This is a genomic window from Pseudomonas sp. H3_E04 (assembly GCF_054668915.1).
The window spans coordinates 113539-228881 of record NZ_CP162797.1 but is presented as its reverse complement, the minus strand read 5'-3'; the positions used below and the strand labels follow the sequence as shown (position 1 = coordinate 228881).

Genomic DNA, 115343 nt, shown 5'->3' with positions numbered 1-115343 from the left:
CATGACGCCTGATAAAAAGGTCAAAATCCTCGCCACCCTCGGCCCTGCCGTCGACGGCATCGACGACATCCGCGAGCTGGTCGAGGCCGGGGTCAACATCTTCCGCCTGAACTTCAGCCACGGCGATCACGCCGACCACGCCAAGCGCTATCAGTGGATCCGCGAAGTCGAGCGTCAGCTCAACTATCCGCTGGGCATTCTGATGGACCTGCAAGGGCCGAAACTGCGCGTCGGCAAGTTCGCTGAAGGCAAGGTGCAATTGCATCGCGGTCAGGCGTTCCGCTTGGATCTCGATGCGACACCGGGCGATGAGCGCCGGGTCAACCTGCCGCATCCGGAAATCATTGCCGCGCTCGAAGCGGGCATGGATTTGCTGCTCGATGACGGCAAGCTGCGCCTGCGCGTGGTCACCAAGTACGCCGATGCGATCGACACCAGCGTGCTCAACGGCGGTGAGCTGTCCGATCGCAAAGGCGTGAATGTGCCGCAAGCGGTGTTGGACTTGAGCCCGCTGACCGCCAAGGATCGCCGCGACCTGAGTTTCGGTCTGGAACTGGGCGTGGACTGGGTCGCGCTGTCGTTCGTACAGCGCCCGCAGGACATTGTCGAAGCCCGCGCGCTGATCGGCGACAAGGCATTTCTGATGGCGAAAATCGAGAAGCCTTCGGCAGTCGAGCAACTGCGTGAGATTGCTGAGTTGAGCGACGCGATCATGGTCGCGCGAGGAGATCTGGGCGTTGAAGTGCCGGCGGAAAGCGTGCCGCAGATTCAGAAAAACATCATCACCACCTGCCGAGAACTCGGCAAACCGGTGGTGGTGGCGACGCAGATGCTCGAGTCGATGCGCTTCTCCCCTGCCCCGACCCGCGCCGAAGTGACCGACGTCGCCAACGCCGTCGCCGAAGGCGCCGATGCGGTGATGCTCTCGGCGGAAACCGCGTCCGGCGAATACCCGCTGGAAGCCGTGCAGATGATGAGCAAGATCATTCGTCAGGTGGAAAACGGCCCGGACTATCAGACCCAGCTCGACGTCAGCCGACCGAAAGCCGAGGCGACGGTTTCCGATGCGATCAGTTGCGCAATCCGCCGGATCAGCAACGTGCTGCCGGTGGCGGTGCTGGTCAATTACAGCGAGTCCGGCGCCTCGACGCTACGTGCATCGCGCGAGCGGCCAAAAGCGCCGATCCTCAATCTGACGCCGAACCTGCAAACCGCGCGGCGCTTGAGCGTGGCGTGGGGCATTCATTCGGTGGTCAACGATCGCCTGCGTCAGGTCGACGAAGTCTGCTCGACGGCGCTGGAGATTGCCCAGGCGCAAGGTATGGCCGAGCGTGGCGACACATTGCTGATTACCGCAGGCGTACCTTTCGGGCAGCCGGGGTCGACCAACTCGCTGCGCATTGAGACGTTGATTTAGCGCCTGTAGCGGCCTCTTCGCGAGCAGGCTCGCTCCCACCGTTGATTTGTGTGCACCACAAACTCAATGACTGGACGCAGATCCATGTGGGAGCGAGCTTGCTCGCGAAGCAGGCGCCTCGGTTTCCCTGACTTTCAGAACTGCCATGCCTGCCAATCATTTCAACACCCACTGCCCCGACTGGGCCGAGGCTTTGCTCAACGGTTTCAGTCAGATTTTCTTCCAGCGCCATCCGCTGTGCGGCCTGCTGTGCCTGTTGGCGATTCTGCTGACCGCGCCGGTACTGTTCGCCGGGGCGCTGCTTGGTGGCGTTGCTGGTCTGCTCACCGCGCAGCGGCGCAACTACGCCAAGGCCGATCGCCAGGCCGGGTTGTTCAGCTACAACGGCGTGCTGCTCGGCCTGCTGCTGAGCCTGTATTTCCCGTGGTCGCCACTGCTGCCGCCGTTGATTCTTGCGGCAGGCGGCTTGAGCGCGATGCTCACGCAGCAATGGCTCAAACACGTGTACCGCAGCCGCGCCATACCGGCGTATACCTCGCCGTTCGTGGCGCTCAGCTGGGTGCTGCTGGTGTTCGCCGAACCGTCCGCGCCGATGGCATTGGTCGACCTGAGCACGACAAATCTGCTGGCCGCTGAACTGCGCGGATTTGGCCAGGTGATGTTTCTCGACCATCCATTGGCCGGAGCGTTGATCGCCGGGGGGTTGCTGCTCGCCGATCGCCGCGCTTTTTGCTGGGCATTGCTGGCTTCGGCGATCGGCCTCGGCTCCAGTCTGCTGCACCACGAAGCGTCCGCCGCATTGCTCGGGCTCGGTGGCTACAACGCCGTACTCGCCGCCCTCGCCTTCAGCACGCAACGGCAACATCCGTGGCTGCCGCTGCTGGCAATTGTCCTGGCGTTGCTGGTGACGCCGTTGTTTGCTGCCATGGGACTGGCGACGCTGACCGCGCCGTTCATCCTCGCCTGCTGGTTGATCCGGGCTGGCATTCAGATGTTGGGCAAAGCGTCGCTGGCGCATGAGCCTTGCGCTCACGGGGACAATCACCCTAGGCTGCGCTGATCTTCGATTCAGGCGTTATCCATGGACAGCAGCAACAATTGGCGCGAACGGCTTTACGTCATGATTTTCCAGAGCGACACCCCGGCCGGGCGTCGCTTCGACGGCATCCTGCTGTTGATCATCCTCGCCAGTCTGGTGATCGTGATGCTCGACAGTATCGACAGCATTCACCGTAATTACGCCGACGTTCTGGCCTATATCGAGTGGGGCTTCACGGCGATTTTCCTCGGCGAATACATCCTGCGTCTGTACTGCTCACCCAAGCCGCTGCGCTATGCCTTCAGCTTTTATGGCCTGGTGGACCTGCTGGCGATCGTGCCGGGCATCCTCGCGCTGTACTACAGCGATGCGCAGTATCTGCTGATCATCCGCATCATTCGGATGCTGCGGATTTTCCGTGTGCTCAAGCTCAGCCCGTATCTCAAGCAAGCCAACTATCTGATGTCGGCGCTGCGTGGCAGCAAGCAGAAAATCGTCGTGTTTCTGGTCAGCGTGTGCACGCTGGTGACGGTGTTCGGCACGCTGATGTACGTGATCGAAGGCCCGGAACATGGCTTCACCAGTATTCCCAAAGGCATCTATTGGGCGATCGTCACCCTGACCACTGTAGGCTTCGGCGACATCGTGCCGAAGACGCCGCTGGGCCAGGTGATTTCCTCGCTGGTGATGATCACCGGTTACTCGATCATCGCCGTGCCCACAGGGATTTTTACCGCTGAGCTGGCCAACGCCATGCGCGGAGAGCAGCTGCAACATGACTGCCCGGGCTGCCAGAAAAAGAGCCATGAACAGAGCGCAGCGTTCTGTTCGCGCTGCGGCAGTCAGCTGTTCAAGAAAGTGGAATAAGCACAGAGCTTTTTAATCTTTAAGCGACTATGCGAGGCCCGCTATAGTCGCTGGCAAATCGCCTCATTATTGACACGACACCCCACAGAACAAGGAATGCGCAGTGAAAAAACTCTTTGGCGCCTCACTTCTCGCCGCCGGCCTGGCCTTGGCCAACATCGCTCAGGCAGCACCGACGCTGCTAAACGTTTCCTACGACGTGATGCGTGATTTCTACAAAGACTACAACGCTGCTTTCCAGAAGCACTGGCAAGCCGAGCACAACGAAAACATCACCGTGCAGATGTCCTTCGGCGGCTCGAGCAAGCAGGCGCGCTCGGTGATCGATGGCCTGCCGGCTGACGTCATCACCATGAACATGGCCACCGACATCAACGCCCTCGCCGACAACGGCAAACTGGTCCCGGACAATTGGGTCACGCGCCTGCCCAACAACAGCGCGCCGTTCACCTCGGCGACGGTGTTCATCGTCCGCAAGGGCAACCCAAAGGCCTTGAAAGACTGGCCAGATCTGCTCAAGGATGGCGTGCAAGTGATCGTGCCCAACCCGAAAACTTCGGGTAATGGCCGCTACACCTATCTGTCGGCCTGGGGCTACGTGCTGAAAAACGGCGGCGACGAGAACAAAGCCAAGGACTTCGTCGGCAAGCTGTTCAAGCAGGCGCCGGTGCTCGACACCGGTGGCCGCGCCGCCACCACCACGTTCATGACCAACCAGATCGGCGACGTGCTGGTGACCTTCGAAAACGAAGCGGAAATGATCGCTCGCGAGTTCGGTCGCGATCAGTTCGAAGTGATCTACCCGACTGTCTCCGCAGAAGCCGAGCCACCGGTTTCGGTGGTCGATAAAGTCGTCGACAAGAAAGGCTCGCGTGCTGCAGCTGATGAGTATCTGAAGTACCTGTGGTCGCCGGAAGGGCAGGAAATCGCGGCGGCCAACTACCTGCGTCCGCGTGATCCGGCGGTGCTGGCGAAATACACCGACCGTTTCCCGAAAGTAGATTTCCTCTCGGTGGAAAAGACGTTTGGTGACTGGCGTACGGTGCAGAAAACCCACTTCAATGATGGTGGGGTGTTTGATCAGATTTATACCGGGCAGTAAGGCTTGATCTGAAAAATCAAAAGGCGACCCACCGGGTCGCCTTTTTGTTGCATGGGAATACCGGTCATTACACTGCGTAATAACAGTTATCATCCGAAAACGTCTTCTGCCATCCCGCGTTGTCCATTAGCCTCAGCGCTTTCCTGTGCCCGACCCGAGATTCCCTATGACCACCACTCCTCACGCAATGACCCGAGGCATGGTCCTGCTGTTCGCGTTCTGCTGCGGCGCCATCGTTGCCAACATCTACTACGCACAACCGATCATCGGCCTGATTGCGCCGGACATCGGTCTCTCCGACACCATGGCCAGTTTCATCGTCTCGCTGACCCAGATCGGTTACGCGTTGGGCCTGTTCTTTCTGGTGCCGCTGGGGGATCTGCTGGAGAACCGTCGGCTGATGATCATCACCACGGTCGTGGCGATCGCCAGTCTGCTTGGCGCCGCGTTCACTGAACCGCCGAACGTATTTCTGCTGATCTCGCTGCTGGTCGGGTTCAGCTCGGTGTCGGTGCAGATCCTGATTCCGCTGGCGGCGCATCTGGCGCCGGAAGAGTCCCGTGGGCGCGTGGTGGGCGGGATCATGGGCGGTTTGCTGCTGGGTATTCTGTTGGCGCGACCGGTGTCGAGCGTGGTCGCCGATCACCTCGGCTGGCGCGCCATGTTCATGATCGCCGCAGCATTGATGGCGGCTATCAGCGTGGTGCTGGCGCTGACCGTGCCCAAGCGCCAGCCAGATCACAGCGCTACTTATGGCCAATTGATCGGCTCGCTGTGGACGCTGCTGCGCCAGCAACCGGTGCTGCGTCAGCGGGCGTTTTATCAGGGCTGCATGTTTGCCACGTTCAGCCTGTTCTGGACCGCCGTGCCGCTGGAACTCGCGCGCAACCATGGCCTGTCGCAAAGCGAAATCGCCATCTTCGCTCTGGTGGGGGCCATCGGTGCCATCGCCGCGCCAATCAGCGGCCGCCTCGCCGATGCCGGTCACACACGCATCGCCTCGCTACTGGCCATGCTGTTTGCCAGCCTGAGCTTCCTCCCTGCTTTCATTCACCCGGCCTACAGCGTCATTGGCCTTGCCGTGACCGGCGTGGTGCTCGACTTCTGCGTGCAGATGAACATGGTCCTGGGCCAACGCGCGGTGTACTCGCTGGACGCGAAAAGTCGTGGCCGCTTGAACGCGCTGTACATGACCAGCATCTTCATCGGCGGCGCCTTCGGCTCGTCGGTCGCCAGCGCGGTGTACGAGCATGGCGGCTGGTTGTGGATCGTGATTGTCGGCAGCGTCTTTCCGCTGTTGGCGTTGCTGCGGTTTTTGAGCACTTCACGACGCGCTTCATTGGCCACGGCTTAAGGCGACAAAAGCTTCGCGAGCAGGCTCGCTCCCACAGGTTTTGGGTGACCTTCGAATCACTGCAACACACAAAACCAGTGTGGGAGCGAGCCTGCTCGCGAAGGCGTCAGTTCAGATCATGTTTGCACCGACTGACACACCGCTTTCGCGAGCAGGCTCGCTCCCACAATTGGACGTACCTTCAATACCGAACCAGTTTCTCCATCGCCGCATCCGCCAGAAACGAGGAGCGGCTTTTGACGTTATGCTCGCGTACATAGCGATCAATACGCTGAATCACATAGCCGGGCAGCGTAACGTTGACCTTTTCGGTCTTGCCCAGGTACGGCGAGATATCCAGCTCCAGCATGCCCCAGCCCATCTCGGCAAAATCCGGATGATTGCGATGCGCCGCTGCCGAGGTCGGCATCGGAATCGCCTGACCGGCCGCCGCGATCTCCTGCAGCATGAGGTGAGCCACTTCCACGGCCGCGTTGTAGGCCCCCTCAAAGCTGTCCCCGGCCGTGACTGCGCCGGGAATATCGGGGATCTGAATGCCGATGGCAGTGTTCTCGTCACCCCACTCGATGCAGATGGGATATTGCATTACGGATCTCCTTCATGACGGTTTGGCGGGCTGAATAACCCCGCGCGCCGCCGAATGCTTTTGACTGTCCCCAGCGGTAAATCCTTTTTCGGATGCGGGACGGCAATCGTGTTCGGGTTGTAACGATGAGTGAAGATGTGATGACTGCCCGCAACCCGATCCAGCGTCCAGCCCGCCTCCTCCAGCTCCTTCATCAATAGCCTGCTCTGCACCAACCGCCTCCTTGGCCTGGCCCATTAAAAGTAACTCTAGAGTTATCTTTACTCAAGCACAGAATGGGACGGGGTGATGGTTGGTAGTTTTACAAGGTGTGATTCAAACGGCAAAAAAAACGGCGATCCCAGGATCGCCGTTTCTCTCACTGCCCGAACTTCTTCCCCAACCCCGGCGGGACGCCGTGGATGTTGGTGTCTTCCCACGGGCCGTTGGGGCTGACCGAGCGGCTCCAGCCGTTGTTCCAGCGGTAGTAGGTGCGCTGGCGGTAGAAGGTGTTGGTCTGGTCGTCGAGCACGTAGACGCCGAGCTTCTGGTCCCAGTGGCTGTTGCCGCCCGGTGGCGGGGCGAAGCTGGCTGAGGTGCGGGGCACGGGCTTGGAGGGTTTGGCCGGGATGCTCTTGCCGGGAGTCGGCGAGGTCGACGGGGTCGGGCTCGGTTGCGAGGGCGGGATCGGCGGCAGGCTGGTGGTCGGTTCCGGGCGTTGTACCGCACATGCACTCAAGCCCAGGGCCAGTGTGAGGACTGTGATGCGGGCGATGGTGTGCATGGCGGTGCTTTCCTGTTGGGTCCGGTTACTTGTCCGGGCTGTCGATAGTCAGTTTTTGTGGCGCGGTAGTGCTGCTGGCCAGTGGGCCGCTGCGACCGATCCACTCACCGGCAGTCGGTTGACCGGCTCGTGAGATGCGCGCAACCAGTTGGACTTCAGGGAAGTTGGACAGTTTCAACTGCGGCATCATTGCATCGGCATCGCCCAGTTCGACGGTCACCGGCAGGTCAGCCACGGTCAGGCGTTTGGCCGCCAGCGGCGCCGGTGGGCCAGAAGTGGCACGGGCGAAGATGAACACACTGTCGCCCGGTTGCACCTTGCTCTTGAGTTCGCTGGCCAGATCAACGCTGACTTTCAGCAATGCAGCTTTCGGCGCCGGTGCCTCGGCAACCTTGCCACCGCTGGCTTTCAGGCGTTCGGCGGCACGTTCGATGCCGCCTTGCAGCGCAGCGCGAGAGTTGTCATCCGGCGGCAGTTGCGCAAGCAGGCGATTCCAGTAATCGATGGCTTCTTGATAACGCTCGCCTTCGAACGCAGCGATGCCGAGCAGGCCGAGGCTGGTGACTTCTTTCGGATCGGCCTTCAGCGCTTCGTCGGTCAGTTTCTGAATCTTCTCCGACCACTTTTTACCGTCAGCAAAATACTGCGCCTGCGCCCACTGGCCGAGCAGCTCCGGCTGGCGACCGGCGAGGTTGGCGGCGCGTTCGAACATCTTCGCCGCGTCTGCCGGGCGGTCCTGAGCCATGTAGGTACGGCCGAGGAAATACAGACCTTCGGCGGAATCCGGTTGTGCGGCAACCGCACGCTCCAGACGCTGGGTCATCTGTTCCATCGACTGCGGTGCCTGAGCGAATTCGCGGGTCAGTTCGACCTTGTCGGCGGCGCCGAAATGCAGGTACAGACCGAGGCCCAGCACCGGCACCAGCACGGCGGCCAGCAGCGGCAGCGGCTTACCCAAGCGCGAGACACGCGGCGCGGCGGCGCCTTCGGTGTCAGCGAGCAATTCACGCGCGGCTTCTGCGCGGCCGCTGTCCAGTTGCGCGGCGTCGAGCACGCCCTCGGCCTGCTGCGCTTGCAGCTCGGCCACCCGTTCCTGGTACAGCGCGACGTTCAACGCGGTGCGATCTTCTTCCCGCTGAGCGCGGCGTTCGCGCAGCACCGGGATCAGCAGAAAACTCAGGGCGGCCAGAAGCAAAAGCCCTGCGGCGAGCCAGAAATCAATCATTCTTGGTTTTTATCCAACAGTTGGTCGAGGCGCTGACGTTCTTCGGCAGACAGCGATGACGGCGTTTCGGCGCGTTGCCCGCGCCGCCTGCGCACGATCAGCGCGATCACCACGAAACCACCGAGCAGCAGCCCGGCCGGGCCGAACCACAGCAGCGCAGTCTTGGCATTGAGCGCCGGTTTGTAGCGGACGAAATCACCGTAGCGATCGACCATGAAGTCAATGATCTGCTGATTGTCCTTGCCCTCCCCCAACATGCGGAAAATCTCTTTGCGCAGGTCGGCGGCGATCGGCGCGTTGGAGTCGGCAATGTCCTGGTTCTGGCATTTGGGGCAGCGCAGTTCCTTGGTCAGTTCGCGGAAACGCTCGCGGTCGCCCTCGTTGGCAAATTCGTAGGTATCGATGGCCGCGTGGGAGACACCGGCCAGGCTCAAACCCAACACGACCGCAGCGAGAAAACGCTTCATGGCTTGGCCTCATCGACCAGCGCCTGATACTTGGCCGCGAGTTTTTCGCGCCAGACCTGCTCGTCGATCACTCCGACGAACTTGTCGCGGATGATGCCTTTGGCGTCGATGAAGAAGGTTTCCGGCGCGCCGTAGACACCGAGGTTGAGGCCCAGCGAACCTTCGTCATCACGAATATCCAGCGCATACGGATTGTGGAACTCGGCCAGCCACTTCAACGCGTCGGCGTTGGTGTCCTTGTAGTTGATGCCGTAGATCACCACACCGCGCTCGGCGAGCTTGTTCAGCACCGGGTGCTCGACCCGGCAGGAAATGCACCAGGTGCCCCAGACATTGACCAGCGCCGGTTTGCCGAGGATGTCGGCTTTGGTCAGCGTCTTGTCACCCTGCACACTCGGCAGGGAAAACTCCGGGAACGGCTTGTTGATCATCGCCGACGGCAGCTCTGCCGGATCCAGGTACAAGCCCCGATAGAGAAACACCGCCACCAGCAGGAAAATCGCCAGCGGCAACAACATCAACCAACGTCTCATACCGCCGCTCCCGTCATGCCCAGCGCTTCGCGAACTTTGCTTTTCACCTTGACCCGATAACGCCGATCCAGCGCCGCCAGCAAACCACCCAATCCGGTGAGCAAGCCGCCGAACCAGATCCAGCGCACGAACGGTTTGACGTGTACGCGCACGGCCCAGGCGCCGTTATCCAGCGGCTCGCCGAGGGCGACGTAGAGATCGCGGGTGAAACCGGCATCGATGCCGGCTTCGGTCATCACCGAGTTCTGCACGGTGTACAGACGTTTTTCCGGGTGCAGCACGCTGATTTCCTTGCCATCGCGAATGACGCGGATGGTGCCTTTGTCGGAGGTAAAATTCGGCCCCTCGAAATGCTTGGCGCCCTCGAAGACGAATTGATAGCCGGCCAGATCCATCGACTCGCCCGGTGCCAGACGCAGGTCGCGCTCGGCACTGTTCTGGCTCGACAACACTACGCCCAGCGCGCACACCGCGATGCCGAGGTGGGCGATCTGCATGCCCCAATAGCTGCGGGTCAGCGTCGGCAAACCTTTGATCAGGCCTTTGTGCCGAGTCTTGTCGAACAGATCGCGCACACCGGCAAGCAACACCCACGCCGCCAGCAGGAACGTCGCGATCACTGCCCAGTTGAAATCGCCATAAGCCACGCCGGCCACCACGGCCAATGCGACGCTGCCGAGCAGCACCGGAGTGAGCATGCTCGCCAGCCATTTCACTGGCGTGTCCTTCCAGCGCACGATCACACCGATCGCCATGACCAGCATCAGCAACGCCATCAACGGAATGAACAACGCATTGAAGTATGGCGGGCCGACCGACAGCTTGGCGCCGCTGATGGCATCAAGAATCAGCGGATACAAGGTGCCGAGGAGGATCATCGATGCAGCGACAACCAACACCAGGTTGTTGCCCAGCAGCAAAGTCTCGCGTGACCACAGATTGAAACCGACCTGACTTTTCACCACTGGCGCACGCAGTGCGAACAGCGTCAGTGAACCGCCCACCACGAACAGCAGGAAAATCAGGATGAACACGCCGCGCTCGGGATCCGAAGCAAACGCGTGCACCGAGGTCAGCACGCCCGAGCGTACGAGGAAAGTGCCGAGCAGGCTCAACGAAAACGCGGCGATCGCCAGCAACACCGTCCAGCTCTTGAACACGCCACGTTTCTCGGTGACCGCCAGCGAGTGAATCAGCGCGGTGCCGACCAGCCATGGCATGAACGAGGCGTTTTCCACCGGGTCCCAGAACCACCAGCCGCCCCAGCCGAGTTCGTAATACGCCCACCACGAACCGAGGGTGATGCCGATGCCCAAAAACGCCCAGGCGACGATGGTCCACGGCCGCGACCAGCGCGCCCACGCCGCATCGAGACGCCCGCCGAGCAGCGCGGCGATGGCAAATGCGAAGGCCACGGAGAAACCGACATAGCCCATGTACAGCATCGGCGGATGCACGATCAGGCCGATGTCTTGCAGCAACGGGTTGAGGTCGCGACCGTCAGCGGGAATCTGCGGCAGGATCCGCGAAAATGGGTTCGAGGTAAGAATCAGAAACAGCAGGAAACCGGTGCTGATCATGCCCATCACCGCCAGGACGCGGGCGAGCATGACTTGCGGCAACTGCCGGGAGAACACCGACACAGCGAAGGTCCAGCCGCCGAGGATCAACGCCCACAGCAGCAGCGAACCTTCGTGGGCGCCCCACACCGCGCTGAATTTGTAGTACCAGGGCAGCGCGCTGTTGGAGTTCATCGCCACGTAGCCGACGGAAAAATCGTCGGTCATGAACGCGTAGGTCAGGCAGCCAAAGGCAAACAGCAGAAAGGCAAACTGGCCCCACGCCGCCGGTTGCGCCAGGCTCATCCACAAGCGGTCGCCGCGCCATGCGCCGAGCATCGGCACCACCGCTTGAACCAGTGCAAAACACAGCGCAAGGATCATCGCCAGATGGCCCAGCTCAGGAATAAACAGTGCGGCGGCCATCGATCAACCCTCCTTCACAGGCGTCGGTGCGGATTGACCGCTGTCCTTCAGCGCTTTGGTCACTTCCGGCGGCATGTACTTCTCGTCATGCTTGGCCAGCACTTCATCGGCGACCACCACACCATCGGCGTTGAGCTTGCCGAGGGCGACGATGCCCTGCCCTTCGCGGAACAGATCCGGGAGGATGCCGCGATAGGCGATGGTCACCGATTTGTTGAAATCGGTGACGACGAATCTGACGTCCAGCGAATCCTTTGAGCGTTGCAGCGAACCGGCCTCGACCATGCCGCCGGCGCGGATGCGTGTGCCCTGCGGCGCTTCGCCGTTGGCGATCTGCGTTGGTGTGTAAAACAGATTGATGTTTTCCTGCAGCGCGCTCAGGGCCAGGCCGACAGCAGCGCCCACTCCGACCAGAATCGCCAGAATGATGATCAGACGTTTTTTGCGCAGCGCATTCACTTGCCGTTCTCCCGGCGCAGACGACGCGCCTCTTGTTGCAGATAACGCTTGCGCGCCGCAATCGGCGCCACCACGTTGAGGGCCAGCACCGCCAGGCAAATGCCGTAGGCCGACCAGACATACAGGCCGTGATGGCCCATGGCGAGAAAATCGCCGAATGAAGCAAAACTCATCGCGCAGCCTCCATACTCTGCTGCACTTCGGCTTTTACCCAGCTGGCGCGGGCTTCGCGTTTGAGCACTTCAAGACGCATGCGCAGCAACAGCACAGCGCCAAAGAAGCAGTAGAAGCCCAGCACCGTGAGCAGCAGCGGCAACCACATTTCCGCCGGCATCGCGGGTTTTTCCGTAAGGGTGAACGTCGCGCCCTGGTGCAGGGTGTTCCACCACTCCACCGAATATTTGATGATCGGAATGTTGATCACGCCAACGATCGCCAGCACCGCGCAGGCCTTGGCGGCGCTGTCACGGTTGCTGATGGCGTTGCCCAGCGCGATCACGCCGAAATACAGAAACAGCAGAATCAGCATCGAGGTCAGGCGCGCATCCCACACCCACCAGGAGCCCCAGGTCGGTTTGCCCCAGATGGCCCCGGTGACCAGCGCCACGGCGGTCATCCACGCACCGATCGGTGCGGCGCATTGCAGAGCAACATCGGCGAGTTTCATCTTCCACACCAGCCCGACCACGCCGCACACTGCGAGCATCACGTAGATCGATTGGGCGAGCATCGCTGCAGGTACGTGGATATAAATGATGCGGAAGCTGTTGCCTTGCTGGTAATCCGGCGGCGCGAACGCCAGGCCCCAGACCACACCAATGCCGATCAGCAGCAACGCTGCGATGCTCAACCACGGCAGGAACTTGCCGCTGATGCCGTAGAACCACTTGGGCGAGCCGAGCTTGTGAAACCAGGTCCAGTTCATACTGTTTCCATCACGGTTGCCGCTCATCATCGCGAGCTGGCAGAGGGTCATGCCTTTCTTCTGGAAGAAGTGGTCAATTTTTGACCAGGCCTCATTATTATTCGCCGACGCTGATTTTCAGGCCAGCGGCTATTGCAAAGGGTGTCAGGGTGATCGCCAGCGCTGTGAGGCTGGCCATCCACAACAGGTAGCCGGTCGCCGGCATGCCTTGCAGCGCCGCTTGCAACGCGCCGCTGCCAAGGATCAACACCGGGATGTACAACGGCAGAATCAGCAGCGCCAGCAACAGCCCGCCGCGCTTCAGGCCGACCGTCAGCGCCGCACCGACTGCGCCGAGCAGGCTCAACACCGGCGTGCCGAGCAGCAACGACAGCAGCAGCACCGGCAGGCACGCGGCCGGCAAACCGAGCATCAGCGCCAGCAACGGCGACAGCAGCACCAGCGCCAGACCGGAGAACAGCCAGTGTGCCAGCACCTTGGCCAGGACCAGAAGCGGCAGCGGGTGCGACGAAAGGACCCACTGTTCCAGCGAGCCATCTTCGAAATCACTGCGAAACAATCCGTCCAGCGACAGCAGGACCGACAACAACGCCGCCACCCAGACTAACCCCGGGGACAGGTTTTGCAAGACTTGAGTTTCCGGGCCGACGGCCAGCGGGAAAAGTGCAATGACGATGGCGAAGAAAATCAGCGGATTGGCCAGCTCCGCCGGGCGGCGGAACAGCAGTCGCGATTCGCGGGCAAGCAGCAGGCCGAAGACACTCATAGCGCCCATTTCCCCAGATCGACGTCGCGGTAACCGGCCGGCATGCGGCTCAGCGTATGGTGGGTGGTCAGCACCACCAGACCGCCGCGTTCGCAATGCGCGGCCAGATGTTCTTCCAGCTGGGCGACACCCTGTTTGTCCAGCGCAGTGAAAGGTTCGTCGAGGATCCACAATGGCGGGCTGTCCAGATACAACCGTGCCAGTGCCACACGGCGCTGCTGGCCGGCGGACAGGCTGTGGCAGGGAACGTCTTCGAAACCGCGCAATCCTACCGCTGCCAGCGCCTGCCAGATCGCCTCGCGCTCGGCGGGATGATGCAGGGCGCAGAGCCAGGAAAGGTTTTCTTCAGGAGTGAGCAGATCCTTGATCCCGGCGGCGTGGCCGATCCACAACAGATTGCGCGCCAGTTCGCTGCGTTGCTCGGTCAGCGGCTGACCGTTGAGCAGCACCTGGCCGTCGGTGGGTTGCATCAAACCGGCGAGCAGACGTAAAAGACTGGTCTTGCCGCTGCCGTTGGGGCCGCTGATCTGCACCATGTCGCCGCTCGCCAGGTGCAATTCGAGGTTTTCGAAAAGCAGCCGCAGATCGCGTTCACACGCCAGGGCAACGGTTTGCAGGACAGGACTGGTCAAGGGATCACGGGCCTTATACGGTTCAAGTCGGCTCTAGAACGGCCGTTAAAGAGATGCAGCATAGATGCTTTGATCGCTCGATCTGACGAGCTGGATCAAACAATTGCCAGGTTTTTTGAACGAAGCGCACGACGCGCGGCATTATACATGCCGTGCCTTACTCTCAAGAGCGCAATTTCCTCAGGTTGTGTCCGCGTATGACAGGCGAAATGAACATCCTCCCGCTCCCTCCGACCGCGCCGGCGAGCGCCCGCCCGCAGATGGGTGAGCTGCTCAAGCTGCTGACGCCGGTCGAGGGATTGATAGGCGCCGGGCAAAGCGCCAAGGCCGAGGTGTTGTCGCTCAAGCAGGCCGATCAGACCTTTGAATTACTGCTCAAAGTGACCCTCGACAGCGGCCGCCAGACCACCGTGCAGGCCAGCAGCAATCTACCGTTGCCGCAGGGCACCAATCTGGCGATCACTCAGCCGTCGGCCGGCAATCTGGCGATCACCGTACAGCAAGCGATCGCCAGCAGCGTCGCCACCCTGACGCGCATCGATACCGCGCAATTGCCCGCCGGCACCCTGCTGCAAGGCAAAGTCGTGACCTCGCAAGCCCTGCCGCAGACGCCGGGGCAAGCGGCGGTATTTCGCTCGATGGTCACTCTGCTCAACACCGCATTGAGCGGCAGCACCTTGACCGTCGACAGCCCGCAGCCGCTGCGCATCGGCACCTTGTTGTCGGCGCAGGTGCAGGACGCGCAAACCCTCAAATTCGTGCCGCTAAGCAGCCGTCAGGAACAACTGGCGGTGAGTCAGCAATTGCTCGGCCAGCAAAGTCGCCAGGGCTCGCTCGATGGTCTGCTGAAGATGTTGCAAAATCTGCCGCCGGCCACTGACCAGACCTCGGCCGATCTGCGCGCGGTGGTCGACAAGTTGCTCGCCAGCCTGCCCGACTTGCAGCAAATGAGCAGTGCCAAAGGCGTGGCGCTGGCCTTGGCGAATAGCGGTGCGTTCCTCGAAGCGAAACTGCTCGGCGGACAAAACCCTACCCTCGCCCCGGACATGAAGGCCGACCTGCTCAAGCTGATCGCGCAACTGACGCCGGGCCTGCCGAGCAATACCAGTTTCAACGCGATCATCGCCGCCAACACCTTGGCGCAGGCGCTGCCAAGTTTCGTCCGGAACGCCCTCGGCACCCTCGGCCAGGTCAGCGCCAAACCGCTGCCGAGCAGCTTTCCGCTGCCCGAACGACTGCTGGCAAAACTGGAAGGCGAAGGTGATCTCGAACAACTGCTGCGCCTCGCTGCCGCAGCGGTGTCGCGCCTGCAGAGCCATCAACTGTCGAGCCTGGAACAGACCGGCGTCACTGACGATGGCCGCCTGCTCAGCACCTGGCAGCTGGAAATCCCCATGCGCAATTTGCAGGACATCGTGCCGCTGCAGGTCAAGTTCCAGCGTGAAGAAGCGCCGGAGCGCGAACCGCAACCGCATGAGCGCCGCGAAGAACGCGAACCGAAACAGCAACTGTGGCGCGTCGATCTGGCCTTCGACATGGAGCCGCTCGGGCCGCTGCAGATTCAGGCGCAACTGATCGCTGGCAGCCTGTCCAGTCAGCTGTGGGCTGAGCGTCCGTACACCGCCGACCTGATCGAAAACAATCTGTTTGCCTTGCGCCAGCGCTTGCTCGATTCCGGCCTCAACGTCGGCGACCTCGACTGCCACCACGGCACCCCGCCGCAAGGCAACCAAACCCGCCTCGAACACCGCTGGGTCGACGAAACCGCATGAACGATTCCACTGCCCCACGCCAGGCCATCGCCCTCAAATATGACGGAAACCACGCCCCGACCCTCACCGCCAAGGGCGACGATGAACTGGCCGAAGAAATCCTGCGCATCGCCCGCGATTGCGAAGTGCCGATCTACGAGAACGCCGAACTGGTGCGCCTGCTGGCGCGGATGGAACTGGGCGACAGCATCCCCGAAGAGCTCTATCGCACCATCGCCGAGATCATCGCGTTTGCCTGGAACCTGAAGGGCAAATTTCCCGAGGGGCACGACCCGGATGCGCCGATGGTCGAGAAGGACATCACCGCGCGCGGGGATGATTATTGAGGTTTCAAAGACGCCTTCGCGAGCAGGCTCGCTCCCACATTTACCGTTAACAAATGTGGGAGCGAGCCTGCTCGCGAATAGCGCTTTTGATATTGCTTGAAGCTTGCCGCTAGAAGCTTCTAGCTGCTCTTGTGCAACTTGCGCATCAACTCCGCCTCAGCCTGGGTCAAGCCGCACGACTGAGTCAGTTCATCGACGCTGGCGCCCATGCCCACCAGTTTCGCCGCTTGGGCGAATGACAGGCTCGATGGGTCGCGTTGTTCCAGCGCAACGATCTTGTCCGGCAACGGGCTCACCACTGCGCGCAACTCGTGCAGGGCTTCGCCCATGCGCACGTTACCGTTCTGGTAGTCGTCGACGCGTTTGGCCAGCTCCTTGATGCGCTGATCACGCAGCGCATCACCCTGGGCCTGCTGCGCAGCGATTACCCGCTGCGCCTTGATGTAAGAGACGAACATCGCCAGCGTACCGGCCCAGAACAGGAACAGAACAATTACCGCAACCTCGAGAATCAAATCAGATGCTCTCCAGTTCCGACCATTCTTCTTCGCTCATCATCTTGTCCAGCTCGACCAGAATCAGCAGCTCGTTGTTCTTGTTGCACACGCCCTGGATGAACTTGGCCGATTCTTCGTTACCGACGTTCGGTGCGGTTTCGATTTCCGACTGACGCAGGTAAACCACTTCGGCGACGCTGTCGACCATGATGCCAACGACTTGCTTGTCGGCTTCGATGATGACGATACGGGTGTTGTCGCTGATCTCGCCGCTGTGCAGGCCGAAGCGCTGACGGGTGTCGATCACGGTGACCACGTTGCCGCGCAGGTTGATGATGCCCAGCACGTAGCTCGGCGCACCCGGTACCGGGGCGATCTCGGTGTAGCGCAACACTTCCTGCACGCGCATCACGTTGATGCCGTAGGTTTCGTTATCCAGTTTGAAGGTCACCCATTGCAGGATCGGATCTTCAGAACCTTTTGCATTCGACGCCTGACTACTCATACCCTGACCCCTCGAAAATACCGCCCTGGGCGGTGTGTGTTCTGTGTGGTGGCGTTGAAAAATGCCATCGCCTGATTGTTATGTCGGCTGCTTTGTCGGTTTATGTAGCGGCTTGTTGCCGCTCAAGTGCTTTGCCCCGCCGCTGGCGATCAACTCGGCCAGCGCGGACACGTCAAGCAATGCACACATGTGCTCGATCACGGTGCCGGCGAGCCATGGCCGCTGACCCCGGTGACTTCTCCATTTGATCTCATTCGGGTCCAGGCGCAACGAGCGGCTGACCTGATGCACCGCGAGCCCCCACTCGTAACCCTGTACCGAAATCACGTATTGCAGGCCCTGTCGGAAGTCATCGCGGTAGCGATCCGGCATGACCCAGCGCGCCGTGTCCAAAACTTTCAGGTTGCCGGCCTGGCTCGGCAGAATTCCGAGGAACCACTCCGGCTGACCAAACAGCGGCGTCAGCTCGTGGCCGGCCAGCGAATAGATCGAGCCGAGGCACACCAGCGGCACCGCAAGGGTCAAACCGGCTACATCGAACAGCAAGCATTCGAAGGCTTCGGCAGCCCAGGCCGGACGGCCATCGGGCTCGACCGGTGGCGGCGGATTATTCGGTGGCAGATGCACTTCGACCAGCGGCGGGACCAGCACCTGCGGTTCGGCCACTGGCGGCGCGGGTTCTGGCTCCGGCTCGGGTTCCGGCACGGTCAATAACTGTGTTTGCAGCAGCGGCGTCAGGGTCGACAGCGGCGCGCGCGGTTCGTCGATCAGGGCGACCGGTGCCTTGGCAACAGGCGCAATGGCGGGCGCGGCAACCGGGCCGGCAGATTTCTGCGCATCGCGGGCCTGCTCTTCCAGCACCGCTGCCTGGAACTCGTCCATGGCTTCGGTGCTTTCCACCGCTTCAGGCTGCGCCTGCTCCACGATTGGCGGCTGCGCTTCGACTGGCGCAGGCAAGTCCTCGGGGAGGTCCAGCAGCAGGTCTTCCAGATAGGACTGCAAGGCCTGTTGCGGACGTGAAGTCAGCTTCACCGGCCGGTTCATGCGCGACTCCCTGTAGGAGCTGCCGAAGGCTGCGATCTTTTGATCTTTTCAGGAGCACTGACAAGCCAGATCAAAAGATCGCAGCCTTCGGCAGCTCCTACACGAATAAGGATCATGCTCAGGCCACCTGCGGAACAAGTTGCTGCGCGAGCAGGTGTTTGAGCAGCGCGCGATAGGCCAGCACGCCACGGCTCTTGCCGTCGAATTGCGAAGGCGTGACGCCCGCCCGGCTGGCGTCGCGCAGACGGGTGTCGACCGGGATATAGCCGTGCCAGATGTCTTCGGGGAATTTGTCACGCAGCACGCGCAAAGTGCCCATCGAGGCCTGCGTGCGGCGGTCGAACAGGGTTGGCACGATGCTGAACGGCAACGGCTGTTTGCGCGAACGGTTGATCATCGCCAGGGTGTTGACCATGCGCTCCAGACCTTTCACGGCCAGGTGCTCGGTCTGGACCGGGATCACCAGTTGCTGGCTCGCCGCGAGGGCGTTGACCATCAGCACACCGAGCAACGGCGGGCTGTCGATGATTGCGTAATCGAAGTCCTGCCACAGCTGCGCCAGACTCTTGGCGATCACCAGGCCCAGGCCACTTTGCCCCGGTGACTGTCGCTCAAGGGTGGCCAGTGCGGTGCTCGATGGCAGCAGGGAAATGCGTTCGTCGCTGGTCGACAACAGCAACTGCCCCGGCAGGCCTTGCGGCACGCTGCCCTTGTGCAGAAACAGGTCGTAGTTGCTGTGCTCCAGGCTGTCGGGGTCGTAGCCGAAATAGCTGGTCATCGAGCCGTGCGGGTCGAGATCGACCACAACCACGCGCTTGCCCGCCTCGGCCAGCAACCCGGCTAGAGCGATGGAAGATGTGGTTTTACCGACACCACCCTTTTGATTGGCGACTGCCCAGACTCTCATTCAGTTCGTTCCTCCCGGCCAGATTGGCTGGCCGAGACATGCTTCAGCGTGTTAATGCGGGCGACGGAGAATTGACGGCACTCTCGCGTCCCGGCGTCTTGACCGGGGTCGGTGCAGTTTGTGTGCCAGCGCGCGTCAACGCCGCATCCGGTTGCGCATTGGCGGTTCCGGTGCCGGTGAGGCTGCGGCGCACATCGAGATTGCGCGAGACCACCAGTACCACACGACGGTTCTTCGCCCGGCCTTCGACCGTGGCGTTGTTGGCCACTGGCTGGAATTCGCCGTAGCCCACCGATGCCAGTCGCCCAGGATTTACACCCTGCATGGCGAGCATGCGCACGATGCTCGCCGAACGCGCCGAGGACAGCTCCCAGTTGGTCGGGTACTGCGCGGTGCGGATCGGTTGATCGTCGGTGAAGCCTTCGACGTGGATCGGGTTGTCGAACGGTTTGAGGATCGCCGCGACCTTGTCGATGATATTGAACGCGATGTCGCTCGGCATGGCGTCACCGCTGCCAAACAACAGGCTGGAATTGAGCTCGATCTCGACCCACAACTCGTTACCGCGCACGGTCATCTGGTTGGAGTTGATCAAGTCACCGAACGCGGCACTGATGTCATCGGCGATGCTTTTCAGCGGATCGCTGGCCCCGGAAATACCGGCGTCGACCTGCTCGGCATCCTTGACCAGCGGCTTGGCCGGGGTCACGGTTTTCGGTCGTTCGTCGCCGATCGGAATCGGTTTGAGCGAGCGGTCGGAGTCGGTAAATACGCCGATCAGCGCTTCGGAGATGACTTTGTACTTGCCTTCGTTGATCGACGAAATCGAGTACATCACCACGAAGAACGCGAACAACAAGGTGATGAAATCCGCGTAGGACACGAGCCAGCGCTCGTGGTTAACGTGTTCTTCCTGGTGGCGACGACGAGCCATGAGGTTATTCCCTTAGTCCATGAAGCCTTGCAGCTTCAACTCAATGGAACGAGGGTTTTCACCTTCGGCGATCGACAGAATTCCTTCCAGCAACATTTCGCGATAACGCGACTGCCGCAACGCGATGGACTTGAGCTTGGCCGCGACCGGCAAGAGGATCAGGTTGGCACTGGCCACGCCGTAGATGGTCGCGACGAACGCCACGGCAATGCCGTTACCCAGTTGCGACGGATCGGCGAGGTTGCCCATCACGTGAATCAGGCCCATCACCGCACCGATGATGCCGATGGTCGGCGCATAGCCGCCCATGCTTTCGAACACTTTGGCTGCTTCGATATCGCGGGATTCCTGGGTGTAGAAATCCACTTCGAGGATGCTGCGAATGGCTTCCGGCTCGGCGCCGTCGACCAGCAGTTGCAGGCCCTTGCGCGAGTAGCTGTCGGGTTCGGCGTCGGCCACGCCTTCGAGGCCAAGCAAGCCTTCCTTGCGCGCCGTCAGGCTCCAATTGACCACGCGGTCGATGCCGCCGGCCAGGTCGACACGCGGCGGAAAGAAGATCCAGGCGAGAATCTGCATGGCGCGCTTGAACGCGCTCATCGGCGATTGCAGCAGCGCGGCACCGACCGTGCCGCCCAGCACGATCAGCGCCGCCGGGCCGTTGGCCAGCGCGCCGAGGTGGCCGCCTTCAAGGTAGTTGCCGCCGATGATGGCGACGAACGCCATGATGAGGCCGATAAGGCTGAGAACATCCATCAGATACACGCCTCGACGATGTGCTTGCCGATGTCGTCCAGACCGTACACCGCGTCAGCCAGATCGGCTTTGACGATGGCCATCGGCATGCCATAAATCACGCAACTGGCTTCGTCCTGCGCCCACACCGAACTGCCGCCCTGCTTGAGCAGACGCGCGCCTTCGCGGCCGTCGGCGCCCATACCGGTGAGGACCACTGCCAGAACTTTGTCGCCGTAGGACTTGGCTGCAGAACCGAAAGTGATGTCCACGCACGGCTTGTAATTCAGACGCTCGTCGCCCGGCAGAATCTTCACCGCGCCACGGCCGTCGATCATCATCTGCTTACCACCCGGCGCCAGCAGCGCCAGGCCCGGACGCAGGATGTCGCCATCCTCGGCTTCCTTGACGCTAATGCGGCAGAGCTTGTCGAGACGTTCGGCAAACGCTTTGGTGAACGCCGCCGGCATGTGCTGGATCAGCACGATCGGTGCCGGGAAATTCGCCGGCAATTGCGTCAGTACACGTTGCAGCGCGACCGGGCCGCCAGTCGAAGTGCCGATGGCTACCAGTTTGTAGGCTTTGCGTTTCGGTGCCGGCGACGAAGCGCTGGCAGCGGATGCACGGGCAGGCGCTGGCGCAGGCGCCGGACGTGCAGGGACAGGGCTGCTGTGGTTCGTGTGGCTGCCGTAGCTCGACGCTGCCGGAGCAGGCGTCGGCGCTGGCGCAGCGGCGGGAGCCGGCGCGCTGTACGCACTGAAACGACGATTGCTGCGCGAGATGCTGTGGACTTTCTCGCACAGCAGTTGCTTGACCTTCTCGGGGTTGCGCGAGATGTCTTCGAAATTCTTCGGCAGGAAATCCACCGCGCCGGCGTCCAGCGCATCGAGGGTTACCCGTGCACCTTCATGCGTCAGCGAGGAGAACATCAACACCGGGGTCGGGCAGCGCTGCATGATGTGCCGCACTGCCGTGATGCCGTCCATCATTGGCATCTCGTAGTCCATGGTGATCACGTCAGGCTTGAGGGCCATGGCCTGATCGATCGCCTCTTTACCGTTGGTGGCCGTGCCGACCACCTGGATGCTCGGATCCGCCGAAAGAATTTCCGAGACGCGGCGGCGGAAAAAACCCGAATCGTCCACCACCAGGACTTTGACTGCCATAAACACTCCATTAGGTGCAGCGGCGCGTCATCGCGCCGCCGCCCCGGATTCAAATACGCTTTGTGGCGTAACGCTTGAGCATGCTTGGAACATCGAGAATCAGCGCAATGCGGCCGTCACCGGTGATGGTGGCGCCGGACATGCCCGGAGTTCCCTGGAGCATTTTGCCCAATGGCTTGATGACCACTTCTTCCTGGCCGACCAGTTGATCGACGACGAAGCCGATCCGCTGAGTGCCCACCGAAAGAATCACCACATGGCCTTCGCGCTGCTCTTCGTGAGCGGCGGAACTGACCAGCCAGCGCTTGAGGTAGAACAATGGCAGCGCCTTGTCGCGCACGATCACCACTTCCTGACCGTCGACGACATTGGTGGTCGACAGGTCGAGGTGGAAGATTTCGTTGACGTTGACCAGCGGGAACGCAAAGGCCTGATTGCCGAGCATGACCATCAGCGTCGGCATGATCGCCAGGGTCAGCGGCACCTTGATGACGATCTTCGAGCCCTGGCCCTTGGTCGAATAGATGTTGATCGAACCGTTGAGCTGGGAAATCTTGGTCTTCACCACGTCCATGCCGACACCACGGCCGGACACGTCGGAGATCTCGGTCTTGGTCGAGAAACCCGGAGCGAAAATCAGGTTGTAGCACTCGGTATCGCTCAGGCGATCGGCCGCGTCCTTGTCCATCACGCCGCGTTTCACCGCGATCGAACGCAGGACGTTCGGGTCCATGCCTTTGCCGTCGTCGGAGATCGACAGCAGGATGTGGTCGCCTTCCTGCTCGGCCGCCAGCACCACGCGTCCGCCACGGGCCTTGCCCGATGCTTCACGTTCTTCCGGCGACTCGATGCCATGGTCGACGGCGTTGCGCACCAAGTGGACCAGCGGGTCGGCCAGAGCCTCGACAAGGTTTTTGTCGAGGTCGGTTTCTTCACCCACCAGTTCCAGGTTGATCTCTTTCTTGAGCTGACGTGCGAGGTCGCGAACCAGACGCGGGAAGCGCCCGAAGACCTTCTTGATCGGCTGCATCCGCGTCTTCATCACGGCGGTCTGCAGGTCAGCGGTGACCACGTCGAGGTTCGACACGGCCTTGGACATGGCTTCGTCGCCGCTGTTGAGGCCCAGGCGCACCAGACGGTTACGCACCAGCACCAACTCGCCGACCATGTTCATGATCTCGTCGAGCCGCGCGGTGTCGACGCGTACGGTGGTTTCCGCTTCGCTGGCCGGTTTTTCTGCCGGGGCAGCAGCTGGCGCACGGGCCGTAGCCGGTGCAGCAGCGGCGGCCGGTTTCGGCGCCTCTGCTTTCGCTTCAGGCTTGGCCGCAGGCTTCGGCGCAGCAGCGGCAGCCGGAGCTTTCGCCGCTGGCGTGGCGACGCTCGACGCAGAGCCGACAGTCGCCGCGCTGGCGTCAAACTTGCCTTTGCCGTGCAGTTCGTCGAGCAGCGATTCGAATTCGTGATCGCTGATCAGGTCACTGCCGGCCGCAGCGGCTGCCGGTGCAGCAGGTGCTGACGGAGCCGAAGCGATAGCCGATTCCAGCGCGTCAACGGCGAAGTTGCCCTTGCCATGCAACTGATCGAGCAAGGCTTCGAATTCGTCGTCGGTGATGTCCGAGCTGTCGCCCGCAGCAGGCGCGGCCGGAGCCGCCGGTGCTGGCGCCGGAGCGACCGCATCGACAGCAAACTGGCCCTTGCCGTGCAGCTGATCGAGCAGCGATTCAAATTCGGCGTCGGTGATTTCATCGCTCGCCGCCGTGTCGGCAACCGGCGCTGGAGCAACAACAGCAGCCGGGGCCTCGGCCTGGGCCTTGACGGCATTCAGCGAGTCCAGCAGTTGTTCGAATTCGTTATCGGTGATGTCTTCCGATGCGCTTTCAGCGACCGGTTCTTCCACCGCTTCTACCGGTGCGGCAACGGCTTCATCCGCCGATTGCGGCTCGGCCAGACGCGCCAGTGCGGCCAGCAGTTCCGGCGTGGCAGCGGTGATCGGTGCACGCTCACGGACTTCGCTGAACATGCTGTTCACCGCGTCCAGTGCTTCGAGCACCACGTCCATCAGTTCTGCATCAACGCGACGCTCACCCTTGCGCAGGATGTCGAACACGTTTTCGGCGATGTGACAGCACTCCACCAGCTCATTGAGCTGAAGGAAGCCGGCGCCCCCTTTTACAGTGTGGAAACCGCGAAAAATTGCATTGAGCAGATCTGCATCATCCGGGCGGCTTTCCAGCTCGACCAGTTGTTCGGACAGTTGCTCAAGAATCTCGCCGGCCTCAACCAGGAAATCCTGAAGGATCTCTTCATCGGCGCCGAAGCTCATTAATGGGGTGCTCCTACAGGTCTAAAAACCCAAAAAACCCGAATTCCGAAACTCTAGAATCCAAGGCTGGATAACAAATCGTCCACATCGTCCTGACCGGACACAACGTCTTCTCGTTTATCGGCATGAATCTGCGGACCTTCACCCTGCGAGAGATGTTTTTGTGGATCTTTTTCAGCAAGCATTGCAGCGCGGTCATGTTCGATGCCCGCAAAGCGGTCGACCTGACTGGCCATGAGCACGAGTTTGAGCAGATTGCTTTCGACTTCGGTGACCAGTTGGGTCACACGCTTGATCACTTGACCTGTGAGGTCCTGGTAATCCTGAGCCAGCAGGATGTCGTTGAGGTTGCTCGACACCGCACGGTTGTCCGTGCTGCTGCGTGACAGAAAACCGTCGACCCGGCGCGCCAGTTCGCGGAACTCTTCAGCCCCGACCTCGCGACGCATGAAGCGGCCCCAATCGGCGCTCAACGTCTGCGCTTCATCAGCGAGACTGTTGACCACCGGCGTGGCGCTTTCCACCAGATCCATGGTGCGGTTGGCCGCGGCTTCCGTCAGCTTGACCACATAGCCCAGGCGTTCGGTGGCGTCGGTGATTTGCGACACTTCCTCGGCCTGCGGCATGTGCGGATCGATCTGGAAATTGACGATCGCACTGTGCAGTTCACGTGTGAGCTTGCCCACTTCCTGATACAGGCCGCGGTCACGGGTCTGATTGAGCTCATGGATCAGTTGCACCGCGTCGCCGAACTTGCCTTTTTCAAGGCTCTCGACCAGTTCGACCGCGTGTTTTTTCAGGGTCGATTCGAAATCGCCCTGTGATGATTCGTTATGCTCCATAGCTCCCCCGCGCATTCATCAGCCGATGCGTTCGAAAATCTTCTCGATTTTGTCTTTCAACGCTTGAGCCGTGAAAGGTTTGACCACGTAACCGTTCACACCGGCCTGAGCGGCCTCGATGATCTGCTCGCGCTTGGCTTCAGCAGTCACCATCAACACCGGGAGGTGCTTGAGTTTTTCATCGGCGCGCACGTGACGCAGCAGGTCGATACCGGTCATGCCCGGCATGTTCCAGTCCGTTACCAGAAAGTCGATGCTGCCGCTGTTGAGCACCGGAATGGCAGTGGTGCCATCGTCGGCCTCGACGGTGTTGGTGAACCCAAGATCGCGCAGCAGGTTCTTGATGATCCGCCGCATCGTTGAGAAGTCATCAACGATGAGGATTTTCATGTCTTTGTTCAATTCGACCTCCAAGCAGTCTTAAACGCGCCCAGCACCTGGACGCGCCACTTCAATCAATCGGCATAGCACTCGAAGTTTGTCTGGAGCACAACGGATCGAGACCGGCGCCGTTCATCACCGCACCAGCCTCGTTTCGCAGTGTCCCCACACTGCCTTCAGCGCGCTCGCCACTCCCCCAAACGCCCCCGCAGACGGGCCGCGCACTGGCTGTGTAACTGGCTGACCCGCGATTCACTGACGCCAAGGACTTCACCGATTTCCTTGAGGTTCAGCTCTTCGTCGTAGTACAGCGCCAACACCAGTCGCTCACGCTCCGGCAAATTGGCAATCGCGTCCGCCAGCGCCGCCTGGAAGCGTTCATCTTCCAGATCGCGTGACGGCTCCATATGAGCACTCGCGCCATCCTCGTGCAGCCCTTCGTGTTCGCCGTCCTGCAGCAGGTCGTCGAAACTGAACAGGCGACTGCCCAAGGTGTCATTCAGAATCCCGTAGTAATCGTCGAGACTCAATTGGAGTTCGGCCGCAACCTCGTGATCTTTAGCGTCACGGCCGGTTTTAGCTTCAATCGAGCGAATCGCGTCGCTGACCATCCTGGTATTACGGTGAACCGAGCGTGGCGCCCAGTCCCCTTTGCGCACTTCATCGAGCATCGCGCCGCGGATTCGAATGCCCGCGTACGTTTCGAAACTGGCGCCTTTGCTGGCGTCGTATTTGGTCGAGACTTCCAGCAAACCGATCATCCCGGCCTGGATCAGGTCTTCGACCTGCACGCTGGCCGGCAGGCGCGCCAGCAAGTGATAGGCAATGCGCTTGACCAGTGGCGCGTAGCGCTCGATCAATTCGTATTGCGCGTCACGCGCCGACTTTTTGTAAAGATTCATGCCACTGGCGGTCATATCACAGGCCCTGCGGTTTGCTGCACGAGACGCTCGACGAAAAATTCCAGGTGCCCGCGCGGGTTGGCCGGCAGCGGCCAGGTGTCGACCTTCTGGGCAATGGCCTTGAAGGCCAGCGCGCACTTGGAACGGGGAAAGGCTTCGTAGACGGCGCGCTGCTTCTGCACCGCTTTGCGCACGCTTTCGTCGTACGGCACGGCGCCGACGTATTGTAGGGCGACGTCGAGGAAGCGATCCGTGACCTTGGTCAACTTGGCGAACAGGTTGCGCCCTTCCTGCGGGCTCTGCGCCATGTTGGCCAGCACGCGGAAGCGGTTCATGCCGTAGTCGCGGTTGAGCAACTTGATCAGCGCGTAAGCGTCGGTGATCGAAGTCGGCTCGTCGCAGACCACCAGCAACACTTCCTGGGCGGCGCGCACGAAACTGACTACCGAGTCACCAATGCCCGCAGCGGTGTCGATCACCAGCACGTCGAGATTGTCGCCGATGTCGCTGAACGCCTGGATCAGGCCAGCGTGTTGCGCCGGGCTCAGGTGCACCATGCTCTGCGTGCCGGAGGCCGCCGGCACGATGCGAATCCCGCCCGGGCCCTGCAACAGCACGTCGCGCAGTTCGCAACGGCCTTCGATGACGTCGGCCAGTGTGCGCTTGGGTGTCAGCCCCAGCAGAACGTCGACGTTGGCCAGGCCCAGGTCGGCGTCCAGCAGCATGACCCGACGGCCAAGCTCTGCCAGCGCCAGCGACAAGTTCACTGACACGTTAGTCTTGCCGACGCCACCTTTGCCGCCGGTCACCGCGATCACCTGTACGGGATGCATGCTGCCCATGTTATTTCTTTACCTTGTCTTGCATAGACGGAGGCCACATTACTGGCTGCGCGTTCACGATCGGAACAATGCGTGGCAGACCATCGATGTAGGTACAAAAACTGTTCATGATTACCTCAGCCAACCTGCTTGGTCGGGCTGTGATAGATATCAGCGAACATGTCAGCCATGGCTTCTTCGCTGGGTTCTTCCTGCATTTGCACGCTGACGGCGCGGCTGACCAGTTGATGACGGCGCGGCAGATGCAGATCATCCGGAATCCGTGGGCCATCGGTCAGGTACGCGACCGGCAATTCATGACTGATCGCCAGGCTCAACACTTCGCCGAGACTGGCCGTTTCATCCAGTTTAGTCAGGATGCAACCGGCGAGCCCGCAACGCTTGTAACTGTGATAAGCGGCGGTTAGAACCTGTTTCTGGCTGGTGGTTGCCAGGACCAGATAATTTTTTGAGCGAATGCCACGCCCGGCCAGGCTCTCGAGCTGCATGCGCAACGCCGGATCACTGGCTTGCAGCCCGGCAGTATCGATCAAAACCACGCGTTTGCGTAGCAGTGGATCCAATGCCTGCACCAGCGACTGGCCGGGATCGACGTGCGTCACCGGCACGTTGAGGATGCGCCCGAGGGTTTTCAGTTGTTCCTGCGCGCCGATGCGGAAGCTGTCCATACTGACCAGCGCAACATTCTGCGCGCCGTACTTGAGCACATAACGCGCGGCGAGCTTGGCCAGCGTGGTGGTCTTGCCCATGCCGGCGGGGCCGACCATGGCAATCACACCGCCCTCTTCCAGCGGCTCGACTTCCGGTACGGCAATCATCCGCGCCAGGTGCGCCAGCAGCATGCGCCAGGCCTGACGGGGTTCTTCGATATCGGTGATCAGCGCCAACAGGTCGCGCGACAGCGGGCCGGACAGGCCAATACGCTGCAGACGGCGATACAGATTGGCCTGGGCCGGACGGCTGCCTTGCAGCTGATTCCAGGCCAGGGTGCCGAGTTGCACTTCCATCAACTCGCGCAGGCTGTTCAATTCAAAACGCATCGAATCCAGCGCACGCGGATCGACACCTGCCGAGGCCTGCGCAGGTGCTGCGGCCGGACGCGTCGGTGCGGCGTAGGTCGGCTCGCTCAGCGGCTCGGCAGCGGTCAACGGCAGGCCTGCGGTCAATGGCAGCCCGGCAAACAATTGCTGATTGGTGTTGCCGTCGGCTTCGCCACGCAGGCTCAGCTCGGCCTGGGCAGTGACGATGCGCGATTGGGTCTTGCGCAGCTCGTCTTCGAGTTCCATGTTCGGAACCCGTGGCGCCAGCGCCGACAATTTGTAATCCAGAGCCGCCGTCAACTCGACGCCGCCGGCAATGCGGCGGTTGCCGATGATGGCGGCATCAGCGCCCAGCTCATCGCGAACCAGCTTCATGGCCTGACGCATATCGGCGGCGAAAAAACGCTTAACTTGCATAAACCACTACCTCAGCCGTTGGGCCCTACTGTCGCAACGATGGTCACTTGCTTGTTGTCCGGTACTTCCTGGTAGGCCAGCACATGCAGCCCTGGCACCGCGAGGCGACCGAAGCGCGAGAGCATCGCGCGAATCGGGCCTGCTACCAGCAGGATCACCGGTTGGCCTTGCATTTCCTGACGCTGGGCCGCTTCGATCAACGAACGTTGCAGCTTCTCGGCCATGCTCGGCTCCAGCAGGACGCCCTCTTCCGAGCCTTGTCCTGCCTTCTGCAGACTATTGAGCAATATCTGTTCCAACCTTGGTTCCAATGTGATCACAGGCAGCTCGGACTCAGTACCTACAATGCTTTGGACGATTGCACGGGATACGCCGACCCGCACAGCGGCGACCAGCGCGGCGGTATCTTGACTCTTCGCGGCGTTGTTCGCGATCGCTTCGGCGATGCTGCGGATGTCGCGCACCGGCACGTGCTCGGCGAGCAGCGCTTGCAGAACCTTGAGCAACTGCGACAGCGAAACCACGCCCGGTACCAGCTCTTCTGCCAGTTTCGGCGAGCTCTTGGCCAGCAATTGCATGAGTTGCTGCACTTCCTCGTGGCCGATCAGCTCACTGGAGTGCTTGTACAGAATCTGGTTCAAGTGCGTGGCGACCACGGTGCTGGCGTCAACCACGGTGTAGCCGAGCGATTGCGCCTGGGCGCGCTGGCTGATTTCGATCCACACCGCCTCGAGGCCGAAAGCCGGATCTTTGGCGTTGATCCCGTTGAGCGAGCCGTAGACCTGGCCCGGGTTGATCGCCAGTTCGCGATCCGGGTAGATCTCGGCCTCGGCCAGAATCACCCCCATCAGGGTCAGGCGATACGCGCTCGGCGCCAGATCGAGGTTGTCGCGGATGTGCACGGTCGGCATCAGGAAGCCCAGATCCTGCGAGAGCTTCTTGCGCACGCCCTTGATCCGCGCGAGCAATTGCCCACCCTGATTGCGGTCCACCAGAGGGATCAGGCGATAGCCGACTTCCAGACCAATCATGTCGATCGGCGTAACGTCGTCCCAGCCCAGTTCTTTGGTTTCCATGGCGCGGGCCGGCGACGGCAGCAGTTCCTGCTGACGCTTGACCTCTTCCAGCGCCACGACCTTGGCGACGTTCTGCTTCTTCCAGAACAGGTACGCGCCGCCTGCGGCCAGCGCAGCCATGCTCAGGAAGGAGAAGTGCGGCATGCCCGGCACCAGGCCCATCACCGCCATCAAACCAGCGGCCACGGCCAGCGCTTTCGGCGAGGCGAACATCTGGCGGTTGATCTGCTTGCCCATGTCTTCCGAGCCGGACGCACGGGTCACCATGATCGCCGCTGCTGTAGATAACAACAGTGATGGCAATTGCGCCACTAAACCGTCACCGATGGTCAGCAAGGCGTAAACCTTGCCCGCATCGCCGAAGCTCATGCCGTGCTGGAAGATACCCACGGCCATGCCGCCAATGAGGTTGATGAACAGAATCAGCAGGCCGGCGATGGCGTCACCGCGGACGAACTTGCTGGCACCGTCCATCGAACCGTAGAACTCGGCCTCTTGGGCGACTTCCTGACGGCGCGACTTGGCTTGATTCTGGTCGATCAGGCCGGCGTTGAGGTCGGCGTCGATCGCCATTTGTTTGCCGGGCATCGCATCGAGGGTGAAGCGCGCGCTCACTTCGGAAATCCGCCCGGCACCCTTGGTCACCACGACGAAGTTGATGATCATCAGAATCGCGAAGACCACGATACCGACCACGTAGTTACCGCCGATCACCACCTCACCGAAGGCCTGAATCACCTTACCGGCAGCGGCGTGGCCGTCCTGACCGTGGAGCATCACCACCCGCGTCGAGGCCACGTTCAACGCCAGGCGCAGTAGCGTTGCCACCAGCAGAATGGTCGGGAACACAGCGAAATCCAGTGGCCGCAGCGCATACACGCAGACCAGCAGGACGACGATCGACAGGGCAATGTTGAAGGTGAAGAAGACGTCGAGCAGGAACGGCGGCACCGGCAACATCATCATCGCCAGCATGACCAGCAGCAACAACGGCACGCCCAGATTGCCTCGACTGAGGTCGGCAACGTTGGTGCGTGCTGTATTGAATAACTGAGTGCGATCCACCGGTTTTCCCCGTTCCTTTAAAGCAAACTTTTGACGCCCCGAACGGGCGCAGGGCGGCTACTGCAAGAAGCTTTCCAACTTTTGCGGTGGATTGAAAACGAGGGGATTTGGCGGGGGGATTTGTTGAAGTCGCAATGACCCCTTCGCGAGCAAGCCCGCTCCCATAGGTGCCGAGGCACCACAAAACTTGCCGCTAGCATGCACCCTTTGTGAGACATGTCTTGCTCGCGACGATGATCACTTGGGAGGCCGGTTCTCAAGTGGATCAGGGATAAAACCATGCCGCCCTGCTTATCAGTCGAATGCAGGTCGATCATGCGTGATCGTCGATCTGAAAGAGGGTCACAACTGTCAGACCTGACAGGTGGCAGGCGCGCGAACCTATGGCCTACTGCGAGTCTCCCAAGGCTCAAGGATCCCGGCCATGAACCACTCAACCGATGTAGCTGCGTACCAACTTGAATTGCCCAACGAAAACATCGTGATGATCAAGGGCCTGCATGGCCTCAGGCTCAGTCCGGATGCTTCTTTGTTGTATTTTGTGTCCACCTACGACGGCAGCATCAGCTATATCCGTGCCATGGATACTCGAACCCACGCCATCGTTCACAGCTATTCGCCAAAAGTGGGCGGTGAACAGTTGGCAAGCCTGACACCCGACGGCTCTCGGGCATATGTCCACAGTCGCTACTCGCAGCATATTTGGCAGATCAACACCCAAACCCATAAATTGAGCCAAGGCGCCGATCTCGGAGGCAGTACGCCTTTTATGGTGGGAAGTTCAAACGGCCGAACCCTTTACGCCTGCGGCACTCTGGAACCGCATTCAGTAAAAGGGTTTCTGAAAGCAATCGACGCCTCCACCCAGACAGTCACCAAGACACTGGTGATCGAACCATGGCCTTACGAACTTGCAGCCAACCCCAAGCAACCGCGTTTGTACCTGGCCAATGTGGGTGATGCGCAAGCCAATGCCGACCCTACAGCCATTGACGTAATCGACACCGATAGCTGGAGGCTCGTAGCAAGAATCTCGATCCCCGGACTCGCGTACTCAATGGCTCTGAGCCCCGACGGCGCTCACCTGTACGTCGCTGACATAACATCCAGTCAAATTTTGCTGATTGATACGACAACGCATAAGGTCATCAAGGCTTCCTCGAGCGAGAAATCCCCCCGGCACGTATCGGTCAGCGCAGACGGCAAACAGATATTCGTCGTGTCATACACCTCCGGTCGTATATGGGTTCTGGATGCCGGGAGTCTGGAGGCTGTGCGTTTTATTGATACAGGCAAGACCGATCTGAGGGAGGTATTGGCAACCGCTGCCAACGGCATGTATGTGCTTTATCAGGAGTGAAAGAAAAGATCGCCGACTTCGACAATGGCTACAGGACTGTCGAACGCGGCGATCTTTAGCTCAAATAATCTTGAAATACGACCCATTGCGGGACGGATTTATATAACCACTCCGCTGACCGGCATGTCCCTTCGCGAGCAGGCTCTCCCACCTTGTGGAATGCATTTCCTTGTGGGAGCGAGCCTGCTCGCGAAGGGGCCAGTGAAGGCAGCGCTAATCGCCTTTTAAACTCAGGTGTTTAAAAGACACCTGCAGACACGGTCTCAAGGCTACAAATCCTTGCGCCATTACCTACAGCCAAGCCAGAATCCGCCGGCTTGTGCGCCTTGGGGGCGTGATAGCCGTCGGATAGGGTTTTTCTCCGACGGAGATGTCAGCTATCGGGATCAAGCCGATAACCGTTACCCCTGCGTTTTTTATGCCTACGAACGGACGCACGGCTGCCGCAAAAAGCATTCCAACCTTCAGGGGGTAGAAAACAGAGAGTTATCGGAGCATCCGGTAAACGCTCGATTGCGCGGGCCGGACTTAGTGCAAAGCACTTGCCCATAAACCCACGCTATCGCCACATCGCGAGCAAGCTCGCCCCTACAGATTGGTAAAAAAACCGCAAAACCAGAGCTGAAAGGATCAGATGCTCAGCACCTATGTCAGAAGTCGTGCCCAGGCCCGGCGGGGAGTTTAAATGCACCCACCCGCCAATCGACCGCTAACACAACAAGCTAGATGACTATTCCGGCCAGATTGTTATAACCAAAATTGATTCCTCCGTCCTCACCGCCGTTGTTGAGATTTTTCCTCCACCAATGGTTGCTGGAATGAATCTCACCGGACCAGAACGCACTATTGAGATCGGGAGAAGGCGAGGCCGACCAACCAACGAAATAGGCGACGGAAGGTTGATGGGCTGCGTAGGATGCCCAGAACTGACGCAGTTCGTCCATTACCGGAAAGCGCAGGCCGTGCGCTGCGAGGACAGCGGGGCCGTTATACATATTGTGGTTACCGCCAGGGCAAACCCATACCCTGATGCCCGAGATAGTCACCGTATGAGTGGCTGTTCGGCCCTTGCTGTCTGTGGCCGTCATAACTGCCTGCCCGTTCCCGACTGGCACCACCCTGCCGTTCTGATCAATCACGGCGACGTTAGCGTTGCTGGATGAATAGCTATAACCCGGCTCCCCCCCCGTCGCTGTGCGTGTATAGGTCGCATGAGCTGGCGGATTGGTTGGCGGCCGTCCCCGGGCAACGTGGTAAGTGGTCAGGGAGAGAGCGACATCCTGCCCAAAACTTAGTGGCGGAACGGGGGATTTCACTTCGAACGACCAGACATTCGACACCGGATTACTGCCATAGAGCGCTCTGGCGGTAATGCTGTGAGTACCGACACCCACTGAGAAGCTGACCTCTCCCCATCCACCGCTGCTATTGACCGGTGCGTTCTGTTTCACATTACCGTTATCGCGAACTTCGACGCTGGCATTTATTGACGCACTGCCACTGACATACACGGTGGTTGCAGTGGTCGTGCTGCCGGGAGAAATGTTGTTACCCTGAGAATCTCTCACCCTGGTAACACTTGGCGTGACAGCTGCCGCCACGGTAAACGTCCGCGCCGCCGACACCGGATTACTGCCGTACAACGCCTTGACCGTGATGCTGTGAGCGCTGACGCTCAGTGCCGACAGCGGCAACGTCCAGTCGCCGCTGGCATTGACTGGGGCCTCCCCTTTCGAGGTGACCCCGTCGAAGATTTCGACCTTCTGATTGGCGAACGCCTTGCCGCTCACCGTGACCGAGGTATCGAACGTGGTGCCACCCGCCGCGATTTCACCGACGGAATCCCTGACCGAGGTAATGGTCGGCGCCGTGGCCACCGCCACGGTAAAGGTCCGCGCCGCCGACACCGGATTACTGCCGTACAACGCCTTGACCGTGATGCTGTGAGCGCTGGCGCTCAGTGCCGACAGCGGCAACGTCCAGTCGCCGCTGGCATTGACTGGGGCCTCCCCTTTCGAGGTGACCCCGTCGAAGATTTCGACCTTCTGATTGGCGAACGCCTTGCCGCTCACCGTGACCGACGTATCGAACGTCGTGCCACCCGCCGCGATTTCACCGACGGAATCCCTGACCGAGGTAATGGTCGGCGCCGTGGCCACCGCCACGGTAAAGGTCCGCGCTGCCGACACCGGATTACTGCCGTACAACGCCTTGACCGTGATGCTGTGAGCGCTGGCGCTCAGTGCCGACAGCGGCAACGTCCAGTCGCCGCTGGCATTGACTGGGGCCTCCCCTTTCGAGGTGACCCCGTCGAAGATTTCGACCTTCTGATTGGCGAACGCCTTGCCGCTCAGCGTGACCGACGTATCGAACGTGGTGCCACCCGCCGCGATTTCACCGACGGAATCCCTGACCGAGGTAATGGTCGGCGCCGTCGCCACCGCCACGGTAAACGTCCGCGCCGCCGACACCGGATTACTGCCGTACAACGCCTTGACCGTGATGCTGTGAGCGCTGACGCTCAGTGCCGACAACGGCAACGTCCAGTCGCCGCTGGCATTGACTGGGGCCTCCCCTTTCGAGGTGACCCCGTCGAAGATTTCGACCTTCTGATTGGCAAATGCCTTGCCGCTCACCGTGACCGAGGTATCGAACGTCGTGCCACCCGCCGCGACCTCGCCTTTGGAATCCCTGACCGAGGTAATGGTCGGCGCCGTCGCCACCGCCACGGTAAACGTCCGCGCTGCCGACACCGGATTACTGCCGTACAACGCCTTGACCGTGATGCTGTGAGCGCTGACGCTCAGTGCCGACAACGGCAACGTCCAGTCGCCGCTGGCATTGACTGGGGCCTCCCCTTTCGAGGTGACCCCGTCGAAGATTTCGACCTTCTGATTGGCGAACGCCTTGCCGCTCACCGTGACCGAGGTATCGAACGTCGTGCCACCCGCCGCGACCTCGCCTTTGGAATCCCTGACCGAGGTAATGGTCGGCGCCGTCGCCACCGCCACGGTAAACGTCCGCGCCGCCGACACCGGATTACTGCCGTACAACGCCTTGACCGTGATGCTGTGAGCGCTGGCGCTCAGTGCCGACAGCGGCAACGTCCAGTCGCCGTTGGCATTGACTGGGGCCTCCCCTTTCGAGGTGACCCCGTCGAAGATTTCGACCTTCTGATTGGCGAACGCCTTGCCGCTCACCGTGACCGACGTATCGAACGTGGTGCCACCCGCCGCGATTTCACCGACGGAATCCCTGACCGAGGTAATGGTCGGCGCCGTCGCCACCGCCACGGTAAACGTCCGCGCCGCCGACACCGGATTACTGCCGTACAACGCCTTGACCGTGATGCTGTGAGCGCTGACGCTCAGTGCCGACAACGGCAACGTCCAGTTACCGCTGGCGTCGACTGTCACAATCGGTGTGATAGGCGTAATGCCGTCATACAACTGCAGTGTCAGATGGGAGCTGGCCGTGCCCTTGACCGTTACACTGTTGTCGAAGGTAATGCCCTTATCGGGAATTAACTCACCCCTGGTATCAGTAACCGAATTGATCACAGGCACTACTATCTCAACGATCAACAGCGCCAGTGTGGCCGAGTATTCATAGCGTTGCGAGGCCGCACGCCACAGCACGTAGCGCACATCAACATATTGCCCGATGTTCGACGTGACATATTCCTTGTCGACCCTGAAACGCACAGGTTTGCCCGCACTGACGGTGGTAATCGGCAGCCAGTCGCTGGTACTGGAGAACGGATTGGGACTGCGCCAGTAATAGGTCAGCACGTCCTTATCAAGCGTCTTCGCCTCGCCGATCAGTAGATGAACGTTGTCGAACACCTTCGACGGATCAAGCACATCCCCCGGCGGTTCAGCCTCCTCGACCACAGGTTTGGGTAGCGTCGCCCGGATCTTCCCGACCTTGGCCAGCAAGCGCTCGGATTCTCTGACGTCGAGAAGACCCGGTGCATCGTTGGCGACCACGTAGTAAAGATCCAGCGTGCCGTTTTCGAGCACAGTGATGTGCTCGGCGTCGACGTATAGCGTGACCAGGCCTTCCCGGGCCTCGTTCTCGCTGACGATATGCGCAACCTCATGCAGATAGCCGTCGCCGTTGGACTGGATGCCGGACCATCTCATGCAGATCAGGTCGCCATTTTTCATGACATAGCGCACATCGACTGTGGCGAAACGTTCGTCCGGTTCGAGGGTATCGCCCAGCAGTTCGCGAATGTTCGGCTCGGGCAGCATGTTGACGTCGCCCTCTACCGTTGCAAACGCGCGCTTGGAGGAGAGCGGGTCGCCGCCGTCCTTTTTATAGAGGATATAGGAGACGTCGGCGCGTCCCAGAACGATAGCCCTGATCAAGTCATAGGGCACCTTGATTTCCAGCACTGAGGGAACGTTGGTGATCTCACGGGATTCGCAGTAGTAGATGGGTTCAGCGTTACGCGGCGGCCGCCCGATGAAGGTCATGTGCACGTTATCGCCGAGACTGAAGTCCTTGCTACTGACATGAATCTGCACGGTGACCGGCTGCTTGTTCAAATCCCTGATAGTGATGACGCCATTGATGGCTTCCTTGATGAACGGCGGTTCCAGGCGCCAGCCGCCGGCGTCGATATCGACATAAGTGCGTTTGGAGTGACGGTCGGCCCAGTTCCACGCTTCGTCATTGATGTCGTATCTGATTTCCCGCTGTAAACCGTCTCCAGCGCGGAGAATGTCTGCCTGTTCAATGAGGATTTCAATCGGTTGTCGGTTTTCGGCTTGCTCCTGCGTGATGAGGTGAGCAGGAAGCAAATGATCGCCAATAAGCAGGCGGACCTTATCGTTGCGGGTGCAAAAAACGTAGTGGGGGATGGTGGCCAACACGCCTTTTTTTGCCCATTCGGCATCGATCACGCCCTGTTCAACCACCTCGGGCGGCAATTGCACGATGTTCAATTCCGAATGGCCGTCCTCTTTATGCGGTTCCTTGTCGAAGTTCCCCGGCTTGTACAGTTTGATCATTATCCGCAAGGACGCCGACGGGGGCTCGGCTTCGGTTTCACCCACTCGGGTCAGCACGTAGTGGCAATCCTCGGCCCACCCGGACTCTGCAGGCGTCGGCAAGTAGAAGAACACCCGCTGATCGACTTCGTCGGCCGTCACGAATCGTTCGAGTACTTTCGCGCCGTTCCACCAGATATCCAGCCTGTCACCCTCGCTCATCACTGGCAGATAAGGATTGATCACGCACAGCAAACCTTCGGGGTCGTCGGTTGCCACCTGGATGTTGATGCCGCCATCGCCGTCTTGTACTGGTTCCAGCAACCCTGGAATCAGCAGCGGGCGCAGGGCCAGTGTGTCGTTGCCTTCCTTGATGGGCGGGAAGCGGAAGTGCTGGTGAGAAGGCATCAGGCGAATCCTCTGCAAGAGCGTTGAGACGTCGTGTAGCGACGTTCAAGGCCGACGAAATAATGAAATTCCGACGGGCCTGCAGATGCGGGGCATTTGGCGTACATGGCGTGCACTCCGGTCGGGTGATGGAGTGATTGAATCTGTGTTGATGTATTTGCACACCTGTCAAACCTGACAGGTATCGATGGGTTTCAGATGAACGGTAGACTTAAGGAATCGAGGCTGAAAAATGGCTAATGGGCAAACCGCCTTTGAGTCGATCCGTGCGCCACCTTAACGGGGTTCTCTCGCTGGGAACCCATTCCAGGTATGGGAGGAATACGCACGCTGATGGGGATTGCGCTGTTGATCATGCTCGGCGAACTGGCGGTGAATCGGGTGCTGGATAATCTGGAGTTGCGGCAGTAACGCTGCGTCACGCTTATCGATCCCACGCTTCGCGTGGGATCGATAAGCGCAGTACTTGGCTACTGCGCAGTCAGTATCTGCTTGGCCGTGATTTCGCCGAAAGCCAGCTGGCTGCGATCGACATACTTCACGCCACGAAGTACCCATTGCCCTTCAACCTCGACGAGGTCTTCATGCATGTACATAAGAACGACCTTGGTCACAGGGGCAGTGATATCAGGAGCGGTGAGGTCACTTTGCAACAGGTTTAACGCCCAATGAAACTGCAATAGAGGTAAATCTGCGATCTTGATCGTTCGACTTTCGTCCACCAGTCGCAAATCCCTGCTTGCAGTGACGCGCAACTTTTCCCCGACCACCTCAAACCCAGGCTTGCTGTAGCGTACCGCCAACTCAACACCGGTGACCCATTGATCCATGTAATAACGTGGCGATGTGAACAGCTCGAACAAGGCCATTTTGTCGCGAATATTCCCCGCACTATCGAACAGATAGTTGTAGGAGTAGTGGTAAGCCAATCCGTCCAGTTCAGGCCTGATGGCATTGACCGGGTTGTTCAGATAACCGGGGATATAGACGTTGGCCATCTGCACGAAGTGGGTGAAGTCGAGATCAAGGTCAAAGCTCACCGTATAACGTATGAACCGCTCTTTGGGGTTTTCCTCCAGTTGCCCTGAAACGTAGTCCAGCGTCATTCCTTCGAGTTTTTTATAGATTCGCTCTGCCATGATCTTTGCCTCTGCGCCCAGGGATTATTCCCACGTGCATAGCAACGCGGCTGCAGAGCGGCGTCTAGTGTCAAACTTGACAGGTTCAGAGGTTTTCCAGACAGACGGTAACCGTCAGGAATCGCGCCGCAGATCCGGCGGAATCGGCAAATCATCCTTGAGCGGATCCGGCCGCTTGCCCTTGCCCGCCTGGTGTTGGCGGATCTGATAGACGTAGGCCAATACCTGCGCCACTGCCAGATACAGCCCACCAGGAATTTCCTGCTCAAGCTCAGTTGAGTAATAGATCGAGCGCGCCAGCGCCGGCGATTCAAGCAGCATGACGTTGTTGGCCACTGCGATTTCGCGGATTTTCAGGGCGATGAAGTCGCTGCCCTTGGCCAGCAGCACCGGTGCGCCGCCCTTCTCTGAGTCGTACTTGAGCGCGACGGCGTAGTGGGTCGGGTTGGTGATGACCACGTCGGCTTCGGGAATCGCTGCCATCATGCGGCGCTGGGACATTTCGCGCTGGGTCTGGCGAATGCGTTGCTTGACCTCGGGGCGGCCTTCCTGATCCTTGTGCTCGTCGCGCACTTCCTGCTTGGTCATCTTGAGTTTCTTCATGCTCTCCCAGATCTGCACCGGCACGTCGACCGCGGCGATGATGATCAGACCGCAGGCCAGCCACAGCGTGCTCCAGCCCACCAGCAAAACGCTGTGAATGATCGCCATGTCCAGTGGTTCGTGGGCGATGCGCAGCAAGTCGTCGACATCGGCGGACAACACCAACAGCGCCACGCCCAAGGTAATCAGAAACTTGGCCAGTGCCTTGAGCAGTTCGACCACAGCCTTGAACGAGAACATCCGTTTGAGGCCGGCGGCGGGGTTCATCCGGCTGAATTTGGGCGCCAGGGAGCTTGCGGCGAACAGCCAGCCGCCGAGGGAGATCGGCCCGATGATGGCGGCGAGCAACAGGGTGATCATCACCGGCTGAATCGCCAGCAAGGCGATCAACCCTGACTCCAACAGAAACCGGCCCATGGCGCCCTGGTCCATGACCACTTCGCGGGACAGGGTGAAGTTCAGGCGCATCACGTCCATCATTTCTTGCGCAAGCATGCCGCCGAAAATCAGCAGCGCAGAGGCACCGGCCATCATCACGGCGAGGGTATTGAGCTCTTTGGAACGGGCAATCTCACCCTTCTCACGGGAGTCCTTTTTGCGTTTCTCCGTGGGATCTTCTGTTTTGTCCTGACCGCTCTCGCTCTCTGCCATGACTCAGCGCGCCCGTGCCAGTTCGCGTAGCAACTGCAAGGCCTCGCTGGCCAGCGGTTGATACTGGTTGAGAATGTCCGCAAGGCCGACCCAGACGATGAACAGGCCGAGCACCAGGGTCAGCGGAAAACCGATCGAGAAGATGTTCAGTTGCGGCGCGGCGCGGGTCATCACGCCGAATGCGATGTTGACCACCAACAGTGCGGTGACGGCCGGCAACACCAGCAGCAGCGCGGCGCCGAGGACCCAGCCGAGTTTGCCGGCCAGTTCCCAGTAATGCTCGACCATCAAACCGCCGCCGACCGGCAGCGTGGTGAAGCTTTCAGTGAGAACTTCGAACACTACCAGATGGCCGTTCATCGACAGGAACAACAGCGTCACCAGCATGGTGAAGAACTGCCCGATCACCGCCACCGAAACGCCGTTGGTAGGGTCGATCATCGAGGCGAAGCCCATGCCCATCTGGATCGCAACAATCTGCCCGGCAACGGCAAATGCCTGGAAGAATAATTGCAGGGAAAAACCCAGTACGGCGCCGACCAGAATCTGCTCGCCGATCAGCAGCAAGCCGCTGAGATCCAGCGGGCTGACGGCGGGCATCGGCGGCAGCGCCGGGGTGATGACCACGGTGATCGCCACGGCGAAATACAGGCGCACGCGGCGCGGGATCAGGGTGGTGCCGAACACCGGCATGACCATCAGCATCGAGGCGACGCGAAACAGCGGCAACATGAACGACGCCACCCAGGTGCTGATCTGGGTGTCGGTCAGCTGAAGCAGCGATTGCATGGCTTAGCCGATGACCATCGGAATGTTTTTGTACAGCTGGATGATGTATTCCATGAACGTCTGCACGATCCACGGACCGCCGATGATCAGGGTCACCAGCATCACCAGAAGACGCGGCAGGAAGCTCAGGGTCTGTTCGTTGATCTGCGTGGCGGCCTGGAACATCGACACCAGCAGGCCGACCAAAAGGCTCGGCACCACCAGGATGGCGACCATCATGGTGGTCAGCCACAGGGCTTCACGAAAGATATCGACCGCGACTTCCGGCGTCATGGCGAAACACCTCCAAAACTGCTGGCCAGAGTACCGATGATCAGCGCCCAGCCATCGACCAGCACGAACAGCATGATCTTGAACGGCAGCGAGATGATCAGCGGCGAGAGCATCATCATACCCATGGCCATCAGCACGCTCGCCACCACAAGGTCGATGATCAGGAACGGAATGAAGATCATGAAGCCGATCTGGAACGCAGTTTTAAGCTCGGAGGTTACGAACGCCGGCACCAGAATGGTCAGCGGCGCCTGATCCGGGCTGGCAATGTCGGTGCGCTTGGACAGGCGCATGAACAGCTCCAGATCGCTGCTGCGAGTCTGCGCGAGCATGAAGTCCTTGATCGGCACCTGGGCCTTTTCCACCGCTTGCTGGGCGGTGAGGGTTTCGGCCAGATACGGTTGCAGCGCGTCGTTGTTCACCCGGTCGAACACCGGCGCCATGATGAACAGCGTCAGGAACAGCGCCATGCCGGTGAGGATCTGGTTCGACGGCGTCTGTTGCAGGCCGAGGGCCTGACGCAGGATCGAGAAGACGATGATGATCCGCGTGAAGCTGGTCATCAGAATGACCGCCGCCGGAATGAAACTCAGCGCGGTCATGATCAGCAGGATCTGCAGACTGACCGAATATTCCTGCGCGCCGTCGGCATTGGTGCCCAGCGTGATCGCCGGGATCGACAACGGATCGGCGGCCAACGCCAGCGGCGCGGCCAGCAACAGGAGCAGCGTCAAGACGATGCGGAGCGCACCCATTACTTCGTATCCTTTTGGTCCTTGCCGAGAATTTTCAGCAGATGCTGAGCAAATTCCGGCGTCGCTTTTTCGCTGGCAGTGGGGACTTCGACCGGCTCTTTGAGCACATGCAGCGCGGTGATGGTACCGGGGCTGAGGCCGAGCAGAATCTGCTCGTTGCCGACCTGCACCAGCATCAAGCGGTCACGCGGGCCGAGCGCGCGCGAACCGATCAGCTCGATCACCTGGCCCTTGCCCGCCGGCCCCGCCTGCTGCACGCGGCGCAAGAGCCACGCGAGGAAGAAGATCAAGCCCAGCACCAGCAGCAAACCGAACACCAGTTGCGTCAACTGACCGGCCACGCCGCTGTTGACCATCGGCGCGGTGGCGGCAGGCGCAGCGGTGGTTGCGCTCGGCTCGGCAGCCAGCACGCTCAACGGCCATGCCAGCAGCACCCAGAGAAACCTTTTCACTCAGCGCAGCTTCTTGATGCGTTCGCTTGGGCTGATCACGTCGGTCAGGCGGATGCCGAACTTCTCGTTGACCACCACTACTTCGCCGTGAGCGATCAGCGTGCCGTTGACCAGCACGTCGAGCGGTTCACCGGCCAGACGATCGAGCTCGATCACCGAACCCTGGTTGAGTTGCAGCAGGTTGCGGATGTTGATGTCGGTGCTGCCGACTTCCATCGAGATCGACACCGGGATGTCGAGGATCACGTCCAGGTTCGGACCGTCGAGGGTCACCGGATCGTTGTTCTTCGGCACGCTGCCGAACTCTTCCATCGGCAGACGGTTGGAGCTGGAAGTACCGGCGTCGGCGGCCAGCAGTGCATCGATGTCAGCCTGGCCGGCATCACCGGTTTCTTCCAGGGCCGCAGCCCATTCATCGGCCAGTGCCTGGTCGTCCTGCGCGTTCATATCGTCGTTCATCATGTGTCCTCGGCGGGCAACAATTCAGTTAAATACGGGGGTGAAAAGCGCCGCCTCAGCGACGCTCGATCGGCTCGATCACTTGCAACGCGAGGTTGCCTTTGTGCGAGCCCATCTTGACCTTGAAGGCCGGCACGCCGTTGGCGCGCATGATCATGTCTTCCGGCATCTCGACCGGGATCACATCGCCCGGTTGCATGTGCAGGATGTCGCGCAGCTTCAACTGGCGGCGAGCCACGGTGGCACCGATCGGCACGTCGACATCGAGCACGTCCTGGCGCAGCGCGTTGACCCAGCGCTCGTCCTGATCGTCGAGGTCGGACTGGAAACCGGCATCGAGCATTTCCCGCACCGGCTCGATCATCGAGTACGGCATGGTCACGTGCAGATCGCCGCCACCGCCATCGAGTTCGATGTGGAAGGTGGAGACTACAATCGCTTCGCTCGGGCCGACGATGTTGGCCATGGCCGGGTTCACTTCCGAGTTGATGTACTCGAAATTGACTTCCATGATCGCCTGCCAGGCTTCCTTCAGATCGACGAAAGCCTGCTCGAGCACCATGCGCACCACGCGCAGTTCGGTCGGAGTGAATTCACGCCCCTCGATCTTGGCGTGACGGCCGTCACCACCGAAGAAGTTGTCCACCAGCTTGAACACCAGTTTGGCGTCGAGGATGAACAGTGCGGTGCCGCGCAGCGGTTTGATCTTGACCAGGTTGAGGCTGGTCGGCACGTACAGCGAGTGCACGTATTCACCGAACTTCATCACCTGCACGCCACCGACAGCCACGTCCGCCGAGCGGCGCAGCATGTTGAACATGCTGATGCGGGTGTAGCGGGCAAAGCGCTCGTTGATCATTTCCAGAGTCGGCATGCGTCCACGGACGATGCGATCCTGGCTGGTCAGGTCGTAGCTTTTGACACTGCCGGGTTCGGCAGCATTATCGGTCTGTACCAGACCATCATCGACGCCATGCAACAGCGCATCGATTTCATCCTGGGACAGCAGATCCTGCACGGCCATGTCGTGTTCCTACTGCAGTACGAAATTAGTGAAAAGCAACTGTTCGATGACCACTTTGCCCAGTTCTTTCTGCGCCACTTCCTGGACGCTGGCGGTGGCCTTCTGGCGCAACATTTCTTGGCCGACCGGGGTCGCCAGTGTGGCGAAATCCTGACCGGAGAAGAGCATCACCAGATTGTTGCGGATAACCGGCATGTGCACTTTGAGCGCGTCCAGATCAGCCTGATTACGCGCCAGCATGGTGATGCTCACCTGCATGTAGCGCTGACGGCCGTTCTGGTTGTAGTTGGCCACGAAGGCCGGCGCCATTGGCTCGAAAATCGCCGCTTGCTTGCCGACCGGCGCTGCTTCTGCGGCCTCGGCAGGCTTGCTTTGCGCGCCGTGCATGAAGAACCAGGTCGCCCCGACGGATGCACCAATAGCCACCAGCAACGCCAGCACGATCACGATGATCAGCTTGAGTTTGCCTTTGGTTGCGGGGTCTTTTACTGCTGCAGCTTCGCTCTTCGCCATGCCAATAATCCGTCACTAATCGGGGGTTTCACAGTTGCACGGCAAGGCAAGAGCAAGTGTTATGCCAGAAGTGTCAGCGCGTCATCTGAACGGCGCCATAAACAAATGTGGGAGCGAGCCTGCTCGCGAAAGCAATGTGTCAGTCAACATATTGGTTGAATGTCACACCGTATTCGCGAGCAGGCTCGCTCCCACATTGGGTATTGCGTTGCATCAGGCGTAATAGTCGACCGCGCTGGTGCCGATCACGCTAGTCGTTTGAGCCGCGACTTCCGCCACGCTGGCCGGAGCCAACTCTTCATCTACCGAATCAAGGCGACCACCCGCAGCGCTGGTCCGGCCACTCTGGCCCTGCTGCGCCTGTTCCTGGCCCTGCTGACCCTGCCAGCCACGGTTCTGGTCGGCGACGTTGACGTCGACCTGGCCCATGCCCTGCTGGTTGAACATGTCGCGCAGGCGGTGCATCTGGCTGTCGAGCGCTTCACGCACGCTCGGGTGCGCGCTCATGAAGGTGACCTGGGTCTGCTGATCGGGAACCATGTTCACGCGGATATCCAGACGCCCAAGCTCTGCCGGCTGCAACTGAATGTCGGCGGCTTTGAGGTTGACGCTGGACAGGTACATGACGCGGTTGACCACTTCTTCGGTCCAGCCGCTCTGGTGCATGGCGATCGGCTGATTCACCGGCAGCGCATTGGCGGTTTTTGGCGTTGCGGCCTGCGTGAGTGCCGCCAGACGGTTGGCGAAGTCATCGACACGGGTGTCGCTGGTGGCGGATTTCAAATCTTTCAAACCATCATCGATCAGCCCGCTGAAAGCTTTTTCGCCGCCCTGACTGGTGCTGTCCTTGTCGGCCTGCACGTCGAGCATGCTGGCCATGCCGGCGGCAAAGTTCTGCGCGGCGGTCAACTCGCCATCGGCCTGAGCTTGAGCAGGCGAGGCTTTCGGCTGCGCCTGACTGGCGGCGGAAATATGTCCGCCCTGCTCCATCGCCATGCGCACCGCCGGCATCGAGTCGAGCGGGTCTGCCGACGGATCGAAATCGCTGTCGGTGGCCGCCGGATCTTTGACCATGCCCGGCAAGGCCGCCAATGCAGGCGTTTCGGTTTCCGCCTGGGCTGGCGTTGCGGCTACCGGTGCTTGCACAACAGGCGCTGCCACCAACGGCTGGACGACTTGCGCCAGAGCCGGATCAAGGACCGGGTCTACAGGCGCGGCATCGGCCACAGGAGTTTGTACAGTTTCAGTGGTGTCATCGGCAGTGGCTGTCGCGTCATCGCTCGCCGCCGCTTTGTCGGCTGGCAACGCTTTGCCGCTATCGGCAACTGCTGGCTCGGGCGCGGCAGACTGGTCTTTGCCGATATCCTTTTTGCCGCTGCTGTCAGCGACTTTATCGCGTGCCGGTTTGACTGAATTATCGGCGCTTGCGGCAGGCTTGGCCGGCGCCTGATCGGCAAACACTCTGGCGAAGCTGGAAGCCTTGTCCCCGGCGTCTGCGGCCATTGCCGACGATTTGGCAGAGGCGGCTTGCGCCTTGGCCTGGGCGGCGGTCTGAAGAAGAATGTTGGGGGTCGCAGGCATGACACGGTCTCCGCTGCACTGGATCGTAGGTACAGTTGAGCAAGTAGACTGCAAGTGCCGGGCCAGTTTGGCCAGACACTTGCGAAAAGCGCCGGACGGCAGCTTCAGTGGATGTGGGCGTGGTGCTTTTCGCTTTCGTACACCGGGCGTACTTCGGCGAATTCAGCATGGATATCGGCGACTAGCTGAGCGAGCGCTTCCGGACTCTTGTCCTTGGCATTCGACTCAAGGTCCTGGCACAACCCAGCCAGTCGAACCGCGCCCATGTTGCTGGCGCTGCCCTTGAAGCTATGCGCTACATCGGAAAGCACTTTGGCGCTGGTGCTGTCCTGCAACTCGTGCAGGCGACTTTCCGAGTCTGCCAGGAAGGTCTCGAGCAACTCCGGATAACCGTCCTCCATCACCTCGCGCAAGGTGTCGAGAACGTCACGATCTACATGTGGGTCAGTCACTTGCTCACTCCTTGATCAAGAATGGGCGGATTATGCCTCAATCTCCCAGAAAAACTCCACGCTGGCACTACGACCTTGGTCCGACCAACTGGCGTTGCGCCCCAGTTGCCGGATCAGGCTGATGCCGCGTCCCGACAAGCGGACGTTATCCAGCGGCCGCTCCATGACCCGCGTTACATCAAAACCTTCGCCGCTGTCTTCGACCCGGATGACCAGGCGCCCGCCCTCGCCCTGCGGTTGCACCTGCAAATGCACGCGCACATAACCATCCTGCAGCGACTCCAGCCGCGCGGCGCGCATTTCATAGTAACGGGCGAACCCCGTCGCATCGCGCTTGAGACGCGAGTCGAGCCCCAGCACGCCATGCTCCAGCGCATTGGAATACAACTCGGCGATCACGCTGTACAGCGCCCCGCTCTGCGGACGCAGGCCATGTACCTCGAGCAGCAATTGCAAGAGAAACGGCAACGGATTGAAGCGCCTGAGCGTGGCACCGCGAAACTCGAAACTGGCCGACCAGTCCAGCGGGCACGACTGGCCGCTGTCGGAATACACCGGCGCCGCGCCGTGCGCCTGCGCCGACTCGACAAGGCTGACCTCGACCATGCTCACGTCATCACGGGCCTGCCCGCGAAAATCGCGCAGCGCCTGTTCGATGTCCTCGAACAACCGATCCGGCTCGCGGTTGGCAGCAAAGACCTGCTGCAAGCGCTCGACGCCGAACAACTGATCATTGGCATCGCAGGTATCAATCACCCCGTCCGACAGCAGAAACACCCGGTCATCAACGGCCATCGGATACACATCCGTTCGGTCATCGAAGGCCTGCGCACTGAGAATTCCCAGGGGCAAATGCCGCGCCGGCAAAGGCACGCGCTCGCCGCTGGCCATGCGGTGCAGGTAACCGTCAGGCATGCCGCCGTTCCACACCTCCACCGAGCGGCTCTGAAAACTCAGGCAGAGCAACGTGGCGCAGCAGAACATGTCCACCGGCAGGATGCGCTTGAGCTTGGCGTTCATCTCGCGCAGGGTCTCCGTCAACCCGTAGCCCTTGGCCGTCATGCCGTAGAACACTTCGGCCAGCGGCATCGCCCCCACCGCTGCCGGCAAACCATGCCCGGTGAAATCGCCGAGCATGACGTGCATGTCACCGGCGGGCGTGTACGCCGCGAGCAACAAGTCGCCATTGAACAGCGCGTAAGGCGATTGCAGGTAGCGGATATTCGGCGCACTCAGGCAGCCGGAATGGGCGACCTTGTCGAACACCGCTTTGGCCACACGCTGTTCGTTGAGCAGATAGTCGTGATGCCTGGCGATCAGGTCGCGCTGTTGCAAAACGGTCGCCTGCAGACGCCGCAAGCGATCCATCGCCTTGATTTTGGCGGCAAGGATAACTTGGTTGTACGGCTTCGCCAGAAAATCGTCACCGCCTGCCTCAAGACAACGGGCCAGCGCTTCGCTCTCGCTCAGCGAGGTGAGGAAGATGATCGGCACCAACGCATCACCCGCCAGCGCCTTGATCTGCCGTGCCGCTTCGAAGCCGTCCATCACCGGCATCAGCGCGTCCATCAACACCAGATCGGGTTGCTGCTCCTTGAACGTATGGACCGCCTCGGCACCATTGCCTGCCGTCAGCACCTGATGGCCCTGACGACGAACGATGGTCGACAGCAGCAGCCGGTCGGCGGCGCTGTCTTCGGCGATGAGAATGGTCAGCGGCTCTTGCGCCTGCATGGGCGTCAACTGATGTCGAAGAGTTTGTCGAAGTTGGAAATCGCGAGGATTTTCTTCACATCGGAACTGCTGTTGACGACGCGGATATCCGACTCGTCGCCGCCGGCGTGATCACGCAGCAGGAGCAGCATGCCCAGCGCGGAGCTGTCGAGGTAAGTGGCTTCTTTGAGATCGACCACAATGGATTCGGGCTTTTTGTCGAGCCGCTCATAAGACTCGCGAAATTCCTGATGGCGACCGAAATCGAACCGGCCTTTGACCGCGATCGTGAGCTTTTTCTTGTCTGGAGAAACTTCTGTAACAACTGACATTGACTGGCTTCCTTGTCATTGACGAACCTGTACAAGGTTTAGCAGCTGGATAGGGTTGGGGCAAGGCGCAACAGTGGAACAAGTGTGGGAGCGAGCCTGCTCGCGAAGGCATTCTGTCAGTTGACTACAGGATTGACTGACACGGCGCATTCGCGAGCAGGCTCGCTCCCACAGGGTTTGGCGGTGAGGTTTAGAAGGCATCACGCCGTGGCAAACGCTGTGACAGTTCATCGAGCAGCTTCTGCTCGCGCTTGTCTTCAAGGCGTTGAGCCTCGTCGCGATAGCGCTGCACCAGTTTGCGCAAACCCTCGACGCGGGCGAACGCCTGCTGCCACTCTTCACGCGCCTTGTCGAGCTTGTTCTGATGCCAGACCAGGCTCTGCCGTTGCTGGTCGACGGCGGTATCGAGTTGCGCCAGAAAGCCCTGAAACCCCAGCAGCCATTGCCCGGTCACGCCGGTGCTGCCGCGCACGATCCACTGCTGCGAGTAATCCAGGCGAAAGGCATTGAGGTCGGCCAGCTTGCTTTCAGCAACTTTGACCTGGCCCTGAAAGTAGGCGAGGCGCTGCACGGCGGCTTTCTCGGCCTTTTCGGCCATGTCCACCACCGGTGCCAGGCGCGCGGCGCGGCTGACAGCCATGGCCAGTTACCCGCCCGCCGCAGGGGCGAACAGGGTTTCCAGATAGGCCTGGCTTTCACCCAGATTGATTTTGTCGTTGAGGCCCTGGCGCTGATACCTGACCAACTGCGGTTGCAGGGAAATCGCCAGATCGGTCTCGCGATCACCACCGGCCACGTAGGCACCGACGCTGATCAGATCGCGGCTCTGCTGATAACGTGACCACAGCTGCTTGAAGTACTGCGCGCGCTGCATGTGATCCGGCGAAACCACGGCCGGCATGACCCGGCTGATCGACGCTTCGATGTCGATCGCCGGATAGTGACCTTCCTCAGCCAAACGTCGCGACAGCACGATGTGGCCGTCGAGTACGCCGCGCGCCGAGTCGGCAATCGGGTCCTGCTGGTCATCGCCTTCGGAAAGCACGGTGTAGAACGCCGTGATCGAACCGCCACCCTTCTCCGCGTTACCGGCGCGCTCCACCAGTTTCGGCAGTTTGGCGAACACCGATGGCGGATAGCCCTTGGTTGCTGGCGGTTCGCCGATGGCCAGAGCGATTTCCCGCTGGGCCTGGGCGAAACGGGTCAGCGAGTCCATCAGCAGCAGAACGTTCTTGCCCTTGTCGCGGAAATATTCGGCGATGCGCGTGCAATACATCGCCGCGCGCATACGCATCAGCGGCGCATCGTCCGCCGGCGAGGCGACGACAACCGAACGCTTGAGTCCTTCCTCACCGAGGATGTGCTCGATGAATTCCTTAACTTCGCGACCACGCTCACCGATCAGGCCGACGACGATGATGTCGGCCTCGGTGAAGCGGGTCATCATGCCCAACAGCACCGATTTACCGACACCGGTACCGGCGAACAGACCCAGACGCTGGCCACGGCCGACCGTCAGCAAACCGTTGATGCAACGGATGCCGACGTCCAGCGGTACGCTGATCGGATCACGGTTGAGCGGGTTGATTGTCGGGCCATCCATCGGCACCCAGTCTTCGGCTTTCATGCCGCCCTTGCCGTCCAGCGCGCGGCCGGCGCCGTCAAGAACACGGCCGAGCATGCTCATGCCCATCGGCAGACGGCCGGTATCGGCCAGCGGCACCACGCGGGCGCCCGGAGCAATGCCGGCGACGCTGCCCACCGGCATCAGGAAGACTTTACTGCCGGAAAAGCCCATGACTTCCGCTTCCACCTGGGACGGGTGGTAGCTGTCGTCATTGATCACCATGCAGCGGGTGCCCATGGCAGCGCGCAAGCCTTCGGCTTCGAGGGTCAGACCGACCATGCGCAGCAGCCGACCTTCAAGGATCGGCGCGCCGGCAATCTCGGTGGCCTCGGCGTAGGTGCTCAGGCGCTTGGCGAAACTGGTGCGTTCAAGGCGCATCGCTGGCGTCCGCGCGCGGCTCGTCGGGGGCGACAGCCGCTGGGGTGTCTTCAGGAATGTCCAGACTCAAGTCAGGCGCTGCCGGATGCAGGGCCTGCTCATGCAATTGGTCGAACAGTTTGGCCATGACCTGGGTCACCCGCGATTCGACGCTGGCGTCGATGCGACTGTGTTCGGTTTCAACCCGGCAGCCGCCCGGCAACAGCGACTCGTCTTCGACGATGCGCCAGGTTTCTTCGTGGCGTTCGCGCAGGGCTTTGACCTGGGCGAAATCCTGCGGATTGACGTACAGGCGCACGTTTTCCACGCCCAGCGGCAGCAGCTTGAGAGCATCGCGCATGACGTGTTCGATCTGCGTCGAATCGATGGCCAGTTCGCGCTTGATCACCTGCTTGGTGATGTGTTGCACGAGGTCAACGAGCGACTTTTCAATCTGTGTGTCTTGCTCGGCGATCGGTTCGAACAGGTTGGCCATCAACAGCTCAAGGCTGGCGACTTTCGCCGCCAGCGCGGTTTCGGCTTCCTGACGGACCTTCAGCGTGGTGCTGTGAAAACCTTCCTTTTCGCCGATGGCGAAGCCCTCGTTGTAAGCCTCCTGACGGATGCTTTCGAGTTCTTCCAGGGTCAGTGGCTGGACTTCTTCCAGCGGCACTTCTTCCATTTCCGGCGGCTCGGGCTCGGGTTCCGGCTCGGGCTCCGGTTTCGGCGGGTCGAAGCTGGGCAGCGCCCAGGATTCGAAGCCGCGAACATCACGGGCGCGGATCAGATCCGTCACAGACTCGTCAGGCTTATCCATGGGCTTAGATCATTTCCTCGCCGCCCTTGCCACCGAGCACGATCTCGCCGGCTTCGGCCATACGGCGGGCAATGGTGAGGATTTCCTTCTGCGCGGTTTCGACGTCGCTGACGCGCACCGGGCCTTTCGCCTCGAGATCGTCGCGCAACAGTTCGGCGGCACGCTTGGACATGTTCTTGAAGATCTTCTCTTTGACGCCTTCGTCCGACCCCTTGAGGGCGAGCACCAGCACGTCCGAAGACACTTCGCGCAACAGCGCCTGAATGCCACGGTCGTCGACGTCGGCGAGGTTGTTGAACACGAACATGAGGTCTTCGATCTGACCGGACAGGTCTTCGTCGACTTCGCGGATCGAGTCCATGAGCTGGCCTTCGATCGAGCTGTCGAGGAAGTTCATGATGTCGGCCGCACGCTTGATACCACCCAGGGTGGTGCGCGAGGCGTTCGAGTTGCCGGAGAACTGCTTCTCGAGAATCTGGTTGAGTTCTTTCAAGGCTGCCGGTTGCACGGTATTCAACGACGAGACGCGCAGGATGATGTCCAGACGCACTTTGTGGTCGAAGTTGCCGAGCACCTCACCGGCCTGATCCGGGTCGAGGTACGCGACCACGATCGCCTGGATCTGCGGGTGTTCGTAACGGATCACGTCGGCAACAGCACGCGGCTCCATCCATTTCAGGCTGTCGAGGCCACTGGTGTTGCCACCGAGCAGGATGCGGTCGATCAGGCCATTGGCCTTGTCTTCGCCCAGGGCCTGGGTGAGCATCTTGCGCACGTAGTCGTCGGAACCGACGCCGAGGCTGGTCTGATCGCCGACGATGTCGACGAACTCGCTCATCACCTGCTCGACCTGCTCGCGATGGACGTTGCCCATCTGCGCCATGGCCACGCCGACGCGCTGAACCTCTTTAGGGCCCATGTGGCGCAGCACTTGCGCAGCATCGGTCGAACCCAGGGACAGCAGCAGAATCGCGGCTTTGTCGACCTTGGTCAGTTTGACGGTAGCGGCTCGGTTATCACTCATCTGCGTTAATCCACTCTTTCACGACCTGAGCCACGCGACCCGGGTCTTCAGCTACCAGACTCTTGATTGCATTCAGTTGCGCGTCATAACCCTCGCTCGGGCTCGGCAACAGAATGCTCTGCGGACCACCGAGGCTCACGCGGTCGTTGGCCAGTTCGCCGTCCAGGCCGCCCATGCCACCAAGTTCCACGTCGCTGCCAAGACCGGCCAGCTCCTTGCCTTTGCCACCGCCGGTGATGTTGTTGAGCACCGGACGCAGCACACCAAACACCAGTACGAGGATGAACAGCACACCCAGCACTTGTTTGACGATGTCCCAGAACCATGGCTGGGAGTAGAACGGAATATCGGCAATCACTTCGCCGCGTTCGGCGGAGAACGGCATGTTGATCACGCTGACGCTGTCGCCACGGCTGGCGTCGAAACCGACGGCGTCCTGCACCAGACGCGTGAAGCGCGCCAATTCGTCGGCGCTCCACGGCGCGCGGCTGGTTTCGCCGTTGGCCGGGTTGACCTTGACCTGATCGTCGACCACCACCGACACCGACAGGCGATTGAGACGGCCCTGCTGCTGCTTGGTGTGGCTGATCGAACGGTCGAGCTCGAAGTTCTTCGTCGATTGTTGACGCTTGTCCGCCGGGTACGGCGCGAGCATCGGCTGGCCGGTGGCCGGGTCCATGATCTGCTGACCGTTGGCGTCAACCAGTGGCTGGCCCGGCTGGATCATCCCGGCCGGTGCGGCGGTGCCACCAGTGGTCTGCGGTGCCGAGGCTGGCGCCGGTGGCTGGTTGCTCAGGGCACCCGGTACACCTTGCGGGCCATTGCTGGCGGTACGTTGTTCGTTGACCGACTGCTCGCTGCGCAACGCCGGTTGGTCCGGGTTGAACTGCTCGGCAGTCGATTCGACGGCACTGAAATCGACGTCGGCGGAGACTTCAGCCTTGTAACGATCGTTGCCCAGTACCGGTTGCAGAATGTTGTGCACGCGCTGGGTGAGCATGCTTTCCATGCGACGGCTGTAATCGAACTGCTTGCCGGCCATGGTCATTTCAGAATTTTCCGCCTGATCGGAGAGCAGGTTGCCCTTCTGATCGACGACGGTGATCTGCGATTTGCTCAGCTCTGGAACGGACGTCGCGACCAGATTGATGATCGCGACCACCTGACCCGGCTCCAGCGAACGCCCGCTGTACAGCTCGACCAGTACCGAAGCGCTCGGCTTGCGCTCGTCACGGACGAACACCGAACTCTTCGGAATCGCCAGGTGCACGCGGGCACCCTTGACGTTGTTCAGGCTGGAGATGGTCCGCGCCAGTTCACCTTCGAGGCCACGACGATAACGGGTCGCTTCCATGAACTGGCTGGTGCCCAGACCCTGTTCCTTGTCGAGGATTTCGAAACCGATGTTGCCGTCGCTGGGAGTGACACCAGCGGCAGCGAGTTTCATCCGCGCACGGGACAGGTCGTCGGCCTTGACCAGCAAGGCACCGGAATTGGGTTCGACGTTGTAAGGAATGTCAGCGGCGGCCAGGGTTTCCATGACCTGCTTGGCGTCCATGCCGGCAAGGCTGCCGTACAGTGGACGATAATCCGGCTGCTGCGACCACAGCACTACGGCAAAGCCAATCGCCACGCTCGCTGCCAGACCGACCAACAGGCCGACCTGACGCAGCATGGTCATCTGGGAAAGGTTTTCCAGAAAGGACAGGCCGAACAGCGGCGGTTTGCCGTCGATCGGGGTGGCCTTGGCCGGAACGTTATCAGCGACTGCTTCTGCCATGACTTATTTCGCCCTTAAACCGGCATCTGCATGATGTCTTGGTAAGCCTGGACCAGCTTGTTGCGCACCTGGGTCAGAGCCTGGAACGACACGCTGGCTTTTTGCGACGCAATCATGACGTCAGTCAGGTCGACACCGCTCTTGCCGATCTCGAACGCGTTGGCCAGTTGAGTCGACGCCTGCTGGGTATCACTGACTTTATTGATCGCCTGACCGAGCATGTCGGAAAAGCTGCTGCCCGCGATTTCAGGGACAGCGGCGGTCGATTTACGCGCAGACATGGCATCCACTTTCATGGCCTGCATGTCCATCATCAACCGATTAAATTCAATACCTTGGCTCATGGTCTACTCTCTTGGGCGGCCCGCAATTTTTTGACACTCACTCGGCGGGTACACAGGTATTAGCAACAAGGGTGCCAGCTCATGGGCACCCTTCTGAGAAAAGCATCTGGGATGTTTTGCAGCATCGGTCAGGTGGCGAACAGATAACCTTCGACATCCATCCCGGCATCGCGCATTTGCGCCAGTTTGTAACGCAGGGTGCGCGGGCTGATGCCGAGTTTTTCGGCGGCCTCCTTGCGGCGGCCACGCTCGGCGCGCAGGGTGTCGATGATCATCTGAAACTCCCGGCGGCGCAGGTCATCACCCAGAGCGCCGGAGGAATCTGCCTCGATTTCCACCTCGCGAATTACCGGCGCTGCGACCGGCAATGGGGCGAATGTCACCGCGCCGGTCAGGCAGAAATCCTGCGGCTGAATCAAGCCGCCCTGCTGCAGAATCAACGCGCGCTGAATGGCGTTGTCCAGCTCACGCACATTGCCCGGCCACGGATATGCGGTCAGGCAGGCCTGCGCTTCGGGCGACAGCTTCGCTGCGGCGTGCTTCATTTTATTGACGTGTTTGGCCAACAGCTTTTCCGCCAGCGGCAGGATATCGGCAGTACGTTCGCGAAGTGGACGCCAGGCCAGTGGGAAAACCGACAAGCGGTAAAAAAGGTCTTCGCGAAAACGCCCCGCCGCCACTTCACCGGCCAGATCGCGGTTGGTCGTGGCGACCACGCGAATATCCAGGCTGATCGGCTTGCGCGCGCCCACGCGCTCCACTTCCCGCTCTTGCAGGACGCGCAGCAACTTGGCTTGCAGGCCCAGAGGCATTTCGGAAATTTCGTCGAGCAGAATGGTGCCGCCGTCCGCCTGCTCGAACTTGCCGGCCTGGGAGGCGATGGCGCCGGTGAACGAACCCTTCTCATGGCCGAACAGTGTTGCTTCGAGCATGTTGTCGGGAATCGCCGCGCAGTTGATCGCAATAAACGGCTGGCTCGCCCGTCGCGATTGCTGGTGAATGTAGCGCGCCAGCACTTCTTTACCGGTGCCAGACTCGCCGGAGATGAGGACAGTCGAATCACTGCGCGCAACCCGCGCCGCCAACTCAAGCAACTGCGCACTGGCCGGTTCAACGGCGACGGGGCCTTCCGCTTCGCCAGCGTCTATGCTGCCCAACGCATGCCGCGCGACCAGATCGAGCAATGCCTTGGGCTCGAACGGCTTGACCAGATAATCCGCCGCGCCTTGGCGCATGGCATCGACCGCACGTTCGACCGCGCCGTGGGCAGTCATCAGCAGCACCGGCAACTGCGGTTGGCGCGCGCGCAACAAGCCGAGCAACTGGTGGCCATCCATGCCTGGCATGTTGACGTCGCTGACCACCAGGCTGAAGGCTTGCTGTGCAACCGCCGTCAATGCTTCTTCGGCGCTGCCGACGGCGTGATAGTCGTGGCCGGCGAGCAGCAGCGTATCGGCCAGCGCCTCGCGCAACGAACGGTCATCCTCGACCAGCAACACCTTGATGCCCATGACGTTTATTCAACTCCCTGTGCAGCGGAAAACAGCGGCAGACTGACCTGCGCGCAGGTGCCGCGTCCGACGCGCGAACGCAGGGTCAATTCTCCCTGATGGGCGCGGGCCACCGCTTTGACCACGGTCAGGCCGAGGCCGGTGCCGGTGACTTTAGTGGTGAAAAACGGCTCGCCGAGGCGCGCCAGCACGGTCGGCTCAATGCCGCTCCCACTGTCGCTGACGCACAAGCGCAGTGTGTTACCTCTGGTGTAGCAATGCACTTTCAGGCGCGCCTCGCCGGCGCTGGCCTGAATGGCGTTTTCAATCAGATTCAGCAGTGCGCCGACGAGCGTGTCGCGGTTGCACAGCAGCTCACCGGCATGGCTGTCGCACTGCCAGCGGATTGGCAGATCCTGCACATGGGTCAGCGCCGCAGCCTGCAGCGATTGCATCAACGCATCGGGGGTGAGGCGGTCGGTCAGCGGCAATTCACCGCGAGCGAACACCAGCATGTCACGCACTTGATGCTCCAGTTCGTGCAGACGCTCTTTCAGGCGTCCGGCAAAACGCTGCTGGGTTTGCACTGGCAATTGCTGTTCAGTCAAATGACTGGCGTAGAGCAATGCGGCGGACAGCGGTGTACGAATCTGATGAGCCAGAGACGCAACCATGCGCCCCAGCGAGGACAAACGCTCATGCCGCGCCAATTGATCTTGCAGATGACGGGTTTCAGTCAAGTCGTTGAGCAGCACCAACTGCCCCGGCTCGGCGTCCAGCGAGCGGGTGGAAATCGACAGGCGTCGACCATTTTTCAAGGAAATTTCGTGACCGTCGTCTTCACGCGGAGCGAAGCAGCGTGCGATCACATGGCGCCAGAGTTCGCCTTCGAGTGGCGAGCCGAGCAAGTCGAGGGCGGCCGGGTTGGCCTCGCGCACCAGACCGTGGCCGTCGATAACGATGACGCCGCCGGGCAATAGATCGAGGAGGTTTTGCAGGCGATTGGCCAGGCGTTCTTTTTCCGCCAATTCCTGCATGCGCTGGGCACTGACCACGGCCAGCTCACCCTTGAGTTCGGTGACTCGCGCTTCGAGCAGGCTGTAGGAGTCGGTCAGCTGGCTCGACATCTGGTTGAACAGCTGGAAGGCCTGCTCAAGTCCCTGACGACTTGCCTGCTCTACGGACGAGGGTTGCCCCACGATATTGGAGGCAGAAGAGATCTGGGCGGCTTGGGGCATTGGGCTCTCTCGCTTGGCTGACCGTCAGTGAAACGGAACGTTGCGAGGGCTATAGCAATACCCGTGCCTAAAAAAAACCGCTTATAAATGAAGCGCTTGAAAAACAGGCGTCAATCATCCGCCTGTTCATCTCCTCCGGCGCGACTCATACCGTACTTGCGCATCTTCTCGACCAGGGTCGTGCGACGGATGCGCAGACGTTCAGCGGCCCGTGCCACGATGCCATTGGCGTCGTCCAGTGCTTGCTGAATCAGGCCTTGCTCCAGACCACCGAGGTAGTCCTTGAGGTCGAGCCCTTCCGGCGGCAGCAACGCGTTGGCGCTGAAGTCAGGCGTATGGCCGTTGATCGCCACACGCTCTTCGAGATCGCTGCGCAGGCTGTCGACCATTTGCTCATCTTCGTCGTCGACGTAGCGGAATTTCTTCGGCAACTCGACCACGCCGATCACCCCGTACGGATGCATGATCGCCATGCGCTCGACCAGGTTGGCCAGCTCGCGGACGTTGCCCGGCCAGCCGTGACGGCACAGCGACATGATTGCCGCCGAGTTGAAACGGATCGAACCGCGCTTCTCGTGCTCCATGCGCGAGATCAGTTCGTTCATCAGCAGCGGGATGTCCTCCACGCGCTCACGCAGCGGCGCCATCTCGATCGGGAACACGTTCAAGCGATAGTAGAGGTCTTCGCGGAACGAGCCGATCTCGATCATGCTTTCAAGATTCTTGTGGGTCGCGGCAATGATGCGCACGTCGACGCTTTGCGTCTTGTTGCTGCCCACGCGCTCAAAGGTGCGCTCTTGCAACACGCGCAGCAGCTTGACCTGCATCGGCAGCGGCATGTCACCAATTTCATCGAGAAACAGCGTGCCGCCGTTGGCCAGTTCGAAGCGCCCGGCACGGCTGGTGATCGCACCGGTAAAGGCGCCCTTCTCATGGCCGAACAGTTCGCTTTCAAGCAGCTCTGCCGGGATCGCCCCGCAGTTGACCGGGACGAACGGCGCGTCGCGGCGCTTGGAGTGATAGTGCAGGTTGCGCGCGACCACTTCCTTGCCGGTGCCGGACTCGCCGAGGATCAGCACGCTGGCGTCGGTGTCGGCCACTTGCTGCATCATCTGCCGGACGTGCTGAATCGCACGGCTGGTGCCGACGAGGCTGCGGAACAGATTGGGTTCGCGATGACGGCCGCGTTCGCGGGCCTGATCGTACATTTCGCGGTAGACCTGGGCGCGGTGCAGCGAATCGAGCAATTTGCTGTAGCTGGGCGGCATTTCCAGGGTCGACAGCACGCGGCGACGCTGGTCTTCAGGCAGGTCAACGGAAGAATTATCGCCCATTAACAAAACCGGAAGGAACTCATCCCAGGTTGCGAGTGTCTTTAGCAAGCCCAAAAGCGCGCCAGGAGCATTGACCGTCCCGATCAGTACGCAAATGACCTCACGACTAGACGACAAAGAGCCGACAGCCTGCTGCCAGTCATGGCTGCCGCAGGGTAAATTTTCTTCGCCAAGAAAATTCAGAATCACCGCCAGGTCGCGGCGGCGGACGCTATCGTCATCGATCAGCAGAATTTTGGTTTCACGCCACATGCAATAGCAACTTCCCTAGTCAACTCAATGCCCGAAAAATGGGGCAAGCGAGACGCTTGCAGGACACCATGTGCCTGTAGACGCCCTAAACCTGATAATAGCCACTAGTTAAGTCAAAAAACCGTGCACAGTCAAATTTATGGCGCACATCTCTGGTTCAACTGACGGTTAATCAACCAAACAGATGGTAAACCTTTGCAGCCTTTTGCGCTTGGGTGATCTGCGACATCTCGTTGGCTATCGCCTGCCGCTCCCCCATTGCCACCTCAAGAAGCTCTTTGTAGACGAATAGCAGCTCCTCGAGGTTGTCGCGCAGTGCCACTTCGTCCAGTGAAGCTTCCGCCATGACGTCTTCCATGCAGGAACGGCAAGCCAGATCCAGCTCGCCGATGGCTTCCCAGTTCCGTTCGGCCAATGCTCCGACCAACGCCTCACGGGTATCGGCTATTCGCTGCAATACAAGACTCATGGTGATCTCCTTCAGAACTGCGGAGCCGGCACGGGCGCGATGGCGTCCCAACCTTCTTTGACCGTTGTCAGCAGGCCGGCGACTTCGTCGAGTACACGGGGATCGCTGCTGATGTTCGCCTCGGCGAGGCGCTTCATCATGTAGATGTACAGGCCATCCAGATCAGCCAGCGCCTCGGCGTTGTTCTCAAGATCGAGGCCTTCGCGCAGGCCACTGACAATGCCGATGGCCTTGCTGATCGCCGTGCACTTGCCGGGAATATCGTTGCGCTCGATGGCGCCCTTGGCCTGCGCAATGCGGGCCAGGCCACCTTCCATCAACATTTGCACCAAACGGTGCGGGCTCGCTTCGGACGTCTGCGCATGGGCGCCGACTTTCTGGTACTGCCGAAGGGCTAACATCGGGTTCATGTTCTACCTCATTGCCACGTTGACTCGTATAACCAGTGTATCGCCAACCGGTTCGAAAACTTTAGATCAAAAGACAAAAACCCGGCGCACGCCGATAAAGCGTAGCCGGGTTTTTGTCGTTACTGACTGTTACTTCGCGGACTGCTGAGCGTTCAGCGAGCTGAAGAACGACGTGATGTTGCTCGCCGTTGCCTTCATCTGCCCTACCAGCAAGTCCATGGCGTTGTACTTGGCCGTCAATGTCGACGTCAGGTTGGCAACCCGCAGATCCAGCGCCGCCTGCTGCTTCTGCAAGCCGCTCGTCAGACTCGCCAGGTTGGAGCTGCGCTGATCCAGCAGCCCACCGGTCTTGACGTACGGATCAACCGCCGCAGTCATACGCGCCAACAGACCATTCTTGGCATCGGTGCCGCTGAAGAGCTGCTGAACCTGGCCAGCCATGCCTGGGATTTCCATACGCTTGTTGAACACTGCAGTATCGAGCGTCAGCAAACCGGTTTTACTGTCAGTCAACACACCCATCTGTGAAAGCACGGACAATTGGCCTGCTCCGCCCGCCCCTGGATCTGTCAACTGAGCGCGCACGTCCGCCATCAACGAACGCGGCAGAGCGTCACCGGTGAACGCCGCCGAAACGGTCAGATTGCCATCGGCATCCGGCGTTGCCTTGGACAAGGTGTCGATGGTTTTCTTCAGGGTGTTATAGGAATCGATGAACGATTGCAGCGATGTCTGGATGCCGGCGGTATTGGTCGCAACCGATACAGTAGCCGGCGTTGGCACGCCGCCCACGACGGGACTCGCAGTGACCAGATTCAGCGTCATGCCGCTGATCGCACCGGTGACGGTGTTGGTCTTGCTGGTAACGGCCAGTCCGTCGATGGTCAGGCTCGCATCCAGGGCCAGCTCACCAACAGCTCCCGACGCACCTGCCGCCGGGCTGGTGCCCATCTTTTGGGTACCGTCGATTTCCAGCCCGGCGATACCGCTGACCTGCAGGTCCATGCCGGCGCCAGTCTTGTTGGAGCTCAATACCAGACGCGATGAACCAGAGCTGTCAGTCACGATGTTCGCGGAAATGCCATTGCTGGCCTGTGCGGTGTTGATCGCATCGCGCGTGGACTGCAAGGTGGCATTGGCCGGAATCGCGACATTGTAATCAATGCCATTCTGACTGATTTTCAGAGTACCACTCGGAATGGCACTGGCGGCCCCGCCGGCAAAGGCGGCACTGGCAACTTTCGAGCCGGTGGCCAGGTTTTTCACGACTACGCTGTAAGTACCCGGCACGGCGGTTTTATCCGAAGTGGCACCGACGACAGTTGGCGTATCCGAGGTTGCAGTAAAACCGGCAAACGCCGGGCTTGTTGCTTTGTTCAGATCACCCATCGCTTTCTGATAGGCCGCCAATGCACTTTTCAGCGAACCAACGCCGGAAATCTTCAGGCTGTTGCTTTTGGTCGCGGTATCGATCTGCGTCTGCTTGGCAGACTTGTCGGCGTTGACCAGCGCGGTCACGATCGCGCCGATGTCCAGGCCGGAACCCAGTCCGGAACCCGGTAGAATTGGACTTGCCATGTGCATCTCCCTTCAGATTGTTGCCATTCTTTTGACCGTTACTGGCGTCTGGAGAACGAACAAACACTATTCATGCCATTTATCAGACTTTGGCGTCGAACAATACATGACTTGCATTGGCCAGGCTGTCTGCGAGCTTAAGGGCTTCGGCGGAGGGAATCTGTCGAACGACCTCACCCGTCTCGCTTGCGATCACCTTGACGATGACCTTGCCGGAATGCTCGTCGATCGAGAACTCCAGATTGCGCTTGATCGATTGGACGAACTTCTCGATCTCCTGCACCGCCAGTTTCAACTTGGCGTCGTCCGTATCCTGTCTCTTGGCAGCGACCGGCGCTTCAGTCTTGGCAACTTCAGGCGTTGCTGACGGCTTGTCAGCGACCGGCGTTACTGGCTTGGGAGCCGGATAAGACACGTTAAGCTTTACGCTCATGTCCATGCCCATCACCTCTTAACGTAAAAAAGCGAGAGAGCACGACAAGCGCACTCCCCCGCTCAAACTTGTTCCGGATTACTGAAGCAGCTTCAGTACAGCGGAAGGCAGTTGGTTGGCTTGAGCCAGTACGGAGGTCGAAGCTTGCTGCAGAGTCTGCTGCTTGGTCAGGTTAGCAGTTTCTGCGGCGAAGTCGGTGTCCTGTACACGACCCTGAGCAGCGGTGGTGTTTTCAGTGATGTTCTGCAGGTTGGAGATGGTGCTGGTCAGACGGTTTTGCGAAGCACCCAGGCTGGCACGGGTTGCACCGATGGCAGCGATAGCGGCGTCGATTGCAGTGATCGCGTTGTCGATGTTCTGCGAAGCAGAACCAGCACCAGTACCCGAAGTACCGGTCAGAACTACAGTACCGCTACCTACCGACAGGCTGACGGCGTCGAACTTGGAGCTCAGTACCAGATCGATGTGGTTAGCCGAACCGGTGTTTGCGCCAACTTGCAGAGTCACAGTACCAGCCGAACCGTCCAGCAGGTTTTTGCCGTTCAGGTTGGTAGCAGCCGAGATACGGGTGATTTCGTCAGACATCTGAGCGAATTCAGCGTTGGTAGCGGTCTGGTCAGCAGTGCCGTTGGTACCGTTACGAGCTTTAACAGCCAGTTCACGCATACGCTGCAGGATGTCGGTCGAAGCTTGCAGAGCGCCTTCAGCGGTCTGGGCAACGGAGATACCGTCGTTGGCGTTCTGGATGGCCTGGGTGTTACCGCGGATCTGCGAGGACATACGGTTGGAGATCTGCAGGCCAGCGGCGTCGTCTTTGGCGCTGTTGATTTTCAGGCCGGAAGACAGGCGCTGCATCGAGGTGGACAGAGCGTCGGAAGCGCGGTTCAGGTTTTTCTGAACGTTCAACGATGTGGTGTTGGTGTTTACTGTTAAAGCCATGACGAATTCCTCGTTGGTTGGGTACTGCGGCTTCCGGCCCTGGCAACCGCCGGGTATGGCCTAGAGAACCTTCGTAATAGTTATCGTCGGGATTGCAGGTTGCTTGAGGGCTTTTTGAAAAAATTTTGCCATCACCACGCCACCCCCGATAAAACAAAGACTTAGCAGTACATCCAGTGCGAAAAAATGACGTCATAAAACCGCCTGTAACGCAAAGCCGCGGGCCAGTGCTGCGCAGCGGTTCAGCGCGTGGCACTTTCCAGCAATTCGACCAATTCGTATTCCATATAGTCAGCCAGGCCCAACCAGTCCTGACGCTCCTGACAGTCGAGCATTTGCGTGAGCACCTGTGCCCAGTCCTGCTGCACCTTCTCCGAGGCAGACGCCAGGCATAGTTGAGCCTGTTCGAACACATCGACCATCGTCAGCGCAGCTTCAACATCGCGCCCAAGGCGAAACAACGCGGCACACCGGCGACACTGATCCTGACTCTGGTTCAGCGCACTCATTGCACGAACTCCGGATTGAAAGCGGTGCCGGCGATCAACGCGCCGGCGCGGCTGCTGTTGAGAAATTCGACCTGTGGATGCGCGGCGATGTAGCGCTCCAGCACACACAGATAGCCGCGAAAATTCAGCTGAGTGCTGACGCGCTGACCATGGCCATCGCGCACCCAGTGCCGCGCCTGGGCCAGCGGCGGGCCCAGATCGCCGTCGTCCCAACCCGCGTGAGTCTTGTTCATCGGGAAGGCGAAGTCAGCGCCAAACAGAGTGATTCGACTCGCGCCCATTTTTACCGCGAGATCCACCGCCGGATGGATCACGCTGCCGCCGACGTGCAGCTCACCGCGTGGATACTGCTCTTGCAGGTCGCTGTAGATCGGGCTGGCCGAATAGCCGCCATAACGCTTGCCCTTCCATGCCTTCAATACCTGCGGATCGCTCATCGGCAAGTACACCAGCGCAATGTTCTCGGACGCCTCGCACGGCAGATGCCGAAAACCGATGCGCTGATCGATGCTCACCACCAGATCAGGCTCGATGCCATGTTCGCGCAACGGCCGATAAGCGGTATCAACACAGATGAACAACGGCCGCTCAGCAAGCTGACGGATCGCCGCCAGACGTTCGAAATGCTGCTCCAGTGTCGGCCCGGTGGCGATCACGTAGACTTCGCGCCCGGCGCAGCTACCGAACAACTGCGCCACATCGGCATCGCCAAGCAATACCGGCAGAGACTCCTGCAAGCGCTGCCTGATTTCCGGTGACTGCGGATCGAAATCGCGGTTATTGAACGTCAGGTGCACTTCATTGATCAGCCGGTCGCGGACCTTTGCATTGAAGTCATCGGCCAGCAGCATCTCGGCCGGCAAGGCAAAGAATGGCGTGAAGAAGTCCGGGTGATCACCAGCGTAAAACAGCTCCACCCGAGGATCCTGCAGCCACTGGCGCTGATCGAGCAGTTGCAGCACCAGCGCGAACAGCGCGCCGTTGAGAATGTGTACGTACAGTTTTTCCAGGTCTGCGCGCTCAAGCAGCACGCCGGGCAAGTCGCCCAGGCCAGTGCCATATACGTGAAGATGCGGTTTTTCCGGCAGGCTCGCCGCCTGAACCTGCGCCTCATGCAGGCGATCATGGCGGCTGGTGAGCTGAATGCCGTCGACGCTCAGCGTCGAGCCCAGCCCTTGCACGAGTTCGGCCTGCACGGACGCGCTGTCCTCAGCCATCAATCGTTCGAACAGCGCCGGCCAGCGCCGTTGCAACACCTCGGCATTGGCTTGGAAAAACTCGCTCATGGCGCCTCGCACTCCTTCTCGGGCAAAAAAATAGCGTTCAAGGTTAAGCTTGAACGCTATTTTTGTATCAGTGTTTTTTGCTTGGGCTTACGGGCGATAGATGATCGCCGAGCCCCACGACAGACCGACGCCAAAACCGCTCAGCGCGACGCGCTGCCAGTCGGAATCGAGCACGTGTTTTTCCAGCAGCAGCGGAATGCTCGACGACACGGTGTTGCCGGTCTCGACCATGTCCTTGATGAACTTCTCCGGTTCGCCTTCAAAGCGTCGCGCCACGGCGTCGACAATCGCCGCACTGCCCTGGTGAATGCAGAATGCGTCGATGTCATCGGCTTTCAAACCCGAATCATCGAGCAATTCGTGCAAGTGCGCAGGCACTTTCAGCAATGCGAAATTGAACACCTGACGACCGTTCATGAAGAACACGCCGTTGCTGACTTTCAGGTGCGGAGCACCGGAACCGTCGGTGCCGAACTTGGCCTTGCCCAGCGCCCAGGTCGGATTTTCGCCGATCCACGTTGCCGTGGCGGCATCGCCGAACAGCATGGTGGTGTTGCGGTCTTCCGGATCGACGATTTTCGAGTACGGGTCAGCGGTGATCAGCAGGCCATTCTTCAGGCCGGCGGCTTCCATGAAGCCCTTGATCGCGTAGATGCCGTAGACGTAACCGGAGCAGCCCAACGAGATATCGAACGCTGCGACATTGGTCGGCAGGCCGAGTTTGTCCTGAACGATGGCAGCGGTATGCGGCAGGCCTTCTTCGTCACCGTTTTGAGTGACGACAATCAAGGCATCGATCGATTCACGCTTCAGTTCAGGATTGCTGGCAAACAGCGCATTGGCCGCTTCCACGCACAGATCGGAAGTTTCCTGCTCAGCGTCTTTGCGCGGCAGGAACGCCGAACCGATCTTGCCAAGGATGAATTCTTCATCCTTCTCGAATTTTGCACCTTGTGCGTAATTGTCCACGCCGGCTACAGGAACGTAGCTCGCAATGCTTTTTATGCCAATCATTACGGCTTCCCAATAAAAAACAGCCCAAAACCACCGCTCGCAAGGATTCGAGGGGCGCCGACAAACAGAAAACGGCCGCCACGACGGGCAGCCACGGGAAGCGCAAAGGGCTATCACTGGAACCGCAAAACGGGCCAGGCGCCATCTCCCCGGTCAATACAATACAGTGAAGATGCGCGTTATGACTCGCAGGTCACGCTATTTTGCCGAATCGATGGCAGATTGGCCTATTCGACCAGCGACCAGTCCAGCGGCGTACCGCGCTTGATCGCGGTGCGCGCACGGCGTCCGAGGACGGCTTCGGTGTGCCTGGGCGGCAGACCGAGACCGGGGCGAATGGCGCGCAGATTGTCGCCGGTAAAGGCTTCACCGGCGGCCATGTCAGCGGTGACATACAGCGAGCGGCGATAGACCAGCGACTTGCGCTCGGCCTCGGTGACGCCGTAATGCACCTGCCCCATGGCCTGCCAGGCACGCTCTGTTTCGACGACCAGACTGGTCAGCTCCGCAGGCTCAAGGGAAAAACTCGCGTCGACGCCTCCGGCCGAACGGTCGAGGGTGAAATGCTTCTCCACGACAGTCGCCCCGAGCGCCACCGCCGCCACCGATACGCCGACGCCCATCGAGTGGTCCGACAGCCCGACCTCGCATCCAAACAACTCACGCAGATGCGGGATCGTACGCACATTGCTGTTGAGTGGCGTCGCTGGATAAGTGCTGGTGCACTTGAGCAAGACCAGATCCTTGCAACCGGCCTCGCGTGCGGCACGCACGGTTTCATCCAGTTCGGCGATGCTGGCCATGCCGGTGGAGATGATCAGCGGTTTACCGGTCGCTGCCACTCGACGGATCAACGGCAGATCAGTGTTTTCGAAACTGGCGATTTTGTACGCCGGCACCTCGAGGCTTTCGAGAAAATCCACCGCGCTGTCATCGAACGGTGTCGAGAACGCGAGCATACCCAGCGCTTTGGCCCGGGCGAAAATCGGCGCGTGCCACTCCCACGGTGTGTGAGCTTTTTCGTAGAGATCGTAGAGCGAGGTGCCGGCCCACAGACTGCCCGGATCCTTGATGAAGAATTCGCCTTCGGCCAAATCCAGGGTCATGGTTTCGGCGGTGTAGGTTTGCAGCTTCAAGGCATGCGCTCCAGCCTTGGCCGCCGCCTCGACGATTTGCAGAGCGACGTCGAGGGACTGGTTATGGTTGCCGCTCATCTCGGCAATGATGAATGGTGGCGCATCGGCACCGATGGTGTGCTGGCCAATCTTGAAACTAGACATGCGAGTGATCCTTCAAAACACGGCTGAACTCACAGGTTTCCTGGATGAATCCGGCGTCGCGAAAAACTTTCAATGAAGACTGATTGGCGGGCATGACCCGCGCAGTGATGCGCGTCAATTGCGGCCAGTGCGCAGCGACAAACGCTTCGCCACGGCTGAGCACTGCCCTGCCCCAGCCCAGGCCAAAACGCCCCTCCAGCAGATAGATCGACACTTCGGCTTCGAACCCGCGCAAATCGTAGCGCAGCACCCCCACCGGGCCGTCGTCCGCCTCGGCAATCAGCAGCAACCGTTGCGGACTACGCAGGGTCGCCGTCAGCCAGTGCAGATGCTGTGCCCAATCGATGACGCCGGTTTCCAGCGACCAGCGCCGTACCGCTTCGGCATTGCGCCCATCGAACAGCAACTGCGCATCGTCCTGGGTCGCCGGGCGCAATTTCAGTACCGCACCGGCCAACGCCGCCGCCACGCGTTCGGCACCGCGCCCATCGACCAATTGCCGCGAGCGCTCGGCAAGGCTCTGGCGTAGAAAATGATTGTTCACGACGAAGCCGACCGCATCACGCAATTGCTCGACGCTGACCTGCTCGCGAGCACCCATGAACACATGCGCGCCGGCCGCCGCCATGACTTCGCCGTTGGCCTGCTGATTGTTCGCCACGGCGATGCAGATCGTCGGCAAACCCAGCGCCGCACGCTCCCAACTGGTGCCGCCGCCGGCGCCGATAAACAGGTCCGCTTCAGTCATGCGCTGATGGAAATCGCTGACGAAACTGTGCAGGCGCCAGTTCGGCCGCGTCTCGGCCAACGCCTGCATCTGCGTCCACGCCGGGTTGTCGGCGCCAGCGACGAAATCAACCTGCAATCCAGTGAAATCAGCCAGTGCCAACATCGCGTGGTGAGTTTGCCTCGCCGCGTCAAAACCACCGAAATTCACCAGCACCCGGCGCGCCTGCGGCTTGATCTCGATCGCCTCGCAGTTGAATTCTTCGCGCAGCATGGCGTAGCGCGGGCCAAGCAAAGTACGACAACCTGGCGGCAGCAGCGGCGCGTAGTTTTCACTCAAGCCAGAGAGGTTCTGATTGAGCAGCAGATCGACGCTGTAGCGCCGCGTGGCCAGATCATCCACGGCGGCGATTCGGTGCGCCCAGCGCCGGGCAGCGGTTTGCCAGTGATGATCGAGTCCGTAATGATCGACGATGATCCAGTCGAACGGTGCCTGCCCGTCCAGCAGCAGGCCCAGTGCATCGATGTCGAACTGCCACGGCAACATCGATTCGATGGCCTGCAGCGGGTCTTCATCACGATAGCGCTCGGGCAGCGCGAAGGTCTCGAAGCCTTCGGCATTCAAGGCATCCAGTCGATGCCCGGGCAAACGCCGACAGGCAAACGCGACGTGACCGCCCTGCTGTTTCAGCACCCGCGCCAGGGTCAGGCAACGGGCGATGTGGCCGCTGCCAATGGTTGGCGAGGCGTCGGCGCGGATCAGCACTCTCATTGCAGTTCTCCGCCGGCCTTGAGCGCGGCGTAGAGGTATTCGGCGCGTTGCCAGTCTTCGGGCGTGTCGATGTCCTGGACCAGATGACGCGGCAGAATCACCGGCAGGCTGGCTGGCGAGAACAGCGTCTCGCCACGCAACCACGCTTCGCTGCGGCCCCAGTAGAACTGCCCGGCATCCTGAAACGCTTCGGGCAGATCCTGCGAACGGGTGGTGCGAAATTCGGGGTACAAAGACGTCAACGCGCCCTCTTCGTCGAGGGTCAGTGCGCGCTGTACGGGGAAACCGAAGCCGCACACCGAGAAAGCGAACGACTTGTGCGGATGCTGCATGAGCAAATCCAGCCCCAGGCGCAGATACCGATTTTGCAATAGCGGCGCGGTGGCATAGACGCAGCAGGCGTAATCGAATGTCGGCAATTGCTGCAAGGCATGCACGATCACCGCAGCGGTGCCGGTGAAATCATCCGCCAGATCGGCCGGTCGCATGAACGGCACTTCAGCGCCATGTGCTCGTGCGACGTTGGCGATTTCGTCATCGTCGGTGCTGACGACAACGCTCTCGAACAGCCCTGACTCCAGCGCCGTACGAATCGAGCGAACGATCATCGGCACGCCGTCGAACGGTTTGAGATTCTTGCGCGGGACGCGCTTGCTGCCACCACGGGCGGGGATGATCGCGACGCAGCTCACGGTGCCTTACTCCTCAAGCAGCAGCCGACGCAGTTGCTCGACCACCTGATCCTGTTGTGCCTCACTGAGCAAAGGGAACAGCGGCAAGCTGAGCGCCTCGGCGTAATAGCGCTCGGCCTCGGGAAAATCGCCCTCGGCAAAGCCCAGCTCGCGATAGTACGGCTGCAGATGCACCGGAATATAGTGCAGATTCACGCCGATACCGGCGGCGCGCAAACCTTCGAATACCTGGCGATGACTGAGATTGCAACGTTCGGTCTGCAAGCGCACCACGTACAGGTGCCACGCCGATTCCGCTTCCGGCTGCGCACTCGGCAAGGTCAGCGGCAGGTAGGCGAGGAGTTGATCGTAACGGGCGGCCAGTTCCCGGCGACGTGCGACAAACTCGTCGAGCTTACGCAGTTGCGACAGCCCCAGGGCCGCCTGCAGATCGGTGATCCGATAATTGAAACCCAGCTCAACTTGCTGGTAATACCATGGCCCGTGGCTCGGCTCGGTCATGTGTTGCGGATCGCGGGTCATGCCATGGCTGCGCAGGCGTTGCAGACGCTCGGCCAGCGCCGGACGATTGGTCAGGACCATGCCGCCTTCGGCGCTGGTGATGATTTTCACCGGGTGAAAACTGAACACCGTCATCGCCGCAAATTCGCCACAACCGACCGGGCGCCCGGCGTAGCTCGCGCCCACCGCGTGCGAGGCATCTTCGATCACAGTGAAGTGGTAGCGCACCGCCAGATCGGCGATCTTGCGCAGGTCACAGCTCTGCCCGGAGAACGCCACCGCGACGAGAACTTTCGGCAACGTGCCGTCGCGTTCGGCTTGCTCAAGCTTGGCTTCAAGGGCAAAGGCATCGAGGTTCCAGGTCAATGGGTCGATGTCGACGAAATCAACCTCGGCGCCGCAATAGCGCCCGCAATTGGCCGAGGCCAGAAACGTATTCGGCGTAGTCCACAAGCGATCGCCCGGCCCCAGGTCAGCGGCCAGACAAGCAATGTGCAGCGCCGCCGTGGCATTGCACACCGCCACGGCGAAATCGGCCTGGCAACGCGCGGCCATGGCTTGTTCGAAGCGCTCGATGGTCGGCCCTTGGGTCAGCCAGTCCGATTGCAGGACGTCGACCACTGCGTCGATGTCCGCCTGATCAAGGCTCTGCCGACCGTAAGGGATCATACCGACAGCTTCGCGTGCAGATCGGCGATCTGCCCGACCGAAAGGAAATGCGGGTTGGTGTCCGAGCGATACTCGAAATCTTCGCTCACAGCACGCCCACGTTCACCGAGTTTATCGACGGCAAAATCGACGTCGACGCTGGTAAAACGAATCGACGGCTGAATCGTGTAGTGATCCTCGAACTCCAGAGTCATGCGCGCATCATCCAGCGGCACCATCAGCTCATGCAGCTTCTCGCCGGGACGGATGCCGACGTTTTTGTGCGGCAAATGCTCGGCCATGCCGCGCGCCAGATCGACGATGCGGATCGACGGAATCTTCGGCACGAACACTTCGCCGCCGTGCATCCGCGCAAAGCTGTCGAGCACGAACTGCACGCCGTGGTCGAGGGTGATCCAGAACCGCGTCATGCGCTCGTCGGTGATCGGCAATTCTTGCGCGCCGTCAGCAATCAGCTTGCTGAAAAACGGCACCACTGAGCCGCGCGAGCCGGCCACGTTGCCGTAGCGCACCACGGCAAAACGGGTCTGCTGCTCGCCGGCGATGTTGTTGGCGGCGACGAACAATTTGTCCGAAAGCAATTTGGTCGCGCCGTACAGATTGATCGGGCTGGCCGCCTTGTCGGTGGACAGTGCGACGACTTTCTGCACGCCGTTATCGATCGCCGCAGCGATGATGTTTTCCGCGCCGTTGACGTTGGTGCGAATGCATTCGGTCGGGTTGTATTCCGCCGCCGGCACCTGCTTCAACGCCGCAGCATGCACCACGTAATCGATGCCGCGCATGGCCTGACGCAAGCGGTCAGCGTCACGCACATCACCGATGAAATAACGCATGCACGGCGCGTTGAACGTCTGCTGCATCTCGTACTGTTTCAGCTCGTCGCGGGAGAACACCACCACACGCTTGGGCTGGTATTGCTCGAGCAAGCGACGGATGAAGTTGCGCCCGAACGAGCCGGTGCCGCCGGAGATGAAGATCGATTTACCGTTGAACATATTTTGATTATTCCGTCCCTGTCGCCAGGCTTAAGCGAGCAACTGTGCCCAGTCCAGTGAAGCGTTGTCATTGAGCACGAAACCTTTACCGCTCAGGCTCAGGTTCGCGTTGTAAGCCTGATCCTGAGCGAATGCCGCCGGCCATTTTTCGCGCAGGGCCAGCAGCGCGTGCGGGGCGTCAGGCATACCGCCCTGATGGATGACTTGCACCGCCGGAGTCCACACCGTCAGATAACCGGCTTGCCCGGCGCTCAGGCACAGATCGACATCGCTGAAGCCTTCGGCAAATGTGCTTTCGTCCAGACCACCGAGCGCCTCGTACAGTTCTTTGCGGACCATCAGGCACACGCTCGATACCGCCGAGTAGTTTTGTTCCACCGCCAAGCGATGCAAGTAACCGTCGGCATCGTGATTGTCACCAACGAAGGGCGAATCGACCCCGCCATTCATGCCCAGGATCAGTCCCGCCTGGCTGATCTTGCGATCACGGTCGATCAGTTTCGGCCCGACCACACCAACCTCTGGGCGCAGAGCATGGTTGAGCAAAGAGTCGAGCCAGTTCGGATTGACCACTTCAGCGTCGGCAGCAAGCAGCACCAGGTACTCGCCCTGCGCCTGACGACTGGCCGCGTTGAACAATCCTGCTTCGCTCAACGTCCGGTCAGTGCGCAGCACCTGCACTCTGGAGTGCTTGTAAGTACCGAGCCAGTCATTGACCTCAGCCGTCTGATCCGCAGCGGTGGCGATCAGCACTTCATAGTGTTGGTAACGGGTACGCAGCAACACACCTTCAAGGCAACGTTGCAGCACCGCCAGATCGCTGCCCGCCGGAATAATGATCGACACCAGCGGACGATCACTATGGTGGTAGTCGATCTGGTAAACCCCGGGAACCGCTGACGTCACTTTGGCCTTGTAGCCGCGATTGCCCAAATGGCGCAGCAGCGCCAGGCGCTCGTCAGCATTCTCGACCAGCTCTGGCGCCTGGCTGATCAATAGCGGCTCGTCGAGGTGAGCCAAGCTGTTGAGGCCGTGCTCTTCGATAAGACGCAAAAGCACATCGAGTTCCAGTGCCTGACTGAAATCGGCGCGATAGCCGCCGATTTCGACCAGCGCATCGCGCCGCACCAGCCAGTGCCGCGCCATCAGCGTTGGCAGGCTCAGCAACAGATCAAGGTTGAAGCCCGGCCGGAACACGTCGGCCAGGGCACCGTTTTCCTGGCGCTGGATTTCGTCGGTGGATACCGCGCGGCACTCGCCGGCGTTCATCAGTTCCAGGCTGGCGCGCAACAGTCCGCTGGCAGTGAACTCATCACCGGCTTCAGCCAACAGCAGCCAGTCACACGGTGATTGACGAGCGCTTTGATTGAGCTTGTCGATCAGATTGCCCGCGGTCACTCGGACAAAATGCAGGGTGTTCTGTGCCGTGGTCGCAGCGGGGGCTTCGCCGGTGGTGAACACGACAATGCGGAAAGCCTTGCACTGTCCTTCCAGCAAGCTGTCGAGAGACACCTGGAGTTTGTCGATATCGTCGTCCAGATCCAGCAGAAAAATGCCGAACTGCGGCCCGCCGCCATTCACCGCCAGATGTTGGCCGATTGCCTCAAGGTGAGCGCCGGGCGCACGTGCGGCCAGCCAGTTGAGCAGGCGACCGGACTGCATCTTGTCCATGACCGCATGATGGTCATCGACGGTCAGCGCTTCGAGGCGCTTGATCCAGGCCTGCATCGCCTGCGCTTCTTCGGCCTGGCCCATCGAAGTCAGCTGAGCCGCCAGCCGTTTGATCACGGTGCGATTGAACGCATTGAGATCGTGAGCCTGCCACAAACGGTCGAGCACGCTTTCCGGCGTGTCGTTGTTGCGTGCTTGCAGCAAGTGCGCCTGACGGGTCCAGACGCCCTCCAGCCCTTCAAGTTGAATGCGCCCCGCCGGCATGGCGTGCAGCATGAATTCGAACTGTGCCAGGAGGTCGAAGAACGCCTCGTTGTAGAACGGCATTTCCACGTACTGCAAAGGCCCGAAGCGGCGATCCGGATACTTGAGCTCCTGATTCCAGGTGGACTGGATGATCAGTTCCGCGGTCAGCGCTCGATTCGATTGCAGGCTGTCGACCATTGCCTCGAAGCTTTGCAGGGCAAGCGCTTTGCCCTGTTCGGCGTCCAGCCCTTTGATCTGGGTTGGCAGCGCGGCAAGGAACTCGGCAAAAGCTTCACGCTCGGCCACCGATTTGGCATCGACGTAGGTCAGCGAGTGATACACCTCGGTGCTGTGCTCGGAGGCACCGTAGTTGATCTCCCGAACCACGTAAGGGATCGGCAGAATCCGTGCTTTGGCACTGGCGAGCAGGAAATAGACATGGCCGATTTCCTGCCACTGGAAGCTGGTGCCGGGTGGCAATGCCGAGTGCCAGGTCTTCATCAGATCAGTACGGGTCACCGCGTAGAACGGCGGGATGTACTGGCTCATGTAATCGATGACCCGCTCCTGAGCCTGTTCGGAGCAATAGTCTTCCTGGACCTTTTTGTCGCGGCGGTAGTAGCTGACGCCACCGGCCAGCGCCAGGTACATCAGGCAATAGCCATGGCACATGCCGTAATCCGGATTGGCCTGCAGGAAACCCACGGATCGGGCCAATGAATCATGCAGGATGAAGTCGTCATCCGCCGCCAGCACCATGTACGGCGTGGTCAGTTGCTCGACACCATAGGCCAGTTTGGCCTGCATCCCCCAGTACGCGAATTGCGGCACATGATGGTAATCAACGGCGGAAAAATCGCCTTCCGGACGTTCCGGCGAGGAGTCGAGCACCATGATCTTGCAGGGCAAGTCGCTGTAATACTTCACAGCCCGACGCAGGAACGCCGGTCGGTTGTGGGTAATCAGCACCACCGTCAACAGCTCATCAAGCGGTAGCGTCAGTTCAGAACTGTACTTGCCTTGCATAACTTCTCTCCACAACCGGCGACTCGCCGAAACAACGCTGGGTAAATATTGCGAATTAACGGACGCGACGCAGGTAGCCGTCCGGCGCCACGGTGATCAACAATTTGTTCTGCAATTGCTGGTCGATTTCGAAGTCCTGGTTCTCTTCCAGATACTTCCACACTGCGGTTTTCGGATTGTCGCCCGGGCCCCACGGACGATCCGGGAAGAAATCGGCCGGCATGTCTTCAACCACGGTGTCCATGACCACGCAATAGCTGTCGACCGATACCAGCGGCGCGTAGAGGCGCAGCTCTTCGAGCACGTGATCGTGAGTGTGATTGGAGTCGAGGACCAGAATGACTTTCTTGCCTTTGGCTGCGGTCTGCACCTGAGCGGCAATGGCCGGGTCGATGCTCGAACCTTCGATCATCTTGATGCGCTTGGCCATCGGGTGGCTTTCGATGGCTTCGCGGTTGTGCGGACGAATGTCGAGGTCGATGCCGAGCACTTCGCCGTGGCCTTGCAGCTCGAGCAGCGAAGCGTAGTAGATGATCGAACCGCCGTGGGCGATGCCGCACTCGATGACCAGGTCCGGCTTGACCTGCCAGATGATCTCCTGCATGGCCATCATGTCTTGCGGCAGCTGGATGATCGGGCGGCCCATCCACGAGAAGTGGTAGCTGTATTTGTGCTTGGCCGATTCGTTGAAGAAATCCCGGGCTAGGCCGGTCAGTTTCGGGTCGTCACCCTGCTGGGCGATCTGCTCGCGGCACTCGGCTTCGAAGGCTTGGTTGATGCTGTTGTCGGTCATGTTGGTCATCTCAAGGGTCACTGGAACGAAGCGCTGTCGACGGCGTGATAGACGTAGCGTCCACCGGTCATCCGCTTGATCTCTTCGAGGTAATTGGAATTCATCACAAACAGGTGCGCGCCTTCGGGCAGCGCATCCATGGCCTCTTGCGGCGAGGACACTCGCACGCCGCTCAGCGGCAGATAACGCCCCTGCTTGGCCGGGTTGATATCGATCACGCGATCGACCGCAACGCCGGCGCGTTGCAGGAACAGCGAATAGATCACGCCTTTGGACGAGGCGCCCCAGATCGCCGAACCCTGCGCAGGCGCCGAGCGGATGAGCTGCACAGCGCGGTCGAGGCTGGCGCTGAAATCTTCCGGCAGGGTCAGGCGCGGCACCGGTTGTTCGGGTATCAGGCGCAATGTCGACAGATCAGCGACGATGTACAGATACTGGCCGCCGAACAGATGCCCGGCCTCGTGCACCGTGCCGAACATCCGGCGCAGGTCATCGAGGCGGAAATAATTGACGTGTTCGTAGAACAGGTCGAACCAGGCCTTGTGCTCGAGGATCCAGTCCAGGCACGGCACTTCGATATAGATCTGCCCGCCCTGATTGGCCTCGGCGATCACGGCCAGAAAGCTCACCGGGTCTTCGATGTGCTCCAGCACATGACGCAGCACAATGGCATCTGCCGCCAGGCCGAGGCCGCGCGTGAACGGCGCCTTGATCACCTCGGGGTTTTCGCCTTCATAAGCCGGGTCGATGCCGGTGATCGAATAGCCGAGGCCTTTGAGCAACTCGAGAAAGTAGCCCTTGCCGCAGCCGACTTCGATCAGTTCCTGGCCCTTGAAGTGCCTGGCGATGATGCCTTCGACGTCACTCAAATGCTTCTGGAACTGAGCAGAGTGCGCCTGCTCGTTCTGATAGTCGGCGTCATAACTGAGCTTGTCGGCATCGAACGCGGCGTTGAAAACCAGACCGCTGCGTTCGTCCTGCACCAGCACCATGTCGGCGCTGGCCGAGGCCCGCGCCGATTCGGCATCGGCGAAAGTGCGGTTCTGCAACACCGGCAGGCCGGTGGCCCGGTACAACTCGTGCCTCATGACGACTCTCCCAATAACTGTTGCAAGCGCTCCGTGACGGCCCAGAACGCCATCGGTTCATGGGTCGGATACGGGTAGTGGCCGAGGTTCAGATTCAGCGTTGCGCCGCGTTCGCGCAGCCGTTGCTCGACCAATGAACGCACCGAGACCGGCTGGCCGCTGGCACAATTGACCACGCCATCGAACTCACGCTGGTCAAGGATCGCAGCGAGATGACCTGCGGCGGTTTCGATGGCCAGAAAGTCGCGCAGTTGCTCACCGGCCGACATGTTGAACGACGCCTCGCCGCTATCGATGGCCCGATCCAGCGCGGCCAACAGGCTGTTGGGGTTCTGCCCTTCGCCGTGCAGATAGAACAACCGCGCCCACTGCAAAGTGAACGGCCGCTCCTGCTGCAAATTCTGCAGAAACAGGTGCAGCGTATGTTTGGCCAGACCGTAGGGATTGCTAGGCCGTGGCTCGGTCGACTCGCTGAGCGGGCCGCTCTGCATGCCGTATTCGAAGCAGGTGCCGGTCACCAGCACCTGCGACACGCCCGCCTCTACCGCGCTTTTGATAAAGCGGTAATCGGCCATCAGGTTGTGCTCGAAATGAAACAGCGCCCGATAGTTCGGCAGCCCGGGCCAGGCCAGATGCGCGAGTGCGTCGACGCCTTCGGTCAGCGCGACAGCATCCAGATCAGCGGCGTGAATATCCGCCGCGACGAATTCGACGTGGTTGATCCATGGCATGCCCTGCGCCGTTTCTGCGTTGCGCGCCACCGCGCGGACTTCGCAGCCGCGTTCAAGCAATGCAGCAACCAGATGCCGACCGACAAAGCCCGTGGCGCCAGTGACCAGAACTTTCACAGCACTTTCAACTCAGGCACGGCGATGACGAAGCGCCCGTCCCACTGACGCACCTGCGCCAGTTGCTGACTGACTTCGTGCAGCAGGTTCCAGGGCAGCACCAGGACGTAGTCCGGTTGCTCAATGTCGATCTGCGCTGGCGCAACAATCGGGATGCGACTGCCCGGCAAGAACTTGCCCTGTTTGTGCGGGTTGGCATCGGCCACCCAAGCCAGCAGATCCGCTTTGACTCCGGCGTAGTTGAGCAAGGTATTGCCCTTGGCCGCCGCGCCATAACCGACTACACGCTTGCCGTCGGCCTTGGCCTGCAACAGGAAGCGCAGCAGGTCATGCTTGATGCGTTCGGCAGCCGGTGCGAGGGTCGCGTAGTACTCGGCGGTTGTCACCCCGGCAGCGAGTTCGGCCTGCAGTTGTTGCTGCACTGCCGGGAGAACAGCACGACGCTCACCGTCCTTGCGCTGTACGAATACCCGCAGCGAGCCGCCGTGAGTACTCAATTGGCTGACGTCGAACACTTCCAGGCCATTGCGCTCGCACAAGGTCTGCACGGCGGTCAGTGACAGGTAGGAATAGTGTTCGTGATACAGCGTGTCGAACTGCGCGCCGGCCATCAGCGTCAGCAGTTGCGGAAACTCGAAAGTGGCGACACCGGTCGGCTTGAGCAGTGTCGCGAAGCCGGCTAGGAAATCGTTGATGTCCGGCACATGGGCGAGCACGTTGTTGGCCGCCATCAGGTCGGCGCTCCAGCCTTCGCTGCGCAATTGCGTGGCGGTGTCGCGGCCGAAGAACAGTTCACGAATTTCCAGGCCTTTGTCCCGTGCCGCTTGCGCGGTGCTGCGCGTCGGCTCGACACCCAGGCACGGGATCCCGCGCGCGGCGACGTATTGCAGCAGGTAACCATCGTTGGCGGCGACTTCGACTACGCGGCTGTCGGCGGTCAGACCGAAGCGCTCGCTCATCTCGGCGACATAGCGCTCGGCGTGATTCAGCCATGTGCTGGAGAACGAACTGAAATAGGCGTACTCGGCATCGAACAGACTGTCGGCACTGGTGTAATCCTCGGTCTGCACCAGCCAGCATTGCTGGCACACGGCGACTTTCAACGGTACCCATTGCTCGGCCTGTTCCAGTCGATCAGCGTGCACATAAGCGTTGGACGGCGGCGAAGTACCGAGGTCGATCAGCGGCAGGCTCAGCGGTGCGGCGCACCCACGGCAGTTCATAAACGCACTCCAGCAAAGTGTTGATCAAGCGCGGGATGGCTGGAATCACGCGCTGACAAATTATTGACAGGCAACGGCCAGGCAATCGCCAGCCGCGGATCATTCACCGACAAGCCGCCCTCGTGCTCCGGCGCGTAATCGGCGCTGTGCAGATAGAGCAATTCGGCGTCGTCGGTGAGCGTCTGAAAGCCATGAGCGAAACCGGCCGGAATCAACAGGCTACGGCCATCACCCGCCTTCAAGTGCTCGGCGTGCCAGTGCAGAAATGTTTCCGAGTCAGGACGCAGATCCACCGCGACATCCCAGACTTCACCGCGCAGGCAAGTGATCAGCTTGGCTTCCGGTGCGCTGGCATTCTGATAATGCAGGCCACGCACGCTGCCCTTCTCGCGGGTGCAGGAATGGTTGATCTGGCGAATATGAAACGCGCTGCCGAACGCACTCAGGCTGCCCTCGCAGAACAACCGGGCGAAGTGCCCGCGCTGATCTTCGAAGCGTTTGTGCTGAACGCAGAACAGTCCGGCCAATGGCAACGCCTTCAGGGAAAACTCGCTCACAGCGCGCCTCGGTACAGATTCAATTGGCCCAGAGTTACGGCGCGCATGTCATCGCCGTTCTGCCACGCCAAGTGCCAATCGAGGGTCTGCGCCAGGCACGCCTGCAACGACCAGCGCGGCTGCCAGCCAAGCACCTGCCGCGCGCGACTGCTGTCCAGACGCAGCAGACCGGCTTCGTGCAATTCACTCGGCTCGATGCGCAAACCACGGGCCTGCGGCCATCGGTTGGCGAGCAGCTCGACCACTTCGCCGACGCTGCACATGTCCGCCTCGCCCGGGCCGAAGTTCCACGCACCGGCGTATTCCGGGCCGTATTCGTAGAGGCCGGCCGCCAATTGCAGATATCCGGCCAGCGGCTCCAGCGCGTGCTGCCACGGGCGCACCGCTTGCGGGTAACGCAGGGTCACCGGCTCGTCGGCAGTCCATGCTTTCAATACGTCGGGAATCAGTCGCTCCGGCGCAAAATCACCACCGCCCAGCACATTACCGGCGCGTGCGGTCGCCAGGGCCAGACCATGTTCGGCATGTTTGTCCGCCGGGAAGAACGACGCGGCATAGGACTGCGCGAGCAATTCGCAGCAGGCCTTGCTGCTGCTGTAAGGATCGTGGCCACCGAGGGCCTCGTCTTCGCGGTACGGCCACAGCCATTCCTTGTTGGCGTAGACCTTGTCGGTGGTGACCAGCACGCAGGCCCGCACGCCGCCGACCTGACGAATCGCTTCGAGCAGGTTCAGCGTACCCATGACATTGCTTGAATAGGTGCCGAGCGGATCGCGATAGCCCTCGCGCACCAACGGCTGGGCCGCCAGATGCAGGACGATCTCCGGTTCGGTCTCGGCGATGATTTCCAGCAAGGCGCCGAGGTCACGCAGATCGCCGCGTTGATCATTGATGCCTTCGTGCACGCGCGCCAGTTCGAACAGGCTCGGCTCGGTGCCCGGATCCAGAGAAAAACCGCTGACCTGCGCACCGAGGCTTTGCAGCCACAGGGTCAGCCAACTGCCTTTGAAACCGGTATGTCCGGTGACGAGAACCCGTTTGCCACGCCAGAAATCCGCACTCAGGCCCATTGCTTCCATGGGGCCTCCCCGCTCTGCCACAGCGCTTCGAGATGGTTCTTGTCGCGCAGGGTGTCCATCGGATGCCAGAAACCTTCATGCTCGAAGGCCTTCAGTTGTTCGTCCTGAGCCAGACGAGCCAACGGCTCGGCTTCCCAAGTGGTGGCGTCATCGCTGATGTACGGCAGCACTTTTGGCGACAGCACGAAGAAACCGCCATTGATCCAGCCACCGTCACCACGGGGTTTTTCAGTGAAACCCAGCACCTGATCACCTTGCCGTTCAAGCGCGCCGTAACGACCTGGCGGCTGCACCGCAGTGACGGTCGCCAGGCGGCCGTGGGCTTTGTGATAGTCGACCAGCTCAGCAATATTGATGTCGGAAACGCCGTCGCCATAGGTGAAACAGAACGCCTCTTCATCCTTGAGATAACGCGCGGCACGCAACAGGCGGCCACCGGTCATGGTTTCCTCGCCGGTGTCGATGAGGGTCACACTCCACGGTTCGCTGTAGTTCTGATGAACGTCCATGCGATTGTTGCGCATGTCGAAAGTGACGTCGGATGTATGCAGAAAGTAGTTGGCGAAGAAGTCCTTGATCGCGTAGCCCTTGTAGCCCAGGCAGATGACGAAGTCGTGGATCCCGTGGGCGGAATACTGCTTCATGATGTGCCAGAGAATTGGCTTGCCGCCAATCTCGATCATCGGCTTGGGCTTGAGGTGCGACTCTTCACTGATGCGCGTGCCGAGGCCACCCGCCAAAATTACTGCCTTCATCGTCTCCCCTCTCGTTCTTCACCGGGCTGCGCACTGCTTTTTTGCGCGTTGCAGGCCTTCTGGCTAAACCTTCTGCCGGACCGGGCGCCGGTGGAAAGACCGCGAGCGCTCGTTTTATGGCGATTTGCGGGGCACTTGCAGGAAACGCGCCAGCTCGTAGCCGGGTTTTGGGAGATAGCTGATAGAGGCTTCGGGGGAAGTGGCAACAGGCTGATGGACAGGCTGAGGGCGTGAAGGGGCAAGAGATCAAAAGCCAGAGCAAAGATCGTCCGATCGCGGCCCGAGCCTTCGGCAGCTCCAGTTGGATCGCGTGCATCCAGCAAGAAATGGGTCGGCTGTCAGGCCGCCTTCGCGAGCAGGCTCGCTCCCACAGAACAGCAAGAGCAAGAGCAAGAGCAAGAGCAAGAGCAAGAGCAAGAGCAAGAGCAAGAGCAAGAGCAAGAGCAAGAGCAAGAGCAAGAGCAAGAGCAAAAGCAAAAGCAAAAGCAAAAGCAAAAGATCGCAGCCTTCGGCAGCTCCTACAGTTGGATCGTGGGCATTTGGGAGAAATGGGTTGCTCGGCAGGCCGCCTTCGCGAGCAGGCTCGCTCCCACAAAAGCAAAAGCAAAAGCAAAAGCAAAGCAAAGCAAAGCAAAGCAAAGCAAAGCAAAGCAAAGCAAAGCAAAGCAAAGCAAAGCAAAGCAAAGCAAAGCAAAGCAAAGCAGCGCAGCTGCCCGCGGCAAAGCCGCCCCACTCAACAATGAGCGCAAGCTCGAGTGCTTTTGATCTTGATCCACCGGCGACGTCGGAAGGCTGAGTGGAGGGATTGATCCGGGCGTGGGAGCGTAGCGACCGTCTGGCGCAGCCAGACACAGCGGAAGGAGGTGCAGCGAAGCAAACCGTAGCCGCTGCGCCCGGATCAGTCCCGGAGCGAAGGAACCCGAGCCTGCGAGGGCCGAACGTAGGAGCAAGCGTTTTGGGTTACCTTTTTGGCGTTTGAAAAAGGTGACTCGCCGTAAGGGCGAAACCGCCAGCAGCCGCTACCCAAGCAACGGATATTCACCCAAACCCCCAACAGCCTGGTCGGCCCAAAGGCCGCCAAGGCCCAAAAAAAAGGCAATCCCAAAAGGCCTATACAACCGATCAATCCGCCAGCCAGCCATTCTCCCAATACCGCAGATTGTCCCCACGCAACACATAATCGCGCATGACCACCTCATGCAGCTCGTCACCCATGCGATAGCTGGCATCAGGGTCGGCCAGATGCATGCGAATCGCCTGCAGCCATTCATCAGTGCTGTTGGTCTTCACCCGCGTGCACGGCAGGTAGCCCTGATAGGCTTCAGTGTCAGTGCAGATGACCGGGTAACCACAGGCGCCGTATTCCAGCAAACGCAGGTTGCTCTTGCAGTCGTTGAAGATATGGAACTCCAACGGTGCCAGGGCCAGGTCGAGGTTCAGACTGGCCAGCTTGGCCGGATAGACGTCCAGAGGAATCACCCCGTGGAATTCGTGCATGTACGGACGCAGGTCATCCGGGCACATGCCGAAGAATACCCAGTCAACTTCGTTGGCCAGCTCACGCACGACATCGGCAATCACCGCCAGATCGCCATGATGGCTGGTGCCTCCGCCCCAACCGACGCGAGGTTTTTTTGAGGTGCGGCGCTGCCCCCGCAGACCGGTCCAGAGGTTCTGCGCAAGCATGTTGGGGACTACGCGAATGTCGTGGTGCATGTCCGACAGCGCATTGGCCAGTGGTTGAGTCGACACCACCACGCGGTCGCACAGGCTGATCGCCCGGCGCACCATCCGTTCCATTTCCTGCTTGCTGGGCATGTTGCGGATATGCGCATTGCGATGCGGAACATCGATTACATAGTCATCCAGCTCGAAGATGCGCCGGGCACGGCAGAACTTTTTCAGCGGCGGGATTTCATCGATCGCGCCCTGGGAGTAGCGCCCTTGCAGGACGATGACATCCGGCGACTGACGCTCGATTTCAATGATCGACGGCAAGCCGTAGCGAATGCACCCTTCGGCCCGGTTCGCCGCTTCCAGCTCTATCAGTGGCTGACTCATGCGGTAATGGCCAATCGCTGAGGCGTTGATCGGCACGGCGAGTACGTTGGGCAATTGCGGCCGGGAAAAAGCAGTCCACCCCGTACGCAGGCCCGGCTCAAGGCTGAAACTGGTCGCTCCGACACCCTGCAGGGACAGGTTGACGTTGAACGCCGGATCGCGGGCAATGCGCGGCAGCCAGCGTTTGTAGAAGGTCTCCTGCTCGTGCAAATGTTGCTGGCTTTCTTCAGCGGTTGACTCGACAGTCGGTCGCACGCCCTGAGCCAGCAAGGCATAAGGCGTCCACACTACCAGGTAGCCTTCCTGGCCGATGCGCAGGCACAGATCCACCACGTTCAGCGCCTGCTTCAAATCCTCTTCATCAAGCCCTGCCACCGACTCGAAAACCGCCTTGCGCACCATCAGGCAATCACCGCCGACTGCACTCAGATCGTGGGCGGCCTGCAGCCGGAACATATAACCGTCAGACTGCAGCGACTGCCCATAAAATGGCAGCCCGACCGCGCCCTGCATCCCCAGAATCATGCCAGCGTGCAGCACATACCCATCCGGGTTGAACAACTTGGCGCCGACCACACCGACTTCCGGGCGCTGCGCATGATTGAGCAGTTCGTCCAGCCAGTCGGCGTGGGTGATCACCGCAAAGGTATTGAGCAGCAGCACATAGTCGCCACGAGCCTTGGTCACGGCAAAATTATGCAGGGCAGCCATGTTGTCCGGCTGCGGGTACGTCAGCACGCGGATTCGGTCGCCACCCAACTGCGCGATGCCGTCCAGCCATGCTCTGGCCTCAGCGGTTTCACTACCGTTGTCGACCAGCAGCAGCTCGTATTCGGCGTAGGCGGTTTTTTCCAGCACGGTCTCGACACACCGCTGCAAGGCAGCAGTCTGATCCCGGGTGACGATGATGATCGACACAAGCGGACGGCGCGCGTGCCGATAGTCGACACGATTGAGCAATTGGCAGCTGCCACTGCGGATTTCGTGGGCAACGCCGATGCGTCGCAGATGCGCTTCGAGCACACGAGGATTCTGTTCGATGACGCCGGGCTCGGCCAACCATCGCGACAGATCGAATGGCGACTCCAGCAGCACTTCGGCGACATGCCCGATCACCTGGGTGCCGTCGCTTTCGACCATGCGCCAGAGCATGTCGTGAGGAGCCAGTTCGGTGAACGTCGTGTCAAAACCACCCAGTGCCAGAAAGCGTTCGCGCTTGAACGCCAAGGCACGCCCGACATACGGGTAGCTGCGCATCAGATCAAGGTTGAAATCGGGTTTGAAAGCCGGTTCCACGGATTCACCATCGCGCAGACCGCCTTCATCGCTGTACACGCAACCGAGCGACGGCGAGTGCGCAATCCGGTCAGCCATGACCAGCAAGGCCGGCACCATCAGCCGGTCACCGGCCTGCAACAGGTAGAACCAGTCAGCGCCCTCCAGTTGGGGCAACAGAGCGTTGATCTGACCCAGCCCGTCACCTTCCAGTGGCATGTGGAACACGCGCCCGTCCAGCGTCGCCTCGTTACAGGAAGCGGACAGCACCAGAATCAGTTCAGGCGCATAGTCCTGCCGAGCAAGCGCCTCAAGCGTGCGCTCGACTCCATCGCGACTGCCTTGGGCGTCAATCACAATCGGCACTATTCGCGGCTGTTGTGGCCAGGCGGCCAGAGTTTCCGGCAGTAACCTGCGCTGCCCTTCAGTGAGACTGCGGCATTGCAGCCAATGCGCATAGAGTTCGGCGAAGCTCCAGCTATCGATGCCGACGCACCACTCCTGGCGACTCTGCTTGGTACCCAGCGTACGGCTCAGAGGCAGCTCTTCCCAGACGCGCGGCATTACGTCAGCCTTGGTCAGCGGGACATAGCGTACCCAGCCCGGCGCCGGGGCCGACTCGCCGCTGCGCGCCTTGAGCATTTGCAGAATCCACTCGCGCTCGACCTCAACCGCGTCTTTCATCGGCTGCTGAGCACTCAAGCGCTCCGGGTAAAGCCGCTCGGCACTGAGCACGGTGTTCGACATCGCCAGATTGCCGCGCCGCAGCAGGCATACGTACAAGGCGAAATCCAGGGTGGCGACAAAGCAGTGGCCGTCCTGAGTCAGCGCCGGCAACAATTCGGCGAGGTCCGAACGACGGAACAAGGCGCTGGAGAAACCGCCCAGTACATTGACCGGAAATTTCTCGAAGATGCCCAGCAGGTCGTCACCCTTGAACAGACCGCTGGCCGGTGACAACGAGGTGTTTTCCAGGCGCGCCGGCAGAATGATGTCGTCGGCGTCCCAGAACAGCCGCTGAGCCAGCACCAGGCTGACCTCCTCACGCAACATCTCGTGCGCCTGCTGCTCGATGCAGGCGGCATAGAGATGGTCGTCGTCACACATGAACTTGACGAATTCACCCTGCGCCTGATCAAGGCACGCCTTGAGATTGCCGACCATCCCCAGTGTGCGCGGGTTGCGCACATAGCGCACGGCAACACCCGAGCGCTCGGCCACAGCGCTGACAATCCCTTCGATCTCATGACCACGACTGTCATCGCAGACAATGATCTCAAGGGGTGCGTATGTCTGGCTGACGGCGCTGTTCAATGCCCGCTCGAAAAAGCGCGGATTGAACGCGGGAATGGCAATGCTGACGAGAGGAAGTGAATTCACGGCGGGCTCACAGGCGGTACGAGCCCGCTCGGAAAAACGAGCCCTTGATACCGCAAAAAATCATTAACAGAGGGACAACGTTAGCGGGCGCGCACGCGCCCGCCAACCATCAGATCTTGTTGAACAGACCCAACTGACTGATCTTGCTGAACGCCAGTTGCGCGGCTTGCAGCATGGTCTGTTGCAGGGTCAGACGGGTCATGACTTCAGCCGGATCGGAATCACGGATCGAACCCTGGGTCGTGCTGTTCGCCGTGGTCAGGCTGTCGTTGGTGATGGTCTGCATGTCCAGCGCCTGGCCGCGCGCACCAATGGTGGTCACCGCCGTGCCGATCTGATTGGAAGCGGCATCGATGTTACCGAGACCTGCCTCCATCGCGCCCTGCAATTTCTGCTTGGCAACCGGATCGCCATCGACCGGCGTGTTCAGCGCGGTGATCATCTGGCCCAGGGTGTCGAGCACGTTCTGGGTCTGATGATTGTTCGGCTGGATCGAGAACTGATCACCAGCGGCCGGCGTGTTGCCCAGTGCAAAGGTCACCCCGGCAGCGGTGGCGTTACCGCCGGCCACCGTGCCCGAGGAAACCGGCTTGCTGTCGGCAGTCACTGGCGCGGCATACAGATCGAAATCGGTGGCGCTGGTGAACTTGAGCACTGCGCCGCCCTGCGGGAACGCTGCGGTGTAGGCTGCCTGATCGGTGATGGTCGAACCGGTGATCACGCTGGTCGACGGGTTACCCGGATTACGCGTGGTGGTGAACGAGTCCGGCGAGGCCGACAGCAGAAAACTGTGCCCTGCGATAACGGCGTCCGGATTGGTATCGCCTGCCTTCAGGTTGACGTTCAGCTTGAGGTCGACGCCACGGAAGCTGACGGTCTGGTTGGCGCCGCTGCTGTTGCTGATCAGGCCATTCTGGCTGGCCTCGGCGGTCACGTCGTTGCCCAAGGCATCGGTGATCTTCAACTGGGTGCTGCTGACGAAATCGACGGTATACGGCTGCCCGGCAGTGAACTTGGCATCGTAGGTGGCAACAGTGCCGACGGTGCCGTTGGACAGCACGACACGGCCGTCATCCACGGCTGGCGCGGTCATCTTGGTGTTGGTGCGGCCGGTGTTGATGGTCTGCTGAAACGCGTCCCAACCGGTGGTGTTGGTACCCACGGTCATGCCGTCGCCGATGCCCAGATCGATAGTGGTCTGGTCGCCGTTGTAGCTGAACGTGCCGTCAGAATTCTTCGAATACGGCGCGGTATCGGTTTTCGAACCGGAGAACAGGTAGTTGCCGTTGGCATCCTTGGCGTTCATCAGGCCCAGCACTTGTTGCTGGATCTCACCCAGTTCCGAGGCGTACGCCTGGCGATCCTTGTCAGTGATCGTGCCGTTGTTTGCCGCCAGCGCAAGTTCCTTGGCTCGCGCCAACGCCGTGGTGATCGAATCCAGCGTGGACTCTTGCACGGTCAAGGCACTTTTGGTGGTGTTGACGTTGGTCTTGTACTGATCAAGCATCGCCGCCTGCTGACCCAGCTGCAGCAAGCGCCCGGCACCGATCGGATCATCGGCGGCGGTGTTGATGCGCTGCAGGCTGCTCGCCTCGCTCGCGGTGGCAACAGCCTTGTTGAAGTTACGCTGATAATCCGAAGCTTGCGTTCCGTAATACTGGGCGGTGGAAATGCGCATGAATTACGACTCCTTAAAGGCTGTTGATCAGCGTGGCGAAAGTTTCCTGCGCAGCTTTGATGATCTGCGAAGACGCTGTGTAGTACTGCTGGTACTTGACCAGGTTGCCGGTTTCTTCGTCCAGGTTGACCCCGGAAAGCGAATCGCGGGCACCCTTGGCGTTCTCCAGAATCGCCGTGGTCGCGGCGCTGTCGGACTTGCCTTGGGCGGTCTTGGTACCGACGTTGGTCACCAGGGTGTTGTAGGCGTCAGTCAGGCTGATGCCCTTGCTCGCCGAACCGGTGTCCACGGTCTGTTTGGTTTGCAATGCGACCAGTGCCTGGGCATTGCGGTTGTCCGAAGACGCCGCGCCGGTCAGGTTCATGGTGAAGGTTTCGCCGGTTTTCGGCGTGCCGCCCACGGTGGTCTGCACGGTGAAGGTCTTCTGCACGTTCGGCGTGACGGTGGTGTCCATCACCGGGTTGCCGCTGGCATCGACGATGCCGACTTTCAGATTCAGCGTGTTCGACTGGCCGGGCACGATGGTGCCGGTGCCAATGGTCGCGCCCTTGGCGTCGACCAGGTTGTACGACTGGCTGCCACCGCTGGCTGCGCCGAACACCAGTTTGACTGGTGTCGAATTCTTCAGCGCCGCCTGCATGTCGGCCTGGGCGGTCGGGTTGTAGATATCGATCTTGTCGCTGAGCGTCGGCTGGGTGTAAGTGCCCAGACCGTTGGCGCTGGCGACGCCGGTCAGCGGACCGGCCGCAGCGATTTTCTTCGGATCGGTCAGGACCGTCTGAATGCTCGCCGCCGCGTTGCGGGTCGGCGTGATCTTGAACGAATCACCCGCGCTCAGCGCGCCGCCATTCAAGGCCAGGGTGAAGCCGTCGATCACTGGCGGCGGATTGGTCGTGGTGCTGAATGCGCCCAGATCGGTGCCGTCGGAACGCTTGACGGTGTAATCGGTGGCGCTGGTGAAGGTCACCTGATAATCGCTGGTGGTCAGCTTGCCGGTGTCCTTGATGGTCACATCGAGGTTGCCCGAACCGGCGCTGTTGCCATCCTTCGCAATGCTGCGCTGACTGATCAGGGCGGCACTGTTGATGTTGTTGAAAATCGCCGCGCCGAAGTCACCGTTCTTGTCGATGCCCTGGGCTTGCTGGCTGTTGATCTGATCGGCAATCACCAGGGCCACGCGACCGAGCTCGTTGAGCGATGGGTCGAGGACTTCCTTGCGATAGGTCAGCAGACCGCCGATTTCGCCACCGCTGATCACCGAAGTGATGTCGATGGTGCTCGAACCGCGATCCATCTGGATCGACATGCGCGACGGGTCGGTCTTGCTCGCGACCATGCTCAGGCTGTTGGTGGTGTTGCCGATGACCAGCGGCTGGCCGCTGCCGACATAGATGTCGAAACTGGTGCCGCGCTCGACGACCTGGGCACCGGTCAGCTCGGAGAGCTGACGCACGGCTTCGTTACGGCTGTCGAGCAGGTCGTTCGGCGCCCCGCCACTGGTGGAGATTTCGCCGATCTTCTGGTTGAGATTGGCGATCGCCGTGGCGAGCTTGTTCACCTGGGCGGTCATGTCGCCGAGGCTGCCGTTGATCGTGGTGTTCTGATCGTTGAGCTGCTTGGCCAGGGTGTTGAAACGGCTGGTCAGTGCCTGCGCACCGGTCAGCACCGACTGACGCGAAGTGTCATCGGTGGCCGACGTCGATACGCCCTGCATCGAGGTGAAGAATTTCTGCAACACGCCGGTCAGGCCGGTGTTGGTGTCCGACAGCATGGCGTCCAGCGGCGTCGCCTGCTTGAGGAACGCGGCCGATTCGCTGTCCAGCGACGTCGCGGTGTGCAGCTGCGATTCCAGATACGAGTTGTACACCCGGCGCACGTCGGCCAGGGTCGTGCCCGTGCCGATGAAAACGCTGCCGTACTGCTGCGAGGACTTGGTGCCCTGCACGGTTTGCTGACGTGAATAACCGGCGGTGTCGACGTTGGCAATGTTGTTGCCTGTCGTAGCCAGAGAGGACTGGCTGGCCGACAGTCCCGACATCCCGATATTGAGCAAACTCATGGTTCAGACCTTATTACCTGGTGCCTTATAAAGGCGTGGTGGAGACACCCGCCGCAGCGTAGTTTTCAAAACTGTTCATCTGCTTGGCAATTTGCGAAATCTTCGTCGCGTAGTTCGGGTCGGTGGCGTAACCGGCCTTCTGCAACTCGCGTACAAACTGTTCTGGGTTATCGGCCGACTTCAGCACTTCTTGATAGCGATTGTTGCTCTGCAGCAACGTCACCAGATCGTGGAAGCTGTCCTTGTACGAGGCATAGGAACGGAACTCGGCCGTCTCCTTGACCATCGCGCCATTGCGGAACTCGCTGGTGATCGCGCGGGCCGAATCGCCCTTCCAGTTGCTGCTCGCCTTGATGCCGAACAGGTTGTGACTGCTGCTGCCGTCCTGGGCGCGCATGACCGATTTGCCCCAGCCGGTTTCCAGTGCCGCTTGCGCCACCAGATAACGCGGATCGACGCCGATACGGTCGGCGGCTTCCTTGGCCATCGGCAACATGGTGTTGACGAATTCGTCGGCGGAACTGAAGGCCTTCTTCGCCGGTGCCAGCGGAATCTGCGCCATGGCGCGGCCGTAGACCTGCATCTGCCCGCCGGCAGCTTTCTGCTCTTCGGCACGGGCCAGCCAGTCGCCGTTGTACAACGCGCCGGAGCCTGTGACGGCGGTAGTCGCAGCCCGTTGCGGCAAGGCGTTGGTCGCTGCGGCCGCAGTGCTGGCAGTGGCCACGCTCGGCGCCGATGGCACCAGGCCTGCGAGCAAGCGATCGGCCAGTTTCGGCGGCAGCGCCAGACGCCGCTGATTGATCAGCGCCATGTCGTTGCGATGGGAAATATCGGTGCTCGGCGCATGCACCGAGCGCGATGCCCACAGTGGGCGCTCGCCGTTTACGCGAGACAGCGGACCGTTGGTGGCGACGGTGCCGGCGGCAATCGGCGTCGGCACGGCGGCGGCCTTGGCCAGCGCTTCCTGCTGCTTGGCGGCGGACGCGGCTGCAGCCTCGCCCGGCGCCATCGGTTTGTTCTTCGACATCTGCCGGATCAGCACGTCCGCCAGGCCGATACCACCGCCCTCCCGCGACATGGAAACCGCCAGTTGCTGGTCGTACATTTCCTGATACTGCTTGGCCGCCGGTGTGTTCAGCGGATTGTCCTGGCCGAGCGCTTCGGTGGCCGAACGCATCGACTTGAGCATTTCGCCGAGGAACAGCGACTCGAATTCCTGCGCAACCTTGCGCATGTTTTCGTCGCTGTTCTTGTCGCCGACCTTGAGCTGATTCAGACGATTGAGGTCCGAGTAGGACCCCGAATCGCTGCTGCTGACCAGACCGCTTTTGCGCATATCCATGGTGGCCGGCCTCAGATCACGATCAGGTCGGCTTGCAATGCGCCGGCCTGCTTCAGAGCTTCAAGAATTGCCATCAGGTCACCCGGTGCTGCGCCGACCTGGTTCACCGCACGCACGATCTCGTCGAGGGTGGTGCCCGGGCCGAACTTGAACATCGGTTTGGCTTCCTGTTCGGCATTCACCCGCGAGCGCGGCACGACGGCGGTCTGGCCGTTGGACAGCGGGCCCGGCTGACTGACGATCGGGTCTTCGGTGATGGTCACGGTCAGGCTGCCGTGGGTCACGGCGGCTGGCGACACTTTCACGTTCTGGCCGATGACGATGGTGCCGGTGCGCGAGTTGATGATGACTTTCGCCACCGCCTGACCCGGATCGATTTCAAGGTTTTCCAGGATCGACAGGTAGTCGACGCGCTGGCTCGGATCCAGCGGCGCAGTGACCCGCACCGAACCGCCGTCGATGGCTTGTGCGACGCCAGGGCCGAGCATGTCGTTGACCTTGTCGACGATGCGCTTGGCGGTGGTGAAGTCGGAGCGGTTGAGGTTCAGCGTCAGGCTGTTGCCCTGATTGAAACCGCTCGGTACTGCACGTTCCACCGACGCACCGCCAGGGATGCGACCGGCCGACGGAACGTTGACGGTAATCTTCGAGCCGTCACGACCTTCGGCGTCGAAACCGCCAACCACGAGGTTGCCCTGAGCGATCGCATAGACGTTGCCGTCGATACCCTTGAGTGGCGTCAGCAACAAAGTGCCGCCGCGCAGGCTCTTGGAGTTACCGATCGAAGACACAGTGATGTCGACTTGCTGACCTGGCTTGGCGAACGCCGGCAGATCGGCACTCACCGACACCGCCGCGACGTTCTTCAACTGCACGTTGCCCGATCCCGGCGGCACCTTGATGCCGAACTGCGAGAGCATGTTGTTGAAGGTCTGCAGGGTGAACGGGGTCTGCGTCGTCTGGTCACCGGTGCCGTTAAGCCCGACCACCAGGCCGTAACCGATCAACTGGTTGGAGCGCACGCCGGAAATGCTGGCGATGTCTTTCAGCCGCTCGGCGTGTGCGGTGAACGCCGCAGACATCAACAACGCGGCCACCATAAGGCTTTTCAGATTCAACGTAGCCACCTAGAAAGGGAACAGCGGGCTGAGGAAGAAACGGTCGAACCAGCCTGGCTGACTCGTATCGGCAAACGCGCCGGTACCCGAGTAGGTGATGCGTGCATCGGCGACGCGGGTCGACGACACGGTGTTGTCGGTCGCGATGTCATCGGCGCGAACCATGCCGGCGATGCGCACCAGTTCGTCACCGGTATTGAGCGTCAGCCACTTCTCGCCACGCACGGCGATGATGCCGTTGGGCAGCACGTCGGCCACAGTCACGGTGATCGAACCGGTCAGGCTGTTGCTCTGCCCGGACTTGGCGTCGCCCTTGGTCGAACGGTCGGCGCTGTAGCCGGCGTTGAGGCTCAGGTCACCGCCACCGATCGGGTTATTGGTGGTCAGGCTGGAGCCGAACAACGAGGTCAGACCGATCGAGTTATCGCTGTTCTTGTCCATCTGCGAGTTGGCGTTCTTGCTCGCCTGGGTGCGCTCGTTCAGGGTGATGGTGATGATGTCACCGACCCGGAACGCCTTGCGGTCGCTGTACAGGTTCTGCTCGAAGCCGGCCTGATAGATCGAGCCGTTGTTGGCAGCCGCCGGCAACGGTGTGCGCGGCAACACCGGGGCGTAGTAAGGGTCATTGGGCTTGGGCGTCGGGGCGACGCAACCCGCGAGCGAGACGACCCCACTCAATGCCAGAACAGATACAAAGCGCTTCATGACCCTACCTCACGGTGTTGCTGGCGACCTCAGGCCGCCCCAAAGACTGGATTACAGATTCTGCGTTACGAACGAGAGCATCTGGTCGGCGGTGGAGATCACCTTGGAGTTCATCTCGTAGGCGCGTTGAGTGGTGATCATGTTGACCATCTCTTCAACGGTGCTGACGTTGGACGTTTCCAGGGTGTTCTGCAGCGTGGTACCGAAACCGTTCAGGCCCGGGGTGCCGATTTGCGGCGCACCGGAAGCAGCGGTTTCCAGGAACAGGTTGTTGCCCACGGCTTGCAGGCCGGCCGGGTTGATGAAATCGGCGGTCTGCAGGTTACCGATCACTTGCGAGGCCGGGTTGCCGGCGATGGTGATCGACACGGTGCCGTCACGGCCGACGGTGAAGGTCTGCGCATCGTTCGGGATGATGATCGCCGGTTCCAGCGCGAAACCGCTGGCGTTGACGATCTGGCCATTGGAGTCGAGGTGGAAAGTACCGTCACGGGTGTAGGACGTGGTGCCGTCCGGCTGCAGGATCTGGAAGAAACCGCGACCGTCGATGGCCATGTCCAGCGGCTGCTCGGTGGTTTGCAGGCTGCCGGCGGTGAAGTTCTTCTGGGTGCCGACAATGCGCACACCGGTACCCACTTGCAGACCCGACGGCAGTTCGCTGTCCTGGGTCGACTGGGCGCCTGGCTGACGCTTGATCTGATACAGCAGGTCCTGGAACTCGGCACGGTCACGTTTGAAACCCGTGGTCGAAACGTTCGCCAGGTTGTTGGAAATGGTGGTCAGGTTGGTGTCCTGGGCGGACAGACCGGTTTTGGCAACCCATAGAGCCGGAAGCATTCGATTCTCCTCGTGCGCCTGTTTTACGGCGCGACGTTCTGATAATTAGCTGATCTGCAAGACCCGAGCCATGGCCTGGTCGTCGTCTTTGGCGGTGTTCATCATCTTGACGTGCAACTCGAACTGCTTGGCCAGGGCCAGCACCGAAGTCATTTCTTCCACGGCATTGACGTTGCTCGACTCGAGGAAACCCGAGACCAGTTTGACGTTGGCGTCGGCTTGCGCCGGCTGGCCGTCCTTGGTGTAAATCGAACCGTCGAGCCCTTTGTTCATGTTCTTGATGTCCGGGTTGACCAGCTTGATCCGGTCGACTTCGGCCATGACGCGGGGGCCTTCGCCCATCGCGCGAATACTGATGGTGCCGTCTTCGCCGACTTCGACCTGCTGCTCGGGCGGCACGGCGATCGGGCCGCCATTACCGATCACCGGCATGCCGTTGCCGGCGCGCAGTACGCCGAGGGCGTCGATGTTGAGGCTGCCGGTACGCACGTAGCTTTCACCACCGCTGGGGTTTTGCACGGCGATGAAACCGTTGCCGGATACCGCGACGTCGAGTTCACGACCGGTCTGCACCAGCGAGCCCGGCGTGAAGTCGGTGGCGGGGCGTTCGCTCATGGCAAACGCGCGCGCCGGAAAGCTGTCACCGAACACCGGCATCGAACGCGCCTGCTCGAGGTCGCGCTGGAAGCCGTTGGTGGAAATGTTCGCCAGGTTGTTGGCATGCGCCCGCTGCGCCAGTGCGTTCTGGCTGGCGCCGGTCATTGCCACATAAAGGTACTTGTCCACAGTGTTTCCTCTGCATGCCGGACGTTTGCCGCCCACCGCTGTACTGCTCAGCCATAAGCAATTTGCAGACCAACTTTTAGTTGGCAGGCGAAGACCCGGTAAACAGGGGACTTGAGGGGATCAGAGGGGAATTTGAAATGTGTCGAAGACGAAAAACCGGCGGTGTCATGCCGCTTCGCGGCAAGAGATCAAAAGATCGCAGCCTTCGGCAGCTCCTACAGGCAACCGCGTTCCAAATGTAGGAGCTGCCGAAGGCTGCGATCTTTTGATCTTAAGCTCCGCTGTCTTTACCCACCTCATACTCACGCAGTTTGTTGGCAATGGTGGTGTGCGAAACACCCAGCCGCTTGCCCAGTTGCCGACTGCTCGGATGCTCGGAATACAAGCGCTCCAGCACCGCTTTCTCGAAACGCCCGACGATCTCGTCCAGACTTCCGTCGAGAGAAAAATCGCCAAGTGGCTGACGCACGCCGTAATCCGGCAGGCGGATATGTTCAGCCTTGACCTTACCGCCGTCGCACAACGAAACCGCCTGGAACAACACGTTCTCCAGTTGCCGCACATTGCCCGGCCAGTGGTAATGGCTGAGGCGGTCCATCGCCGCCGGGGCCAACTTCGGTAGCGGGCAGCCGATCTGCCGACTGGCCTGATCGAGGAAATGTTCAACCAGCGGCGTCAGACCGTCGAGGCACTCGCGCAGCGGCGGGATGTGCAGCGACAGCACGTTCAAGCGGTGATAGAGATCCTGACGAAACTCGCCCCGCGCGCACAGTTCGGACAAGTCCACCTGGGTGGCGCAGATCACCCGCACGTCCAGATACACCTCTTCATCACTGCCAACGCGACGGAAGCAACCGTCCTGAAGAAAGCGCAGCAATTTGACCTGCAAACGCGGGCTCATCTCGCCGACGCCATCGAGAAACAGCGTGCCGCCAGCGGTCAACTCGAGCAGACCAAGCTTGCCCTCGGCCCGCGCACCTTCGAAGGCGCCGGGGCCGTAGCCGAACAGTTCGGTCTCGGCCATTGATTCCGGCAACCCGGCGCAGTTGAGCGCCATCAACGGTGACTGTCCGCGCGGACTGGCAAGGTGACAGGCGCGCGCGAGCAGTTCCTTGCCCGTGCCGGTTTCGCCTTCTATTAATAGCGGCGCATCCAGCGGCGCCATGCGTCGCGCCTCACGGACCACAGCGGCCATGACTTTCGAACTCTGGAAAATACTGTCGAAGCCACGCAGTTCCTGTTTGCGCACATTGTAGATACGCTCGCCGACCCGATCGGCGCGGTGCAGCGTCAATACGGCGCCGGCCATGGCCTCGCTGTCATCGTGCTCCGATTGCAGCGGCGCGATGTCGGCAAGAAAGATGTCGCCCTTGACCTTGACCCGCATGCCGTTGATTCGCGATTTGTTGGCGCGCACCAGTTCCGGCAAATCGAAATCCTCGGCGTACCGCGACAGCGGAATCCCCGGCACCTCATCGACGCGCACCCCGAGCAACTGCGCTGCCGCGCGGTTGGCCGCGACGATCGAGCCGCCCATATCGATCGACAGCACCGGAAATTCCAGCGCGCCGAGCAACGCATTCAACTCCATATGCCGGCGCTCGCTGGGCATCAGCCCGACGCGCTTGACCCCGAACACCCCGCCGATTGCCTCGAATTTCGGCCGCAACGCCTGGAACTGGATGTTGATCAGGTTCGGGCAGTGCAGGTAGATCGCGTTGCCATGCTCACCGCCAACCTCACCGCGCGCGACGTTGATCCCGTACGCCACCAGCAGATTGAGAATGTCGCGCAGGATGCCGATGCGGTTCTGGCAGTGGACTTTGATGCGCATAGAAAAGGCCCGACAGGTTTGAGAGGTAAACACATGTCCTTGTGGGAGCGAGCCTGCTCGCGAAGGCGCCAGCACATTCAACATCGATGTGTCAGACAGACCGCTTTCGCGAGCAGGCTCGCTCCCACAGGGTTTTGTGGCGCGTCCGGGGCAGATTTTTCTGCCGAGGCACGCAGATAGTTGTCAAGATTATGTGACAGCCCCGACCCTTTTCAAACCCGCCAATCACCGTAAATGCGCATTACCCGACAAAGCGTAACGATAACTTTACGAAACGAGCCGAATTTTCCTACGCACACGCCAGTCAACATGCTGCACGCCCTGTCACTCTCGGGTATTCCTTAAGCCATCGCTGGACATAACAAAAACGAATTTCCTAGCAGGAGAGCAGCATGAAGCAGACGCAATACGTGGCTCGCGAGCCCGATGCGCAAGGTTTTATCGACTACCCCGCCGAAGAACATGCGGTGTGGAACACGCTGATCACTCGCCAATTGAAGGTGATTGAAGGTCGCGCGTGCCAGGAATACCTGGACGGTATCGAAAAACTCGGTCTGCCCCACGACCGCATCCCGCAACTGGCCGAGATCAACAAAGTCCTCGGCGAGACCACCGGCTGGCAGGTTGCCCGGGTGCCAGCGCTGATTCCCTTCCAGACCTTTTTCGAATTGCTCGCCAGCAAGCAATTCCCCGTCGCCACGTTCATTCGTACCCGCGAAGAACTCGACTATCTGCAAGAGCCGGACATCTTTCACGAGATCTTCGGCCACTGCCCGCTGCTGACCAACCCGTATTTCGCCGAATTCACCCACACCTACGGCAAGCTCGGCCTGCAAGCGACCAAGGAAGAGCGCGTGTATCTGGCGCGGCTGTACTGGATGACCATCGAATTCGGTCTGGTCGACACCCCGCACGGCAAGCGCATCTACGGCGGCGGGATTCTGTCTTCACCCAAAGAAACCGTTTACTGCCTGTCGGACGAGCCCGAGCATCAGCGCTTCGATCCGCTGGAAGCCATGCGCACGCCGTATCGCATCGACATCCTGCAACCGCTGTACTTCGTCCTGCCCAATCTCAAGCGCCTGTTCGACGTGGCCCATGAAGACATCATGGCCATGGTTCGTCAGGGCATGCAGTTGGGCTTGCACGCGCCGAAATTTCCGCCGAAACCCAAAGCCGCCTGAACCGCGACTTTTGCTGACAATTGCGTCTGTCCGTCGCCGCCACTTTGCTTTAGCGTGACGGCATTGACGGCACACGCGCTTTAATAAAAAACACACTCGTTTTCAGGAATACACCATGTCGACTTTGAACCAAGCCCACTGCGAAGCCTGCCGCGCCGATGCGCCACAAGTCAGCGACGAAGAACTGCCGGTCCTGATCAAGCAGATCCCTGACTGGAACATCGAAGTACGCAACGGCATCATGCAGCTGGAGAAAGTTTTCCTGTTCAAGAACTTCAAACACGCGCTGGCCTTCACCAACGCCGTGGGCGAGATTTCCGAAGCCGAAGGTCACCACCCGGGTCTGCTGACCGAGTGGGGCAAAGTCACTGTGACCTGGTGGAGCCACTCGATCAAAGGCCTGCACCGCAACGACTTCATCATGGCCGCGCGCACTGACGAAGTGGCCAAGACCGCAGAAGGACGCAAGTAATGCACTTCGACGCCATCGGCCGGGTCCCCGGCGACCCGATTCTCGGTTTGATGGAGGCCTATGCGCAGGATGCCAATCCGCGCAAGTTCGACCTCGGCGTTGGCGTCTATAAAGATGCCCAGGGCCTGACGCCAATCCCCGAGGCGGTGAAAATCGCCGAAGCGCGACTGGTCGAAAGCCAGGAAACCAAGACGTACATCGGTGGCCACGGCAACGCGCTGTTCGGCAAGGTCATCAATGAACTGGTGCTCGGTAGCGACTCGGCATTGATCGCCGAACAACGCACCGGCGCCACCCAGACCCCGGGCGGCACCGGTGCCTTGCGGCTGGCGGCAGACTTCATTGCGCAATGCCTGCCCGGCAAGGGCGTGTGGTTGAGCAACCCGACCTGGCCGATTCACGAAACCATTTTCGCCGCCGCCAGGGTCAAGGTCAGCCACTACCCGTACGTCGGCAGTGACAACCGCCTCGACGTCGAAGCCATGCTCGCCGTGCTCAAGGAAGTGCCGAAGGGTGACGTCGTGCTGCTGCATGCCTGCTGCCACAACCCGACCGGTTTCGACCTGAGCCATGACGACTGGAAGCGCGTGCTGGAAGTGGTGCGCAGCCGCGATCTGCTGCCGCTGATCGACTTTGCTTATCAGGGTTTTGGTGATGGCCTGGAGCAGGACGCCTGGTCGACCCGGCTGTTCGCGGCACAAGTGCCGGAGCTGCTGATCACCAGTTCCTGCTCGAAGAACTTCGGCCTGTACCGCGACCGCACCGGTGCGCTGATCGTCTGCGCGACCAGCGCCGACAAGCTCATCGACATCCGCAGCCAACTGGCCAACATCGCCCGCAACCTGTGGTCGACGCCGCCGGATCACGGTGCGGCGGTGGTCGCAACCATCCTCGCCGACCCAGAGCTGAAAGCGCGCTGGGCTGATGAAGTGGAAGCCATGCGCTTGCGGATCGCGCAGTTGCGCAGCGGCTTGGTCGAGGCACTGGAACCCCACGGTTTGCGCGAGCGTTTTGCGCACATTGGCGTGCAACGCGGGATGTTCTCCTACACCGGCCTGTCGCCGGAACAGGTTAAACACCTGCGCGAGCGACACAGCGTGTACATGGTCAGCTCCGGCCGGGCCAACGTCGCCGGCATCGACGCCACCCGGCTCGCCTTGCTGGCCGAAGCCATCGCTGACGCCTGCAAGTAGTCAGACACTGCAATAACCTGTAGGAGCTGCCGAAGGCTGCGATCTTTTGATTCTGCTTTTAAATACAAGATCAAAAGATCGCAGCCTTCGGCAGCTCCTACATTTGTTTCTGCGGTGACCTTCTGGCTTCCTCCCTGCGGCCATCTGTCGCATTAATTTGAATTAAAAGTCTGATTGTCATTTTTCCTGCTGTATCCTGCGCAGGCTTTGTAAAGCGCGGAGCACCTGATCTATCAACAGACTTAGCGAGGAGCGCACCCATGCACGAGATTCCCAATCTCCCCTTCCCAAGCCTGCACGTACCTGAGCAGACGACCCCGCAACACGCCGGCGCCGAAAAGCCCGAGCCGCAAGAAGCCGCTGACAGCCGCAAAGCCGACAGCGAAGAGTAAGACCCGCCGTACAGACCGTGTGGAAAGCGCTAACATGCGCTTTCCACACTGCCTGAAACCCGAGCCCGCCATGACCGACGAATTCTCCGAAAGCCAAGCTGCCGTGCTGATCGGCACCACCGAGAAAATGATCGAGATCTGGAATCGCCTCTCGCCCGAGAAACAGGCTGCGCTGCTCGAGCGTTTCGGCAGCGAAGAAAACGCCCTCGCCGCCCTCGTCACCACGCAATTGGTCGCTCCGGCGAAATCCTGAAAACGCCGCCCGGCAAATAGTTTTACTTTTCCACGCCCCTGAGCGGTTCACGCCGGTATCATGAGCAGCCTATCTAATCTGCTGCTCCCGTGGATCGTTACCCATGTCGTCTATATCCGAACCCCAGCGCCCGCTGGCGGTTACGCTGCAAGTGGTTTCCATCGTCCTCTTCACCTTTATCGGTTACCTGAACATCGGCATCCCGCTCGCCGTGTTGCCGGGTTACGTCCACAGCGATCTTGGTTTCGGCGCAGTCATCGCCGGGCTGGTGATCAGCGTGCAATACCTCGCCACCCTGCTCAGCCGCCCGTATGCCAGCAAGATCATCGACAACCAGGGCAGCAAACGCGCAGTGATGATCGGCCTCGCTGGTTGCGGCTTGAGCGGTGTGTTCATGCTGATTTCGGCGTGGACGCCGAACCTGCCGCTGCTGAGCCTGATCAGTCTGTTGATCGGCCGTCTGGTATTGGGCAGCGCGGAAAGCCTGGTCGGCTCCGGCTCGATTGGCTGGGGCATCGGCCGCGTCGGCGCGGCGAATACCGCCAAGGTGATTTCCTGGAACGGCATCGCCAGTTACGGCGCCCTGGCGATCGGCGCGCCGTTCGGTGTCTGGCTGGTGAGCCGGCTGGGTTTGTGGAGCATGGGCGTGAGCATCATCCTTCTCGCTTTGCTCGGTCTGGCGCTGGCATGGCCAAAAACCGCTGCGCCGATTGTTGCCGGTGAACGTCTGCCGTTCATGCATGTACTCGGCAAAGTATTCCCTCACGGCTGCGGTCTGGCGCTGGGTTCGATCGGCTTCGGCACCATCGCCACTTTCATCACCCTCTATTACGCGACCCAGCACTGGGACAACGCCGTGCTGTGCCTGAGCCTGTTCGGCGCCAGCTTCATCGGCGCGCGACTGCTGTTCGGCAACTTGATCAACCGCCTCGGCGGCTTCCGCGTGGCGATCGCCTGCCTGTCGGTGGAAACATTGGGGTTGTTGCTGCTATGGATCGCACCGGATGCGCATTGGGCACTGGCCGGCGCGGCGCTGAGCGGCTTTGGCTTCTCGCTGGTATTCCCGGCGCTGGGCGTGGAAGCAGTGAATCTGGTGCCGGCCTCGAGCCGTGGCGCGGCGGTCGGTGCCTATTCGCTGTTCATTGATTTGTCGCTGGGGATCACCGGGCCGCTGGCCGGGGCGATCGCAGCAGGATTCGGCTTTGCTTCGATCTTTCTGTTCGCGGCTTTCGCGGCGTTGAGCGGCCTTGGCTTGAGCGTTTATCTGTACAAGCACACGGCGAAGTATCGCGAAGTCTAGAAGTCCACTTTGCCGCGCCCGGCCTTGATGCTGCCGCGCTTGGTTTTCGACTCCAGTCGACGCTTTTTCGAGCCGAGGGTCGGTTTGGTCGGACGGCGTTTCTTTTCGACTTTGGTGGCACTGAGAATCAGCTCGACCAGCCGCTCCAGCGCATCGGCGCGGTTGGCTTCCTGGGTGCGATATTGCTGCGCCTTGATGATCAGCACGCCATCGCTGGTGATACGGCTGTCACGCAGTGCCAGCAGGCGCTCCTTGTAGAACTCCGGCAATGACGAGTTGGGAATGTCGAAGCGCAAATGCATGGCGCTGGAAACCTTGTTGACGTTCTGCCCACCGGCGCCTTGCGCGCGGATGGCGGTCAATTCGATCTCGGCATCCGGCAGATGCACGTTGTTGGAAATCACCAGCATGGAAAAGCGTCCGTAATCAGAGGGTGCAGGATAACCTGATTCACTCAACCTCTGTGGGAGCGAGCCTGCTCGCGAAGGCGGTGTGTCAGTCGATGCAGATGTTTCTGATGGACCGCTTTCGCGAGCAGGCTCGCTCCCACAGGGTTCGGTGTGGTGCCAGATTTTTCCATTTCAAAACAACAAACCCGGCACTTGGCCGGGTTTGCTGTTTCTGCTTGAGCGGTTACTTGGCGATCACTGGCAGCGCCTGCTGGGCACTGCGTTTGTTCTTGATCAGGTAGCAGACCCACATGAACACCACCCACACCGGAATCGCGTACACCGAGATCTGAATCCCCGGGATCAGCAGCATCACGCCGAGGATGAACACCACGAACGCCAGGCAGACGAAGTTGCCGTACGGATACCACAACGCCTTGAACAGCGGCGTCTGCCTGGTCTGGTTCATGTGCTGGCGAAACTTGAAGTGCGAGTAGCTGATCATCGCCCAGTTGATCACCAGCGTCGCAACCACCAGCGACATCAGCAGTTCCAGCGCGTGTTGCGGGATCAGATAGTTGAGCAACACGGCAACCAGCGTCACTGCCGCCGAAGCCAGAATCGAGCGCACCGGCACGCCGCGCTTGTCGATCTTCGCCAGGCCTTTCGGCGCATCGCCCTGCTCGGCCATACCCAGCAGCATGCGGCTGTTGCAGTAGGTGCCGCTGTTGTATACCGACAGCGCGGCGGTCAGCACGACGAAGTTGAGGATGTGCGCGGCGGTGTTGCTGCCGAGCATCGAAAACACCTGGACGAACGGGCTGCCGCTGTAGGAATCGCCGGACGCGTTGAGGGTTTCCAGCAGGCTGTCCCACGGGGTCAGCGACAGCAGGATCACCAGCGCGCCGATGTAGAAAATCAGGATGCGGTAGATCACCTGGTTGATCGCTTTCGGGATCACGGTTTTCGGTTTGTCGGCTTCAGCAGCGGTGAAACCGAGCATTTCCAGACCGCCGAAGGAGAACATGATGATCGCCATGGCCATCACCAGACCGCTCACCCCATTGGGGAAGAAACCGCCGTGGGACCACAGGTTGCTCACCGAGGCTTGCGGGCCGCCGTGGCCGCTGACCAGCAAGTAGCTGCCCAGGGCGATCATGCCGACGATGGCCACGACCTTGATGATCGCAAACCAGAATTCGGCCTCACCGAAGACTTTGACGTTGGCCAGGTTGATCGCGTTGATCAGCACGAAGAATGCGGCAGCGGAGACCCAGGTCGGGATGTCCGGCGCCCAGTAATGGATGTACTTGCCAACCGCTGTCAGCTCCGACATGCCCACCAGAATGTACAGAATCCAGCAGTTCCAGCCCGAGAGAAAACCGGCAAAACCGCCCCAGTACTTGTGCGCGAAATGGCTGAAGGAGCCGGCCACCGGCTCTTCGACGATCATTTCGCCGAGCTGGCGCATGATCATGAAGGCGATGAAGCCGCAGATGGCGTAGCCGAGGATCATCGACGGCCCGGCGGATTTCAGTACCCCGGCAGAACCGAGGAACAATCCGGTACCGATCGCGCCACCGAGGGCGATCAGTTGAATATGGCGATTTTTCAGGCCGCGTTTAAGCTCGCCTGATTGCGAGGGTTGTCCACTCATGAAAAAGGTCTCACGCAAGGTTTGATGATGTTCAGTAGACGTTGCTGCAAGGTTGCGATTTCAGGCAGCCCCGATCAAACCCCAGCGCAGGCACCAGGAGTTCAGCTCATTTACAACGGTCATGCGTCACCTGTTTGTTTTTATCTGTGACGAAATCGAACCCGGCACGCTTGTGGCGCGGCGGAGTGAACAAGGCGGATAGCCTCGAGATTTTTGCGATTACGCAGAGGGTCACAGTTAAAACGCGGCGCATTGTACACCGCTAACCCCCTGCTGCCAGACCCGCCTGATCAGCGTGTCGGTTGCCGGGATTGCGTGTGTCCGCCTCGACAGTCTCGAGCGGCTGCAAAATCTGAGTCAGGCCTTTGCAGGCCATCGGCGGGGACGAGGAAAAAACCGTCCCACGGGGAGAAGTGGAAATCAGTCGCGGCGTTCATTGCGCCTCCTTCTTGTTATTCGCCTGCACGACAGGCATGGGGCGCATCACACCTTGCCTGAACGCTTGAAACAAGCGCGCCAGAGCCCTGCGTGGCGCACGCTCCGGCCGGTTACGGAAGCTTTTCCTTACAACGGAGAGCGAGACGGGAAATGACCACGTGGGCGGGCCAAGATCGTCAGGTTTTCTTTACAACGCGTAACGTAAATTTTCCGAATCAGAAATATCCGAAGGACGTCTGCTTCTTGACGGTCGCTAGCTTGCTATTGAATCCACCAATCCAGTTTTCTGTTTTAAAACAAGAAAACTCATCCCTGAAAACAGAACAAAAAGTCTATTTAAAAATTAAATGGATAAATTTTTGCAATCCAAAAAACCCTCAACTAGGTTTTTCACGTCTCACCGGCCACCTCGACCGGTCAGTCATAAACCGTGAAATTCTCTAGGAGATCGACCATGCAAGCACTGGAAAAAGACTTGGATACCGAACTGCAACTGGACGAATGGTTTGAAGCGCCAACCCATGAGGCCGCTGTGGAAATGATGCAAGCCGACGCGGTGGTTCCGTTCGGCACGGCGATGTGGCCTCTGTAAGTCATCCCGGGCAGGCACGGTCCGGCCGGTCGTGCCTGCCGCTTCATTTCCCGGTCAGTCAGGGAGGATTCATGGACAAGCCCCGCGCCATCTCGCATTTCCTTTACTACCTCGAACATCACCCTGCCCTTGCCGGCCTCGACTCGGCGAAGGTCATGCTCGGCCACACCGCCGACTACGAAGCCCTGACCGGCGCCATTGCCGAACAGGCCGGCGAGCATCCGCGCTTTCAGTTCAGCGCCCGGCGTCTGGACCTGGAAAGCACCGCAGCGCTGTCCGAGGCGATTGCCGACAGCGATCTGTACATTTTCTTCTACGACTCTTCCACCCTGCCCAACCCACGCCCCGACGGCCCGGAGTTCGTTCGTGCGCTGCAAGCGGTGATGGCGGAAAACTGGAAGAAGTCGCTGCTGTTCAAGGATTACGGCGACTATTTCTACGACACTTTCAGCATCACCCCACAGCGCATCGCCGGGCTCAACAGTCACCTGATCCAGCGCATGTCCCAGGCGACCACGCTGAGTTTCAAGGATGACCACGGCTCATGGTTCGAAACGCCGATGAGCAGCATCAAGAAGTGGACCGACATCAACGGCGTCGGCAACTTCGACCTCGCTCCCGGGGAAATCGCCACCCACAGCGAAGCCATCAATGGCCACGTGAAGTTCAAGGGCACCTTCCTCAGCACCATCCCGTTCGCGCGCAAGTACGGCGTGCTGGAATCGCCGCTGGAGTTGTGGATCGAGAACTCGACCATCAGCCGCATCGCCACCGACGTGCCGGGGCTGGAACACGACTTCAACAAATACCTGGACGCCAACCCGTCGAACCGGCGGATCGAGGAACTGGGGATTGGCACCAACGAAGGCGTGAAGGACCTGTATGCGCGCAATGCCGGGTTTGAGGAGCGGCATTGCGGGTTGCATCTTGGATTAGGCGGTGGCGCCAAGGGCAGTCATCACCTGGACCTGATCTTTTCGGGTGGGGTGTTGGCGCTGGATGACAAGCCGGTGTTTGATGGGCGGTTTGTGTTCTAGCCTGAAGTTGATGGTGCTACTACTGGCCTCTTCGCGGGCAAGCCCGCTCCCACAGGGTTTTGAGTTGTTCACAGATATTACGTACACCAATGAAACCTGTGGGAGCGGGCTTGCCCGCGAAGGGGCCGGGTCAGGCAATACAAATCTTTCGCCAGACGAAAAAAAACGCCAACCCGAAGGTTGGCGCTTTTGCTTCAGCTCGAAGCTTGCAGCTAGTAACTCACAGCTGCCTTATTCCGGTTTCTTGCGTCCAAAACCCGGGCGCTGACCGGAACCGGCCGGGGCGCCGCGGCGCTTGCCCGAGGGTTTGTCACCGTCGACCAGTTTGATCCCAGGACGCTTCGGCGCCGGTTTGGCCGGGCGCTTATTGGTGGTATCGGCTGGACGATCCGCTACTGGCGTACCGCGACCGGCAGGAGCGCCGCGTTCGCCACGCTCGGTACGACCATTGGCCGGACGCGGTGCGCGCTCGCCGTCACGGGCAACCGGCTTGCGACCTGGACGCTCGCCTTCAATCTGCGGCTCACGGCTCGGGCGCGGCGCGGTCGGTGCGCCAGCGGCTGGACGCAGGGTACGCACGCGCTCGGTTTTGGCCATCGGCCGCGACGATTTGCGCTGCATGCGTTCGAGCTTGTCCTTGCTCTTGGCATTCAGCTGCGGCATTGCCACCGGCGTCAGGCCGACTTCGGCGCTGAGCACGTCGACTTCGTACTGGCTCATTTCGCGCCAGCGGCCCATCGGCAGGTCGGAATTGAGGAACACCGGACCGAAACGCACACGCTTCAGACGGCTGACCACCAGACCCTGCGATTCCCACAGACGACGTACTTCACGGTTGCGCCCTTCCATGACCACGCAGTGGTACCAGTGGTTGAAGCCTTCACCGCCCGGCGCCTGTTGAATGTCGGTAAAACGCGCCGGACCGTCTTCCAGCACCACGCCTGCCTTGAGGCGTTCGATCATCTCGTCATCGACCTCACCGCGTACACGCACGGCGTACTCGCGGTCCATCTCGTAGGACGGGTGCATCAGGCGGTTGGCCAACTCACCGTCAGTGGTGAACATCAGCAGACCGGTGGTGTTGATGTCGAGACGGCCGATGTTGATCCAGCGGCCTTCTTTTGGACGCGGCAGTTTGTCGAACACGGTCGGACGGCCTTCCGGGTCGTCACGGGTGCAGATCTCGCCGTCAGGCTTGTTGTACATGATCACGCGGCGCACCGATTCGGCCGCCTCTTCGCGTTTGATCACTTTGCCATCGATGGTAATGGCGTCGTGCATGTCGACACGCAGGCCGAGGGTGGCGTCTTTGCCATTGACCTTGATCCGGCCCTGGCTGATCCAGGCTTCGACGTCACGGCGCGAGCCGACGCCGATACGGGCGAGGACTTTCTGCAGCTTTTCGCCTGCTGGGCCGATTTCCTGGTCGTCTTTCTGATTGATGTCACTCATCTGGGCACCTCCCGGTGTGGTCTGTTCAGGCGGCGCCTGAAGCATTGGAAACTGGTGTTCGGCCGAAGGGATCGGCGAAGGGTCGCGAATCATACGCGGATGTGCGCCGTCGCGCATCAGAGACTAGCTGATCGATCAACAGTTATTTCTTTTTCCGCCGACCGGCACCACCCAGTTTGATCAGGCGCAGCGCGGCTTCAGCCAGCACCGCGCGTTTATCGTCCTTGTCGAGTTTCTTCCAGGCCTTGATCTCGCGCTTGCTGCGACCGCAACCGAGGCAGATGTCGTCGGAGAATTTGCAGAGGCTGATGCAGGGGTCTTTGGTTGAGCTCATTGGGATACCTTTGGAAGATCAAAAGATCGCAGCCTTCGGCAGCTCCTACATTGGAATGCGTCCCCTGTAGGAGCTGCCGAAGGCTGCGATCTTTTCGGCGCGGGTCAGTCTTCGAACTCGCGCCGTTCGGCTTCAATCGCCTCGGCCAGTGCGCGGGCTTCGGCTTCTTCTTCGCTGAGTTCCGGTTCCGGCTGTTCGAGGGCAGCGACAGCGGCCAGGAGTTTCTCGCGAGCCTCGGCGACGCCGAGAATATCTTCTTCCGGTTCGGCGTCGGGCGCGGCTTCAAGTTCCACTTCAAGCTCAACAACCGGTTGAATAATCTCGGGCACAGACACCGGCGCTTCGCCATCCACCGCATCACGCAGCAGATCGTCGAAGTCGGTCTTGATCCCCTCCTCCATGCTGTCCAGCTCCAGCAGCAGGGAATGGAAACTGGTTTCTTCCTTCTCCTCCTCCGGTTCGGCGCTGGCGTCGGCCAGCTCCTGCAGACTCTGCGGTACCGGCACGTCGTCGAAGTCGAGCACCGGTTCGGCTTCCATCTCGCGCAGTTCGGCCAGCGGCGGCAGGTCTTCGAGGTTTTTCAGGTTGAAGTGGTCGAGAAACGCCTTGGTCGTGGCGAACATCGCCGGTTTGCCCGGCACGTCGCGGTAACCGACGACGCGGATCCACTCACGTTCGAGCAAGGTTTTGACGATGTTGCTGTTGACCGCGACGCCACGCACGTCTTCGATTTCGCCACGGGTGATCGGCTGCCGATAGGCGATCAACGCGATGGTTTCCAGCAAGGCCCGGGAATAGCGCTGCGGGCGCTCTTCCCAGAGACGGCCGACCCACGGCGAGAACTTCTCGCGGATCTGCAAGCGGTAGCCCGACGACACCTCCTTGAGCTCGAAGGCACGGCCCTCGCAGGATTTGCCGAGCAGGGTCAGGGCTTTCTTGAAGACCGCCGGCTCCGGCCGCTCGCCTTCTTCGAACAGTTCAAACAGGCGCTCAAGTGATTGCGGTTTTCCCGAGGCCAACAGAAAGGCTTCAAGCAGGGGCGCCAGCTCGCGGGGTTCAGTCAGGTTCATGTTTCGACTCGTTATTCGGCTCGGGCTCGCACGTGGATCGCGGCGAACGGCTCATTCTGCACCAGCTCGACCAAGGATTCCTTGACCAGTTCAAGGATCGCCATAAAAGTCACTACCACACCCAGGCGGCCTTCTTCGGCGGTGAACAGCTCGACAAACGGTACGAAGCCGCCGCCCTTGAGCCGTTCCAACACATCGCTCATGCGCTCGCGGGTGGACAGCGCTTCGCGGCTGACTTGGTGGCTTTCGAACATGTCGCCACGGCGCAGCACTTCGGCCATGCACATCAAAATCTCTTCCAGCGCCACGTCCGGCAGCAGTTTACGCGCCCGTGCTTCCGGGGCGTCGAGCTTGGGCACGATCACATCGCGACCGACCCGGCTCAGACCATCAATACCTTCGGCAGCAGCCTTGAAGCGCTCGTATTCCTGCAAGCGGCGGATCAGTTCGGCGCGCGGGTCGTCTTCTTCATCTTCGACAGTTTCGGCGCGCGGCAGGAGCATGCGCGATTTGATCTCGGCGAGCATCGCCGCCATCACCAGATATTCGGCGGCCAGTTCCAGCCGCACCGACTGCATCAACTCGACGTAGCCCATGTACTGGCGGGTGATTTCCGCCACGGGGATGTCGAGGATATTGATGTTCTGTTTGCGGATCAGATACAGCAGCAGGTCGAGCGGACCTTCGAAGGCTTCAAGGAAGACTTCCAGCGCATCCGGCGGGATGTACAGGTCCAGCGGCATTTCCATGACCGCCTGGCCATAGACCATCGCGAACGGCAGTTCCTGCTGGGCGCCGGCCTGGGGATCGACCACGGTTTCCACTGCGGACATTCAGGCCTCGACCATGAACGGCGTCGGATCGCCGCAACCGACGCGGACCACTTCCGGGTCGTCGCCGGTCAGGTCAATCACCGTCGAGGCCTTGATGCCGCCAAAGCCGCCGTCGATGATCAGATCGACCTGATGCTCAAGCAACTGGCGCATTTCATACGGATCGCTCAGTGGGTCTTCGTCGCCGGGCATGATCAGCGTCACGCTCATCAGCGGCTCGCCGAGCTCGGCCAGCAGCGCCAGGGCGATCGGATGGCTTGGCACGCGCAGGCCGATGGTGCGTTTCTTGGGATGCAGCAACAGGCGCGGCACTTCGCGGGTGGCATTGAGAATAAAAGTGTAAGGCCCCGGCAGGTGCGCCTTGAGAATGCGGAAGGTGCCGGTGTCGATCTTGGCGTAATTGCCCAACTGCGACAGGTCGCTGCAGATCAGCGCGAAGTTATGCTTTTCATCGAGCTGACGCAGCCGTCGCACACGTTCGATGGCGGTCTTGTCGCCGATCTGGCAACCGATCGCGTAGGACGAGTCCGTGGGATAAATCACCACCCCGCCCTTGCGGATGATCTCGACCGCCTGTTTGATCAGGCGCGCTTGCGGGTTTTCCGGATGTATCTGGAAAAATTGACTCACATTCTCTACCTGTTCAGACGGCGGCAATATCTGTGTCATGTTTGAACCGACACCACAGGGGTGGAAGGTCCTCGGGAACCGGCCGGTACTGGCCGATCTCGGACCAGCCGCCAGGGCCATGGAAGTCACTGCCGGCGCTGACCAGCAGACCGAACTCACGGGCAAGGATCGCCAGGCTGCCCACCTGTTCTGCGGGCTGATGGCCATTGACCACCTCGATAGCATGCCCGCCTGCTTGAATATAGTCGGCAATCAGCTTTCGGCGTTTGCTACGCGTGAAATCGTAGTGCCATGGATGCGCCAGGCTGACCCAGGCACCGGCGGCGCGCAGGGTGCCGACGGTGTCTTCCAGGGTCGGCCAGTGCAGCTTGACGTCGCCGAGCTTGCCGGCGCCGAGCCATTTGCGAAACGCCTCGGCGCGATCCTTTACATAACCTTCACGCACCATCCAGTCAGCGAAATGCGGCCGGGCCGGCGCGTTGCCGCTGTCGCCCAATTCCTGCTGGATCTGCCGGGCGCCGTCGAGGGCCCCGGGCATGCCCTTCAGAGCGAGCTTGCGGCTTATTTCTTCCGACCGCAGCCAGCGGCCATCGTGCAATTTCGCGATCGCTTCGACTAACGGCGCGGCGTTGACGTCGAAACCGTAGCCCAGCACATGAATGGTCGCCCCGCCCCAAGTGCAGGACAATTCGACGCCGTTTACCAGTTGCATGCCCAACTCGGCGGCCGCCGTACGCGCTTCGGCGAGGCCTTCGAGGGTGTCGTGGTCGGTCAACGCCAGGACTCGCACGCCATTTTCGAACGCACGCGCTACCAGAACCGCAGGCGCCAGGGCGCCATCGGAGGCCGTGCTGTGGCAGTGCAAATCAACATTCACGGGGAGTTGTAACCTCAAATCAGCTGGCGCTATCGCGCGCCCATATGTTTGTTATTATGCCGCCACATCCAGCTTCTGGCTCTCACTGTGAAACAATTCATCGATTTCATCCCGCTTCTGCTGTTCTTCATCGTTTACAAACTTGATCCACGGGTCGTCGACATTGCCGGCCAGCAAGTGACCGTAGGCGGTATCTACAGCGCCACGGCGATGCTGATCATCAGCTCCCTGGTGGTGTACGGCGCGCTGTTCATCAAGCAGCGCAAGCTGGAAAAGAGCCAGTGGCTGACGCTGATCGCCTGCCTGGTATTCGGCAGCCTGACGCTGGCCTTCCACAGCGAAACCTTCCTGAAATGGAAAGCGCCGGTGGTCAACTGGTTGTTTGCAGCAGCGTTCATCGGCAGCCACTTCATCGGTGACCGCCTGCTGATCAAACGCATCATGGGCCACGCGCTGACCTTGCCGGACCCGGTCTGGACGCGCCTGAACATCGCCTGGATCGCGTTCTTCCTGTTCTGCGGCGCCGCCAACCTGTTCGTCGCCTTCACTTTCCAGAGCATCTGGGTTGATTTCAAGGTGTTCGGCAGCCTGGGCATGACCGTGCTGTTCCTGGTCGCACAGGGCATCTACCTGTCGCGCCATCTGCATGACACCGATACCACAACGCCAAAAACCGAGGACTGACATGCTCTACGCCATCATTGCCACCGACGTTGCCAACTCGCTCGAAGCTCGCCTGTCGGCGCGCCCGGCGCATCTGGAACGCCTGCAAGCGCTCAAGGGCGAAGGCCGCATCGTGCTGGCCGGCCCGCATCCGGCCGTCGACAGCAATGATCCGGGCGCAGCGGGTTTCACCGGCAGCCTGATCGTCGCCGAGTTCGACTCCCTCAGCGCCGCACAGGCCTGGGCCGATGCCGATCCGTACATCGCCGCTGGCGTTTACGCCAATGTGATCGTCAAGCCGTTCAAGCAAGTCCTGCCTTAAGTCCTTCCACGCGATGAACCTTCTCGGTTCATCGCGCTCTCAATCGCTCATTATTCTCGTTTGCCTGCCGACAACCTGCCCAATATCCATTTGGAAACAGGTGTCGCGATGCGCAAGGGTCCGTTGTGTCTGATGTTGCTCACGTTGTCGATCATGGCCCCCGCCCATGGTGAGGAAACCACCGAAAGTGGCAGCTCCACGCCATTGTCATTGAGCGCCGGCAGCCAGATCACCGAGCTGCAGCAGCGGCTCAAGGCCAGTGAACAGCAGCGCGAAGAACTGAACAAACAACTGCAAAATGCCGACAACGCCCGCGAAAGCGCCCAGCTCGCCCGGCTGCGCCAGGAGAACCAGCGTCTGAAGCTGCAACTCAAGGAAGCCCAGGCCAGCCCGCTGCCGCGTTTGCTGACCGATCAACAGCAGTGGTTCGTCACTGGCGCCGGGGTAGCGCTATTGGCGCTGCTCTGCGGTATCTTTGCCAGTGGTGCAAGCCGAAAACGTCGGCAATGGCTAAATTGAGTGAGTCATGAGCGAGCTGTTACTGATTGATGATGACCAGGAGTTGTGCGAACTCCTGAGTAGCTGGTTGAGCCAGGAAGGCTTCCAGGTGCGCGCCTGCCACGACGGCCAGAGCGCGCGCAAGGCGTTGGCCGAAACCGCCCCGGCGGCGGTGGTGCTGGACGTGATGCTGCCCGACGGCAGCGGTCTGGAATTGCTCAAGCAACTGCGCAACGACCACGCAGACCTGCCGGTGCTGATGCTGTCAGCGCGTGGCGAACCGCTCGATCGCATCCTCGGCCTCGAACTGGGCGCCGACGATTACCTGGCCAAACCCTGCGACCCCCGCGAACTGACCGCGCGCCTGCGCGCCGTATTACGCCGCAGCCACCCGGCGGCCGTGTCGACGCAGCTTGAACTGGGCGACCTGAGTTTCAGCCCGGTGCGTGGCGTGGTCAGCATCGACGAAAAAGAACTGACCCTGACCGTCTCCGAAAGCCGCCTGCTCGAAGCCCTGCTCAAGCAGCCCGGCGAGCCGCTGGACAAACAGGAACTGGCGCAACTGGCCCTCGGCCGCAAGCTGACCCTGTACGACCGCAGCCTCGACATGCACGTCAGCAATCTGCGCAAAAAAATCGGCCCTCACCCCGACGGCCGCCCGCGCATCGTTGCGCTGCGTAGCCGTGGTTACTACTACAGCTTATAAGACCTGCGCCGTGTAGGAGTGAGCCTACTCGCGATGGCGGTGTGTCAGTCAACACACTCTTGTGCCATCGCGAGCAGCCTCACTCCAAAGGGGATCTGATCTTTTCCACGCTCTGTATGGGAATGCAGCCATCGGTGGCTTTGCAGTGGTTAATCGGGCATCGAACGAATAATGTCGGCCAAATCGTCCTTGGTTATCTCGTTGGCCTTAATGGCAGCGGCAATGTCTTTTTTGGAAAGTGGAAAACGCTTGAAAATTTCTTGCAAAGTATTCGCATCAACATTTGCCAGCCAGAGCGGATCAATAAAAGAACCGCCGTACTCAGGCTTCATCGGTACTTCTTCGTGGGCAATCGTACCCTTATGGTTGAGATACACCACATAACGATCATGCCCTTCAGGAAAGCTTTTATCGTGATATAGCGTAGTACCCTGCGGCAGCACGTAGTAATTTTCGTCGCCGATTGGGCCCTCGATCAGCAACGGTTCCTTAGTTTTGATCATCTTCATATCGTGCCCCTGCGAACCATGATCAAAAATCAGGAATGCCAAAAAAATCGCATTGACCGATAAAGCTGCCATCAGCCATGGGCCGAGTTGCCTGGTAAACGTTTTATTAGTCATAGGGAAGCTCGGTATTCGCTTTGTTAAGGCACGCAGCCGTTGTTCTTTCGCTGAGCGACAATGTCGTCTAAATGAGTGATCACAGCCTCGGCCCGTGCATTATCCAAAAGATCGCAGCCTTCAGCACCTCCTGCACTGGATATGTGTAAGGCCGGGCACGAAGCGTCTTTACCGAAGCTTTACGCTGCGCTGACCGCCGCTGACCTTGATCTGCGTAATCTGCACTCATCCGGGAACGAGACAAGGAGATACACCATGCGCAAGACTCTTATCGCTCTGATGTTCGCTGCCGCTCTGCCAACCGTGGCCATGGCCATGCCGCAGGATGGTGGTCCGCTGGATGGCCCGCGCCACGGCGGCCAGATGCACGGCGGCATGCACGGCAAAGGCCCGTACAGCCAGCTCGACCTGACCCGCGAACAGCGCGAGCAGATTCGCAAGATCATGGGCGAGCAGATGCACGAGCGTAAGCAGGTGGTCGACAAGTACCTGGAAAAACTCTCGCCGGCCGACCAGAAAGCCATGAAGGACGAGATCGCGGCCAACCACAAGAAAGCCGAGTCCGATGTCCGTGCACTGCTTAAGCCCGAGCAACAGAAGCAGTTCGACGAGATCCAGAAGAAACGCGCCGAACGCCGCGCCGAATGGGCCGAGTTCAAGGCCTGGAAAGCGCAGCAGGCACAAAAGGCGCAATAATGGCTTGACCCTGGGCCCGACGACTCACCTCGTCGGGCCTGTTCCATTCAAATCGAATGTGGGAGCGAGCCTGCTCGCGAAAGCGCTGTATCAGCCAGAGATGGATTGACTGACACTACGCCTTCGCGAACAGGCTCGCTCCCACATTTGAACGGTGTGTTGATTGAGGAGTTTCTGTGCGTTCACTGTTCTGGCGGATTCTTGCGAGCTTCTGGCTGGCCATCGCTCTGGTAGCCGGGCTGTCGATCCTGCTCGGGCACATGCTCAATCAGGACGCGTGGATCCTCAGCCGCCATCCCGGCCTCAACACACTGGCGGCAGAGTGGACGCAGACTTACGAAGCCCAGGGCGAAGAAGCCGCCCAGGACATCCTCGAACAGCGCAAACGCCAGTATCACATCGACGTTCAAGTGCTCAACGAAACCGGCGATCCGGTGGTGCGTGGCACCTTCCCGCGTCGCGCCGCAGCATTCGAAGCGCGGCAGAACAACGACGATCGCCGCCTGCCTTGGCGGCGCCTGACTGATGAAATCACCAGCGAAAAAACCGGTGACACCTACCTGTTCATCTACCGCATCCCACACCCGGAACTCGACGCCTGGCACCGCGAAAGCCTGCTCTGGCCGCTGAGTGCGCTGGGTATTGCGCTGGTGGTGCTGACCCTGTTCAGTTTGCTCGTGACGTTCTCCATCACTCGCCCACTCAGTCGCTTGCGCGGCGCGGTGCATGATCTGGGGCAGACGACTTATCAGCAGAATAGCCTGGCGAAACTGGCCAACCGCCGTGACGAATTCGGCGTACTGGCCACCGATTTCAACCGCATGGGCGCGCGTCTGCAAAGTCTGATCGGCAGTCAGCGCCAGCTGCTGCGGGATGTCTCCCATGAACTGCGCTCACCACTGGCGCGCCTGCGCATCGCGTTGGCCTTGGCTGAACGGGCCAATCCTGAAGAACGCGAAAAACTCTGGCCACGGCTGACCCGCGAATGCGATCGGCTGGAGGCGTTGATCAGTGAAATTCTGGTGCTGGCACGAGTCGATGCCGACAACGCCAGCGCTGAAGAAGTGGACCTGAATGCGTTGCTCGCCACGCTGCAAAAGGATGCGCAGCTCAGCTCCCCCGAGCAGACCGTGCGCCTGCAAACCGAGCCGCAGCTGAATCTCAAAGGTTGGCCGACGATGATCGAACGCGCGGTGGATAATCTGCTGCGCAACGCCCAGCGCTTCAACCCGAGCGATCAGCCGATCGAATTGCAGGCTGCGCGGCAGGGTGAGCGGATTGTCATCAGCGTGCGCGACCACGGGCCGGGGGTGCAGACGGAACATCTGAGTCAGTTGGGCGAACCGTTTTACCGGGCGCCGGGGCAAACTGCTGCCGGCCATGGCTTGGGTCTGGCGATTGCCAAACGCGCGGCGGAACGGCATGGCGGCACGCTGACGCTGGCCAATCATCCGCAGGGTGGCTTTGTGGCGAGTCTGGAATTGCCGCTGGTGCCGGGAGTTATCGTTCAGCCGTAGGTTTACGGTAAGACAAAAAAGATCGCAGCCTTCTGCAGCTTCTACAACGTCATGTGAACACTTGTAGGAGCTGCCGAAGGCTGCGATCTTTTGATCTTAAGCCTTACCTGGCCAGGCGCTGACGAACTCAGCCAGATCAACCTTCTCCGCCACGCGCGGCTCTTTCTGCGGCGTGCCGAGATAGAGAAACGCGATCACTTCCTCGCCTTCCACCAGTCCCAAGCCTTCGGCCACATGCTTTGAGTACGCCAGATCCCCGGTGCGCCACACCGCGCCAATCCCCTGCGCATACGCCGCGAGCAAAATCCCGTGGGCCGCGCAGCCGGCCGTGAGCAGTTGCTCAGCCTTCGGATATTTCACGTGTTCCTGCAATTTTGCGATGACCACAACCACCAGCGGCGCGCGCAGTGGGCCGTTGCGGGCCTTGTCGATCATAGCGTCGGTGACTTCGCCGCCCTGCTGGCGGGCCGCCTCGGCCAGCAGCTCGCCCATTTGCTCACGCGCCGCGCCTTCGACGGTCAAAAAGCGGTACGGCTGCAAATGTCCGTGATCCGGGGCCCGCAAGGCCGCGCCGAACAGGGCTTCGCGCTGCTCGGCAGTGGGGGCCGGTTCGACCAGGCGGGGAACGGAAACACGGTTGAGCAACGCGTCGAGAGCCTGCATCGGCCACCTCCTTTGAAAAATGTGCGGCTATTCTAGCTTCATCTGCGCAGCGCCTGCCGGTTTACATGCCTTGCCCCACAGGTAGAATGGCGCCCTTCTCCCATCAGCCCGAGCGGATTTCATGGCGTTGCCGACCTTACGGATCATTGGTTTCATCATCGGCATCTTCCTGATCACCCTGGCTGTGGCAATGGTCGTGCCGATGGCCACGCTGGTGATTTTCGAGCGCACCAGCGACCTGCCGTCGTTCCTCTGGGCGA

The 115343-nt window shown here is 60.5% G+C and carries 114 protein-coding genes and 1 pseudogene (2 of these 115 only partly in view); 26 read left to right on the top strand and 89 right to left on the bottom strand.

Annotated elements, in window-relative coordinates; all coding sequences use genetic code 11:
- The 6 genes from AB4N53_RS01070 to AB4N53_RS01045 all read left to right on the top strand — a co-directional run.
- Window positions 1–5 carry the end of a glycerate kinase type-2 family protein gene (locus tag AB4N53_RS01070; protein WP_460117537.1) on the top strand. Its footprint begins 1270 nt before the window's first position, so only the last 5 of its 1275 coding nucleotides appear in the window; its start codon lies off the left edge, out of view; it ends in the stop codon at window positions 3–5.
- Window positions 2–1417 carry a pyruvate kinase gene (gene pyk / locus AB4N53_RS01065; protein WP_460117535.1) on the top strand — a complete coding sequence of 472 codons (1416 nt, stop codon included), beginning with the start codon at window positions 2–4 and terminating at the stop codon, window positions 1415–1417. Before AB4N53_RS01070 ends, pyk begins: the two co-directional genes overlap by 4 nt.
- Before the next feature lie 145 nt (window positions 1418–1562).
- Window positions 1563–2477 carry an urea transporter gene (locus AB4N53_RS01060; RefSeq protein WP_460117533.1) on the top strand — a complete coding sequence of 305 codons (915 nt, stop codon included), beginning with the start codon at window positions 1563–1565 and terminating at the stop codon, window positions 2475–2477.
- A gap of 21 nt (window positions 2478–2498) precedes the next feature.
- Complete coding sequence (locus AB4N53_RS01055) at window positions 2499–3323, top strand: ion transporter (protein ID WP_041479613.1); 825 nt, start codon at window positions 2499–2501, stop codon at window positions 3321–3323.
- 103 nt (window positions 3324–3426) lie between these two features.
- Window positions 3427–4425 (top strand): sulfate ABC transporter substrate-binding protein, encoded by a 999-nt coding sequence (locus AB4N53_RS01050; RefSeq protein ID WP_460117531.1) that lies wholly within the window; start codon window positions 3427–3429, stop codon window positions 4423–4425.
- Window positions 4426–4591: 166 nt separating this feature from the next.
- The gene (locus AB4N53_RS01045) at window positions 4592–5779 is read left to right on the top strand and encodes an MFS transporter (protein WP_460117529.1); all 1188 of its coding nucleotides are present in this window, start codon (window positions 4592–4594) and stop codon (window positions 5777–5779) included.
- 181 nt (window positions 5780–5960) lie between these two features.
- Here the strand turns inward: AB4N53_RS01045 and AB4N53_RS01040 are convergent, their stop codons facing one another.
- From AB4N53_RS01040 to ccmA, 12 genes are all read right to left on the bottom strand, one after another.
- The gene (locus tag AB4N53_RS01040) at window positions 5961–6365 is read right to left on the bottom strand and encodes a type II toxin-antitoxin system HicB family antitoxin (protein ID WP_460117527.1); all 405 of its coding nucleotides are present in this window, start codon (window positions 6363–6365) and stop codon (window positions 5961–5963) included.
- Complete coding sequence (locus AB4N53_RS01035) at window positions 6365–6577, bottom strand: type II toxin-antitoxin system HicA family toxin (RefSeq protein WP_073472735.1); 213 nt, start codon at window positions 6575–6577, stop codon at window positions 6365–6367. Before AB4N53_RS01035 ends, AB4N53_RS01040 begins: the two co-directional genes overlap by 1 nt.
- 146 nt (window positions 6578–6723) lie before the next feature.
- Window positions 6724–7128, bottom strand: a complete 405-nt coding sequence (locus tag AB4N53_RS01030) for a hypothetical protein (protein ID WP_460117524.1) — start codon at window positions 7126–7128, stop codon at window positions 6724–6726.
- 25 nt (window positions 7129–7153) lie between these two features.
- Window positions 7154–8353, bottom strand: coding sequence for a c-type cytochrome biogenesis protein CcmI (gene ccmI / locus AB4N53_RS01025; RefSeq protein WP_460117522.1), 1200 nt, complete (start codon window positions 8351–8353; stop codon window positions 7154–7156).
- Entirely contained in the window at window positions 8350–8820 is a 471-nt protein-coding gene (locus tag AB4N53_RS01020; protein WP_460117520.1) for a cytochrome c-type biogenesis protein, read from the bottom strand. Before AB4N53_RS01020 ends, ccmI begins: the two co-directional genes overlap by 4 nt.
- Window positions 8817–9353 carry a DsbE family thiol:disulfide interchange protein gene (locus AB4N53_RS01015; RefSeq protein WP_016771042.1) on the bottom strand — a complete coding sequence of 179 codons (537 nt, stop codon included), beginning with the start codon at window positions 9351–9353 and terminating at the stop codon, window positions 8817–8819. Before AB4N53_RS01015 ends, AB4N53_RS01020 begins: the two co-directional genes overlap by 4 nt.
- Complete coding sequence (locus AB4N53_RS01010; protein WP_460117518.1) at window positions 9350–11338, bottom strand: heme lyase CcmF/NrfE family subunit; 1989 nt, start codon at window positions 11336–11338, stop codon at window positions 9350–9352. The genes AB4N53_RS01015 and AB4N53_RS01010 overlap by 4 nt, the downstream gene beginning before the upstream one ends.
- 3 nt (window positions 11339–11341) lie before the next feature.
- Window positions 11342–11797, bottom strand: coding sequence for a cytochrome c maturation protein CcmE (gene ccmE / locus AB4N53_RS01005; protein ID WP_460117516.1), 456 nt, complete (start codon window positions 11795–11797; stop codon window positions 11342–11344).
- Window positions 11794–11970: a heme exporter protein CcmD gene (gene ccmD / locus AB4N53_RS01000; RefSeq protein ID WP_016771045.1), complete on the bottom strand. Its 177-nt coding sequence runs from the start codon at window positions 11968–11970 to the stop codon at window positions 11794–11796. Before ccmD ends, ccmE begins: the two co-directional genes overlap by 4 nt.
- Window positions 11967–12722, bottom strand: a complete 756-nt coding sequence (locus AB4N53_RS00995; RefSeq protein WP_460117514.1) for a heme ABC transporter permease — start codon at window positions 12720–12722, stop codon at window positions 11967–11969. Before AB4N53_RS00995 ends, ccmD begins: the two co-directional genes overlap by 4 nt.
- A 97-nt stretch (window positions 12723–12819) precedes the next feature.
- The gene (gene ccmB / locus AB4N53_RS00990) at window positions 12820–13488 is read right to left on the bottom strand and encodes a heme exporter protein CcmB (protein WP_039763615.1); all 669 of its coding nucleotides are present in this window, start codon (window positions 13486–13488) and stop codon (window positions 12820–12822) included.
- The gene (ccmA, locus tag AB4N53_RS00985) at window positions 13485–14120 is read right to left on the bottom strand and encodes a cytochrome c biogenesis heme-transporting ATPase CcmA (protein ID WP_460117511.1); all 636 of its coding nucleotides are present in this window, start codon (window positions 14118–14120) and stop codon (window positions 13485–13487) included. Before ccmA ends, ccmB begins: the two co-directional genes overlap by 4 nt.
- Before the next feature lie 197 nt (window positions 14121–14317).
- Between ccmA and fliK the strand changes: the two genes are divergently transcribed.
- Together fliK and AB4N53_RS00975 are read left to right on the top strand one after the other, a co-directional pair.
- Window positions 14318–15892, top strand: a complete 1575-nt coding sequence (fliK, locus tag AB4N53_RS00980; protein ID WP_460117509.1) for a flagellar hook-length control protein FliK — start codon at window positions 14318–14320, stop codon at window positions 15890–15892.
- Entirely contained in the window at window positions 15889–16218 is a 330-nt protein-coding gene (locus tag AB4N53_RS00975; RefSeq protein WP_460117507.1) for an EscU/YscU/HrcU family type III secretion system export apparatus switch protein, read from the top strand. Before fliK ends, AB4N53_RS00975 begins: the two co-directional genes overlap by 4 nt.
- 119 nt (window positions 16219–16337) lie before the next feature.
- On the opposite strand, the gene AB4N53_RS00970 is transcribed toward AB4N53_RS00975, so the two are convergent.
- From AB4N53_RS00970 to flhA, 14 genes are all read right to left on the bottom strand, one after another.
- Window positions 16338–16733, bottom strand: a complete 396-nt coding sequence (locus AB4N53_RS00970) for a DUF2802 domain-containing protein (RefSeq protein ID WP_042607551.1) — start codon at window positions 16731–16733, stop codon at window positions 16338–16340.
- Between the two features lies 1 nt (window position 16734).
- On the bottom strand, window positions 16735–17220 hold the full coding sequence (locus tag AB4N53_RS00965; protein WP_016771050.1) for a chemotaxis protein CheW: 486 nt from the start codon (window positions 17218–17220) through the stop codon (window positions 16735–16737).
- 78 nt (window positions 17221–17298) lie between these two features.
- Window positions 17299–18264: a CheW domain-containing protein gene (locus AB4N53_RS00960; protein ID WP_460117505.1), complete on the bottom strand. Its 966-nt coding sequence runs from the start codon at window positions 18262–18264 to the stop codon at window positions 17299–17301.
- Window positions 18265–18382: 118 nt separating this feature from the next.
- On the bottom strand, window positions 18383–19171 hold the full coding sequence (locus tag AB4N53_RS00955; RefSeq protein ID WP_039763606.1) for a ParA family protein: 789 nt from the start codon (window positions 19169–19171) through the stop codon (window positions 18383–18385).
- 43 nt (window positions 19172–19214) lie between these two features.
- Window positions 19215–20105, bottom strand: coding sequence for a flagellar motor protein MotD (gene motD / locus AB4N53_RS00950; RefSeq protein WP_460117502.1), 891 nt, complete (start codon window positions 20103–20105; stop codon window positions 19215–19217).
- Between the two features lie 12 nt (window positions 20106–20117).
- Window positions 20118–20858 carry a flagellar motor protein gene (locus AB4N53_RS00945; RefSeq protein ID WP_039763601.1) on the bottom strand — a complete coding sequence of 247 codons (741 nt, stop codon included), beginning with the start codon at window positions 20856–20858 and terminating at the stop codon, window positions 20118–20120.
- On the bottom strand, window positions 20858–22003 hold the full coding sequence (locus AB4N53_RS00940) for a protein-glutamate methylesterase/protein-glutamine glutaminase (protein WP_460117500.1): 1146 nt from the start codon (window positions 22001–22003) through the stop codon (window positions 20858–20860). The genes AB4N53_RS00945 and AB4N53_RS00940 overlap by 1 nt, the downstream gene beginning before the upstream one ends.
- Window positions 22004–22052: 49 nt before the next feature.
- Window positions 22053–24326 (bottom strand): chemotaxis protein CheA, encoded by a 2274-nt coding sequence (locus tag AB4N53_RS00935; RefSeq protein ID WP_460117498.1) that lies wholly within the window; start codon window positions 24324–24326, stop codon window positions 22053–22055.
- Between the two features lie 53 nt (window positions 24327–24379).
- The gene (locus tag AB4N53_RS00930; protein ID WP_016771058.1) at window positions 24380–25168 is read right to left on the bottom strand and encodes a protein phosphatase CheZ; all 789 of its coding nucleotides are present in this window, start codon (window positions 25166–25168) and stop codon (window positions 24380–24382) included.
- Window positions 25169–25186: 18 nt separating this feature from the next.
- Window positions 25187–25558, bottom strand: coding sequence for a chemotaxis response regulator CheY (locus AB4N53_RS00925; protein WP_024012118.1), 372 nt, complete (start codon window positions 25556–25558; stop codon window positions 25187–25189).
- A gap of 167 nt (window positions 25559–25725) precedes the next feature.
- Window positions 25726–26466 (bottom strand): RNA polymerase sigma factor FliA, encoded by a 741-nt coding sequence (gene fliA / locus AB4N53_RS00920; RefSeq protein ID WP_016771059.1) that lies wholly within the window; start codon window positions 26464–26466, stop codon window positions 25726–25728.
- Window positions 26463–27293, bottom strand: coding sequence for a flagellar synthesis regulator FleN (gene fleN / locus AB4N53_RS00915; RefSeq protein ID WP_016771060.1), 831 nt, complete (start codon window positions 27291–27293; stop codon window positions 26463–26465). Before fleN ends, fliA begins: the two co-directional genes overlap by 4 nt.
- Window positions 27294–27409: 116 nt before the next feature.
- A complete protein-coding gene (gene flhF, locus AB4N53_RS00910) occupies window positions 27410–28750 on the bottom strand; it encodes a flagellar biosynthesis protein FlhF (protein WP_415763314.1) in 1341 nt (446 codons plus the stop codon).
- Window positions 28751–28761: 11 nt separating this feature from the next.
- Complete coding sequence (gene flhA / locus AB4N53_RS00905) at window positions 28762–30891, bottom strand: flagellar biosynthesis protein FlhA (RefSeq protein WP_016771062.1); 2130 nt, start codon at window positions 30889–30891, stop codon at window positions 28762–28764.
- Between the two features lie 424 nt (window positions 30892–31315).
- Here flhA and AB4N53_RS00900 point away from each other — a divergent pair, with 424 nt between their 5' ends.
- Window positions 31316–32251 carry a YncE family protein gene (locus AB4N53_RS00900; protein ID WP_460117495.1) on the top strand — a complete coding sequence of 312 codons (936 nt, stop codon included), beginning with the start codon at window positions 31316–31318 and terminating at the stop codon, window positions 32249–32251.
- 722 nt (window positions 32252–32973) lie between these two features.
- On the opposite strand, the gene AB4N53_RS00895 is transcribed toward AB4N53_RS00900, so the two are convergent.
- Window positions 32974–37656 carry a hypothetical protein gene (locus AB4N53_RS00895; protein WP_460117493.1) on the bottom strand — a complete coding sequence of 1561 codons (4683 nt, stop codon included), beginning with the start codon at window positions 37654–37656 and terminating at the stop codon, window positions 32974–32976.
- A gap of 324 nt (window positions 37657–37980) precedes the next feature.
- Between AB4N53_RS00895 and AB4N53_RS00890 the strand changes: the two are divergent.
- Window positions 37981–38067 (top strand): annotated as a pseudogene (locus AB4N53_RS00890) (DUF6124 family protein); the annotation flags it as partial.
- Window positions 38068–38126: 59 nt separating this feature from the next.
- Here AB4N53_RS00890 and AB4N53_RS00885 read toward each other — a convergent pair.
- From AB4N53_RS00885 to rfbF, 43 genes are all read right to left on the bottom strand, one after another.
- On the bottom strand, window positions 38127–38795 hold the full coding sequence (locus tag AB4N53_RS00885) for a hypothetical protein (RefSeq protein WP_460117491.1): 669 nt from the start codon (window positions 38793–38795) through the stop codon (window positions 38127–38129).
- A gap of 114 nt (window positions 38796–38909) precedes the next feature.
- Entirely contained in the window at window positions 38910–40049 is a 1140-nt protein-coding gene (flhB, locus tag AB4N53_RS00880) for a flagellar biosynthesis protein FlhB (protein WP_016771065.1), read from the bottom strand.
- Between the two features lie 3 nt (window positions 40050–40052).
- Window positions 40053–40838 (bottom strand): flagellar biosynthetic protein FliR, encoded by a 786-nt coding sequence (fliR, locus tag AB4N53_RS00875; protein WP_460117489.1) that lies wholly within the window; start codon window positions 40836–40838, stop codon window positions 40053–40055.
- A gap of 3 nt (window positions 40839–40841) precedes the next feature.
- Entirely contained in the window at window positions 40842–41111 is a 270-nt protein-coding gene (gene fliQ, locus AB4N53_RS00870; RefSeq protein WP_016771067.1) for a flagellar biosynthesis protein FliQ, read from the bottom strand.
- Window positions 41108–41866 (bottom strand): flagellar type III secretion system pore protein FliP, encoded by a 759-nt coding sequence (gene fliP / locus AB4N53_RS00865; RefSeq protein WP_460117487.1) that lies wholly within the window; start codon window positions 41864–41866, stop codon window positions 41108–41110. Before fliP ends, fliQ begins: the two co-directional genes overlap by 4 nt.
- On the bottom strand, window positions 41866–42318 hold the full coding sequence (fliO, locus tag AB4N53_RS00860; protein ID WP_024012109.1) for a flagellar biosynthetic protein FliO: 453 nt from the start codon (window positions 42316–42318) through the stop codon (window positions 41866–41868). Before fliO ends, fliP begins: the two co-directional genes overlap by 1 nt.
- The gene (gene fliN / locus AB4N53_RS00855; RefSeq protein ID WP_016771070.1) at window positions 42319–42777 is read right to left on the bottom strand and encodes a flagellar motor switch protein FliN; all 459 of its coding nucleotides are present in this window, start codon (window positions 42775–42777) and stop codon (window positions 42319–42321) included. It abuts the gene before it with no gap.
- A 55-nt stretch (window positions 42778–42832) separates the two neighbouring features.
- Entirely contained in the window at window positions 42833–43801 is a 969-nt protein-coding gene (gene fliM, locus AB4N53_RS00850; RefSeq protein ID WP_003222890.1) for a flagellar motor switch protein FliM, read from the bottom strand.
- 9 nt (window positions 43802–43810) lie between these two features.
- On the bottom strand, window positions 43811–44314 hold the full coding sequence (gene fliL, locus AB4N53_RS00845) for a flagellar basal body-associated protein FliL (protein ID WP_016771071.1): 504 nt from the start codon (window positions 44312–44314) through the stop codon (window positions 43811–43813).
- 213 nt (window positions 44315–44527) lie between these two features.
- Window positions 44528–45895, bottom strand: a complete 1368-nt coding sequence (locus AB4N53_RS00840; RefSeq protein ID WP_460117485.1) for a flagellar hook-length control protein FliK — start codon at window positions 45893–45895, stop codon at window positions 44528–44530.
- Window positions 45896–45999: 104 nt separating this feature from the next.
- Complete coding sequence (locus AB4N53_RS00835; RefSeq protein WP_460117483.1) at window positions 46000–46347, bottom strand: Hpt domain-containing protein; 348 nt, start codon at window positions 46345–46347, stop codon at window positions 46000–46002.
- Between the two features lie 30 nt (window positions 46348–46377).
- Window positions 46378–48081 carry an ATP-binding SpoIIE family protein phosphatase gene (locus tag AB4N53_RS00830; protein ID WP_460117481.1) on the bottom strand — a complete coding sequence of 568 codons (1704 nt, stop codon included), beginning with the start codon at window positions 48079–48081 and terminating at the stop codon, window positions 46378–46380.
- Between the two features lie 5 nt (window positions 48082–48086).
- A complete protein-coding gene (locus tag AB4N53_RS00825) occupies window positions 48087–48392 on the bottom strand; it encodes an STAS domain-containing protein (RefSeq protein WP_039761180.1) in 306 nt (101 codons plus the stop codon).
- Between the two features lie 190 nt (window positions 48393–48582).
- On the bottom strand, window positions 48583–49032 hold the full coding sequence (gene fliJ / locus AB4N53_RS00820) for a flagellar export protein FliJ (RefSeq protein WP_016771076.1): 450 nt from the start codon (window positions 49030–49032) through the stop codon (window positions 48583–48585).
- 6 nt (window positions 49033–49038) lie between these two features.
- The gene (fliI, locus tag AB4N53_RS00815) at window positions 49039–50397 is read right to left on the bottom strand and encodes a flagellar protein export ATPase FliI (protein ID WP_016771077.1); all 1359 of its coding nucleotides are present in this window, start codon (window positions 50395–50397) and stop codon (window positions 49039–49041) included.
- On the bottom strand, window positions 50387–51193 hold the full coding sequence (gene fliH / locus AB4N53_RS00810; RefSeq protein ID WP_460117478.1) for a flagellar assembly protein FliH: 807 nt from the start codon (window positions 51191–51193) through the stop codon (window positions 50387–50389). The genes fliI and fliH overlap by 11 nt, the downstream gene beginning before the upstream one ends.
- A gap of 4 nt (window positions 51194–51197) precedes the next feature.
- The gene (gene fliG, locus AB4N53_RS00805) at window positions 51198–52217 is read right to left on the bottom strand and encodes a flagellar motor switch protein FliG (protein ID WP_016771079.1); all 1020 of its coding nucleotides are present in this window, start codon (window positions 52215–52217) and stop codon (window positions 51198–51200) included.
- A complete protein-coding gene (fliF, locus tag AB4N53_RS00800) occupies window positions 52210–53997 on the bottom strand; it encodes a flagellar basal-body MS-ring/collar protein FliF (RefSeq protein ID WP_460117476.1) in 1788 nt (595 codons plus the stop codon). The genes fliG and fliF overlap by 8 nt, the downstream gene beginning before the upstream one ends.
- A gap of 14 nt (window positions 53998–54011) precedes the next feature.
- The gene (gene fliE / locus AB4N53_RS00795; RefSeq protein ID WP_016771081.1) at window positions 54012–54341 is read right to left on the bottom strand and encodes a flagellar hook-basal body complex protein FliE; all 330 of its coding nucleotides are present in this window, start codon (window positions 54339–54341) and stop codon (window positions 54012–54014) included.
- A 128-nt stretch (window positions 54342–54469) separates the two neighbouring features.
- The gene (locus AB4N53_RS00790) at window positions 54470–55852 is read right to left on the bottom strand and encodes a sigma-54-dependent transcriptional regulator (protein ID WP_460117474.1); all 1383 of its coding nucleotides are present in this window, start codon (window positions 55850–55852) and stop codon (window positions 54470–54472) included.
- Between the two features lie 5 nt (window positions 55853–55857).
- A complete protein-coding gene (locus tag AB4N53_RS00785; protein WP_460117472.1) occupies window positions 55858–57069 on the bottom strand; it encodes a sensor histidine kinase in 1212 nt (403 codons plus the stop codon).
- A gap of 110 nt (window positions 57070–57179) precedes the next feature.
- Window positions 57180–58655, bottom strand: a complete 1476-nt coding sequence (locus AB4N53_RS00780; protein WP_041479014.1) for a sigma-54 dependent transcriptional regulator — start codon at window positions 58653–58655, stop codon at window positions 57180–57182.
- Between the two features lie 172 nt (window positions 58656–58827).
- Entirely contained in the window at window positions 58828–59124 is a 297-nt protein-coding gene (locus AB4N53_RS00775; protein ID WP_016771085.1) for a hypothetical protein, read from the bottom strand.
- 11 nt (window positions 59125–59135) lie between these two features.
- Window positions 59136–59534 carry a flagellar export chaperone FliS gene (gene fliS, locus AB4N53_RS00770; RefSeq protein WP_460117470.1) on the bottom strand — a complete coding sequence of 133 codons (399 nt, stop codon included), beginning with the start codon at window positions 59532–59534 and terminating at the stop codon, window positions 59136–59138.
- 129 nt (window positions 59535–59663) lie between these two features.
- Entirely contained in the window at window positions 59664–61112 is a 1449-nt protein-coding gene (gene fliD / locus AB4N53_RS00765) for a flagellar filament capping protein FliD (protein WP_423522146.1), read from the bottom strand.
- Window positions 61113–61194: 82 nt separating this feature from the next.
- On the bottom strand, window positions 61195–61551 hold the full coding sequence (locus AB4N53_RS00760) for a flagellar protein FlaG (RefSeq protein WP_150742462.1): 357 nt from the start codon (window positions 61549–61551) through the stop codon (window positions 61195–61197).
- A gap of 72 nt (window positions 61552–61623) precedes the next feature.
- Window positions 61624–62484, bottom strand: coding sequence for a flagellin domain-containing protein (locus tag AB4N53_RS00755; protein ID WP_016771090.1), 861 nt, complete (start codon window positions 62482–62484; stop codon window positions 61624–61626).
- Window positions 62485–62726: 242 nt separating this feature from the next.
- On the bottom strand, window positions 62727–62993 hold the full coding sequence (locus AB4N53_RS00750; protein WP_460117467.1) for a hypothetical protein: 267 nt from the start codon (window positions 62991–62993) through the stop codon (window positions 62727–62729).
- A complete protein-coding gene (locus AB4N53_RS00745; protein ID WP_460117466.1) occupies window positions 62990–64279 on the bottom strand; it encodes a motility associated factor glycosyltransferase family protein in 1290 nt (429 codons plus the stop codon). Before AB4N53_RS00745 ends, AB4N53_RS00750 begins: the two co-directional genes overlap by 4 nt.
- A gap of 87 nt (window positions 64280–64366) precedes the next feature.
- Complete coding sequence (locus tag AB4N53_RS00740; protein WP_460117464.1) at window positions 64367–65293, bottom strand: ketoacyl-ACP synthase III; 927 nt, start codon at window positions 65291–65293, stop codon at window positions 64367–64369.
- A 227-nt stretch (window positions 65294–65520) separates the two neighbouring features.
- Window positions 65521–66573, bottom strand: coding sequence for a pseudaminic acid synthase (gene pseI / locus AB4N53_RS00735; RefSeq protein WP_460117461.1), 1053 nt, complete (start codon window positions 66571–66573; stop codon window positions 65521–65523).
- Entirely contained in the window at window positions 66566–68071 is a 1506-nt protein-coding gene (gene pseG / locus AB4N53_RS00730) for a UDP-2,4-diacetamido-2,4,6-trideoxy-beta-L-altropyranose hydrolase (RefSeq protein ID WP_460117459.1), read from the bottom strand. The genes pseI and pseG overlap by 8 nt, the downstream gene beginning before the upstream one ends.
- Window positions 68068–68763, bottom strand: coding sequence for a pseudaminic acid cytidylyltransferase (gene pseF, locus AB4N53_RS00725; RefSeq protein WP_460117457.1), 696 nt, complete (start codon window positions 68761–68763; stop codon window positions 68068–68070). Before pseF ends, pseG begins: the two co-directional genes overlap by 4 nt.
- Window positions 68764–68769: 6 nt before the next feature.
- Window positions 68770–69933 (bottom strand): UDP-4-amino-4,6-dideoxy-N-acetyl-beta-L-altrosamine transaminase, encoded by a 1164-nt coding sequence (gene pseC, locus AB4N53_RS00720; RefSeq protein ID WP_460117455.1) that lies wholly within the window; start codon window positions 69931–69933, stop codon window positions 68770–68772.
- Window positions 69930–70931, bottom strand: a complete 1002-nt coding sequence (gene pseB, locus AB4N53_RS00715; protein WP_460117453.1) for a UDP-N-acetylglucosamine 4,6-dehydratase (inverting) — start codon at window positions 70929–70931, stop codon at window positions 69930–69932. The genes pseC and pseB overlap by 4 nt, the downstream gene beginning before the upstream one ends.
- A gap of 30 nt (window positions 70932–70961) precedes the next feature.
- Window positions 70962–73874: a TIGR00180 family glycosyltransferase gene (locus AB4N53_RS00710; protein WP_460117451.1), complete on the bottom strand. Its 2913-nt coding sequence runs from the start codon at window positions 73872–73874 to the stop codon at window positions 70962–70964.
- A gap of 55 nt (window positions 73875–73929) precedes the next feature.
- Window positions 73930–74667 (bottom strand): cephalosporin hydroxylase family protein, encoded by a 738-nt coding sequence (locus AB4N53_RS00705; RefSeq protein WP_460117449.1) that lies wholly within the window; start codon window positions 74665–74667, stop codon window positions 73930–73932.
- Window positions 74668–74684: 17 nt separating this feature from the next.
- Window positions 74685–75755, bottom strand: a complete 1071-nt coding sequence (locus tag AB4N53_RS00700; protein WP_460117447.1) for a class I SAM-dependent methyltransferase — start codon at window positions 75753–75755, stop codon at window positions 74685–74687.
- A complete protein-coding gene (locus tag AB4N53_RS00695) occupies window positions 75752–76603 on the bottom strand; it encodes an NAD-dependent epimerase/dehydratase family protein (protein ID WP_460117445.1) in 852 nt (283 codons plus the stop codon). The genes AB4N53_RS00700 and AB4N53_RS00695 overlap by 4 nt, the downstream gene beginning before the upstream one ends.
- Complete coding sequence (locus AB4N53_RS00690; RefSeq protein WP_460117443.1) at window positions 76600–77826, bottom strand: methyltransferase domain-containing protein; 1227 nt, start codon at window positions 77824–77826, stop codon at window positions 76600–76602. The genes AB4N53_RS00695 and AB4N53_RS00690 overlap by 4 nt, the downstream gene beginning before the upstream one ends.
- The gene (locus AB4N53_RS00685; RefSeq protein WP_460117441.1) at window positions 77823–78383 is read right to left on the bottom strand and encodes a dTDP-4-dehydrorhamnose 3,5-epimerase family protein; all 561 of its coding nucleotides are present in this window, start codon (window positions 78381–78383) and stop codon (window positions 77823–77825) included. Before AB4N53_RS00685 ends, AB4N53_RS00690 begins: the two co-directional genes overlap by 4 nt.
- Window positions 78380–79462 (bottom strand): CDP-glucose 4,6-dehydratase, encoded by a 1083-nt coding sequence (rfbG, locus tag AB4N53_RS00680; RefSeq protein WP_460117439.1) that lies wholly within the window; start codon window positions 79460–79462, stop codon window positions 78380–78382. Before rfbG ends, AB4N53_RS00685 begins: the two co-directional genes overlap by 4 nt.
- Entirely contained in the window at window positions 79444–80217 is a 774-nt protein-coding gene (rfbF, locus tag AB4N53_RS00675) for a glucose-1-phosphate cytidylyltransferase (protein WP_016771105.1), read from the bottom strand. The genes rfbG and rfbF overlap by 19 nt, the downstream gene beginning before the upstream one ends.
- 531 nt (window positions 80218–80748) lie before the next feature.
- On the opposite strand from rfbF, the gene AB4N53_RS00670 reads away from it, so the two are divergent.
- Entirely contained in the window at window positions 80749–80982 is a 234-nt protein-coding gene (locus AB4N53_RS00670; protein WP_460117437.1) for a hypothetical protein, read from the top strand.
- A gap of 357 nt (window positions 80983–81339) precedes the next feature.
- On the opposite strand, the gene AB4N53_RS00665 is transcribed toward AB4N53_RS00670, so the two are convergent.
- The 9 genes from AB4N53_RS00665 to AB4N53_RS00625 all read right to left on the bottom strand — a co-directional run bounded on the left by AB4N53_RS00665 (window position 81340) and on the right by AB4N53_RS00625 (window position 95292).
- Window positions 81340–84933, bottom strand: coding sequence for a glycosyltransferase (locus tag AB4N53_RS00665; protein WP_460117435.1), 3594 nt, complete (start codon window positions 84931–84933; stop codon window positions 81340–81342).
- A gap of 109 nt (window positions 84934–85042) precedes the next feature.
- Entirely contained in the window at window positions 85043–86611 is a 1569-nt protein-coding gene (locus AB4N53_RS00660; RefSeq protein ID WP_460117433.1) for a flagellar hook-associated protein 3, read from the bottom strand.
- Between the two features lie 13 nt (window positions 86612–86624).
- Window positions 86625–88670 (bottom strand): flagellar hook-associated protein FlgK, encoded by a 2046-nt coding sequence (gene flgK, locus AB4N53_RS00655; RefSeq protein ID WP_071171415.1) that lies wholly within the window; start codon window positions 88668–88670, stop codon window positions 86625–86627.
- A gap of 25 nt (window positions 88671–88695) precedes the next feature.
- Window positions 88696–90012 (bottom strand): flagellar assembly peptidoglycan hydrolase FlgJ, encoded by a 1317-nt coding sequence (gene flgJ / locus AB4N53_RS00650; RefSeq protein WP_460117431.1) that lies wholly within the window; start codon window positions 90010–90012, stop codon window positions 88696–88698.
- A gap of 11 nt (window positions 90013–90023) precedes the next feature.
- Window positions 90024–91112, bottom strand: a complete 1089-nt coding sequence (locus AB4N53_RS00645) for a flagellar basal body P-ring protein FlgI (RefSeq protein ID WP_024012083.1) — start codon at window positions 91110–91112, stop codon at window positions 90024–90026.
- A 27-nt stretch (window positions 91113–91139) separates the two neighbouring features.
- The gene (gene flgH / locus AB4N53_RS00640; RefSeq protein WP_016771110.1) at window positions 91140–91835 is read right to left on the bottom strand and encodes a flagellar basal body L-ring protein FlgH; all 696 of its coding nucleotides are present in this window, start codon (window positions 91833–91835) and stop codon (window positions 91140–91142) included.
- A gap of 51 nt (window positions 91836–91886) precedes the next feature.
- Window positions 91887–92672, bottom strand: a complete 786-nt coding sequence (flgG, locus tag AB4N53_RS00635) for a flagellar basal-body rod protein FlgG (RefSeq protein WP_016771111.1) — start codon at window positions 92670–92672, stop codon at window positions 91887–91889.
- A gap of 45 nt (window positions 92673–92717) precedes the next feature.
- Window positions 92718–93458, bottom strand: a complete 741-nt coding sequence (locus AB4N53_RS00630) for a flagellar basal body rod protein FlgF (protein WP_016771112.1) — start codon at window positions 93456–93458, stop codon at window positions 92718–92720.
- Window positions 93459–93729: 271 nt separating this feature from the next.
- The gene (locus AB4N53_RS00625) at window positions 93730–95292 is read right to left on the bottom strand and encodes a sigma-54-dependent transcriptional regulator (RefSeq protein WP_460117429.1); all 1563 of its coding nucleotides are present in this window, start codon (window positions 95290–95292) and stop codon (window positions 93730–93732) included.
- Window positions 95293–95684: 392 nt separating this feature from the next.
- On the opposite strand from AB4N53_RS00625, the gene phhA reads away from it, so the two are divergent.
- The 6 genes from phhA to AB4N53_RS00595 all read left to right on the top strand — a co-directional run bounded on the left by phhA (window position 95685) and on the right by AB4N53_RS00595 (window position 100086).
- Window positions 95685–96476: a phenylalanine 4-monooxygenase gene (gene phhA, locus AB4N53_RS00620; protein WP_460117427.1), complete on the top strand. Its 792-nt coding sequence runs from the start codon at window positions 95685–95687 to the stop codon at window positions 96474–96476.
- A 115-nt stretch (window positions 96477–96591) separates the two neighbouring features.
- Window positions 96592–96948, top strand: a complete 357-nt coding sequence (locus AB4N53_RS00615) for a 4a-hydroxytetrahydrobiopterin dehydratase (protein ID WP_460117425.1) — start codon at window positions 96592–96594, stop codon at window positions 96946–96948.
- A complete protein-coding gene (locus tag AB4N53_RS00610; RefSeq protein ID WP_460117423.1) occupies window positions 96948–98141 on the top strand; it encodes an amino acid aminotransferase in 1194 nt (397 codons plus the stop codon). The genes AB4N53_RS00615 and AB4N53_RS00610 overlap by 1 nt, the downstream gene beginning before the upstream one ends.
- Before the next feature lie 260 nt (window positions 98142–98401).
- Complete coding sequence (locus AB4N53_RS00605) at window positions 98402–98533, top strand: hypothetical protein (protein ID WP_016771117.1); 132 nt, start codon at window positions 98402–98404, stop codon at window positions 98531–98533.
- A gap of 70 nt (window positions 98534–98603) precedes the next feature.
- Window positions 98604–98786: a hypothetical protein gene (locus AB4N53_RS00600; protein ID WP_460125264.1), complete on the top strand. Its 183-nt coding sequence runs from the start codon at window positions 98604–98606 to the stop codon at window positions 98784–98786.
- Between the two features lie 112 nt (window positions 98787–98898).
- The gene (locus AB4N53_RS00595) at window positions 98899–100086 is read left to right on the top strand and encodes an MFS transporter (RefSeq protein WP_460125261.1); all 1188 of its coding nucleotides are present in this window, start codon (window positions 98899–98901) and stop codon (window positions 100084–100086) included.
- Here the strand turns inward: AB4N53_RS00595 and arfB are convergent.
- Together arfB and AB4N53_RS00585 are read right to left on the bottom strand one after the other, a co-directional pair.
- On the bottom strand, window positions 100083–100496 hold the full coding sequence (gene arfB / locus AB4N53_RS00590; protein WP_016771119.1) for an alternative ribosome rescue aminoacyl-tRNA hydrolase ArfB: 414 nt from the start codon (window positions 100494–100496) through the stop codon (window positions 100083–100085). The two genes, AB4N53_RS00595 and arfB, sit on opposite strands and share 4 nt — an antisense overlap.
- Before the next feature lie 223 nt (window positions 100497–100719).
- A complete protein-coding gene (locus AB4N53_RS00585) occupies window positions 100720–102132 on the bottom strand; it encodes an amino acid permease (protein WP_122704742.1) in 1413 nt (470 codons plus the stop codon).
- Between the two features lie 892 nt (window positions 102133–103024).
- Between AB4N53_RS00585 and AB4N53_RS00580 the strand changes: the two genes are divergently transcribed.
- Entirely contained in the window at window positions 103025–103162 is a 138-nt protein-coding gene (locus AB4N53_RS00580) for a hypothetical protein (RefSeq protein WP_003222780.1), read from the top strand.
- Window positions 103163–103233: 71 nt separating this feature from the next.
- A complete protein-coding gene (locus tag AB4N53_RS00575) occupies window positions 103234–104199 on the top strand; it encodes a M29 family metallopeptidase (protein WP_024012077.1) in 966 nt (321 codons plus the stop codon).
- Window positions 104200–104430: 231 nt separating this feature from the next.
- Here AB4N53_RS00575 and rluB read toward each other — a convergent pair whose 3' ends face one another.
- From rluB to AB4N53_RS00545, 6 genes are all read right to left on the bottom strand, one after another.
- On the bottom strand, window positions 104431–105651 hold the full coding sequence (rluB, locus tag AB4N53_RS00570) for a 23S rRNA pseudouridine(2605) synthase RluB (RefSeq protein ID WP_460117419.1): 1221 nt from the start codon (window positions 105649–105651) through the stop codon (window positions 104431–104433).
- A gap of 142 nt (window positions 105652–105793) precedes the next feature.
- The gene (locus AB4N53_RS00565) at window positions 105794–105985 is read right to left on the bottom strand and encodes a DUF1289 domain-containing protein (RefSeq protein ID WP_460117417.1); all 192 of its coding nucleotides are present in this window, start codon (window positions 105983–105985) and stop codon (window positions 105794–105796) included.
- A gap of 104 nt (window positions 105986–106089) precedes the next feature.
- Window positions 106090–107055, bottom strand: a complete 966-nt coding sequence (gene scpB, locus AB4N53_RS00560) for an SMC-Scp complex subunit ScpB (protein ID WP_460117415.1) — start codon at window positions 107053–107055, stop codon at window positions 106090–106092.
- A gap of 11 nt (window positions 107056–107066) precedes the next feature.
- Window positions 107067–107765 (bottom strand): segregation and condensation protein A, encoded by a 699-nt coding sequence (locus AB4N53_RS00555; RefSeq protein WP_172828192.1) that lies wholly within the window; start codon window positions 107763–107765, stop codon window positions 107067–107069.
- 123 nt (window positions 107766–107888) lie between these two features.
- Window positions 107889–108518 carry an L-threonylcarbamoyladenylate synthase gene (locus tag AB4N53_RS00550; RefSeq protein ID WP_016771124.1) on the bottom strand — a complete coding sequence of 210 codons (630 nt, stop codon included), beginning with the start codon at window positions 108516–108518 and terminating at the stop codon, window positions 107889–107891.
- A gap of 13 nt (window positions 108519–108531) precedes the next feature.
- On the bottom strand, window positions 108532–109395 hold the full coding sequence (locus AB4N53_RS00545) for a PHP domain-containing protein (protein WP_460125148.1): 864 nt from the start codon (window positions 109393–109395) through the stop codon (window positions 108532–108534).
- 87 nt (window positions 109396–109482) lie between these two features.
- On the opposite strand from AB4N53_RS00545, the gene AB4N53_RS00540 reads away from it, so the two are divergent.
- The 4 genes from AB4N53_RS00540 to AB4N53_RS00525 all read left to right on the top strand — a co-directional run bounded on the left by AB4N53_RS00540 (window position 109483) and on the right by AB4N53_RS00525 (window position 111584).
- On the top strand, window positions 109483–110079 hold the full coding sequence (locus tag AB4N53_RS00540) for a septation protein A (protein WP_042607495.1): 597 nt from the start codon (window positions 109483–109485) through the stop codon (window positions 110077–110079).
- Between the two features lies 1 nt (window position 110080).
- Entirely contained in the window at window positions 110081–110380 is a 300-nt protein-coding gene (locus tag AB4N53_RS00535) for a YciI family protein (protein WP_016771127.1), read from the top strand.
- A gap of 108 nt (window positions 110381–110488) precedes the next feature.
- Window positions 110489–110899, top strand: coding sequence for a translation initiation factor 2 (locus AB4N53_RS00530; RefSeq protein WP_460125144.1), 411 nt, complete (start codon window positions 110489–110491; stop codon window positions 110897–110899).
- 7 nt (window positions 110900–110906) lie between these two features.
- Window positions 110907–111584 (top strand): response regulator transcription factor, encoded by a 678-nt coding sequence (locus AB4N53_RS00525; protein ID WP_016771129.1) that lies wholly within the window; start codon window positions 110907–110909, stop codon window positions 111582–111584.
- 149 nt (window positions 111585–111733) lie between these two features.
- On the opposite strand, the gene AB4N53_RS00520 is transcribed toward AB4N53_RS00525, so the two are convergent.
- Window positions 111734–112207, bottom strand: coding sequence for a hypothetical protein (locus AB4N53_RS00520; RefSeq protein WP_110645043.1), 474 nt, complete (start codon window positions 112205–112207; stop codon window positions 111734–111736).
- A gap of 255 nt (window positions 112208–112462) precedes the next feature.
- Here AB4N53_RS00520 and AB4N53_RS00515 point away from each other — a divergent pair, with 255 nt between their 5' ends.
- Window positions 112463–112903: a Spy/CpxP family protein refolding chaperone gene (locus AB4N53_RS00515; protein ID WP_150742442.1), complete on the top strand. Its 441-nt coding sequence runs from the start codon at window positions 112463–112465 to the stop codon at window positions 112901–112903.
- Between the two features lie 176 nt (window positions 112904–113079).
- A complete protein-coding gene (locus tag AB4N53_RS00510) occupies window positions 113080–114420 on the top strand; it encodes a sensor histidine kinase (protein ID WP_460125140.1) in 1341 nt (446 codons plus the stop codon).
- 96 nt (window positions 114421–114516) lie between these two features.
- Here the strand turns inward: AB4N53_RS00510 and AB4N53_RS00505 are convergent, their stop codons facing one another.
- Window positions 114517–115083: a nitroreductase family protein gene (locus tag AB4N53_RS00505; RefSeq protein ID WP_217850576.1), complete on the bottom strand. Its 567-nt coding sequence runs from the start codon at window positions 115081–115083 to the stop codon at window positions 114517–114519.
- A 121-nt stretch (window positions 115084–115204) separates the two neighbouring features.
- Between AB4N53_RS00505 and AB4N53_RS00500 the strand changes: the two genes are divergently transcribed.
- A protein-coding gene (locus tag AB4N53_RS00500; RefSeq protein ID WP_150636617.1) for a TrkH family potassium uptake protein crosses the window boundary here: on the top strand, window positions 115205–115343 show its start. 1316 nt of this gene lie beyond the right edge of the window; the window shows 139 of its 1455 coding nt (coding positions 1–139); its start codon is at window positions 115205–115207; its stop codon lies beyond the right edge, outside the window.

Bases quoted from the DNA above. Each gene is read 5' to 3' on its own strand.
- pyk (WP_460117535.1), top strand. From the start codon at position 2: ATGACGCCTGATAAAAAGGTCAAAATCCTCGCCACCCTCGGCCCTGCC.
- AB4N53_RS01060 (WP_460117533.1), top strand. From the start codon at position 1,563: ATGCCTGCCAATCATTTCAACACCCACTGCCCCGACTGGGCCGAGGCT.
- AB4N53_RS01055 (WP_041479613.1), top strand. From the start codon at position 2,499: ATGGACAGCAGCAACAATTGGCGCGAACGGCTTTACGTCATGATTTTC.
- AB4N53_RS01045 (WP_460117529.1), top strand. From the start codon at position 4,592: ATGACCACCACTCCTCACGCAATGACCCGAGGCATGGTCCTGCTGTTC.
- AB4N53_RS01040 (WP_460117527.1), bottom strand. From the start codon at position 6,365: ATGCAATATCCCATCTGCATCGAGTGGGGTGACGAGAACACTGCCATC.
- AB4N53_RS01030 (WP_460117524.1), bottom strand. From the start codon at position 7,128: ATGCACACCATCGCCCGCATCACAGTCCTCACACTGGCCCTGGGCTTG.
- ccmI (WP_460117522.1), bottom strand. From the start codon at position 8,353: ATGATTGATTTCTGGCTCGCCGCAGGGCTTTTGCTTCTGGCCGCCCTG.
- AB4N53_RS01020 (WP_460117520.1), bottom strand. From the start codon at position 8,820: ATGAAGCGTTTTCTCGCTGCGGTCGTGTTGGGTTTGAGCCTGGCCGGT.
- AB4N53_RS01015 (WP_016771042.1), bottom strand. From the start codon at position 9,353: ATGAGACGTTGGTTGATGTTGTTGCCGCTGGCGATTTTCCTGCTGGTG.
- AB4N53_RS01010 (WP_460117518.1), bottom strand. From the start codon at position 11,338: ATGGCCGCCGCACTGTTTATTCCTGAGCTGGGCCATCTGGCGATGATC.
- ccmD (WP_016771045.1), bottom strand. From the start codon at position 11,970: ATGAGTTTTGCTTCATTCGGCGATTTTCTCGCCATGGGCCATCACGGC.
- AB4N53_RS00995 (WP_460117514.1), bottom strand. From the start codon at position 12,722: ATGAACTGGACCTGGTTTCACAAGCTCGGCTCGCCCAAGTGGTTCTAC.
- ccmB (WP_039763615.1), bottom strand. From the start codon at position 13,488: ATGAGTGTCTTCGGCCTGCTGCTTGCCCGCGAATCGCGACTGCTGTTC.
- fliK (WP_460117509.1), top strand. From the start codon at position 14,318: ATGACAGGCGAAATGAACATCCTCCCGCTCCCTCCGACCGCGCCGGCG.
- AB4N53_RS00975 (WP_460117507.1), top strand. From the start codon at position 15,889: ATGAACGATTCCACTGCCCCACGCCAGGCCATCGCCCTCAAATATGAC.
- AB4N53_RS00965 (WP_016771050.1), bottom strand. From the start codon at position 17,220: ATGAGTAGTCAGGCGTCGAATGCAAAAGGTTCTGAAGATCCGATCCTG.
- AB4N53_RS00960 (WP_460117505.1), bottom strand. From the start codon at position 18,264: ATGAACCGGCCGGTGAAGCTGACTTCACGTCCGCAACAGGCCTTGCAG.
- AB4N53_RS00955 (WP_039763606.1), bottom strand. From the start codon at position 19,171: ATGAGAGTCTGGGCAGTCGCCAATCAAAAGGGTGGTGTCGGTAAAACC.
- motD (WP_460117502.1), bottom strand. From the start codon at position 20,105: ATGGCTCGTCGTCGCCACCAGGAAGAACACGTTAACCACGAGCGCTGG.
- AB4N53_RS00945 (WP_039763601.1), bottom strand. From the start codon at position 20,858: ATGGATGTTCTCAGCCTTATCGGCCTCATCATGGCGTTCGTCGCCATC.
- AB4N53_RS00940 (WP_460117500.1), bottom strand. From the start codon at position 22,003: ATGGCAGTCAAAGTCCTGGTGGTGGACGATTCGGGTTTTTTCCGCCGC.
- AB4N53_RS00935 (WP_460117498.1), bottom strand. From the start codon at position 24,326: ATGAGCTTCGGCGCCGATGAAGAGATCCTTCAGGATTTCCTGGTTGAG.
- AB4N53_RS00930 (WP_016771058.1), bottom strand. From the start codon at position 25,168: ATGGAGCATAACGAATCATCACAGGGCGATTTCGAATCGACCCTGAAA.
- AB4N53_RS00925 (WP_024012118.1), bottom strand. From the start codon at position 25,558: ATGAAAATCCTCATCGTTGATGACTTCTCAACGATGCGGCGGATCATC.
- fliA (WP_016771059.1), bottom strand. From the start codon at position 26,466: ATGACCGCCAGTGGCATGAATCTTTACAAAAAGTCGGCGCGTGACGCG.
- fleN (WP_016771060.1), bottom strand. From the start codon at position 27,293: ATGGGCAGCATGCATCCCGTACAGGTGATCGCGGTGACCGGCGGCAAA.
- flhF (WP_415763314.1), bottom strand. From the start codon at position 28,750: ATGCAAGTTAAGCGTTTTTTCGCCGCCGATATGCGTCAGGCCATGAAG.
- AB4N53_RS00900 (WP_460117495.1), top strand. From the start codon at position 31,316: ATGAACCACTCAACCGATGTAGCTGCGTACCAACTTGAATTGCCCAAC.
- AB4N53_RS00895 (WP_460117493.1), bottom strand. From the start codon at position 37,656: ATGCCTTCTCACCAGCACTTCCGCTTCCCGCCCATCAAGGAAGGCAAC.
- AB4N53_RS00885 (WP_460117491.1), bottom strand. From the start codon at position 38,795: ATGGCAGAGCGAATCTATAAAAAACTCGAAGGAATGACGCTGGACTAC.
- flhB (WP_016771065.1), bottom strand. From the start codon at position 40,049: ATGGCAGAGAGCGAGAGCGGTCAGGACAAAACAGAAGATCCCACGGAG.
- fliR (WP_460117489.1), bottom strand. From the start codon at position 40,838: ATGCAATCGCTGCTTCAGCTGACCGACACCCAGATCAGCACCTGGGTG.
- fliQ (WP_016771067.1), bottom strand. From the start codon at position 41,111: ATGACGCCGGAAGTCGCGGTCGATATCTTTCGTGAAGCCCTGTGGCTG.
- fliP (WP_460117487.1), bottom strand. From the start codon at position 41,866: ATGGGTGCGCTCCGCATCGTCTTGACGCTGCTCCTGTTGCTGGCCGCG.
- fliN (WP_016771070.1), bottom strand. From the start codon at position 42,777: ATGAACGACGATATGAACGCGCAGGACGACCAGGCACTGGCCGATGAA.
- fliM (WP_003222890.1), bottom strand. From the start codon at position 43,801: ATGGCCGTGCAGGATCTGCTGTCCCAGGATGAAATCGATGCGCTGTTG.
- fliL (WP_016771071.1), bottom strand. From the start codon at position 44,314: ATGGCGAAGAGCGAAGCTGCAGCAGTAAAAGACCCCGCAACCAAAGGC.
- AB4N53_RS00840 (WP_460117485.1), bottom strand. From the start codon at position 45,895: ATGCCTGCGACCCCCAACATTCTTCTTCAGACCGCCGCCCAGGCCAAG.
- AB4N53_RS00830 (WP_460117481.1), bottom strand. From the start codon at position 48,081: ATGCAGGCGCAAGAGCCGCTGACCATTCTCATCGCCGAAGACAGCGCC.
- AB4N53_RS00825 (WP_039761180.1), bottom strand. From the start codon at position 48,392: ATGTCAGTTGTTACAGAAGTTTCTCCAGACAAGAAAAAGCTCACGATC.
- fliJ (WP_016771076.1), bottom strand. From the start codon at position 49,032: ATGGCTGTCAGCCGCGCCGCGCGCCTGGCACCGGTGGTGGACATGGCC.
- fliI (WP_016771077.1), bottom strand. From the start codon at position 50,397: ATGCGCCTTGAACGCACCAGTTTCGCCAAGCGCCTGAGCACCTACGCC.
- fliH (WP_460117478.1), bottom strand. From the start codon at position 51,193: ATGGATAAGCCTGACGAGTCTGTGACGGATCTGATCCGCGCCCGTGAT.
- fliG (WP_016771079.1), bottom strand. From the start codon at position 52,217: ATGAGTGATAACCGAGCCGCTACCGTCAAACTGACCAAGGTCGACAAA.
- fliF (WP_460117476.1), bottom strand. From the start codon at position 53,997: ATGGCAGAAGCAGTCGCTGATAACGTTCCGGCCAAGGCCACCCCGATC.
- fliE (WP_016771081.1), bottom strand. From the start codon at position 54,341: ATGAGCCAAGGTATTGAATTTAATCGGTTGATGATGGACATGCAGGCC.
- AB4N53_RS00790 (WP_460117474.1), bottom strand. From the start codon at position 55,852: ATGGGCATCAAGGTGTTGCTGGTCGAGGATGACCGTTCGTTGCGCGAG.
- AB4N53_RS00785 (WP_460117472.1), bottom strand. From the start codon at position 57,069: ATGCCCCAAGCCGCCCAGATCTCTTCTGCCTCCAATATCGTGGGGCAA.
- AB4N53_RS00780 (WP_041479014.1), bottom strand. From the start codon at position 58,655: ATGTGGCGTGAAACCAAAATTCTGCTGATCGATGACGATAGCGTCCGC.
- AB4N53_RS00775 (WP_016771085.1), bottom strand. From the start codon at position 59,124: ATGAGTCTTGTATTGCAGCGAATAGCCGATACCCGTGAGGCGTTGGTC.
- fliS (WP_460117470.1), bottom strand. From the start codon at position 59,534: ATGAACCCGATGTTAGCCCTTCGGCAGTACCAGAAAGTCGGCGCCCAT.
- fliD (WP_423522146.1), bottom strand. From the start codon at position 61,112: ATGGCAAGTCCAATTCTACCGGGTTCCGGACTGGGTTCCGGCCTGGAC.
- AB4N53_RS00760 (WP_150742462.1), bottom strand. From the start codon at position 61,551: ATGGACATGAGCGTAAAGCTTAACGTGTCTTATCCGGCTCCCAAGCCA.
- AB4N53_RS00755 (WP_016771090.1), bottom strand. From the start codon at position 62,484: ATGGCTTTAACAGTAAACACCAACACCACATCGTTGAACGTTCAGAAA.
- AB4N53_RS00750 (WP_460117467.1), bottom strand. From the start codon at position 62,993: ATGAGTGCGCTGAACCAGAGTCAGGATCAGTGTCGCCGGTGTGCCGCG.
- AB4N53_RS00745 (WP_460117466.1), bottom strand. From the start codon at position 64,279: ATGAGCGAGTTTTTCCAAGCCAATGCCGAGGTGTTGCAACGGCGCTGG.
- AB4N53_RS00740 (WP_460117464.1), bottom strand. From the start codon at position 65,293: ATGATTGGCATAAAAAGCATTGCGAGCTACGTTCCTGTAGCCGGCGTG.
- pseI (WP_460117461.1), bottom strand. From the start codon at position 66,573: ATGTCTAGTTTCAAGATTGGCCAGCACACCATCGGTGCCGATGCGCCA.
- pseG (WP_460117459.1), bottom strand. From the start codon at position 68,071: ATGAGAGTGCTGATCCGCGCCGACGCCTCGCCAACCATTGGCAGCGGC.
- pseC (WP_460117455.1), bottom strand. From the start codon at position 69,933: ATGATCCCTTACGGTCGGCAGAGCCTTGATCAGGCGGACATCGACGCA.
- pseB (WP_460117453.1), bottom strand. From the start codon at position 70,931: ATGTTCAACGGTAAATCGATCTTCATCTCCGGCGGCACCGGCTCGTTC.
- AB4N53_RS00710 (WP_460117451.1), bottom strand. From the start codon at position 73,874: ATGCAAGGCAAGTACAGTTCTGAACTGACGCTACCGCTTGATGAGCTG.
- AB4N53_RS00705 (WP_460117449.1), bottom strand. From the start codon at position 74,667: ATGACCGACAACAGCATCAACCAAGCCTTCGAAGCCGAGTGCCGCGAG.
- AB4N53_RS00700 (WP_460117447.1), bottom strand. From the start codon at position 75,755: ATGAGGCACGAGTTGTACCGGGCCACCGGCCTGCCGGTGTTGCAGAAC.
- AB4N53_RS00690 (WP_460117443.1), bottom strand. From the start codon at position 77,826: ATGAACTGCCGTGGGTGCGCCGCACCGCTGAGCCTGCCGCTGATCGAC.
- rfbG (WP_460117439.1), bottom strand. From the start codon at position 79,462: ATGGAAGCAATGGGCCTGAGTGCGGATTTCTGGCGTGGCAAACGGGTT.
- rfbF (WP_016771105.1), bottom strand. From the start codon at position 80,217: ATGAAGGCAGTAATTTTGGCGGGTGGCCTCGGCACGCGCATCAGTGAA.
- AB4N53_RS00660 (WP_460117433.1), bottom strand. From the start codon at position 86,611: ATGCGCATTTCCACCGCCCAGTATTACGGAACGCAAGCTTCGGATTAT.
- flgK (WP_071171415.1), bottom strand. From the start codon at position 88,670: ATGAGTTTGCTCAATATCGGGATGTCGGGACTGTCGGCCAGCCAGTCC.
- flgJ (WP_460117431.1), bottom strand. From the start codon at position 90,012: ATGGATATGCGCAAAAGCGGTCTGGTCAGCAGCAGCGATTCGGGGTCC.
- AB4N53_RS00645 (WP_024012083.1), bottom strand. From the start codon at position 91,112: ATGGTGGCCGCGTTGTTGATGTCTGCGGCGTTCACCGCACACGCCGAG.
- flgH (WP_016771110.1), bottom strand. From the start codon at position 91,835: ATGAAGCGCTTTGTATCTGTTCTGGCATTGAGTGGGGTCGTCTCGCTC.
- flgG (WP_016771111.1), bottom strand. From the start codon at position 92,672: ATGCTTCCGGCTCTATGGGTTGCCAAAACCGGTCTGTCCGCCCAGGAC.
- AB4N53_RS00625 (WP_460117429.1), bottom strand. From the start codon at position 95,292: ATGCGCATCAAAGTCCACTGCCAGAACCGCATCGGCATCCTGCGCGAC.
- phhA (WP_460117427.1), top strand. From the start codon at position 95,685: ATGAAGCAGACGCAATACGTGGCTCGCGAGCCCGATGCGCAAGGTTTT.
- AB4N53_RS00615 (WP_460117425.1), top strand. From the start codon at position 96,592: ATGTCGACTTTGAACCAAGCCCACTGCGAAGCCTGCCGCGCCGATGCG.
- AB4N53_RS00610 (WP_460117423.1), top strand. From the start codon at position 96,948: ATGCACTTCGACGCCATCGGCCGGGTCCCCGGCGACCCGATTCTCGGT.
- AB4N53_RS00605 (WP_016771117.1), top strand. From the start codon at position 98,402: ATGCACGAGATTCCCAATCTCCCCTTCCCAAGCCTGCACGTACCTGAG.
- AB4N53_RS00600 (WP_460125264.1), top strand. From the start codon at position 98,604: ATGACCGACGAATTCTCCGAAAGCCAAGCTGCCGTGCTGATCGGCACC.
- arfB (WP_016771119.1), bottom strand. From the start codon at position 100,496: ATGCTGGTGATTTCCAACAACGTGCATCTGCCGGATGCCGAGATCGAA.
- AB4N53_RS00585 (WP_122704742.1), bottom strand. From the start codon at position 102,132: ATGAGTGGACAACCCTCGCAATCAGGCGAGCTTAAACGCGGCCTGAAA.
- AB4N53_RS00580 (WP_003222780.1), top strand. From the start codon at position 103,025: ATGCAAGCACTGGAAAAAGACTTGGATACCGAACTGCAACTGGACGAA.
- AB4N53_RS00575 (WP_024012077.1), top strand. From the start codon at position 103,234: ATGGACAAGCCCCGCGCCATCTCGCATTTCCTTTACTACCTCGAACAT.
- rluB (WP_460117419.1), bottom strand. From the start codon at position 105,651: ATGAGTGACATCAATCAGAAAGACGACCAGGAAATCGGCCCAGCAGGC.
- AB4N53_RS00565 (WP_460117417.1), bottom strand. From the start codon at position 105,985: ATGAGCTCAACCAAAGACCCCTGCATCAGCCTCTGCAAATTCTCCGAC.
- scpB (WP_460117415.1), bottom strand. From the start codon at position 107,055: ATGAACCTGACTGAACCCCGCGAGCTGGCGCCCCTGCTTGAAGCCTTT.
- AB4N53_RS00535 (WP_016771127.1), top strand. From the start codon at position 110,081: ATGCTCTACGCCATCATTGCCACCGACGTTGCCAACTCGCTCGAAGCT.
- AB4N53_RS00530 (WP_460125144.1), top strand. From the start codon at position 110,489: ATGCGCAAGGGTCCGTTGTGTCTGATGTTGCTCACGTTGTCGATCATG.
- AB4N53_RS00525 (WP_016771129.1), top strand. From the start codon at position 110,907: ATGAGCGAGCTGTTACTGATTGATGATGACCAGGAGTTGTGCGAACTC.
- AB4N53_RS00520 (WP_110645043.1), bottom strand. From the start codon at position 112,207: ATGACTAATAAAACGTTTACCAGGCAACTCGGCCCATGGCTGATGGCA.
- AB4N53_RS00515 (WP_150742442.1), top strand. From the start codon at position 112,463: ATGCGCAAGACTCTTATCGCTCTGATGTTCGCTGCCGCTCTGCCAACC.
- AB4N53_RS00505 (WP_217850576.1), bottom strand. From the start codon at position 115,083: ATGCAGGCTCTCGACGCGTTGCTCAACCGTGTTTCCGTTCCCCGCCTG.